General features: G+C 71.7%; 117 protein-coding genes, 1 pseudogene and 1 riboswitch (1 of these 119 cut by a window edge). Of the genes and pseudogenes, 81 read left to right on the plus strand and 37 right to left on the minus strand.

The genetic code is table 11. From position 1 onward, the window contains the following. Window positions 1-12: 12 nt before the first annotated feature. The 46 genes from ACIP4O_RS00255 to ACIP4O_RS00480 all read left to right on the plus strand — a co-directional run bounded on the left by ACIP4O_RS00255 (window position 13) and on the right by ACIP4O_RS00480 (window position 32,063). Entirely contained in the window at window positions 13-399 is a 387-nt protein-coding gene (locus tag ACIP4O_RS00255) for a hypothetical protein (RefSeq protein WP_401569631.1), read from the plus strand. Then, the gene (locus tag ACIP4O_RS00260) at window positions 396-599 is read left to right on the plus strand and encodes a hypothetical protein (RefSeq protein ID WP_401569632.1); all 204 of its coding nucleotides are present in this window, start codon (window positions 396-398) and stop codon (window positions 597-599) included. The genes ACIP4O_RS00255 and ACIP4O_RS00260 overlap by 4 nt, the downstream gene beginning before the upstream one ends. Beyond that, entirely contained in the window at window positions 596-895 is a 300-nt protein-coding gene (locus ACIP4O_RS00265; RefSeq protein WP_401569635.1) for a hypothetical protein, read from the plus strand. The genes ACIP4O_RS00260 and ACIP4O_RS00265 overlap by 4 nt, the downstream gene beginning before the upstream one ends. Further along, entirely contained in the window at window positions 892-1,125 is a 234-nt protein-coding gene (locus ACIP4O_RS00270; protein ID WP_401569637.1) for a hypothetical protein, read from the plus strand. Before ACIP4O_RS00265 ends, ACIP4O_RS00270 begins: the two co-directional genes overlap by 4 nt. Beyond that, window positions 1,122-1,301, plus strand: coding sequence for a hypothetical protein (locus ACIP4O_RS00275; protein WP_401569639.1), 180 nt, complete (start codon window positions 1,122-1,124; stop codon window positions 1,299-1,301). Before ACIP4O_RS00270 ends, ACIP4O_RS00275 begins: the two co-directional genes overlap by 4 nt. Before the next feature lie 73 nt (window positions 1,302-1,374). Continuing rightward, the gene (locus ACIP4O_RS00280; protein WP_401569641.1) at window positions 1,375-2,208 is read left to right on the plus strand and encodes a hypothetical protein; all 834 of its coding nucleotides are present in this window, start codon (window positions 1,375-1,377) and stop codon (window positions 2,206-2,208) included. Between the two features lie 17 nt (window positions 2,209-2,225). Further along, window positions 2,226-2,825, plus strand: a complete 600-nt coding sequence (locus ACIP4O_RS00285; RefSeq protein WP_401569643.1) for a hypothetical protein — start codon at window positions 2,226-2,228, stop codon at window positions 2,823-2,825. A gap of 122 nt (window positions 2,826-2,947) precedes the next feature. Continuing rightward, window positions 2,948-3,766, plus strand: a complete 819-nt coding sequence (locus ACIP4O_RS00290) for a phiSA1p31-related protein (protein WP_401569646.1) — start codon at window positions 2,948-2,950, stop codon at window positions 3,764-3,766. A 112-nt stretch (window positions 3,767-3,878) separates the two neighbouring features. Next, window positions 3,879-6,419, plus strand: coding sequence for a phage/plasmid primase, P4 family (locus ACIP4O_RS00295; protein WP_401569649.1), 2,541 nt, complete (start codon window positions 3,879-3,881; stop codon window positions 6,417-6,419). A 325-nt stretch (window positions 6,420-6,744) separates the two neighbouring features. Continuing rightward, entirely contained in the window at window positions 6,745-7,083 is a 339-nt protein-coding gene (locus tag ACIP4O_RS00300; RefSeq protein WP_401569652.1) for a hypothetical protein, read from the plus strand. Continuing rightward, window positions 7,080-7,502 carry a hypothetical protein gene (locus ACIP4O_RS00305; RefSeq protein WP_401569654.1) on the plus strand — a complete coding sequence of 141 codons (423 nt, stop codon included), beginning with the start codon at window positions 7,080-7,082 and terminating at the stop codon, window positions 7,500-7,502. The genes ACIP4O_RS00300 and ACIP4O_RS00305 overlap by 4 nt, the downstream gene beginning before the upstream one ends. Next, the gene (locus ACIP4O_RS00310; RefSeq protein ID WP_401569657.1) at window positions 7,499-7,672 is read left to right on the plus strand and encodes a hypothetical protein; all 174 of its coding nucleotides are present in this window, start codon (window positions 7,499-7,501) and stop codon (window positions 7,670-7,672) included. Before ACIP4O_RS00305 ends, ACIP4O_RS00310 begins: the two co-directional genes overlap by 4 nt. 172 nt (window positions 7,673-7,844) lie before the next feature. Next, a complete protein-coding gene (locus ACIP4O_RS00315) occupies window positions 7,845-8,171 on the plus strand; it encodes a hypothetical protein (RefSeq protein ID WP_401569659.1) in 327 nt (108 codons plus the stop codon). Next, entirely contained in the window at window positions 8,168-8,329 is a 162-nt protein-coding gene (locus ACIP4O_RS00320; protein ID WP_401569662.1) for a hypothetical protein, read from the plus strand. The genes ACIP4O_RS00315 and ACIP4O_RS00320 overlap by 4 nt, the downstream gene beginning before the upstream one ends. Then, window positions 8,326-8,793, plus strand: a complete 468-nt coding sequence (locus ACIP4O_RS00325) for an AAA family ATPase (protein WP_401569665.1) — start codon at window positions 8,326-8,328, stop codon at window positions 8,791-8,793. The genes ACIP4O_RS00320 and ACIP4O_RS00325 overlap by 4 nt, the downstream gene beginning before the upstream one ends. Continuing rightward, the gene (locus tag ACIP4O_RS00330) at window positions 8,790-9,431 is read left to right on the plus strand and encodes a hypothetical protein (RefSeq protein ID WP_401569667.1); all 642 of its coding nucleotides are present in this window, start codon (window positions 8,790-8,792) and stop codon (window positions 9,429-9,431) included. The genes ACIP4O_RS00325 and ACIP4O_RS00330 overlap by 4 nt, the downstream gene beginning before the upstream one ends. Further along, the gene (locus tag ACIP4O_RS00335; protein ID WP_401569670.1) at window positions 9,428-10,042 is read left to right on the plus strand and encodes a hypothetical protein; all 615 of its coding nucleotides are present in this window, start codon (window positions 9,428-9,430) and stop codon (window positions 10,040-10,042) included. Before ACIP4O_RS00330 ends, ACIP4O_RS00335 begins: the two co-directional genes overlap by 4 nt. Next, window positions 10,039-10,761 (plus strand): hypothetical protein, encoded by a 723-nt coding sequence (locus ACIP4O_RS00340; protein WP_401569672.1) that lies wholly within the window; start codon window positions 10,039-10,041, stop codon window positions 10,759-10,761. The genes ACIP4O_RS00335 and ACIP4O_RS00340 overlap by 4 nt, the downstream gene beginning before the upstream one ends. A 171-nt stretch (window positions 10,762-10,932) precedes the next feature. Continuing rightward, the gene (locus ACIP4O_RS00345) at window positions 10,933-11,337 is read left to right on the plus strand and encodes a hypothetical protein (protein WP_401569675.1); all 405 of its coding nucleotides are present in this window, start codon (window positions 10,933-10,935) and stop codon (window positions 11,335-11,337) included. Next, window positions 11,334-12,098 (plus strand): hypothetical protein, encoded by a 765-nt coding sequence (locus ACIP4O_RS00350; protein ID WP_401569677.1) that lies wholly within the window; start codon window positions 11,334-11,336, stop codon window positions 12,096-12,098. The genes ACIP4O_RS00345 and ACIP4O_RS00350 overlap by 4 nt, the downstream gene beginning before the upstream one ends. A 22-nt stretch (window positions 12,099-12,120) precedes the next feature. Continuing rightward, complete coding sequence (locus tag ACIP4O_RS00355) at window positions 12,121-12,300, plus strand: hypothetical protein (protein WP_401569680.1); 180 nt, start codon at window positions 12,121-12,123, stop codon at window positions 12,298-12,300. A gap of 192 nt (window positions 12,301-12,492) precedes the next feature. Next, window positions 12,493-12,744 (plus strand): hypothetical protein, encoded by a 252-nt coding sequence (locus tag ACIP4O_RS00360; protein WP_401569683.1) that lies wholly within the window; start codon window positions 12,493-12,495, stop codon window positions 12,742-12,744. A gap of 15 nt (window positions 12,745-12,759) precedes the next feature. Then, entirely contained in the window at window positions 12,760-13,032 is a 273-nt protein-coding gene (locus ACIP4O_RS00365) for an HNH endonuclease (RefSeq protein ID WP_401569686.1), read from the plus strand. Window positions 13,033-13,143: 111 nt separating this feature from the next. Next, a complete protein-coding gene (locus ACIP4O_RS00370; RefSeq protein ID WP_401569689.1) occupies window positions 13,144-13,584 on the plus strand; it encodes an AAA family ATPase in 441 nt (146 codons plus the stop codon). Window positions 13,585-13,853: 269 nt separating this feature from the next. Beyond that, window positions 13,854-14,114 (plus strand): hypothetical protein, encoded by a 261-nt coding sequence (locus tag ACIP4O_RS00375; protein WP_401569691.1) that lies wholly within the window; start codon window positions 13,854-13,856, stop codon window positions 14,112-14,114. Further along, window positions 14,068-15,639 (plus strand): terminase, encoded by a 1,572-nt coding sequence (locus tag ACIP4O_RS00380; RefSeq protein ID WP_401569694.1) that lies wholly within the window; start codon window positions 14,068-14,070, stop codon window positions 15,637-15,639. Before ACIP4O_RS00375 ends, ACIP4O_RS00380 begins: the two co-directional genes overlap by 47 nt. Then, entirely contained in the window at window positions 15,633-15,815 is a 183-nt protein-coding gene (locus ACIP4O_RS00385) for a hypothetical protein (protein ID WP_401569696.1), read from the plus strand. The genes ACIP4O_RS00380 and ACIP4O_RS00385 overlap by 7 nt, the downstream gene beginning before the upstream one ends. A gap of 1 nt (window position 15,816) precedes the next feature. Next, the gene (locus ACIP4O_RS00390) at window positions 15,817-17,136 is read left to right on the plus strand and encodes a phage portal protein (RefSeq protein WP_401569699.1); all 1,320 of its coding nucleotides are present in this window, start codon (window positions 15,817-15,819) and stop codon (window positions 17,134-17,136) included. Then, window positions 17,123-17,872 (plus strand): HK97 family phage prohead protease, encoded by a 750-nt coding sequence (locus tag ACIP4O_RS00395; protein ID WP_401569702.1) that lies wholly within the window; start codon window positions 17,123-17,125, stop codon window positions 17,870-17,872. Before ACIP4O_RS00390 ends, ACIP4O_RS00395 begins: the two co-directional genes overlap by 14 nt. A gap of 68 nt (window positions 17,873-17,940) precedes the next feature. After that, the gene (locus ACIP4O_RS00400; RefSeq protein ID WP_401569704.1) at window positions 17,941-19,185 is read left to right on the plus strand and encodes a phage major capsid protein; all 1,245 of its coding nucleotides are present in this window, start codon (window positions 17,941-17,943) and stop codon (window positions 19,183-19,185) included. 63 nt (window positions 19,186-19,248) lie between these two features. Continuing rightward, a complete protein-coding gene (locus tag ACIP4O_RS00405) occupies window positions 19,249-19,470 on the plus strand; it encodes a hypothetical protein (protein ID WP_401569707.1) in 222 nt (73 codons plus the stop codon). Between the two features lies 1 nt (window position 19,471). Further along, a complete protein-coding gene (locus ACIP4O_RS00410; RefSeq protein ID WP_401569710.1) occupies window positions 19,472-20,029 on the plus strand; it encodes a hypothetical protein in 558 nt (185 codons plus the stop codon). Next, entirely contained in the window at window positions 20,029-20,484 is a 456-nt protein-coding gene (locus ACIP4O_RS00415; protein ID WP_401569713.1) for a hypothetical protein, read from the plus strand. Before ACIP4O_RS00410 ends, ACIP4O_RS00415 begins: the two co-directional genes overlap by 1 nt. An 11-nt stretch (window positions 20,485-20,495) precedes the next feature. Continuing rightward, a complete protein-coding gene (locus ACIP4O_RS00420; protein WP_401569716.1) occupies window positions 20,496-20,660 on the plus strand; it encodes a hypothetical protein in 165 nt (54 codons plus the stop codon). Next, on the plus strand, window positions 20,661-21,152 hold the full coding sequence (locus ACIP4O_RS00425; protein WP_401569718.1) for a hypothetical protein: 492 nt from the start codon (window positions 20,661-20,663) through the stop codon (window positions 21,150-21,152). It begins immediately after the preceding gene. 3 nt (window positions 21,153-21,155) lie between these two features. Next, window positions 21,156-21,680, plus strand: a complete 525-nt coding sequence (locus ACIP4O_RS00430; protein WP_401569720.1) for a hypothetical protein — start codon at window positions 21,156-21,158, stop codon at window positions 21,678-21,680. A gap of 13 nt (window positions 21,681-21,693) precedes the next feature. Then, window positions 21,694-22,140 carry a hypothetical protein gene (locus ACIP4O_RS00435; protein ID WP_401569723.1) on the plus strand — a complete coding sequence of 149 codons (447 nt, stop codon included), beginning with the start codon at window positions 21,694-21,696 and terminating at the stop codon, window positions 22,138-22,140. Window positions 22,141-22,283: 143 nt separating this feature from the next. Continuing rightward, window positions 22,284-25,190 (plus strand): hypothetical protein, encoded by a 2,907-nt coding sequence (locus ACIP4O_RS00440; RefSeq protein WP_401569725.1) that lies wholly within the window; start codon window positions 22,284-22,286, stop codon window positions 25,188-25,190. After that, window positions 25,191-26,144, plus strand: coding sequence for a phage tail protein (locus ACIP4O_RS00445; RefSeq protein WP_401569728.1), 954 nt, complete (start codon window positions 25,191-25,193; stop codon window positions 26,142-26,144). It abuts the gene before it with no gap. Continuing rightward, window positions 26,141-27,298: a siphovirus ReqiPepy6 Gp37-like family protein gene (locus ACIP4O_RS00450; protein WP_401569730.1), complete on the plus strand. Its 1,158-nt coding sequence runs from the start codon at window positions 26,141-26,143 to the stop codon at window positions 27,296-27,298. Before ACIP4O_RS00445 ends, ACIP4O_RS00450 begins: the two co-directional genes overlap by 4 nt. A gap of 2 nt (window positions 27,299-27,300) precedes the next feature. Further along, on the plus strand, window positions 27,301-28,239 hold the full coding sequence (locus ACIP4O_RS00455) for a hypothetical protein (protein WP_401569732.1): 939 nt from the start codon (window positions 27,301-27,303) through the stop codon (window positions 28,237-28,239). Window positions 28,240-28,241: 2 nt separating this feature from the next. After that, window positions 28,242-29,969: a glycerophosphodiester phosphodiesterase gene (locus ACIP4O_RS00460; protein WP_401569735.1), complete on the plus strand. Its 1,728-nt coding sequence runs from the start codon at window positions 28,242-28,244 to the stop codon at window positions 29,967-29,969. Between the two features lie 68 nt (window positions 29,970-30,037). Beyond that, complete coding sequence (locus ACIP4O_RS00465; RefSeq protein WP_401569738.1) at window positions 30,038-30,976, plus strand: GH25 family lysozyme; 939 nt, start codon at window positions 30,038-30,040, stop codon at window positions 30,974-30,976. Between the two features lie 7 nt (window positions 30,977-30,983). Further along, on the plus strand, window positions 30,984-31,247 hold the full coding sequence (locus ACIP4O_RS00470) for a hypothetical protein (RefSeq protein ID WP_401569741.1): 264 nt from the start codon (window positions 30,984-30,986) through the stop codon (window positions 31,245-31,247). Further along, window positions 31,247-31,729 (plus strand): hypothetical protein, encoded by a 483-nt coding sequence (locus tag ACIP4O_RS00475; RefSeq protein ID WP_401569743.1) that lies wholly within the window; start codon window positions 31,247-31,249, stop codon window positions 31,727-31,729. Before ACIP4O_RS00470 ends, ACIP4O_RS00475 begins: the two co-directional genes overlap by 1 nt. Beyond that, window positions 31,722-32,063, plus strand: coding sequence for a hypothetical protein (locus ACIP4O_RS00480; RefSeq protein ID WP_401569745.1), 342 nt, complete (start codon window positions 31,722-31,724; stop codon window positions 32,061-32,063). Before ACIP4O_RS00475 ends, ACIP4O_RS00480 begins: the two co-directional genes overlap by 8 nt. A 36-nt stretch (window positions 32,064-32,099) precedes the next feature. On the opposite strand, the gene ACIP4O_RS00485 is transcribed toward ACIP4O_RS00480, so the two are convergent. Beyond that, window positions 32,100-32,369: an RNA polymerase subunit sigma-70 gene (locus ACIP4O_RS00485; protein ID WP_401569748.1), complete on the minus strand. Its 270-nt coding sequence runs from the start codon at window positions 32,367-32,369 to the stop codon at window positions 32,100-32,102. Window positions 32,370-32,446: 77 nt separating this feature from the next. On the opposite strand from ACIP4O_RS00485, the gene ACIP4O_RS00490 reads away from it, so the two are divergent. The 7 genes from ACIP4O_RS00490 (at window position 32,447) to ACIP4O_RS00520 (ending at window position 35,271) form a co-directional block, all read left to right on the plus strand. Then, window positions 32,447-32,575, plus strand: a complete 129-nt coding sequence (locus tag ACIP4O_RS00490) for a hypothetical protein (protein WP_401569750.1) — start codon at window positions 32,447-32,449, stop codon at window positions 32,573-32,575. Window positions 32,576-32,670: 95 nt separating this feature from the next. Further along, on the plus strand, window positions 32,671-32,847 hold the full coding sequence (locus ACIP4O_RS00495; protein WP_401569753.1) for a hypothetical protein: 177 nt from the start codon (window positions 32,671-32,673) through the stop codon (window positions 32,845-32,847). Window positions 32,848-33,054: 207 nt separating this feature from the next. After that, complete coding sequence (locus tag ACIP4O_RS00500; protein WP_401569755.1) at window positions 33,055-34,284, plus strand: helix-turn-helix domain-containing protein; 1,230 nt, start codon at window positions 33,055-33,057, stop codon at window positions 34,282-34,284. Window positions 34,285-34,359: 75 nt separating this feature from the next. Continuing rightward, a complete protein-coding gene (locus ACIP4O_RS00505) occupies window positions 34,360-34,623 on the plus strand; it encodes a hypothetical protein (protein ID WP_401569758.1) in 264 nt (87 codons plus the stop codon). Then, on the plus strand, window positions 34,620-34,928 hold the full coding sequence (locus ACIP4O_RS00510) for a hypothetical protein (RefSeq protein ID WP_401569761.1): 309 nt from the start codon (window positions 34,620-34,622) through the stop codon (window positions 34,926-34,928). Before ACIP4O_RS00505 ends, ACIP4O_RS00510 begins: the two co-directional genes overlap by 4 nt. After that, the gene (locus ACIP4O_RS00515) at window positions 34,925-35,113 is read left to right on the plus strand and encodes a hypothetical protein (RefSeq protein WP_401569764.1); all 189 of its coding nucleotides are present in this window, start codon (window positions 34,925-34,927) and stop codon (window positions 35,111-35,113) included. The genes ACIP4O_RS00510 and ACIP4O_RS00515 overlap by 4 nt, the downstream gene beginning before the upstream one ends. Then, complete coding sequence (locus ACIP4O_RS00520; protein WP_401569766.1) at window positions 35,110-35,271, plus strand: hypothetical protein; 162 nt, start codon at window positions 35,110-35,112, stop codon at window positions 35,269-35,271. The genes ACIP4O_RS00515 and ACIP4O_RS00520 overlap by 4 nt, the downstream gene beginning before the upstream one ends. 257 nt (window positions 35,272-35,528) lie before the next feature. Here the strand turns inward: ACIP4O_RS00520 and ACIP4O_RS00525 are convergent, their stop codons facing one another. After that, a complete protein-coding gene (locus ACIP4O_RS00525; protein ID WP_401573738.1) occupies window positions 35,529-35,660 on the minus strand; it encodes a helix-turn-helix domain-containing protein in 132 nt (43 codons plus the stop codon). Window positions 35,661-35,914: 254 nt separating this feature from the next. Between ACIP4O_RS00525 and ACIP4O_RS00530 the strand changes: the two genes are divergently transcribed. Further along, on the plus strand, window positions 35,915-36,241 hold the full coding sequence (locus ACIP4O_RS00530) for a hypothetical protein (RefSeq protein WP_401569769.1): 327 nt from the start codon (window positions 35,915-35,917) through the stop codon (window positions 36,239-36,241). 178 nt (window positions 36,242-36,419) lie between these two features. On the opposite strand, the gene ACIP4O_RS00535 is transcribed toward ACIP4O_RS00530, so the two are convergent. Together ACIP4O_RS00535 and ACIP4O_RS00540 are read right to left on the minus strand one after the other, a co-directional pair. Next, window positions 36,420-37,502, minus strand: a complete 1,083-nt coding sequence (locus ACIP4O_RS00535; RefSeq protein ID WP_401569771.1) for an inositol-3-phosphate synthase — start codon at window positions 37,500-37,502, stop codon at window positions 36,420-36,422. Between the two features lie 55 nt (window positions 37,503-37,557). Then, window positions 37,558-38,223 (minus strand): PadR family transcriptional regulator, encoded by a 666-nt coding sequence (locus ACIP4O_RS00540; protein WP_009067319.1) that lies wholly within the window; start codon window positions 38,221-38,223, stop codon window positions 37,558-37,560. A 370-nt stretch (window positions 38,224-38,593) separates the two neighbouring features. On the opposite strand from ACIP4O_RS00540, the gene ACIP4O_RS00545 reads away from it, so the two are divergent. Both ACIP4O_RS00545 and ACIP4O_RS00550 read left to right on the plus strand, forming a co-directional pair. Beyond that, a complete protein-coding gene (locus ACIP4O_RS00545) occupies window positions 38,594-41,281 on the plus strand; it encodes a transglycosylase domain-containing protein (protein WP_401569774.1) in 2,688 nt (895 codons plus the stop codon). Between the two features lie 211 nt (window positions 41,282-41,492). After that, a complete protein-coding gene (locus ACIP4O_RS00550; RefSeq protein WP_401569777.1) occupies window positions 41,493-42,989 on the plus strand; it encodes a glycosyltransferase family 87 protein in 1,497 nt (498 codons plus the stop codon). Window positions 42,990-43,146: 157 nt separating this feature from the next. Here ACIP4O_RS00550 and ACIP4O_RS00555 read toward each other — a convergent pair whose 3' ends face one another. The 3 genes from ACIP4O_RS00555 to ACIP4O_RS00565 all read right to left on the minus strand — a co-directional run bounded on the left by ACIP4O_RS00555 (window position 43,147) and on the right by ACIP4O_RS00565 (window position 46,194). After that, complete coding sequence (locus ACIP4O_RS00555; protein ID WP_361326062.1) at window positions 43,147-44,178, minus strand: alanine racemase; 1,032 nt, start codon at window positions 44,176-44,178, stop codon at window positions 43,147-43,149. Between the two features lie 105 nt (window positions 44,179-44,283). Continuing rightward, the gene (locus ACIP4O_RS00560; protein ID WP_361326064.1) at window positions 44,284-45,405 is read right to left on the minus strand and encodes a peptidoglycan bridge formation glycyltransferase FemA/FemB family protein; all 1,122 of its coding nucleotides are present in this window, start codon (window positions 45,403-45,405) and stop codon (window positions 44,284-44,286) included. 456 nt (window positions 45,406-45,861) lie between these two features. Beyond that, complete coding sequence (locus tag ACIP4O_RS00565; protein ID WP_401569782.1) at window positions 45,862-46,194, minus strand: hypothetical protein; 333 nt, start codon at window positions 46,192-46,194, stop codon at window positions 45,862-45,864. Window positions 46,195-46,462: 268 nt separating this feature from the next. On the opposite strand from ACIP4O_RS00565, the gene rpsF reads away from it, so the two are divergent. From rpsF to rplI, 4 genes are all read left to right on the plus strand, one after another. Continuing rightward, window positions 46,463-46,753 (plus strand): 30S ribosomal protein S6, encoded by a 291-nt coding sequence (gene rpsF / locus ACIP4O_RS00570; protein WP_007824576.1) that lies wholly within the window; start codon window positions 46,463-46,465, stop codon window positions 46,751-46,753. 77 nt (window positions 46,754-46,830) lie between these two features. After that, the gene (locus ACIP4O_RS00575; protein ID WP_010268765.1) at window positions 46,831-47,418 is read left to right on the plus strand and encodes a single-stranded DNA-binding protein; all 588 of its coding nucleotides are present in this window, start codon (window positions 46,831-46,833) and stop codon (window positions 47,416-47,418) included. Window positions 47,419-47,474: 56 nt separating this feature from the next. After that, window positions 47,475-47,711 carry a 30S ribosomal protein S18 gene (gene rpsR / locus ACIP4O_RS00580; RefSeq protein ID WP_008746874.1) on the plus strand — a complete coding sequence of 79 codons (237 nt, stop codon included), beginning with the start codon at window positions 47,475-47,477 and terminating at the stop codon, window positions 47,709-47,711. Between the two features lie 17 nt (window positions 47,712-47,728). Then, window positions 47,729-48,175 (plus strand): 50S ribosomal protein L9, encoded by a 447-nt coding sequence (gene rplI, locus ACIP4O_RS00585; RefSeq protein WP_030996087.1) that lies wholly within the window; start codon window positions 47,729-47,731, stop codon window positions 48,173-48,175. A gap of 208 nt (window positions 48,176-48,383) precedes the next feature. Here rplI and ACIP4O_RS00590 read toward each other — a convergent pair whose 3' ends face one another. Further along, window positions 48,384-49,721: an MATE family efflux transporter gene (locus ACIP4O_RS00590; RefSeq protein WP_401569787.1), complete on the minus strand. Its 1,338-nt coding sequence runs from the start codon at window positions 49,719-49,721 to the stop codon at window positions 48,384-48,386. A 385-nt stretch (window positions 49,722-50,106) separates the two neighbouring features. On the opposite strand from ACIP4O_RS00590, the gene dnaB reads away from it, so the two are divergent. The 3 genes from dnaB (at window position 50,107) to ACIP4O_RS00605 (ending at window position 53,375) form a co-directional block, all read left to right on the plus strand. Further along, window positions 50,107-51,654 (plus strand): replicative DNA helicase, encoded by a 1,548-nt coding sequence (gene dnaB / locus ACIP4O_RS00595; RefSeq protein ID WP_401569789.1) that lies wholly within the window; start codon window positions 50,107-50,109, stop codon window positions 51,652-51,654. A gap of 659 nt (window positions 51,655-52,313) precedes the next feature. Beyond that, window positions 52,314-52,703 carry a hypothetical protein gene (locus ACIP4O_RS00600; RefSeq protein ID WP_401569792.1) on the plus strand — a complete coding sequence of 130 codons (390 nt, stop codon included), beginning with the start codon at window positions 52,314-52,316 and terminating at the stop codon, window positions 52,701-52,703. Between the two features lie 3 nt (window positions 52,704-52,706). Further along, window positions 52,707-53,375 (plus strand): TetR family transcriptional regulator, encoded by a 669-nt coding sequence (locus ACIP4O_RS00605; protein WP_401569794.1) that lies wholly within the window; start codon window positions 52,707-52,709, stop codon window positions 53,373-53,375. 251 nt (window positions 53,376-53,626) lie between these two features. On the opposite strand, the gene ACIP4O_RS00610 is transcribed toward ACIP4O_RS00605, so the two are convergent. Continuing rightward, window positions 53,627-54,376 (minus strand): 2-phosphosulfolactate phosphatase, encoded by a 750-nt coding sequence (locus ACIP4O_RS00610; RefSeq protein WP_401569796.1) that lies wholly within the window; start codon window positions 54,374-54,376, stop codon window positions 53,627-53,629. A 691-nt stretch (window positions 54,377-55,067) separates the two neighbouring features. Here ACIP4O_RS00610 and ACIP4O_RS00615 point away from each other — a divergent pair. Next, window positions 55,068-55,733, plus strand: a complete 666-nt coding sequence (locus ACIP4O_RS00615) for a M15 family metallopeptidase (protein WP_401569799.1) — start codon at window positions 55,068-55,070, stop codon at window positions 55,731-55,733. Between the two features lie 64 nt (window positions 55,734-55,797). On the opposite strand, the gene ACIP4O_RS00620 is transcribed toward ACIP4O_RS00615, so the two are convergent. Both ACIP4O_RS00620 and ACIP4O_RS00625 read right to left on the minus strand, forming a co-directional pair. Further along, window positions 55,798-56,445 carry a maleylpyruvate isomerase N-terminal domain-containing protein gene (locus ACIP4O_RS00620; RefSeq protein ID WP_401569801.1) on the minus strand — a complete coding sequence of 216 codons (648 nt, stop codon included), beginning with the start codon at window positions 56,443-56,445 and terminating at the stop codon, window positions 55,798-55,800. A gap of 107 nt (window positions 56,446-56,552) precedes the next feature. Then, window positions 56,553-57,410, minus strand: coding sequence for a DMT family transporter (locus ACIP4O_RS00625; protein WP_401569804.1), 858 nt, complete (start codon window positions 57,408-57,410; stop codon window positions 56,553-56,555). Between the two features lie 140 nt (window positions 57,411-57,550). Here ACIP4O_RS00625 and ACIP4O_RS00630 point away from each other — a divergent pair, with 140 nt between their 5' ends. Continuing rightward, entirely contained in the window at window positions 57,551-58,966 is a 1,416-nt protein-coding gene (locus ACIP4O_RS00630; protein ID WP_401569807.1) for a serine hydrolase domain-containing protein, read from the plus strand. A 249-nt stretch (window positions 58,967-59,215) separates the two neighbouring features. Here ACIP4O_RS00630 and ACIP4O_RS00635 read toward each other — a convergent pair whose 3' ends face one another. From ACIP4O_RS00635 to ACIP4O_RS00665, 7 genes are all read right to left on the minus strand, one after another. Beyond that, window positions 59,216-59,668 carry a GNAT family N-acetyltransferase gene (locus ACIP4O_RS00635; RefSeq protein WP_401569809.1) on the minus strand — a complete coding sequence of 151 codons (453 nt, stop codon included), beginning with the start codon at window positions 59,666-59,668 and terminating at the stop codon, window positions 59,216-59,218. Between the two features lie 60 nt (window positions 59,669-59,728). Beyond that, entirely contained in the window at window positions 59,729-60,208 is a 480-nt protein-coding gene (locus tag ACIP4O_RS00640; RefSeq protein ID WP_401569812.1) for a MarR family winged helix-turn-helix transcriptional regulator, read from the minus strand. Between the two features lie 277 nt (window positions 60,209-60,485). Further along, a complete protein-coding gene (locus ACIP4O_RS00645) occupies window positions 60,486-61,367 on the minus strand; it encodes a GNAT family N-acetyltransferase (RefSeq protein ID WP_401569815.1) in 882 nt (293 codons plus the stop codon). A 169-nt stretch (window positions 61,368-61,536) separates the two neighbouring features. Then, window positions 61,537-62,019 (minus strand): NUDIX domain-containing protein, encoded by a 483-nt coding sequence (locus tag ACIP4O_RS00650; protein ID WP_401569817.1) that lies wholly within the window; start codon window positions 62,017-62,019, stop codon window positions 61,537-61,539. A gap of 94 nt (window positions 62,020-62,113) precedes the next feature. Further along, the gene (locus tag ACIP4O_RS00655) at window positions 62,114-63,034 is read right to left on the minus strand and encodes a LysR family transcriptional regulator (protein WP_401569820.1); all 921 of its coding nucleotides are present in this window, start codon (window positions 63,032-63,034) and stop codon (window positions 62,114-62,116) included. 201 nt (window positions 63,035-63,235) lie between these two features. Beyond that, window positions 63,236-64,354 carry a cystathionine gamma-lyase gene (locus ACIP4O_RS00660; protein WP_401569823.1) on the minus strand — a complete coding sequence of 373 codons (1,119 nt, stop codon included), beginning with the start codon at window positions 64,352-64,354 and terminating at the stop codon, window positions 63,236-63,238. Window positions 64,355-64,528: 174 nt separating this feature from the next. After that, complete coding sequence (locus ACIP4O_RS00665; protein ID WP_401569826.1) at window positions 64,529-64,921, minus strand: phage holin family protein; 393 nt, start codon at window positions 64,919-64,921, stop codon at window positions 64,529-64,531. Window positions 64,922-64,987: 66 nt separating this feature from the next. On the opposite strand from ACIP4O_RS00665, the gene ACIP4O_RS00670 reads away from it, so the two are divergent. The 3 genes from ACIP4O_RS00670 to ACIP4O_RS00680 all read left to right on the plus strand — a co-directional run bounded on the left by ACIP4O_RS00670 (window position 64,988) and on the right by ACIP4O_RS00680 (window position 66,696). After that, window positions 64,988-65,305 carry a cupin domain-containing protein gene (locus tag ACIP4O_RS00670; protein ID WP_361326117.1) on the plus strand — a complete coding sequence of 106 codons (318 nt, stop codon included), beginning with the start codon at window positions 64,988-64,990 and terminating at the stop codon, window positions 65,303-65,305. Between the two features lie 234 nt (window positions 65,306-65,539). Continuing rightward, window positions 65,540-65,758 carry a DUF5326 family protein gene (locus ACIP4O_RS00675; protein WP_361326120.1) on the plus strand — a complete coding sequence of 73 codons (219 nt, stop codon included), beginning with the start codon at window positions 65,540-65,542 and terminating at the stop codon, window positions 65,756-65,758. A gap of 482 nt (window positions 65,759-66,240) precedes the next feature. After that, a complete protein-coding gene (locus ACIP4O_RS00680) occupies window positions 66,241-66,696 on the plus strand; it encodes an SsgA family sporulation/cell division regulator (protein WP_007824617.1) in 456 nt (151 codons plus the stop codon). Window positions 66,697-66,804: 108 nt separating this feature from the next. Here the strand turns inward: ACIP4O_RS00680 and ACIP4O_RS00685 are convergent, their stop codons facing one another. Next, on the minus strand, window positions 66,805-68,307 hold the full coding sequence (locus tag ACIP4O_RS00685) for a YibE/F family protein (protein ID WP_401569830.1): 1,503 nt from the start codon (window positions 68,305-68,307) through the stop codon (window positions 66,805-66,807). A gap of 71 nt (window positions 68,308-68,378) precedes the next feature. Further along, window positions 68,379-68,527: riboswitch (TPP riboswitch) on the plus strand. Between ACIP4O_RS00685 and thiC the strand changes: the two genes are divergently transcribed. Both thiC and ACIP4O_RS00695 read left to right on the plus strand, forming a co-directional pair. Next, window positions 68,520-70,322, plus strand: a complete 1,803-nt coding sequence (thiC, locus tag ACIP4O_RS00690) for a phosphomethylpyrimidine synthase ThiC (protein ID WP_401569832.1) — start codon at window positions 68,520-68,522, stop codon at window positions 70,320-70,322. Its footprint overlaps the riboswitch before it by 8 nt. Before the next feature lie 138 nt (window positions 70,323-70,460). Continuing rightward, the gene (locus ACIP4O_RS00695; protein WP_401569835.1) at window positions 70,461-70,901 is read left to right on the plus strand and encodes a hypothetical protein; all 441 of its coding nucleotides are present in this window, start codon (window positions 70,461-70,463) and stop codon (window positions 70,899-70,901) included. A 179-nt stretch (window positions 70,902-71,080) separates the two neighbouring features. On the opposite strand, the gene ACIP4O_RS00700 is transcribed toward ACIP4O_RS00695, so the two are convergent. The 3 genes from ACIP4O_RS00700 to ACIP4O_RS00710 all read right to left on the minus strand — a co-directional run bounded on the left by ACIP4O_RS00700 (window position 71,081) and on the right by ACIP4O_RS00710 (window position 75,573). Continuing rightward, entirely contained in the window at window positions 71,081-71,992 is a 912-nt protein-coding gene (locus ACIP4O_RS00700) for a hypothetical protein (protein ID WP_401569838.1), read from the minus strand. Between the two features lie 460 nt (window positions 71,993-72,452). Further along, a complete protein-coding gene (locus ACIP4O_RS00705; RefSeq protein WP_401569841.1) occupies window positions 72,453-73,601 on the minus strand; it encodes a metallophosphoesterase family protein in 1,149 nt (382 codons plus the stop codon). Between the two features lie 844 nt (window positions 73,602-74,445). Beyond that, on the minus strand, window positions 74,446-75,573 hold the full coding sequence (locus tag ACIP4O_RS00710) for a LacI family DNA-binding transcriptional regulator (protein WP_401569844.1): 1,128 nt from the start codon (window positions 75,571-75,573) through the stop codon (window positions 74,446-74,448). A gap of 562 nt (window positions 75,574-76,135) precedes the next feature. On the opposite strand from ACIP4O_RS00710, the gene hisC reads away from it, so the two are divergent. The 5 genes from hisC to ACIP4O_RS00735 all read left to right on the plus strand — a co-directional run bounded on the left by hisC (window position 76,136) and on the right by ACIP4O_RS00735 (window position 85,908). Continuing rightward, window positions 76,136-77,218, plus strand: a complete 1,083-nt coding sequence (hisC, locus tag ACIP4O_RS00715) for a histidinol-phosphate transaminase (RefSeq protein WP_401569847.1) — start codon at window positions 76,136-76,138, stop codon at window positions 77,216-77,218. Window positions 77,219-78,086: 868 nt separating this feature from the next. Then, complete coding sequence (locus ACIP4O_RS00720) at window positions 78,087-79,715, plus strand: cytochrome ubiquinol oxidase subunit I (protein WP_401569848.1); 1,629 nt, start codon at window positions 78,087-78,089, stop codon at window positions 79,713-79,715. 21 nt (window positions 79,716-79,736) lie between these two features. Then, window positions 79,737-80,738 (plus strand): cytochrome d ubiquinol oxidase subunit II, encoded by a 1,002-nt coding sequence (cydB, locus tag ACIP4O_RS00725; RefSeq protein ID WP_361326147.1) that lies wholly within the window; start codon window positions 79,737-79,739, stop codon window positions 80,736-80,738. Between the two features lie 174 nt (window positions 80,739-80,912). Further along, window positions 80,913-84,536: a thiol reductant ABC exporter subunit CydD gene (gene cydD / locus ACIP4O_RS00730; RefSeq protein WP_401569850.1), complete on the plus strand. Its 3,624-nt coding sequence runs from the start codon at window positions 80,913-80,915 to the stop codon at window positions 84,534-84,536. 286 nt (window positions 84,537-84,822) lie between these two features. Beyond that, window positions 84,823-85,908, plus strand: a complete 1,086-nt coding sequence (locus ACIP4O_RS00735; protein WP_401569853.1) for a peptidoglycan DD-metalloendopeptidase family protein — start codon at window positions 84,823-84,825, stop codon at window positions 85,906-85,908. 101 nt (window positions 85,909-86,009) lie between these two features. Here ACIP4O_RS00735 and ACIP4O_RS00740 read toward each other — a convergent pair whose 3' ends face one another. The 6 genes and pseudogenes from ACIP4O_RS00740 to ACIP4O_RS00765 all read right to left on the minus strand — a co-directional run. Further along, window positions 86,010-86,933 (minus strand): HAD family hydrolase, encoded by a 924-nt coding sequence (locus ACIP4O_RS00740; RefSeq protein WP_401573740.1) that lies wholly within the window; start codon window positions 86,931-86,933, stop codon window positions 86,010-86,012. Window positions 86,934-87,771: 838 nt separating this feature from the next. Further along, entirely contained in the window at window positions 87,772-88,668 is an 897-nt protein-coding gene (locus ACIP4O_RS00745) for an LLM class flavin-dependent oxidoreductase (RefSeq protein ID WP_401569856.1), read from the minus strand. A gap of 157 nt (window positions 88,669-88,825) precedes the next feature. Further along, window positions 88,826-89,731, minus strand: coding sequence for a bifunctional 5,10-methylenetetrahydrofolate dehydrogenase/5,10-methenyltetrahydrofolate cyclohydrolase (locus tag ACIP4O_RS00750; RefSeq protein ID WP_401569859.1), 906 nt, complete (start codon window positions 89,729-89,731; stop codon window positions 88,826-88,828). Window positions 89,732-89,846: 115 nt separating this feature from the next. After that, window positions 89,847-90,476: a cyclodeaminase/cyclohydrolase family protein gene (locus tag ACIP4O_RS00755; RefSeq protein WP_401573742.1), complete on the minus strand. Its 630-nt coding sequence runs from the start codon at window positions 90,474-90,476 to the stop codon at window positions 89,847-89,849. 127 nt (window positions 90,477-90,603) lie between these two features. After that, window positions 90,604-91,239 (minus strand): RNA 2'-phosphotransferase, encoded by a 636-nt coding sequence (locus tag ACIP4O_RS00760; RefSeq protein ID WP_401569862.1) that lies wholly within the window; start codon window positions 91,237-91,239, stop codon window positions 90,604-90,606. A 259-nt stretch (window positions 91,240-91,498) separates the two neighbouring features. Continuing rightward, window positions 91,499-92,368: pseudogene (locus ACIP4O_RS00765) on the minus strand (alpha/beta fold hydrolase); the annotation flags it as partial. Between the two features lie 458 nt (window positions 92,369-92,826). Between ACIP4O_RS00765 and ACIP4O_RS00770 the strand changes: the two are divergent. The 5 genes from ACIP4O_RS00770 to ACIP4O_RS00790 all read left to right on the plus strand — a co-directional run bounded on the left by ACIP4O_RS00770 (window position 92,827) and on the right by ACIP4O_RS00790 (window position 97,268). Beyond that, window positions 92,827-93,876: an ABC transporter ATP-binding protein gene (locus ACIP4O_RS00770; protein ID WP_401573744.1), complete on the plus strand. Its 1,050-nt coding sequence runs from the start codon at window positions 92,827-92,829 to the stop codon at window positions 93,874-93,876. Beyond that, entirely contained in the window at window positions 93,873-94,760 is an 888-nt protein-coding gene (locus tag ACIP4O_RS00775) for an ABC transporter permease (RefSeq protein ID WP_401569864.1), read from the plus strand. Before ACIP4O_RS00770 ends, ACIP4O_RS00775 begins: the two co-directional genes overlap by 4 nt. Beyond that, window positions 94,757-95,668, plus strand: coding sequence for an ABC transporter ATP-binding protein (locus tag ACIP4O_RS00780; protein ID WP_361326167.1), 912 nt, complete (start codon window positions 94,757-94,759; stop codon window positions 95,666-95,668). The genes ACIP4O_RS00775 and ACIP4O_RS00780 overlap by 4 nt, the downstream gene beginning before the upstream one ends. An 18-nt stretch (window positions 95,669-95,686) precedes the next feature. Beyond that, window positions 95,687-96,412, plus strand: a complete 726-nt coding sequence (locus tag ACIP4O_RS00785) for an ABC transporter permease (protein WP_401569867.1) — start codon at window positions 95,687-95,689, stop codon at window positions 96,410-96,412. Between the two features lie 337 nt (window positions 96,413-96,749). Further along, window positions 96,750-97,268, plus strand: coding sequence for a hypothetical protein (locus ACIP4O_RS00790; protein ID WP_401569870.1), 519 nt, complete (start codon window positions 96,750-96,752; stop codon window positions 97,266-97,268). A 1,502-nt stretch (window positions 97,269-98,770) separates the two neighbouring features. On the opposite strand, the gene ACIP4O_RS00795 is transcribed toward ACIP4O_RS00790, so the two are convergent. The 8 genes from ACIP4O_RS00795 to ACIP4O_RS00830 form a co-directional block, all read right to left on the minus strand. After that, on the minus strand, window positions 98,771-99,535 hold the full coding sequence (locus ACIP4O_RS00795; RefSeq protein WP_401573746.1) for an HAD family hydrolase: 765 nt from the start codon (window positions 99,533-99,535) through the stop codon (window positions 98,771-98,773). Between the two features lie 305 nt (window positions 99,536-99,840). Continuing rightward, window positions 99,841-101,130: a serine--tRNA ligase gene (serS, locus tag ACIP4O_RS00800; protein ID WP_401569872.1), complete on the minus strand. Its 1,290-nt coding sequence runs from the start codon at window positions 101,128-101,130 to the stop codon at window positions 99,841-99,843. A gap of 671 nt (window positions 101,131-101,801) precedes the next feature. Next, the gene (gene efeB, locus ACIP4O_RS00805; protein ID WP_401569875.1) at window positions 101,802-103,157 is read right to left on the minus strand and encodes an iron uptake transporter deferrochelatase/peroxidase subunit; all 1,356 of its coding nucleotides are present in this window, start codon (window positions 103,155-103,157) and stop codon (window positions 101,802-101,804) included. 69 nt (window positions 103,158-103,226) lie between these two features. Further along, window positions 103,227-105,293 carry a copper resistance CopC/CopD family protein gene (locus tag ACIP4O_RS00810; protein WP_401569878.1) on the minus strand — a complete coding sequence of 689 codons (2,067 nt, stop codon included), beginning with the start codon at window positions 105,291-105,293 and terminating at the stop codon, window positions 103,227-103,229. Window positions 105,294-105,303: 10 nt separating this feature from the next. Continuing rightward, on the minus strand, window positions 105,304-105,789 hold the full coding sequence (locus ACIP4O_RS00815) for a copper chaperone PCu(A)C (protein WP_401569881.1): 486 nt from the start codon (window positions 105,787-105,789) through the stop codon (window positions 105,304-105,306). A gap of 74 nt (window positions 105,790-105,863) precedes the next feature. Next, window positions 105,864-106,550, minus strand: a complete 687-nt coding sequence (locus ACIP4O_RS00820) for an SCO family protein (RefSeq protein ID WP_401569884.1) — start codon at window positions 106,548-106,550, stop codon at window positions 105,864-105,866. A gap of 72 nt (window positions 106,551-106,622) precedes the next feature. Then, the gene (locus ACIP4O_RS00825; protein ID WP_401569887.1) at window positions 106,623-107,441 is read right to left on the minus strand and encodes a YcnI family protein; all 819 of its coding nucleotides are present in this window, start codon (window positions 107,439-107,441) and stop codon (window positions 106,623-106,625) included. 129 nt (window positions 107,442-107,570) lie between these two features. After that, a complete protein-coding gene (locus tag ACIP4O_RS00830; protein ID WP_401569890.1) occupies window positions 107,571-108,326 on the minus strand; it encodes a hypothetical protein in 756 nt (251 codons plus the stop codon). 301 nt (window positions 108,327-108,627) lie between these two features. Between ACIP4O_RS00830 and ACIP4O_RS00835 the strand changes: the two genes are divergently transcribed. Continuing rightward, window positions 108,628-109,065, plus strand: a complete 438-nt coding sequence (locus tag ACIP4O_RS00835) for an ATP-binding protein (RefSeq protein WP_401569893.1) — start codon at window positions 108,628-108,630, stop codon at window positions 109,063-109,065. Window positions 109,066-109,267: 202 nt separating this feature from the next. On the opposite strand, the gene ACIP4O_RS00840 is transcribed toward ACIP4O_RS00835, so the two are convergent. Then, window positions 109,268-110,685, minus strand: partial view of an aminopeptidase P family protein gene (locus ACIP4O_RS00840; RefSeq protein WP_401569895.1) — the 3' portion only. Its footprint extends 49 nt past the window's final position; 1,418 of the gene's 1,467 nt are visible here — the last part of the coding sequence; its start codon lies beyond the right edge, outside the window; the stop codon is at window positions 109,268-109,270.

Raw genomic sequence — 110,685 nt, forward strand, 5'->3', positions numbered from 1 at the left:
AGATGAGGCCCCGTGAACATCAAGATTACCGGCCCCGCCGAGCGCCCCGCGCGCGAGGACTGGCAGGCCGACAGCTTCGCCGACCTCCGCCCGCTCGCCGCCGCCCTCGCCGCGCTCGCCGAGATGTACCCGGGCCTGCCGCCCGTGCGCTTCACCGCCGACCCGAGCAAGGACAACCCGCGCCTCACCCTCGCCGCAAGCGCACCGCACGACTTCGAGCTGTGGCGCAACGCCTTCCAGGTCCCCGCCGACCGCGTCGACCTCGTCGTCACCGAGGTCGGTGAGCCCTGGCTGCGGCTCCTCACCGTCTTCGCCGGGGTCGAGGTCCTCCTCCTCGGCTACGGCCTCACCCTCACCACCGTCGCCACCATGGCGGCCGGGGAGCAGGTGGCCGCATGAGCACCAACACGGCGATGAAGCCGCTCACCACCGACCAGCACACCCTTGGCCGCATCGAGCGCGGCGAGATCCGCGCCGGGCGCGAGGCCGCCCGCGAGATCGCCGCCCGCGCCGAGGCCGCGTACGGCGACGTCTGGCCCGCCGACCACGCATGGGCGCAGGCCGTCACCGCCGTCGCGCAGAAGGACGGTGCCCAGTGAGCACGGCCCGAGCCGCGCTGTACAGCGCCGTCATGAGCGGACAGCAGCACTCCCCCGACAACAGCGAGCGCGCGAGCGCCCTCCTCGACGCCTTCGCCGCCGAGGTCCGCACCGAGGCCCTGCGCCCCGTGCTCGACCTCTGCGACCGGGCCGAACGGCAGGCCACCCGCTGGGAGAACCCGCTCGCCGTACCCGGCTGGGTTCCCGCCGTCCGCGACGCCGCCGCCGAGCCCGCCCCGGTCCTGCTCACCGAGGCACAGCAGACGCCCGCCTACACGAAGGAGACCGGTCGGTGAACCGCCTCATCCCCCTCATGCATCAGGCGCTCCTCGGCGCCCTCGCCGCCAGCGTCGTCATCAGCGTCGCCTGGCTCATCCTCGGCGAACCGCCCACCTGGTGGGTCACCTTCCTCGGCGCCGACTTCCTCGCCGTCCTCGTCTCCACCGCCGTCAAGCGTCGCCGCCGCCGCGAAGCCCGCAGCCTCGACGCGGCGTACGAGCGCCCGGCGTTCGGGGAAGAGCAGTGACCACCCGCGACGTAGACGACCGCCTCGACGTCACGCCCGGCGACGAGGAGTGCCTGCCCGAGCTGATCGACGGAGTGCCGTACGGCTGCGGCTCCTGCGAGGCGTGCGCGATGCAGGCCGACACCGAGGAGCTTGAGGCCGAGGAGTACGGGCTCGCCGAGCCGTACGACTGCTGACCACCTGACCGGCCGCCCGCCCGCGCTCTCCCCCCGAGCGGGCGGGCGGCCACCCCCACCGAAGGAGCGCACCGTGGCGAAGACCTCGGGCAGCGACGAGACCGGCCAGACCATGGCCGACCGGATCGCCGACCTCATCACCGACACCGCCGTCAACGCCCCCCGCTCCCTCCAGAAAAGGATCGGCCCGTCCGGCGTCGGCAACCCCTGCTCGCGGGCCCTCGCCTATCACCAGCTCGACTGGCCGCAGCCGTCCGCCCGCCAGGAGGTCATCGCCCCGGTCATCGGCACCGGGTTTCACGGCTGGATGGAGGAGGCGTTCCAGCGGCGGCAGACCGCCATGCCGGACGGTCGGCCCCGCTACCGCATCGAGGAGCGCGTCACCGTCCGCCCCCACCCGATCGAGGCCCGCATCGTCGCCGGATCGTCCGACCTGTACGACCGGCTGAGCCGCACCGTCTGGGACTGGAAGCTCGTCGGCAAGAGCAGCCTGGAGAAGTACCGGAGGAGCGGGCCCGGCGAGCAGTACCGCATCCAGGCCCACCTCTACGGCCTCGGCCAGGAGAACGGGGGCGAGCAGCCCCAGCGCGTCGCCATCTGCTTCGTCGGCCGGTACCACGAGCTGATCGTGCACGTGTGGACCGAGCCGTACGACCGGCAGGTTGCCCTCGACGCGCTCGCCCGCCTCGACGCGATCACCGACCAGTGCACCCCGCCCGACGACGGCCGCCACGACCCGTACGACACCGCGTTCTTCGCCCAGTTCCCCACGAGCGAGCTGGCTAAGTGCCGGTTCTGCGAGTGGTTCAAGCCCGGCTCGGCTGACCTCGCGGTCGGCTGCCCCGGCATCACCAAAACCGAAGACCGGCCCGCGCGGCACGGCTTCGAATCCCTCATCGCAGCATAGAGAAGAGAGCAACCAGCATGGACGCGAACCAGTTCCTCATGGGCGGCGGCGGCGCCCCCACCGCGAAGTTCCCCACCTTCGGCACCGTCGTGGGCGGGCCCATCACCGAGCCGCCGAGCGTCGAGCAGCAGCGCGACATCTCCAGCGGCGAGAACAAGTTCTGGTCGGACGGCAACCCGATGATGCAGCTCGTCGTCACCGTCCAGACCGACGAGCGCGACCCCAGCATCGAGGACGACGACGGCCGCCGCCGCCTCTTCATCAAGGGCCTCATGAAGAACGCCGTGCAGGACGCCGTCCGTACGGCCGGGGCGCCCGGCCTGGAGGTCGGGGGCATCCTCCGCGTCCGCTACGACAGCGACGGCGTCCCGAAGCAGCGCGGTTTCAGCGCGCCCAAGATCTACTCGGCGCACTACACCCCGGCCGCCACCGCGCACCTCCAGGCGCCCGCCGCCCCCGCGCCCGCCCCCGCTCTGGCCCCCGCTCCGGCCCCGGCGCCCGCGCCCGCTGCGGCCCCGGCGCCCGCCGCCGACCCGTGGGCCACCAACCCCGCCCCGGCCGCGCAGAGCCCGAAGGTCGCCGCCGTGCAGCAGGCCGCGGGCGAGCCCCCGTTCTAAACCCGCGCCCGACTCCGGCCGCGCCGCCGAGGCACAGACCGGCGGCGCGGCCGGCACCAACGCAGAACCCCCGCCCGGGGATAGCGGGCGGGGATCAACACACGATCCCACAGGAGAACCACATGCCCAGCATCACCGTCTCCGAGCTGCGCCGCATGCTCAAGCAGGTCACCCCGCACGTGCCCACCGACCTCGACCTGCCCATCTCGCACCTCCTCCTGGAGCAGCGCGACGGCTGGCTGTATGCCGTGGGCACCGACCGGTACACCCTCGCCGTCTCCCGCCGCGCAGTCGGCAACAACGGAGACGCCCACGGGGTACTCCCCGCCGCGCAGATCCCCGCCCTCACCGCCTGGCTCAGCGATCGCGCCGTCGACTGGGCGGACGCAACCCTCACCCTCAACGGGCGGCACGGCGTCGAGGTGCGCGTCGACGGACACGGCCAGCTCCGGGCCGAGGCGAACGACTACCAGAAGCCCGTGCGCAACTGGCGTGCCATGATCCTCGCCCAGCTCCGCCGCGAGCCCGCCGCCGTGCCGCTCACCGCGTTCACCTCCGAGTACCTCGCCCGTTGGCAGCACGCGGGCTCCGCGCTCACCGCGTGGCAGGCCGATCCCGGTGCGCCGCTCGTCATCACGGGCGAACACCCGCAAGGGGACGTGGTGTGCGGCGATTTCATCGGCATGCAGATGCCCTGCCGCGTGCTCTCCACCACCCGCGAGCAGATCGTGGACGCGTGGACCGAGCCCCTCGCCCAGACCACGGTCGACGGCACCACGTACGACCTCCGCGCCACCTGGCTCGACGCGGACGGCGACCCGTGGACCTGGAACGGCTCGACCGACAACGGCATGCCGCTCATGGTCCTCGACGGCTGCGAGACGGACCCGTACCGCCTCGACACGCTCGTCACCGAGCACGGGCCCCTCCGCCGCGCCTGATCCTCCCCCCCCGTTGCCGAGCTGTAGACGCCGAGGCATGCCCTCGGCGTCTACAAACGGGAACGAAAACGAAACAAACGAGAACACCCGTACCGCACGCAGGAGTTGCGCCTTGAGCACCACACCACCCGACACGCTCACCGCAGCGCTCGCCTGGCACGCCGCCGGGGCGAGCGTCGTCCGGGTGGCCACCACCGGCACGAAGCGACCGGTGGGCGAGTGGAAAGCGCTCATGACCACCCGCGCCGACGAAGCGACCGTGCGCGGCTGGTTCGAGGACGGGCACCCCGGCGTCGGCATCATCCTCGGCGCCGTCAGCGACGGCCTGGAGATGCTGGAGTTCGAGGGGCGCGCCATCGCCGAAGGCTTCGGCCGCGAGTTCACCGAGATCGCCGAAGCCTCCGGGCTAGGCGACACCTGGGCGCGCCTGCGCGCCGGATACACCGAGACGTCCCCCTCCGGGGGCGTGCACATCGTCTACCGCGTCACCAGCGGGCCCGTCCTCCCCAACACCCGCCTCGCCCGCCGCCCCTCCACGCCCGCCGAGCTGGAAGCCGCGCCGGGGCAGCGCACGCAGGTCCTCATCGAAACCCGCGGCGAAGGCGGGTTCGTCGTCGTCGCCCCGTCGTACGGGCCCGTCCACCCGAGCGGCCTCCCCTGGACCCTCACCGCCGGCGCCCCCGACACCGTCGCCACCATCACCGCCGACGAACGCGACGCGCTCTTCACCATCGCCCGCATGCTCGACCAGCAGCCCGACCCCACCCCGACCGCGCCCGCTGCTCCCCGCACGGCCGCCGACGCCTTCCTCACCGGCAGCACCGGCAGCACTGGCGGCGCCCGCGACGGGCTCACCCCCCTCGACGACTACGAGGCCCGCACCGACTGGGCCGAGATCCTCACCCCCTGCGGCTGGACCCTCCTCCGCACCGCGTCGGACGGCACCCGCTACTGGCGGCGCCCCGGCAAGACCGGGCCCGGCGTCTCCGCCACCACCGGACACTCCTCCGACCGCGACCGCCTGTTCGTCTTCTCCTCCTCCACCGAGTTCGAGCAGGAGAAGCCCTACACCAAGCCCGGCGCGTACGCCCTCCTGGAGCACGGCGGCGACCACAGCGCCGCCGCCCGCCGCCTGCGCCAGCTCGGCTTCGGCGAGCGCCGCACCCCGCCCGCCCGACACCTCGCCGCCGTCCCCGCCCCCACCGACGAGGCCGCGCCAGCGCCCGCCCCGGCGGCAGTCGAGGGCACCGCCGTCCTCAAGGTCGCCGAACCCCCCGCGCCCGCACGCGGCACCGACTGGCCGTCGTCCTTCACCGATGACGGCAACGCCCTCCTCTTCGCCGACGCCCACGCCCACGAACTGCGCTACGTCGCACAGCGCGGCGCCTGGCTCCGGTGGGAGGGCCACCGCTGGGCGTGGGACGACACCGGCCATTCCACCGAACTCGCCCGCCACCTCCTCCGCGCCCTCGACCCCGCCGCCCTGCCCGAGCACCTCACGAAGGCCGGGTGGAAGCACCGCGACCGCAGCCTCGGCCGCGGGGCGATCGCCGCCGCCCTCGGCCTCGCCCAGTCCGACCCCCGCTTGGCCGTCCGCGCCCCCCAGCTCGACGCCGAGCCCCGCCACCTCAACACGCCCGGCGGCATCGTCAACCTGGCCACCGGGGAGGTCATGCCGTCCGACCCGGCCGCCCTGCACACGCGCTCCACCAGCATTGCCCCCGACGCCAGCCTGCCCACCCCGCGCTTCCACCAGTACCTCGCCGACACCTTCGGCGACGACCGCGACCTCCTCGGCTTCGTGCAGCGCCTCGCCGGATACTCGGCGAGCGCCGACACCAGCACGCACGTCTTCCCGTTCCTCCACGGCCCCGGCGGCAACGGCAAGAGCGCCCTCATGGAGATGCTGGGCGGCCTCCTCGCCGACTACGCCGCGCCCGCCCCCGCCGGGTTCCTCATGGCCGGACGGCAGGAGCACTCCGAGGAGATCGCCCGCCTCCAGGGCCTCCGCCTTGTTGTCGCCTCCGAGGTCAACCAGGGCAGCAAGTTCGATGAGGCCAAGCTCAAGGAGCTGACCGGCGGCGACGACCTCACCGCCCGCTACATGCACGGCAGCTTCTTCACCTTCACGCCCACGCACCACCTGTGGCTCATGGGCAACCACCAGCCTCGCGTCCCCTCGGGCGGTGACAGCTTCTGGCGGCGCCTGCGCCTCCTGCCCTTCACGTACAAGGTGCCCGAGGACCGGAAGATCGACGGTCTCGCCAAGCAGCTCCTCGCCGAGGAGGGGCCCGGCATCCTCGCGTGGGTCATCGCCGGGGCCATCGCGCACTTCCGCGACGGCTTGCGCGAGCCCGAGTCCGTGAAGGCCGCGACACAGGCGTACGCGGCCGAAGAGGACCACATCGGCCGGTTCCTGGAGGACTGCTGCACACGGGGCCCTGCCGCCCACGTGCGTACCGAGACGGGCCGCGTACGGGGCGTCTACGAGCAGTGGTGCCACGGCGAGGGCGAGCCCGCCATGGACGCGCGCTCGTTCGGCAGGGAGTTGAAGGCGCGCGGCATCGTCCGCAAGCCCTCCTCGGGCAAGTACTTCTACGCCGGTCTCGGGCTGCGCGCCGAGGGCGACGCCGACGAGCGGACCGGGTGGTGACCGCCGTGGCCCGGATCATGCACGGCCGAGTGCCGTTGCCAGTGCCGTTGAGTGCCGTTGCAGTGCCGTTGCGAGTGCCGTTGAAAAGGGTCCGTCTTCGCAGGTCACAGCGTTGGAGTGCCGTTAGTGCCGTTGGATTCCAATTTCGGTCTCACACACGCACGCACACGCGCACATGCGAGGCAACAGGTTCGGTTTCAACGGCACTAACGGCACTCAGCCCCGCGAACTGCGTGCTGACCTGCGGCAACAGCAGTGCCGTTGACCTCACCAGCAACGGCACTCGTACGGCACTCGCAACGGCACTCCACCCCGGCGGTGCCCGATGAGCGGCCCCCTGCGGCCCGACATCGCCGCGAAGATCGCCCGCACCGCCGACGCCGTCACCGAGAGAGCATGCCGCCGCTGCGGTGCCCCAGTCCTCGCCGGACTCGCCGGCCACGTCGCCGCCCTCGACGTCGTCGCCGACCCCACCCCTCTCGACCCCGCCGCCGAGATCGCCGCCCTCCTCGAAGGCCGCATGACCTGGTGCATCACCACCAGCCCCTGGACAGCCCCCCGCGTCCTGTGGCGCGACCGCTGGCACGCCAGCGTGCCCTGCCCGCACCACGTCGTACGCGACCACCGCTGCCCACCCCAACCCGTCCAGGAGACCCTGCTGTGACCGTCCGCCGCTTCACCATCGAACTGCCCGCCGGGCTCCCGCTCTTGAACTCGAACCGGCGCCCGCACCACCACGAGCGCCACACGAAGACCCGCGCGCTCCGCACGGCCGCGCACGAGGCCGTCATGGCGAACCCGGACCTCGTTGCCGCGCTCGCCGCGGCGAAGCCCGGCCCGCTCTTCACGAAGGTTCACGTCCTCGGCATCCTCCGGCCCCGTACGGCGGGCCGCGCCGACCCCGCGAACTGGTACCCCAGCTTCAAGGCCGCCGTCGATGGCCTCGTGGACGCCGGGCTCGTGGACGACGACGACCACCATCACCTCCTCGGCCCCGACATGCGGCTCGGCGAGAAGACGCGCGGCGGGCAGCTCGTCCTCGTCGTCACCGACGCCGCCGCCGAGTCCGGGGCCGCCGCGTGATCCCCGACGCTGTCGCCGCCGTCGTCGCCGCCGTCATCGAGGAGCACCCGGCCGCCGCACCCGACCGGCTCGGCGTCCTCGTCGTCCAGGAGCTGCGCGCGCTCGGCTGGCACATCACCGCCCCGCCCGCCGCGCTCACCCCGCCCCGCCCCGTACGGGGTGCGGCGTGAAGCCCGCGCGGCGTGGACGTCCGCGCCCGTGCTCGATGCCCTGGCCTGGCCACGGCGTCCAGTACGCCCGCCCGTACGCGTGCGGCTGGCGGTGCGACCGCCACGCGCCGTGGGCCCTCGCCGGGCTCCCCGAGCCCACGCCGGGCCCCGGCCGCCCCGTACGGCGCCGCCAGTGACCGCCTACGTGACCGCCGTCTTCGCCGCCGCCCTCACCGCCCTCGCCTTCGGCCACCACCACACCCTCTTGGAGCACATCGTGAGCCCCGCCGCCCGCATCCTCTTCGCCCTCCACACCGCCGCCGGCCTCTTCCTCGCCTACTTGGCGGTCGTCTCCCTCACCCACCACGCCATCGGCTACGCCATCGCCCTCGGCGCGTGCGCGTTCCTCGAACTCGTCGTCGCCTCGCTTCGGCAGCTCGCCGTCGCCGAGGCCAACGAGGAGGCCGCCCTCCTGGAGGCCGAGCTGGTCGCCGCCCGCCGCGAGGAGACGAACCGATGAGCAGCAGCGGATACGACGGCATCAGCCTGGCCGGGCGCTGGGAGTGCGGCGCCTGCGGAGCGGCCGGAGATGGCTGGTGGGACGAGGACGACGGCCTGGTCCTCCAGGACGACGAGGGCCAGACGGTCCAGCACGAGTGCGCGGAGGCGACCCGATGAGCGACGCCTACTCGGCCGACAGCCTGGTCGTCCTCGTTGGCCCGCCCGGCTCAGGCAAGAGCACCGCCGCCAGGTGCTGGCCATCCGCCGCCCGCGTCTCCCTCGACGCGTACCGCGCCCTCTGCACCGGCAGCGAGGCCGACCAGACCGCCAACGTTGAGGCCCGCGTCATCCAGCGCCTCATCATCAGCACGCGCCTCGAGCGCGGCCTGCCCGTCGTCGTAGACAGCACGAACACCAGCGAGGACACGCGGGCGTCCCTTCTCCGGCTCGCCCGCCACCACGGCCGAGAGGCGCACGCCGTGCTTCTCGACACCCCGCTCGCCGCATGCCTCGCCCGCAACGCCGCCCGAGCCCGCCGCGTGCCCGAGGCCGTCATCCGCGCCAAGCACGCCGAGATGCCCAGCCGCGCCGCCCTCCTCGCCGAGGGCTTCGCAACCGCCACCCTTTGGAGCGCCCGATGACCACCCGCCGCTTCACCCCCGCCGCCCTCGAAGCCATCGGCGTCCCCTTCGAACTCGACGGAGACGGCTGCGCCGCCGAGATCCGCGACCGCGTCATCGGCTCGGAGCGCTGGACGCACGTGCACGAGCTGATCTTCCGGGCCCCGGACGACGGCAAGGCGTACCTCGTGCACTACGAAGTCGGCGCCACGGAGCACCAGGACGGCATCGACCCGTGGCACCGGCACGGCGCCACCGTGAAGGCCGTGGAGGTCGTCGAGCGGCACGCGCTCGTGACGCGCTGGGCGCCTGTGACGGACGAAGTGGGCCCAGCGGGTGTTCTTGGGGAGATCGCCGCCGAGCGGTCCGCGCAGAACGCCCGCTGGGCCCCCCACGACCTCACGGACGGCACCGGGAGCAAGAGCCAGGCCCTCGACGTGGAGAGCGCGCGCAGGCAACGCGACGACCTCCTCGGCATCGGCTACGGCACCTGGGTCGATGCCCTGGGCGTGCAGGTCGCCAAGGCGGCTGCCGAGCGCGACCCGCAGCGTTTGCGCGCCGAGCTGGTCCGGGTCGCCGCCGTCGCCACCGCCTGGATCGACGCCATCGATCGCCGCTCCTGCACCGCCGACCACCCCACCGAGGAGACCATCCGATGACCGACTTCTACCTCCGCGCGGTGCGGTCCCTGCACCGCGATGCCTACGCCGGGACGCCGGACGCGGGCCGCTCCTGCGGCGCGGGCTGCGGCGCCTGGCCCTGTGCCACCCTCCGCGTCCTGGACTTGGCCCCAAGCGCGCAGGCCGCCCCCGTGTGTACCTGCGTATCCGGTAATCCGATGGACTATGACGGCCCGCAGCAGGACTGCCCCAAGCATGGCGACCCGCAGGTCCTCGGATACTGCCCCCTGGATCAGCATGAGCAGTGGAGGGCTGAATGCGAGCGCCTAAGCAACGAGGTCGAGGAGCTGCGGGCCACGGTGACGCAGCTACGCGCCGAGCTGGGCAAGGAGAAGTGGGCGCGCGGCGAGAGGCCCGAGGCGAATGTCCGCCTGCGCGCTGAGCTGGCCGAGGAGCGGCGGCAGCACAGCAACACGATCGACGCTGTAGCAGCCCTCCGGGCCGCCGTGCTCCGCGAGGCCGCCGACGAGGCCGAGGCGGAGAACGCGTCCTGTCCCGCCGTCATCTTGTGTCAGCCGTGCGCCACCCGCGCCCTCGTCGCGCGTCGTCTCCGCCGCCTCGCCGACGAGACGAAGGAGACCCGCCGATGAGCGTCTGCGCCCTGTGCGAGCACCACGAGACGCCCGACGTGCTGTGCCTCGGCTGCACCGCGGCGACCGCCGACCGCCTCGACCGCATGCCGCGCCTCTACGAGGCCCTCGCCGGATGGCTGCCGCCCGGCTCCGCCAGCAGCGCGCCGACAGGCCCCCGCGTCGAGGCGCCCCTGCCCGTGTCCCTGCCCGTCCTCTCGATGCGCGGGCCCGGCGGCATCGTCGGCGTCCTGGAGGACTGGCGCAGCGCGATGCAGGCCGCGCGCGCCTGGGGCGAGCCGCACGTCACCGGGGACACCGCGCAGCGCGTACGGGCCGCCGCGCGCGGCCTCGCCGTCAACCTCGACTGGATGGCCGCCGAGTGGCAGCCCGTAGCCGTCCTCGCCGCCGAGCTCCGCGACCTGGAGCGCCAGGTGCGCGAGCTGGTCGACCCGGCGCCGGCCGAAGAGCGCGGGATGCGCCTCGGCGCCTGCCCCGCCGACGTGGGCGAGGGGCAGGTGTGCGGGGCCGTGCTCCGCTACCGGCGCGGCGAGCAAGCCGTGACGTGCCGGTGGTGCGGCAGCACGTACCCGCGCGGCATGTGGGCGGTCCTCGGCGCGCTGGTGGTAGCCGATGAGGGTGCGCAGACAGTGCCGCTCACGAGCGCCGACGTCGCCTACCGTGCGGCGCTCGGCGTGCCGCGGGACGGGCGCCTGCCATCCGCCCTCGGCAACGCGTAGCGAACTGGGGCACTGTGTGCTCTACTGTTCCCGTTCGTAGACGAGTCGTCTACGAACGGGAACAGTAAGAAGGGCGGGCGGCAGCTCCCGGCGGTGCTCGAACACCGCCAGGGCGCGCGCGCCGCCCGGCCCCGACCAACACCATCCTGATCTCAGCAGGAGGCACCGGCCATGGCCGATCATCCCACGCGGCGTACCCGCACGTCCGCCCCGCACTGCCCGAGCAGCGGCCCCGACATGGACGAGGCGCTGCGCCGCGCCCGCGCCGAGCAGCCCCTCCACGCCTTCCCCGCGCCGCTCACCATCCAGCGCAACGCCCGCATCAACACCCCCGCGCTCCTCCGGCAGATCGCCGAGCGCCTGGAGGCGTACGCACCCGGCGACCGCATGCACGAGGAAACCCGCCAGGCCGCCGCCCTCACCTGGGCCGTACGCCGACACGGCTACGCGGACCGCGCCTACGAGGCCGAACTGCTCGTCCTCCGCGTCGCGCCCCGCGTCGAGCTGGGCACCACCCGCGGCGAGTACGCCGCCATCCTCCGCCGCACCGCCCGCCGCCTGGAGGAGCAGCGGTGAACGCCCCCCGCCACGACCCCCTCGGCTGGCTGGCCATGCTCGCCTGCATCGTCATCGCCGCCCACGGCGAGTGGTCCCTCGCGGTCCAGGCGGGCTATCAGCCCTACGTCGCCGCCGCCCTCCCCGTCGCCGTCGACGCCTACGCGATCCGCTCGATGCAGGCCGGCCGCGAGGTGCTGGCCCCGGTCCTCCTCATGGTCGCCACGAACGCGGCGGCCCACCTCGTCCACGCCGAGCTGCTCCACGTCGGGCCCGCCCTCGTCGTCGCCGTCTCCGCCATCGCCCCCGTCGTCCTCTGGCGCGTCCACGCGCTGCGTCGCGAGCACGACCAGGAGCACGAGGCGGCGCCCGCCGACGAGCGGCCGGAACCGCTGTGGGCCGCGCCGGAACCGCCGGAACCCGAGCCGGAACCGCAGCCGGAACCCGCGCTCGTCCTCGGCCCGTTCACGCCCCTTGCGCAGCTTCACCCGGCACCCACAGCCGAACCGGCCGGAACCGGGCCCGAGCAGGCCGGACGCGGGGCGGACGAGCGCACGGAACCCGAGGCGGAACCCACAGCGCCGCAGGCGGAACCCGAGCCGGGACCGGAAGGGCCCGGCGGGCAGTTCGGCGAGGACGTCAAGACCGCGCGCCGCTGGCTCGCCGACGACCCGACCCTCACCGGAACCGCCATCGGAACCAAGCTCGGCAAGTCAGACTCGTACGGGCGCCGCGTCCGCCGCGAAGCCCACGCCCTCGCCCTCGCGGGTGCGAGCACCTGAACGCGTACGCCACCATGGGGACATGACCCACCCCGTCCTCGTGGACCCGTACGCCGCCGAGGCCGCCACCGGCATACGACCCGACCTCATCCGCCAGTGGCTCAGGCGCGAGCACCTCACCCACCACGGCTACGACCGCTTCGGGCGCGTCCTCGTGGACCTCCGCGAGGTCCAGGCGCGGCAGGAGCGGGCGGCAGCTTGACCAGCAGCGACACCACCTGTCACAGTGAGGGCACGTCCGGCGTGCCCGCACACGGACACTGAGCCACCCGAGGGCCCCCGCCGACACCGGCCGGGGGCCCTCGTCGTGTCACAGAACAGCCACACCCCCTGCCACACCCACGCCCCGTGCGCGAGCCTGGACCCTCACACCGAGCCGCGTCCTGGGGGGACCATGAGCGACTACCGCGACATACAGAGCGCCGTACGCACCGAGAAAGCCCGCATCTGGGCCGCATGGGTCTGCGGCGGCATCATCTGGCTGATCATCACCAACGCCACCCGCAACGTGCCCGTGGTCTCCGTGATCACGCAGGTGCTCCTCGTCGTCCTCGGCATCCTCTCCACCATCACCGCCGTGCGCATGACCAACGCGCTCAACCGCAAGGCGGACGCGGCCCGCCGCGAGGTCCTCGGCGACCTGTAGACGAGGGAGGCGCCCGTGGCAGGCAACCCCCGCAACGGGCGCCCCTACCGGCGCCTCGTCGCCGCGACCCGCCGCCTCGGCCATCCCTGCTGGCTCTGCGGCCATGACATCCCGCCCGACCTCGACGTCCGGCACGCGCTCAGCTTCACTCTCGACCACCTGATCCCGCTCTCACGCGGCGGCGACCTCCTCGACCCCGCCAACGCCCGCAGCGCGCACCGCCGATGCAACTCGGCGCGCGGCAACCGCACCTCAATCAAGCAGGCCCGCGCGTCCCGAAGGTGGTGACCATGCCTCACCCGTCCACGTTCCTGGTCATGGGCGCAGGCGGCGCCCTCGTCTTCCTCGTCACGCTGTGGCTACAGGCCCTCGGCTGGTACGGCTGAGCAGGGCGACCGCATGTTGTTCGTCATCACCGGGCCTCCGGCCGCAGGCAAGTCCTCGTGGATCAAGGCGCACGCCAAGCCGGAAGACGTCGTGATCGACCTCGACCTCATGGCCCTCGCGATGGCCGGCCCCGGCGCCGACCACCACACCCACAGCGATGTCCTGCTGCGCGTCGTCCACCGCGCGCGGCAAGCGGCCATCTTCGAGGCCGAGCGACACCTGGCCACCACCGACGTGTACCTCATCCACACCATGCCGAGCCCGAAGGCGCGAGCCAAGTACAAGCGGCTCGGCGCCCGCATCGTCACCGTCGACCCGGGCGAGCACATCGTCCGGCAGCGCGTACGGGCCATGCGTCACCCCGGCATGGACGCGGTAGTGACCCGCTGGTACCAGTCGTACCGGCGTGGTGGATCACGGGCCATCACAGGCCAGGCGTCGCGGGCCTGGTGACCGGCGCGCGCCGAGCCGAACGGCGCGACGAGCTGCACTGCGCCGAGCCGAACCGCCCGATGATCAACGCCCTGACCTGCCCCTACGGGGGGAGGTGGGTTCAATCTTCAAGCCCGGAGCGGGCGACCCAAACGCCCTTGTCGCTCAGTTTTTTGCGCGGCCAAGATCGAATCGCTATCCCGCGTCTGCCGACAGAGACGGATTAGCGGGGGGTCGCCCCGGCGGCCTGTTCCGCGTCTGCTGACAGAGACGGATTAGCGGGGGTGGTCATGGGCGACGTTGCCGACGCCACGCAGCGTGAGCTTGACCAGCTTGCCGCCTACGACACCGCGCCCGGACAGGCCGCGCTCGCCCTCGCCCTCGCGCAGAGCGTCGACCTGACGCCCGCGCCGACCGCGCGCGCCAACGCCGCGCGCGAGCTGCGCACCGTCCTGGCCGAGCTGCGCAAGCTCGCCCCCGCCGGGGAGGAGGGGGACGCGCTCGATGACCTCGCCCAGCGTCGCGAAGCCCGCCGCGCCCGTGGAGCCTGAGCCACTGCGCGGCGTGCAGACGCCCCGGCTGACGACCGCACCCGCTACGTTCCTCTCCTCGTCCGGGCAGGAGGCTGTCGAGCTGGCGGCGCTCGCCGGGCTCCACCTTGACCCTTGGCAGCAGCACGTCCTCGACATCGGTCTGCGCGAGCGGGCAGACGGCAACTGGGCCGCGTTCGAGGTCGCCGTCAACGTCCCGCGCCAGAACGGCAAGGGCGGCATCATCGAGGCGCGCGAGCTGGCCGGCCTGTTCCTCCTCGGCGAGCGGCTCATCCTCCACTCGGCCCACGAGTTCAAGACGAGCATCGTGGCGTTCCGCCGTATCGAACAGCTCATCATGGGCACGCCTGACCTGCGCAAACGCGTACTCCGTGTGCGCCGGACGACGGGCGAGGAGGCAATCGAGCTGGTCACCGGGCAGATCCTTCGGTTCCTGGCCCGCTCGGGCGGCTCGGGCCGTGGCTTCACCGGGGACTGCAACGTCCTGGACGAGAGCATGATCCTCGGCGACGACGCGATGGGCGCGCTGCTGCCGACCATGTCCGCCGTCGCCAACCCCCAGATCTGGTACCTCGGTTCGGCCGGGATCGGCTCGCCGTCCGTGCAACTCGCCCGTCTCCGGCGGCGCGCGGAGGCGGCCGTCGAGACGGGCGTGCCGGACGCGTCGCTCGCCTACTTCGAGTGGTCGGTCGACGCGCACCGGGACGAGTGCGGGCTCGGCTGCACGCAGCACGACGACCCGGATGACCCGGCCGCGTGGGCGAAGGCGAACCCGGCGTTGGGCATCCGCATCTCCGAGGGGCACGTGCGCAACGAGCGCGCGAGCCTCGGCGCCGGGGGGATCTTCGAGCGGGAGCGGCTCGGCGTCGGCGACTACCCGTCCGACGCTGAGGACGCGTGGCGGGTCATCGGCGAGGACGCATGGCGCGCCCTGGGCGACGGTACGTCGCGCATCACGGACCCGGTCGCGTTCGCCGTCGATGTGACGCCGGAGCGCTCGCATGGCGCGATCTGCGCCGCCGGGTGGGTGGAGGGCCAAGAGGCACGCCTCGACGGCGACACGGTGGTGCCGCGCCCGCGGCACGTGGAGGTCATCGACCACCGGCCGCAGACCGGATGGATTCCCGAGCGCGTCGCCGAGCTGGCGGAGAAGTGGGGGCCGTGCGCGGTCGCCGTCGATGCGGGCTCGCCCGCCGGGGCGCTCATCCCCGCGATCCGTAAGGCGTTGCGCGAGCGCGGCCTGGATGACGAGCAGCTCGTCATCGAGCCGACGGTGCGGCAGATCGCCGCAGGGTGCGGCCAACTTTTCGACGCGGTCGCCGAGCAGCACCTCGTCCACCTCGACCAGGCGCCGCTCGCTACCGCGCTCGCGGGCGCAGACCGGCGCCCGGTAGGCGACGGCTGGGCGTGGGCGCGGCGCGGCGTCGGCGTTGATATCAGCCCGCTCATGGCCGCGACGCTCGCGGCGTGGGCGCACGCGGAGCGCGCGGACGTGGAGCCGGAAGGAGCACCGAACCTGTGGTGAAGCTGAAGCGGACCCTGTGGGCCGTGGCCGAGGTGCTGTGCCTCCTCCTCGCCCTGTACGGGGTGGCCGCCGTGTACGTCCCGGCCGCGCTGATCCTTGCCGGGGTGCTCGGCGTCGTCGCGATCGAGCAGTACACCGCCGAGCCGAAGCGGCCTGCGCGCCGTGAGGGAGGCTGACGTGGGCTTGTTCGGCTGGTTCGAGAAGCGCAGCAGCAGCCTGGAGAGTCCGGCGGTCCCGCTGACGGACTCCTCGCTCATGGAGTGGATGGGCGGCGCGCAGTCCACGGCCGGGGTGCCCGTGTCCGAGACGACGTCCCTGGGGATGCCCGCAGTGTGGCGGGCGGTCGCCCTGATCGCCGGGGTGTCCGCCGCGCTGCCCCTGCACACGTACAAGGACGGGACGCGGGACCGCGCGGTCTCGCCGCTGCTCCGGGACCCGCACCCGGAGCTGACCCCGCTGGAGCTGTGGCGGCTGGCCTACGTGCACCGGGTGCTCTGGGGCAACGCGTACGTCCAGAAGCTGCGTGCCCCGTCCGGGCAGGTGAAGGAGCTGTGGCCCATCTCCCCGGAGCGCGTCCAGGTGGAGCGGGTTCGGCCCACGCCGGAGAACCCGACCGCGAAGTTGTTCTACGTCACGGACGACTGGGGCACCGGGCACGTGCTCACCTCCCGCGACGTCATGCACGTGCCCGGCCTGGGGTACGACGGGCTGACCGGCTGCTCGCCGGTACGGGCCGCGTCGCAGGGCATCGGGCTCGCGCAGGCCGCCGAGCAGGGCGCCGCGAGGCTCTTCGGCCGCGGCAACCTCGTCTCCGGTGTTCTCCAGACCGAGCAGCGGCTGACGGCCGAGCAGGCGTCCGCGCTCAAGAGCCGGTGGCAGGCGAAGACGGCCGGGATCGCGAACGCCCACGAGGTCGCGGTGCTGGACTCCGGTGCCTCGTTCCAGCCCGTGACAATGCCGTTGAAGGACAGCCAGTTTCTGGAGTCCAGAGAGTTTCAGGTCGTAGAGATCGCCCGCCTCTTCGGCGTACCGCCCTTCCTGCTCATGAGCACGGAGAAGAGCACGTCGTGGGGGACGGGCCTGGAGCAGCAGGCGCAAGGCTGGATCACCTTCGACCTGCACCCGACGTGGCTCGCGCCGACTGAGCAACGGGTCACGAAAGAGCTGCTGGGCAGTACGGAGTACGCGCACTACGCGCTGGCCGGGCTGCTGCGCGGCGACAGCGCGGCGCGCGCCACCTACTACCGGGCGATGCGCGACGTCGGGGCTCTTACCTCGAACGACATCAGGGGGCTGGAGGAGATGCCGCCGGTCGGGCCCGAGGGCGACATCCTCTTGCAGCCGACGTACATGGCGCCGCTCGGCTCCAACCCGCTCGCCGACAACGGTGGCGGGGACCTGGCGGCGCGGGCCGCCGCTCACATGGCCGAGGCGCAGCGCCTCCTGGCCCTTCGCGCCGAGGGAGGCGACCATGCCGACGACGATGAGCAGCACTGAGGAGCGCCGGGGGCTGACCCTGGCCGAGGCCGGGCTTCAGGTCCGTGCCGAGGGCGACGACGGCGGCGAGCGCTTCGCCGGGTACGCCGCCGTCTTCAACTCCCGTACCGCGATCGGGAACCCGCTGCGCTGGGGGTTCTACGAGGAGATCGCTCCCGGCGCCTTCGGCAAGACGATCGGCGAGGGCGACGCCCGGATGCTGATCGACCACGACTCGTACTACGTCGTGTCCCGTTCGACGGCCGGCACTCTCGCCCTGAGCGAGGACGCGCGCGGCCTGGCCGTCGACTCCGCCCTCGACGAGGGCCTGTCCTACGTACGGGACCTCAAGGCGAACTTGCGGAACAAGAACGTCACCGGCATGTCCTTCGGGTTCTACGTCGTCAAGGACGACTGGACCAGCGAGGAGATCGAGGTGGAGGGCGCCGACCCGGTTGAGGTCGACGTCCGCACGATCCGCGAGGTACGCCTCATCGAGGTGTCCGCCGTCACCTTCCCCGCCTACACCGACACTGAGGCCGAGCTGAAAGCGGTCGCCCGCGCGCTCGACCGGCGCGGGGACGCTGCCGCCCTCGCGGCGCGCGCGGCGTACCGGCCCGAACTCCTCGACCTCACCCACCTTGACGCCGAGCCCGCACGGGCTCGCGCGCAGGCCACCGCTGAGCCGGGCGTGTCCACTCAGCACCTGGACCTGCGCATGCGCGCGCTCGCCGCCCGCTACGGGCTGCCGCGCTGACCCACCCCCTTCCCTGTAGCCCTGCCGCTGGTGGGGCTGCCTGGCGTGCCGTGAAAGGACACACCGCCATGACGACTCTTCTGGAGCGCGCGCTCGACAAGCGGGCCCGCACCTGGAACCAGATGACCGAGATCCGCGAGCGCGCGGAGAAGGACGGCCGCGAGCTGACCGCCGAGGAGCGGCAGACGTGGGACGCGGCCGAGGCCGACCTGACCGCCGCGTCGCAGGACATCGAGCGGTTCGAGCGGCAGGCCCGCCTCGACACCGTGCAGCGTGACGCCGCGGTCATCGCCACCGGCAGCAACGCCGAGGACGAGCAGCGCGGCGAGCAGGACCAGGAGGCCGCCTACCGTGAGGCGTTCGCCGCGTTCACCCGGCGTGGGATGTCCGGGCTGAGCGGTGAACAGCGGCAGCTCCTCATGGAGCGGCACAGCGAGGTGCGCGCGGGCGCGACGTCGCCGGGCACGGCGGGCGGCTACCTCATCCCGACCGAGACGCTCAACAAGATCACCGAGACGATGAAGGCGTACGGTGGTCTCCTCGGCGCCGCCAACGTCATCACGACCGGGAGCGGTAACCCGCTGAACTGGCCGACCGCGAACGACACCGGCAACGTCGGTGCGATCCTCGCCGAGAACACGCAGGTCGGCGAGCAGGGCGTGGAGTTCGGGCAGAAGACCCTCGGCGCCTACACCTACACCTCGAAGCTGGTCCGCGTCTCTCTCCAGCTCCTCCAGGACAACGTGTTCAACCTGGAGGGCTGGCTCGCCACCCGGCTCGGCGAGCGCATCGGCCGCGCCGTCGCCGCGCACCTGGCGACCGGTACGGGCAGCGGGCAGCCGGAGGGCCTGTTCACCAACGCGGCTGCGGGCGTGACCGGCGCGGACGGGCAGACCACGTCCGTCACCTACGGCGACCTCGTGGACCTCCAGCACTCCATCGACCCCGCCTACCGGGGCAACGCCCAGTGGGCCATGTCCGACAGCGCCCTCAAGATGGCGCGCAAGCTCGTGGACGAGCAGGGGCGTCCGCTGTGGGAGCCGTCCCTCCAGGCCGGAATTCCCTCCACGCTGCTTGGCCGTCCCGTCCTCATCGACAACGGCATCCCGGCGCCGGCTGCCAGCGCGGCGAGCATCGGGTACGGGGACCTGGCCGCCGCCTACGTGGTGCGGCAGGTTGCGGGCGGGCAGCTCATGCGCCTGGAGGAGCGCTACGCCGACTACCTCCAGGTGGGCTTCCTCGCCTTCACCCGCCTCGACGCCAAGCCGGACGACGGTGCGGCCTTCCGCGTGTACAAGCACGCCGCCGAGTAACCCACCCCGGCACGCCGCCCGCCCAGCGCGGGCGGGCGGCGCCCGAAGGAAGGAGGGTGCGCCATGCCGCGCATCCGTATCTTGCAGCCCATCGGCGGCGTGGACTTCTCCTGGCGGCCCGGCCAGATCGTGGACGTGCCCGAGAAGCAGGCCACCACATGGGCGGACGGCGTCCGCGCCGAGCTGGTCGCCGACGAGCCCCCGGCGAAGCCGGAGCGCGCGGCCCGCCGCTCGCGCGGCGGCGGCCGGTCGCCGAAGGCGGAAACGCCCGAGCGGCGGGGCTGACGTGGCGCTGCTGACCCTGGAAGAGGCGTGCGCGCAGATCAACCTCGCCGCGCCGAGCGAGGCGCAGCGGGCGGAGCTGACGGCGTACATCGAGTCGGTCACCCCGGTGATCGAAGGGCACGTCGGCGCCGTCGAGCCGCGCGAGGTGACGCAGACGATCGAGGGGCGCGGGCCGACGCTCGCGCTCCTCACGGTGCCCGTCCTGGAGCTGGTGTCCCTGACGCCGCTCGACGGCGGGCCTGGCCTCGACGTGGCCCGGCTCCACGTTGACGGGCCCTCGGGGATCGTGCGGCGCCTCGGCGGTGGCGCGTGGTTCGGGCGCGGGCCGTGGACGGCGACCTACCGCGCGGGCCGCCCCGACATCCCCGCCACGATCAACCTCGCGGCGCGGCTCCTCGTGCAGCACCTGTGGCGCACCCAACTGCGCAGCAGCCCCGGGCTGGCCGGGGGCGGCGATGACTACTCCGTCACCGAGCCCGTGCCCGGCATGGGCTACGCCGTACCGAACCGCGTGCTCCAGCTCCTGGAGCCCTTCAAAGTCGGGCCGGGGGTGGCGTAGTGCCGTCACGTGTTCCCGAAGTCCTCGACGCGCTTACCGCCCAGCTCGCCGCGCTGCCCGCGCTCGCGGGCGTGCGGGTTGTCGACGGGCCCGAACTCGGCGGCGGCGACGATCTGGAGTGGGTCCTCGTCGGGTTCGACGGCGACCCAGCGGGGGCCTTCCAGGCCGCGCAGGCGGCCGGCGGCTGGGCATCCCCGGTGAACACCTCCCGCGAGGAAACGTGGCAGGTGGTATGCGCCGTCGTCGTCGGCCGCGGGGACACCGCGGTCCGGCCCGCCCGGGTGCGCGCCTACGAGATCGCCGCCTCCGTCGAGGAGCTGCTCGCCCTCGACCCGTCCCTCGGCCTGCCCTCCCTGGAGGCCGCCGTCGACACCTCCGAGCTGGCGCAGGTGCAGACCGGGGATGGCATCCAGGTGCGGCTCCTGCTCACCATCGGCGGCCGCGCCTTCACCTGAGGAGAACCCCCGTGCTGTTGCAACACCCGACGCTGCCGCCCGAGCAGACCATCGACGTCCCCGAGGCGGCAGTGCCCCTGTACAAGCAGGCCGGATGGCGCGAGATGCCCTCTCCGGTCCCTGACCTCGTCACGCCCCCGGCCGCCCGGCGGCACACCAAGAAGGAGGACAAGTAGATGTCTACTCCCATCCCGGCGTCCGTCCGGTACTACCGGCGCGGCACCACCCGCGTCCTGTGGGTTCCGACCCTCGCCAACAAGGCCGCGCCAACCCGCGCCGAGCTGGACGCGGGGATCGCCCTGGAGGGCGAGACCGGCGCGATGGCCGGGTGGCAGACCACCTCCGAGACCGTGCAGACCCCCGCACTCGGGAGCCGGTTCACCCCGGTCGTCGGCGGGGCCATCACCGCCGCCGACAGCTCCCTGACGTTCTGGGCGTCGAAGACCGGCGAGGACGTGCGCGCGGTCCTCACCCGCGAGGCGACCGGGTTCATCGTCTGGATGGACGAGGGCGACACCGCCGAGGGCACCATGGACGTCTACCCGGTCACCGTCACCTCGCAGGCCAAGGTGCGTGAGCTGGACGCGGCGGCGCAGATCATGTGTCAGTTCGCCATCACCTCCGAGCCCGCCGAGAACGTGGCGATCCCCGCAGCTGCGGGCGGCTGACCCGTGCCGGACTCCGTGCGCATCCTCGGCACCGGGCAGCTCCTCACCCTCGCGGCCCGCCTCCGTGCGGCGGGCGGGCCGCGCCTGCGGCAGAACATCGCCCGCCGTGTGCGGCGCGCGGCCGAGCCGCTCCAACGCGATCTCCAGCAGGCCATCAGCACGCAGCCGATGCGCAGCGAGGGCCGCACGGCGCGCGGCGGCCGGGTGCCGCACGGCGGCCCGTCGCCGACGACGCGGCCCCTGCGGGCGACGCTCGCGAACGGTGTGCGGATCAGCGTGCGCATGGGCGCGCAGCCCGGCGCCCGCGTGTGGATGGACAAGAGCCGTCTGCCGCCCGACCTGCGCAACATGCCGTGGGTCATCAACGAGGGCCGCATCCGGCACCCCGTGTTCGGTAACCGCCGCCGCTGGGCGACTCAATACGCGCGCCCCTTCGGCTGGTGGGACCGCACCGTGCAACGCGGCCTCCCCCGTATGCGGGCCGAGGTCGAACGAATTCGCGACGACGTGCGCCGCGACCTGGAATGAGAGGACACCCCGGGTGATCATCACCTACCGGCAGGACGACGGCACCGAAGAGTCGGTGTCGACTGAGGCCCTGTCCGCGATCGAGTCTGCGGATATCGAGGCCGCCCTGGGCGAGACGCCGTGGCGGGAGGTCGAAGACCGCCTCCGCGGCGGGGACCCGACCGCGATGCGCGCCGTGCTCTGGGTGGTACGCCGCCGCACGGACGCGAAGCTCGCGTTCGACCAGGTCGACGTGCCGGGCTGGCGCCGGCGCCTGACGTGCCGCCTGGAGCGCGCCGAGCTGGACGACGTCCTGGCGAACCTCCTCGCGGAGGCCCTCGGCTCCGGGGAGGACGGTGCGATCGAGGCGATGCTGCCGCACATGCGGAAGCTCGCCGCCGACCCGGGCGACGTCGAACGCGCCCTGGAGGCCGTGGGAAAAGGCCACCTGGGCAAGCCGCAGCCGGACTCCGCGGGCTGATCGCCGAGTACCGGTGGCTCCTGGCCCACTACCTACACATCCGCCCGTGGGAGATCCAGCACCTGAGTGCCGGTGAGCTGGAGTCCGCCGTCGCGTGGATCAACCAGCACCTGGCCGCCGCACACACCAACGGGGGGTAACGCATGGCGCTCGGCGGAAGCACGACCCGGCTCGACTTCGTCCTCTCGGGCCGCGACGCCCTGTCGCGAACCCTGGACCGGGCGGGTGATTCCGCCGAGCGGATGCGCGAGCGCATGAACCGCTCGGCGGCAGATGCCGCCCGCGCGTTCGGCGGCTTCACGCAGACCGCCTCCGGGCGCCTGCGCGATCTTGAGGGCAACCTCATCTCCGCCGATGACGCCACCCGGCGCTTGCGCGACGGGGTCCGCGAGGCAGGGTCCCCGTTCGCCGAGACCGGGGAACGCGCGCGGAAGTTCGGCGAGGAGCTGCGCGGCGGGATTCTCCACCTGGCCCCGGCGGCGATCCCCGCTCTTGGCGGGATGGGCGCGGCGGTCGTGGCGGTGGGCGCGCAGCTCGGCGCCGGAGCTGTCGCGGCCGGCGCTTTCGCGCTCGCGCTCGGTCCGCAGATCGGTGCGCTCGGGAAAGCGGCCGAGGCTCAGCAGAAGTACGAGGACGCGGTCGAGCAGTCCGGGCGCACCTCGCAGGAGGCGCTCAAGGCGCAGGCCGAGTATCAGCGGCTGATGGCGAAGCTGCCGCCGGAGACGCAGCGCGCCGCGGTCGCGGTCGGCCTGCTCAAGGACAACTTTCAGGACTGGTCCGACAGCCTCGCGGGCGACGTGATGGGCCCGGTCAATAAGGGCATCACCATCACCAACAGTTTGCTGCCGAAGACGAGTGGTCTGGTCAAGGGCGCGTCGACACAGTTCGATCGGCTGATAACTCTCGTCGGCGGCGCAGTGAACACCCCGGGCTTCGATCGGCTCATGGCCCGCTTCACGGAGTACAGCGACCGGACCCTGAGCCGCGCGGTCGATGGCACCCTCAAGTTCATCGCGACGGCCGGGGACAGCAAGGTCGGCGGGGGCATCACCTCCTTCTTCGCGTACTGCCGGGACGCCGCCCCTGACGTGCTGCACATCCTGGAGAACCTCGGGACCGTCGTCCTCAACGTCATTCAGGCGGGCAGCGAGACGGGCGTGGGCATGCTCCAGCTCGTCAGCGCGCTGTCCGGCATCGCCGCGGCCGTGCCGCCCGAGGTGCTGTCCACGCTGCTGCAACTCGCCGTCGCCATCAAGGCAGTCAAGCTCGCCGCCGCTGGCGGTGCCGTCATCCAGTCCGCTCTTGCGGGGATCGCCACGCAGGTGACCCGTATGCAGGCCGCGAGCATCGCCGCGCCCGGCGCCCTCCGAGGGATGTCTGCCGCGATCGGAGGACTGTCCAAGAGCGCGAAGCTCGCCGTGGCGGGCACGGGCCTCGGCCTGCTCATCATCGCGCTCGGCAGCATTTCGCAGGCGAGCCGCGACACCCCGCCGGACGTGGACAAGCTGACCACGTCGCTCGGCCGCCTCGGCGACACCGGGAAGCTGTCCGGCGAGGCCGTGCGCGCCTACGGGCGGGACCTGTCCGGGCTCGCGGACTCCCTTCGCACCCTGGCCCGGCCGTCCAACGCCGAGGGCATCCAGCAGTGGGCAACGAAGCTGATCGGGATGGACTCCACCCCCGTCAAGAACGCCAAGGCGGACCTGGACGCGGTCGACAAGTCCCTCTCGAATCTCGTGTCGCAGGGCCACCCGGAACTTGCCTCGGCCGCGTTCGACCGGATCGCTGCCGCCATGGAGAAGCAGGGCCTGTCATCGAAGGACCTGCGCGGCGAGCTGGACGGGTACAAGGGCGCCCTGGAGGCGCAAGCCCTGGAACAGAAGCTCGCCGCCGACAGCATGGGCCTGTTCGGTGAGCAGGCGCAGAAGGTGCAGGCGCAGCTTGACGCGCAGAAGCAGAGCGCGGACGGACTGAGGCAGAGCATCGTCGCCCTGAATGACGCGAACAGGTCGGCGCTGGGCGGGCAGATCGGGTTCGAGGCCGCGCTGGATGCGGCGAGCAAGGCCGCGAAGGAGAACGCGAACACGCTCGACATGCGCGGCGGCAAGCTCGTCCTGGACACCGAGAAGTCGAGGACCGCCGCGCAGGCCCTCAACGACCTCGCGGCCAAGACCGACGAGGCCACGACGAGCGCGCGCGAGTCCGGCGCTTCCTGGTCAGAGGTCGCCGCGACCTACGACCGGGGCCGGCAGGCGTTCATCCGCTCCGCCGAGCAGATGGGCCTGACCCGGGCGGAGGCCAAGAGGCTCGCCGACCAGATCCTTAAAACCCCCGACAAGACCGCGTACCTGCGGGGCAACAAGGAGGACCTGGACGCGAAGGTGAAGGCGGCGCAGGCCAAGGTCGATTCGCTCAAGCAGCGGCGGAAGACGGCTGTGGGCGCCGACAAGGCGGACTTGGACCGGAAGATCGCTGCGGCGCAGGCCAAGGTCAACTCGCTCAAGCAGCGGCGGGCTGTGGCGATCCGCGCGGTCAACCAGGTCAACGGCGCCGTCAACAACGCGGTCGCGTCGCTGATGCGGGTGAAGGACCGCAACGTGCAGATCCGTGCGACGTTCACCATGCCGAATGCTCCGGGCCCCTGGGCGACGGGGCTCGGCGGGCGGCGGGACGGCGGACTCATCCACCGCGCGAACGGCGGCCCGATCCCCGGATTCCCCGGGGGCGGACTGCTGCGCGGGCCCGGCACCTCGACGTCGGACTCGATCCTCATGTGGGGCTCTACCGGCGAGTACATGATCAAGGCTGCGAGCGTCGCGAAGTACGGCGTGGCGTTCATGGACGCGGTCAACTCCGGGCGCCTCCCCACCGGGGGGAAGCAGGCGGCGCCCGGCCGGGCCGCCGCCGCTCCGGTCGCCGCGCCCGCGCGCGCCGAGCAGCCGCACGTCACCTACGCGATCTACCCGCGCGCCTCGGTCATCTCCGCCGAGGACCTGCGGCTGATCCAGCGGCAGGAAGAAGCACGGCAGCGCGTGGGGAGGCCGAGATAGATGCCGCTGATCACGACGGTACTGACGGGTCCCGGTGACCCGTCAGTACCGCCCGTCGAGGTGCCCGACGTCGGGTACGCCTCCATCACCTACATCGACCCCACGGGCACGCGGTGGCCGATGACGGACGTGGCCGCCGACTGGTACGCGCTCGCCGAGGGTGTGAGCGGGCTCGGCGCCGCCCCGTACACGCTCACCACCGACCCTCACCCGCGCGGCGGCGCCCGACTTCGCCACGTCCAGGCGCAGCCCCGCACGATCGTCTGGCCCCTCCTCGTCAAGGGCACGGACCACACCGCGTTCACGGCGAACTGGCGGGCGCTCGCGCGGGCCTTCACGCGGACGCTGCGCGAGGGGCCCGGCGTCCTGGAGGTGGCGCGCCCGGACGGGACACGCCGGGCGACCGAGGTGTACTACCAGGAGGGCTACGACGGGCGTGGGCAGGTTGCCACCGGCATCACCTGGGACTCGGCCGTCCTCACCCTGTGGTGCGAAGACCCGTACTGGCTCGGCAGCGAGCCGCTCACGGAGCGCCGCGAGTCCGGCACGGGCGTCGACTTCCTCGCCCCGTATCCGTCCGTCTCGTCCGGGCAGGTCCTCGGCGCCACCGTCCTCTCCAATCCGGGCGACATCGAGGTGTGGCCGACCTGGACCATCACCGGCCCCGCCACCGGGATCACCTTCACCAACTCGGCGAGCGGCGAGAGCTTCCAGCTCGACCCGAGCCAGACCGCCCACGGTGACCTCCTCGCCGGGGACACGGTGACGGTGAGCACGGACCCGCCCGGCGTGAGCGGGCCCGGCGGCAACGACTGGCCCGGCGCCCTGAACTGGCCCGGCGCGATCCTCTGGGCGTTGCCGCCCGGCGAAACCCCGGTCACATTCCAGCTCGACGGCGCCGGCCCCGGCTCGTCCGTCAGCGTGACTTTCTTCCCGAGGTACGAAACCGCATGAGCCTCCAGTTCCTCGTCACGGACCGGGCGCTACGGGTCCAGGGTGCGCCGCTCGACGGGTGGACCAGCGTGGACGTCACCCGCCGCTTCAACGAGCCGGGCTCGGGCTCGCTCACGCTCCCGGCTCGGCCGGAGACGATGGCGCAGCTCCAGCCCGGCAACCGCATCGTCATGCTTCGCGACGGCGGCATATGGATGGCCGGGCCCATGGAGATCCCCACCGACTACGCGTGGGACCTCTCCGAGAACGCCGGAACCGGCACCGTCACCGTCAACTGGAGCGACGACCTCGCCACCCTGGCCGGGCGCATTACCTGGCCGGCCCCCGGCTCCGGGTGGACCTCCCAGCCAGGCAGTGCGTGGTGGGAGGCGACAGGGAACGCCGAGACCACGATCCGTAACCTGGTCAACCTCAATGCGGGGCCTGGCGCATGGAGCGGCCGTGCCGTTCCCGGCCTCGTCCTCGCGCCAGCCGCCGGGGTCGGCACGTCGACCGCGACGCGCACGCGGTTCGAGCCGCTGCTGGAGGTGTGTCGCCGCGCGGCCCTCGGCGGCGGCGGGCTCGGTTTCCGCATCGACCAGAGCGGCGGCGGGCTCGTCTTCTCCGTGTACGCCCCGCGCGACCTCACCAGGGTCGCGCGCTTCAGCATCGGGCTGGGCAACTTGCGCAGCCTCCAGGCGAAGATCAGCGCGCCGACCGCGACGCACGCGCTCGTCGCCGGAACCGAGAGCGAAGGCGTCACCACCCGCACCTTCGTGCAGCGTGCCGACACGAGCGCCGCTGGCACGTGGTGGCGCGTAGAGCAGTACGTCGACGGCAGCGCCGAGACCGACGCGGACGGCGCCCTCACCGCAGACGGCAACGCGCTCCTCGCCGAGCAGGCCGCGCCCGTCGAGCTGGCCACCGTCACCACCGACACCCCCCAACTCCGCGCGGGCGTCGACTACGACCTCGGCGACCGCGTCACCGTTGTGCTGCCGCACGGCCTGGAGGTCACCGACCTCGTGCGCTCCATCCACCTCCAGGCCACGCCCGCCTCCGGCGAGTACGTCACGGCCGTCGTCGGCAGCCCGGAAGCCTCGACCGACCCGCAGACCGTGCGTCTGCTCCGCTCCCTGACACGGCGCCTCGGGCGCCTGGAAACAAGGAGGTAGCCGTGGCAGACGACTCCTGGCCGTCCCCGGCACACAACGACCGGGTTATCACCGACAGCGAATACGAGATCCTCAGCGCCCCGGGCATCGCGGACGGTGTGGCGGGCGATCCCACGCAGACCGCTGTGGTGTCGGCGGCGGCTGGGCTCGCCGTGAGCATCCGCGCGAACGTCACCGCGAGCGTGCGCGGCTACTCGTGGACGTCGGGCCCGAGCGCGTTCACGCTGCCCGTCGCCGCGAACACAAGCGGCAAGGCGCGGCAGGATTGGGTGGTCCTGAGGCTCGACCGCAGCGCGTGGACGGTGCGCGCCGCGATCCGCCAGGGCACGCCGGGCAGCGGCCTGCCCACCCTCGTGCAGGACGCGCCCGGGTCGGGCGTCTACGAGATCACCCTGGCGCAGGTCAACGTCCCCAACGGTGCGACGAACGTGACCGTCACTCGCAACGAGCTGTACGCGGGCGTCGCGATCCGCCCCTCGTCTGCGGCCCGGCCCAACACGAAGCCCAAGCGGGGCGACCTGGAATTCCAGACCGACACCGGCAAAATCGTCTGCTGGAGCGGCTCCGGCTGGTCGACGGTGTACGCGCCGCCCGCCGAGATGATCGTCAACTCGGTTGTCACCGGCTGGGGATTCAGCGTGGATAGCTGGCTGGAGTACCGCAACGGCGTCGTCACCCTGCGCCTCGGGTCCTTCATCCGGCAGGCGGGCACGGTGGCGGGCACCACGGACATCCGCCTGCCTGTGCTGATCCCCGACGCCTACCGCCACCCCACCCGCAACATCTACGGGCTCGCCTACACCAGCGGTGTTTACCCCGCCCGCGTCACGGTCTACTCGCGGATCGGGGAGCGCCCCGGGCAGGTGTGGCTCACCCAGCACGCCATCCTCAGCAACGGGGACTACGTCATGCCCAGCACCATCTCCTGGACGATCGGCTAACCATGGCCCGCTACCTGTTCGGCAGCATTGCCGACTACGTCATCAGCCCCGGCGACGACAACGCCGCGACTCTCCAGGCGGGCGCGACCGTCACCGCCTGGAGCGACGCTTTCGGGGGCACGCAGCACTTCGACCTCCTCCAGACCGATGCTGCTACCCCCATCGCCGAGGGCAAACTCACGACCGACGCGCAGGGGGCCGTGCCCGAGTTCTACGGCCCGGACGGTATCGCTGCGCTGTATTTGGACGCGAACGGCGGCGCGGGCCCGCGCCGGCGCACGATCGCCACCGACCTCGGTACGAGCATCGCGGACACACAGGCGGCGCTCGCCACGCACACGGCCGCCGTCAACCCGCACGGCACGAGCACCTGGGCGCTCGCCGACCAGACCGCGTATCCCTCGGTCGACGCGTTCCTTGCGGGCACGCCGTTCGTCGCCGCGCACCGGGGCAGTGGGCAGGAGTTCCCCGAGCACACGATGGCGAGCTACGAGAGCGCGCTGGCGGCCGGCGCGCGCGCCATCGAGGTCAGCGTCAACGTGACGAGCGACGGCATCCCCGTCTGCATCCACGACACGACGCTTGACCGCACCACCGACCACACGGGCCCGGTCTCGGCCTGGACGTATAGCGCGCTGCGCGAGCAGGTCCGCGCGAAGCCCCAGACGCTCCTTGGCGCGGGGTGGGCGGATCAGCGCATCCCTGCCCTGCGCGACGTCCTCGACCGCCTGTACGGGCGCTGCATCATCTTCCTGGAGCCGAAGAACTCGGCGGCCGTGCAGCCGATCCTCGACCTCCTCGACGCCCGCTTCCCCGGCGGCTCCCACTCGATCATCTACAAGGGGTATTTCCAGGACGGCAGCTTCGCCGGGGTCCGCGCGCGCGGATACCGCGTGTGGGCCTACGTGGACGCCGGGACCACCGATACGCAGATGGACGCGGTGGACGCGAATGTCGACATCTGGGGCGTGCCGACCGGCATGACGGACGAGCGGATCACCGCCGTCGTCGGCCGCGGCAAGCCCGTCATGAGCTGGGAAGTCCACTCCTTCACCGACCGGGACCGGCTCCTCGGCCTGGGCGTGCGCGGCCTCATGGAGGCCCGCTGGGTGTACCTCAACAAGCCGCGCATCGCGTCGTACTCGGCGGCGCTCGGCGCGCGCGTCATGCCCCCGGGGATGCTCACCCCGCAGCACTACAGCGCCGCATGGGCGCCAAAGCTGGACAGCGACGGGGCGTTCCGCCTCGACCAGCTCAGCGGCTACAGCATCTGCATGGGCGGCATGCGCGCCGCCTCGCCGGACACGCACACCGTCGCCGTGTCGATGCGCTGGGACACCCTGCCCGCCGCCACACTCCACTCGGACATCGTCGTCGGCAAAGCCTCAGACGATTTCTTCCAGTTCTCCAGCCCGAACAACGCGAGCGGCGGATATCACGTCCTCGTCCGCGCCTCCGGGGATGTCCAGATCTACCGGCACGACGCGCACGTCACCTCCGGCACCGCCCTCGGCAGCGTGAGCACGCCCCCGCCCGTCGCCGGGACGCCCGTGCGCATCGAGGTGCAGGTCTCCCCGACGCAGATCATCGCCCGCCGCGTCGACTTGGGCACCACCTACACCGTCACCGCGACGGACAGCACGTACCGCGGGCCGTTCTGGCACCTCTCCAACGGCAGCGTCACCTCGCTGGCCACGGTGCCCCGCTGGTCCAATCCCGTCGTCAGCTGACGCCAGATCCACAAGCAGATCCACAACGCCCCGCCCCCGCGCGGGGCTTCGCCATGTCTGGAGACCGCATGATCACCGGCCAGGACTGGGCGAGCTACCAGCCCGCCTCCCCGTCCACGAAGGACATCGACTTCGCCATCATCAAGGCCAGCGAGGGCACGTCCTACACCAATCCGCGCATGAACGGGCAGGCCGCCACCGCGAGGAGCGCCGGCCTGATCGTCGGCTTCTACCACTTCCTCCTCCCGGGCAACGTCCAGGCGCAGGCCGAATACTTCGTGAAGCAGGCGGCGTCCGTCGAGTACGACCTGCTCGTCTGCGACTGGGAGTCGAGCACGGCCGGGAGTCCGACCTGCGCGGAGAAGGACGCTTTCCTCCGAGCGGTGCAGAAGCTTCGCGGCTCGAACCACCGCGTGCTCCTGTACTGCAACCGCGACTTCTGGCTCAACAGGGACACCACCTCGTTCGCGGCGGACGGCCTCTGGATCGCCGAGTACAACGGCCGCCCGGGCACGCCGAGCATCAAGGCGCCGTGGGTGATCCACCAGTACACCTCGTCGCCCGTCGACACGAACGTCGCCAACTTCGCGACGCGCGCCGAGCTGCGCGCGTGGGCCCGGAAGGGGGACGGCGGCGACGGCCAGGAGCACGAGGCCGAGCCGAAGCCCGCGCCGGCCCCGAAGCCGAAGCCCGCGGCGAAGGCGACCACGTACCGGGTGCGCGCGGGAGACACGCTCTCGGGGATCGCAGCGAAGTACGGCACGACGGTGTCCAAGCTCGCTGCCCTCAACGGCATCAAGGACGTCGACCGGATCGGCGTCGGCCAGGTCCTCAAGCTCACCGGCTCCCCGGCCGCGAAGCCGAGCACGTACAAGGTGCGCGCCGGGGACACCCTCTCCGGGATCGCCGCCGCGCACGGCACCACCGTGGCCAAGCTCGCCAAGGCCAACGGCATCAAGAACGTCAACCTGATCCGCGTCGGCCAGACGCTCAAGATCGTGAAGTGAGGAACCCATGACCACGCCCCCGATCCACCTCCCCGACGCGCAGACCGTCGTGAAGACCGGCGCCGCCTACGCCCGCGACCTGAGCGAAAGGGTCGTCGCGACGTTCCTGCAAACGTTCGTGGGTGCCCTCGTGCTGACGAGCCCGTTCGACATTGGCATGTGGCAGGCCGCCGCCACCGCCGGAGTCGCCGCCGCCGCGTCCCTCGTGAAGGGCCTCGCCGCCCGCGTGCGCTCCGTGACCAACTCGGCGAGCCTCGCCAAGGACGTGTGATGCCCGGCCTGCTGCGGCAGGCCGGCCGCCGCCTCGGGTACCGGGGCGCCGCGCTCCTCATCTGCGGCACCGGGTGGATCAACTGGGGGCTGAGCCTCCTGTCCGACCCCCGGTACGGGACGACGCGCGGCGCCGCCGCCCTCACCCACCTCGCCCCCATGCCCGTGTGGGCGTGGGTGTGGATCGCCTCCGGCGTGCTCTCCTGCGCCGCCGCCGCGCTCCCCTCCCGGCGGGACTGGTGGGGGTGGCTCGCCGCCGTCGCCATGCCCGTCATCTGGGCCGCCGCCTACACCGGGGCCCGCGCCCTCGGCGAATTCCCCCAGGGCCTCGGCTCCGGCCTCACCTGGCTCGTCTCGCCCGGGCTCACCGCCGTCGTCGCCGTCGCCACACGCCGACTCGTCATGCTCCGGCGGGAGGTGGCCACCCTGCGGCGCACAACCGCTCCGCCTCCCCCCGTAAGAGAGGAGGACCCGCATGGGTGAGGGAACCGCACTCGGCGCGCTCTCCGTCGTCGTCGGCGGTATCGCGTCCGTCGTCGTTGCCTGGATCTCGAAGCCGCGCGACCGCGACGAGGGCGGCGATCGCGAACAGGACCTCACGACGCTCGCGGGGATCGCCGCTGTCGTCACCGAGCAGCAGCAGCGCATCCGCGACCTGGAGGCCGCGCAGGTCGCGCAGCGCGAGCATGCTGCCGTTCAGGACCGCACCATCGGCGCGCTGCGCCGGTACGTGCTTCGCCTCCAGGCCGCGCTCCGCAGCACGGGGGCGCCGGTCCCCGAGCCCGACCCCGACGACGCCGACCTGATCCGCGGCTGACCCGCCCCGCCCCCTGCTCCAGCAGGTGGGCGGGGCTCAGTGCTTTGTGGCGCGGCTGATGCCCTTGGTGATCTGCGAGACGCGCGGCTGGGAGATGTCGAGGAGGTCGGCGGTCTCGGCGAGGGTGCGGGTCTCGCGGATCACGTTGACGGCCTCTTGGCGCACGGTACGTAGTTCGCGTTGCAGGGCGGGGACCGCGTCGAGGACGGCGCTGACGGCGCGGGCACGATCTACGGGGTCGGGGATGGCGGCGAGCTGGGCGATGATCTCGCGGATCGCGGCGGTGGCGTCGGGGGGCGCAGACATGATTTAAGGGTACCCCTTGACAGCCTATTAGGGGTACCCCTAAGCTGTAAGTACCTCAGCAGGAAGGGGGTGAACAAATGAACAGTGGGGAGGTCATCGCCCTTGCAGGGCTCACCGTGAACGCCATCTCGGCGCTCATCATGGTGAAGGACCGGAAGCGCAAGCCGAAGCGCAAGCGCAAGAAGGGCCGCCACCGCAAGGAGTGACAGAGGGCCCCGGAGATGGTCATAGCAACTCCGGGGCCCGCCCCCACAGTCCCACGCCAGACACCGCCAGCACAACGACACGAGAGGAGGGGAGGATGACGACCCCACTGAAGGCCCTCGCGATCAGCACCACCGCGAGCCTGGTCGCCGTCGCCGCGGTCACGATCAGCGGCGCCAGCGCCCCGTGGCTCGCCGGCCTCTGGACCGCCTGGGCGCTGCTCGCCGCCATCACCATCGCGCTCATCGTCGCCGAGCGCCGGCGTAGCGGCTGAGCCCCGCGGCCGGCCGCCCCCCTCCCCGCCACGCACGGGGAGGGGGGCGGCTTCGTCATGTTCGGGACGTTAAGCGGCCCCCGTCGCGATGAGACGACGAGGGCCGATGAGTGCTCCCGGCGGGGGCGCTCTCCAGTATGCCCCGCTTGTGGCGCCCCGTCAGCCGTACCCTGAAGGGGAGTGCTCTCACCCATCAAGGGGACCGCCATGATCAATCCCGTCAGCATGACCACCGGGGAGCGGATCAGGTACTACCGCTCCCGCACCGGCAAAACTCAGTCCGCCGTCGCCGGACTCGTAGGCCGCTCCGAGGACTGGCTCAGCAAGGTGGAGAGGGGCGTCATCTCGATCGACTCCCTGACCATGCTCACCGCGCTTGCCCGCGAGCTGGGTCTCGACAACGTCGCCGACCTCGTTGGCCCTTCCCTCGACCTCGCCACGTCGGCGGGGACCGAGCACCCGGCGGTGCCCGCGATCCGCCGCGCCCTCAACACCCCGCCGAGCCTGCTCGGCCTCGGCCTGCCCGGCGACGCGCTCAGCGCCGAGCAGCTCGCCGAGCGCGTCGCGGAGACGTGGGAGGTGTACGAGACGCAGACCCGCCGCTACGAGCCGGTCGGGCAGATGCTTCCCGGCCTGCTCGCCGAGGCGTACTCGACGCTGCGGCAGACGAGCGGCGCCGACGACCTCACCGCGACTCGCGCGCTCGTGAGCCTGCTGCACTTGCATCAGGTGTTCCTCCGGCGCGTCGGAGAGCGCAAGCTCTCCCTGCGCGCGGCCGACCGGGCCATGCACTTGGCCGACGAGACCGGCGATCCGGCGCTGATCGCCGCCGCCGCGTGGAACGTCTGCGGCATCCTCACCAGCTCCGGCGAGGTCGCCGACAGTCTCGACCTCGCGCGTGCCACGATCGCCCACTGCCGCCCAGGCCCCGACGCCACCCCCGAGCACCTGTCCGCCTACGGGGCCCTGCACCTCGCGGCCGTCATCGCCGCCGTCCGCGACAGCAAGGCGCCGGCCGCGTGGGACCTGCTCCGCGAGGCGGACGGAGTCGCCGAGCGCCTCGGCCGCGACGGGAATCTGCTGCACACCTCGTTCGGACCCACCAACGTCCGAATGCACGGAGTCCACCTGGCCGCCGAGGAAGGCGACGTCACCGAGGCGCTGCGCCTCGCGGACGACGTGGCGATCCCGGCGGACGGCGTGCTGCCACTGGAACGCACCACCCGCTACTTGGTCGAGGTCATGCATGCGAACCGCCTCGCGGGCGACCAGTACGGCACCCTGCACATGCTCCGCGAGATCCGCACCGTCAGCCCGGAGGAGATCCGCTACTTCCCCCTCGTGAGGGAAGCGCTCCAGGCTCTACTGCGCCGCCCGCGCCCGCACATGCAGGCTGAGCTGCACAGCATCGCCCAGCACGTGGGCGTGCTCGCGTAGTCGTAGCCCGGAACCTGAGGCGACCCGGAATTTCTTTCCGGGTCGCCTCACTGCGTGCGTCCTACGGTGCGTCACATGACGATGACTCAGCGAGCGCGTCGAAGGGGTGCCGTGACGGCCAACCCGCACCAAGGCGTGCGCATCACGCGCGCCGGACTCCCCGCGCCCACCGCCGCCGGACGCTTCGCGCTCCCGCTCGCCGTCACCCTCGACGGCCGCGACCTCGGCACCGCACGCCTCGTCCTCACCCACGAGGACGCCGCCGCCCTTCACGCCCAGCTCGGGCACCTGCTCGCCGAGTCGTCACCGACACCTCCGGATGAGCGGAGCGACACATGACCACCCCCTCGGCGCGCCCCCCACGCGCGCCCGCACGAACTCCCCACGACCACGCCCGGCGGGCCAACCTCGCTGACGCCGCTGCCGGTACCAGTGGCCTCCCTGACGCCCCGCTCCCGCACCCCGGCACCCTCACCCCCGAGCAGCAGCGCGGCGCCGCCTGCGTCTGGTGCGCGACGCCGCTGCGGCCCGGCGTCACCGACATCGACCTCGGCCCCCGCCGCTGGCGTCCCAGTGACGGGGCCGAGGTCGCCTGGTTCCCCCGCACCTGCCCCGACTGCTACTACCTCCAGGGGGGCCGGTGACCACGCCCGGCGACCCCGCGCGCTCGATCGGCTGGTGCGCGTGGCACCGCGGCCTCGCCAGCGACCCCATCCTCATCCAGGTTGTCGAGCAGGCGTCCGGGTCCGGCGCGGGCGGACACCTCTACGCCTGCCCCCGCTGCCGCGAGTCGTACCAGCTCACGCCCTACGCGGAGAAGGCGCGATGAGCACGTCCGAGGCGGAGCGGACCGCGTTCGCCGCGCTCACGCGCCACACGGAGACGTGCCCACAGTGCCGGGCTGGCGCCGACGGCTGCCCCGAGGCCGCCGCCCTGTACCGCGCGTGGCGGCCCACCCTCAACCTCGCACCCCGGGAAGAACAATGAGAACCAACGCGTGCGAGCGCTGCGGCAGGGTGATACGCCGCGGCGAGCCGGTCGAGGAGGTACAGCGCGACGCGATCTCCGGGGCCCGCCCTTCCGCCACCATCCACACGGAGTGCCCGCGCGACCGCCACCGCCACGTTCGACTCCGCCGCGAGCTAACGGCGGCGCGCCAGGACCACTGAGTTCCCCGCCCCACGCCCCCCGTCGAGGGCGGGGAGAGAGCCCCCGGCCGGAGGCGACGATCCGGCCGGGGGCTTCTACGTGTCGTCCAGGACCACGAGGCGTACGCCGTCGAGGACGGCAGCGATGCGGAGCAGGGTGGAAAGGTGCGGGTCTTGCTGCCCTTGTTCGATACGGACGAGAGAGGCGCGGTCGACGCCGGCCTCCATAGCCACGGTCTCCTGCGTCATGCGGCGCGCGCGCCGGGCGGCGCGTAGGGCTTCCCCCACCGCTTGACGCTGGCGTACAAGGTCCGGGTTGGGCGGGGGCGGTGCTGGCACCGGGCCACGTTCTCCGCGCCGCCCTCGAATGTCTGTAGCCTTGAGCCTACATTCCGGACTGTACGGTTCCGTACCCGAACGAACGTTCGAGGGGGCGGGTACGGTGATCGAGGGGGATACGCACTACCGACAGGGACCAGCACGTGAGCACGCCGCGAGACCGCCCTCCCCAGCGGCGCCCCGACTGGCTCCCGGGCACCATCAGCGACGAGTCCGTACGGCTGAGCTGGCGCTTGCCCCCTGACGTGATCCTCGCCGCGTATGCCTGGCGCCGCGGGGGGCGGTGCTTCCGCTGCGGCGACGACCGTCGAGCCGTCGCCGACCTCCCCCCTGTTCCCGGCCCCGAGGGAGCCGTCCCCCTCGCCATGTGCGGGTCCTGCATCCTCGCCGAAGAGGAGGCGCGGCAGGCCCGCGCCGAGGCCCGCGGGCGCCGCTTCTACCCCGGCGGCATCGGCAGACCGGGGGAATAGCCGCGGGGGAACTGGGGGAAATCTGGGGGATGATCAAGAGAAAAGGACCCCCTCAGCGCTCCGAATACCCACGCAGACCAAAGGCGGGGCCCGCAGCATGAACGCTGCGGGCCCCGCCTTTCGTGCTGCCGGACGAGCAAGCGAGCTAGGGAAACTCGCAGCTCAGAGCCCTAATGGCTCAGCGCTCGACCTCGCCGCGGATGAACTTCTCGACGTTCTCGCGGGCCTGGTCGTCGAAGTACTGGACCGGCGGGCTCTTCATGAAGTAGCTGCTCGCGGAGAGGATCGGGCCGCCGATGCCGCGGTCCTTGGCGATCTTCGCCGCGCGGAGCGCGTCGATGATGACGCCGGCGGAGTTCGGGGAGTCCCAGACCTCCAGCTTGTACTCCAGGTTCAGCGGGACGTCGCCGAAGGCGCGGCCCTCAAGGCGCACGTAGGCCCACTTGCGGTCGTCGAGCCACTGCACGTAGTCGGACGGACCGATGTGCACGTTCTTGGCGCCGAGGTCCCGGTCGGGGATCTGCGAGGTGACGGCCTGCGTCTTGGAGATCTTCTTGGACTCCAGGCGCTCGCGCTCCAGCATGTTCTTGAAGTCCATGTTGCCGCCGACGTTGAGCTGCATCGTGCGGTCGAGGACGACACCGCGGTCCTCGAAGAGCTTCGCCATCACGCGGTGCGTGATGGTGGCGCCGACCTGCGACTTGATGTCGTCGCCGACGATCGGGACACCGGCCTCGGTGAACTTGTCGGCCCACTCCTTGGTGCCCGCGATGAAGACGGGGAGGGCGTTGACGAAGGCGACCTTGGCGTCGATGGCGCACTGGGCGTAGAACTTCGCCGCGCTCTCGGAGCCCACCGGCAGGTAGCAGACGAGGACGTCGACCTGACGGTCCTTGAGCACCTGGACGACGTCGACCGGCTGCTCGCCGGACTCCTCGATCGTCTCGCGGTAGTACTTGCCGAGACCGTCGAGGGTGTGGCCGCGCTGCACGGAGACGCCGGTGCTGGGCACGTCGCAGATCTTGATGGTGTTGTTCTCGCTGGCGCCGATGGCGTCCGCGAGGTCGAGACCGACCTTCTTGGCGTCCACGTCGAAGGCGGCGACGAACTCGATGTCCTTGACGTGGTACTCGCCGAACTGCACGTGCATGAGACCCGGGACCTTGCCCTTGGGGTCGGCGTCCTTGTAGTACTCGACGCCCTGCACCAGCGAGGCGGCGCAGTTGCCCACGCCGACAATGGCTACGCGAACCGAACTCATTCCGGTTGCTCCCTGTGTGATCTCTGAGTCCTATGAGAGCCGCGGTGCTGCGGTCTCAGGTGGGTGTGCCGGGCGAATCCGGCCGGGAGTCGCTCCCGGGCCGGGGCAGATCGCCCGGCGCTCCCTTCTGCCGCTCCGCGTCCCCCGGCCGGGAGGTCCGCAGGTCGCGGCCCACGCGCTCGCTCTCGATCAGCTCGTTGAGCCAGCGCACCTCGCGCTCCACGGATTCCATCCCATGGCGCTGAAGTTCGAGGGTGTAGTCGTCAAGACGCTCCCGGGTGCGGGAGAGTGAGGCCCGCATCTTCTCCAGGCGCTCCTCCAGCCGGCTGCGACGGCCTTCCAGGACGCGCATGCGCACATCCCGGGAGGTCTGGCCGAAGAAGGCGAAGCGTGCGGCGAAGTGTTCGTCCTCGTAGGCGTCCGGGCCGGTCTGGGAGAGCAACTCCTCGAAGTGCTCCTTGCCGTCCGCGGTCAGCCGGTAGACGATCTTCGCGCGCCGCCCGGAGAGGGTGGCGGGTTCGCCCGGGGCGGCAGCCGACTCCTCGGCGAGCCAGCCCCGTGCCACCAGCGTCTTGAGGCAGGGATAAAGCGTTCCGTAGCTGAAGGCCCGGAACACCCCCAGCGAGGTGTTGAGGCGCTTCCGCAGCTCGTACCCGTGCATGGGGGATTCGCGCAGCAGACCGAGGACGGCGAATTCAAGGATGCCCGCACGTCGGCTCATCCTCTCCTCCTCCTTCTCCGGGACCGCTGTAGCGCGTCTTTATCTCGTGCTGATGTATCGAGTCGATACATCAGCACGATAGAGCGGTGTCCTCGTGACGACAAGTGGGGGCTTCGTGACCGGCGTCACATCGCTGTGAGGATGGGAGCAAGTTGCCTGTTTTGGGGTGAACTTCGGAGTCTGTGAGCCGAGCCGGTGCGTAGTCTGGGCGCCATGCAGTCCACCGGGAACCATGAGTCGCCCGGGAACGTCGTCGTCCCAGACGTAGTGCGCGCGAACCCGTTGAGGGCTCCGCGCCACGACGGGGGAACCGCTTCAGTCGCCGTTTCCAGGCGCGTAAGCCTGCGCCTGCCCGAGGAGTAGTCGTTCGATGAGCGAGCACCGTCGCAAACCGCCGCAGCCGGAAGGCGGCGGACGGGCCGCGGCCCGACGCGCCCGTTCCGGGAATACGGGACGCCGGGCGACGCCCGGTGGTTCCGCCCCTTCTTCCTCCGCGCACGGCTCAGCCGGTGTGGAGCCGCCGTCCCACGGAGGTGGACGGGCCGAGGCCCGGCGCGCGGCCCAGCGCGGCAACGGCGGGCGCAGGCGGGCGGCCCCGGCGGGCGGCCCGGGCGGAGGCAGGCGGGGCGGCCCCCCGGCGAAGAAGCGGTTCATCGACTACCCCCGTGCGGGCAAGGACGGCGTCGGGCGCTGGCTCCCCTCGTGGAAACTCGTCACCGGCCTCTTCGTCGCCTTCATAGGCGGGCTCATGGGCATCGCCGGCATCGCCTACGCGATGGTCGAGGTGCCCGACGAGGCGTTGAGCGCCAAGGCGCAGAACAATGTCTACTACTGGTCCGACGGCAGCCAGATGGTCGCCACGGGTGGGGAGAGCCAGCGCAACCGGCAGATCGTCCCCCTCGACCAGATCGACAAGTCGATGCAGTACGCGGTCATCTCTGCGGAGAACAAGTCCTTCGAGACGGACAGCGGCGTCGACCCCATGGGCATCGGCCGCGCTCTCTTCAACATGGCCAAGGGCGGTCAGACGCAGGGTGGTTCGACCATCACCCAGCAGTACGTCAAGAACGCGGTGCTGGACGATCAGGAACAGACCCTGAGCCGCAAGTTCAAGGAACTGTTCATCTCGATCAAGGTGGGCACGACCAAGAGCAAAGACGAGATCATGGCGGGCTACCTGAACACCGCCTACTACGGCCGCGGCGCCTACGGAATCCAGGCCGCCTCGCGCGCGTACTTCGACAAGGACGCGGTCGATCTCACCCCGAGCGAATCGGCGCTTCTGGCAGCCGTGCTCAAGGGCGCCACGTACTACGACCCGGCCGGTGTCGCCTCCGACCATCCGACGGAGACGACGAAGGAAGCCAACACGGTCCGCGCCAGGAAGCGCTGGAGCTGGATTCTGGACGAGGAGGTCAAGGACGGCCACCTCAGCCAGACGGAGCGGGCGAAGTACACCGATCTGCCGAAGACGAAGCCCCCGCGGGAGAACAGCGCGCTCGGCGGCCAGGTCGGTTACCTCGTGGAACTCGCCAATTCCTGGGTGGCGAGTCACAGCGAGGACACCGGGATCACCCAGAACAAGCTGAATCAGGGCGGCTACCGGATCTACACGACCTTCAAGAAGGACCGTGTCAAGGAGCTGGAGAAGTCCGTCAGCAAGGTCTACGACGCCAACATCGACCCGAAGAAGCGGCCGAAGACGGATACGCACGTGCAGTTCGGCGGCGCTTCGGTCAACGCGAACACCGGGGCGATCGAAGCGATCTACGGCGGTACGGACGCCCTCAAGCACTGGATGAACAACGCCGACGTCACCGGCGCACAGGTCGGTTCGACCTTCAAGCCCTTCGTGCTCGCCGCCGCGATGGAACACGGGGTGCGCGACCCGAAGCTGGGGCCGGATCAGGACGACTCGACGCGTCGGCCGGTATCGCAGATGAGTATCTACAGCGCCAAGAACAAGCTGAAGATCAAGAAGTACGACGGCGCCGTCTGGACCGACAAGAACGGTGACCAGTGGCTCCAGACGAATGACGGTGGAGAGTCTCCCAACGCGGACGACAACAACCGCATCACCCTTCGTGAGGCGATGCAGCACTCCATCAACTCCGCCTTTGTGCAACTCGGTATGGATGTCGGCCTGGACAAGGTCAAGGACGCCGCGATCAAGGCCGGTATCCAGGACGGTCCCAATATCTTCGCCAGCAACAACTACCCCTCCTTCTCGCTCGGTACGTCTTCGCCCAGCGCGATCCGCATGGCGGGTGCCTATGCGACCTTCGCGAACGAGGGGCAGCAGAACGACCCGTACTCGGTGACCAAGGTGGAGAGCGAGAAGGGCACGCTCTTCCAGCACAAGAAGAAGAGCAAGTCCGCCTTCCCCAAGCCGGTGGCCGACAACGTCACCGACGTGCTCAAGAACGTCGTCGAAAAGGGCACTGGTACCTCGGCCAAAATTCCCGGCCGAGACGTCGCCGGCAAGACCGGTACGACCGACGGCAACAAATCCGCCTGGTTCGTCGGCTACACCCCGCAGGTCTCCACCGCGATCGCGATGTTCCGCTTCGACGACAACGCGAAGAACAAGGAGCGCAAGTTCGAGGAGATGTACGGGACGGGTAACCAGACCTCGATTCACGGTGCTTCCTTCCCGGCCCAGATCTGGAAGGACTACATGCAGGAGGCGCTCAAGGACGCGCCGAACGAGACCTTCCCGAAGCCCGAGAAGATCGGCGAGGTCATCGAGACGGTCGACGCCCCGCCCTCGCCGAGCGTGAAGCCGTCGCCGACCCATTCCCCGTCGCCCTCGGTATCGCCCTCGGAGTCGCCCTCGTCCGAGGCCCCGCCGAGCCCCTCGGTCACGGAGTCGAAGAACACCTGCGCCCCCTTCGACTTCAACTGCCAGCACGGCGGTGACGACGAAGGTCCCGGCGGTGGTGACGACCAGGGTGGTGACAACCAGGGGCCGGGGCAGACCTCCGGGCCGCCCTCACCCTCGCTCCCCGGTGAAGAGGACCCTGGGGATGGCGAAGACAACGGCTGGTTCAAGCCGTGACCATGCCGCTCCGATGTTCCACGTGGAACATCGGAGCGGCGGATGTTCCACGTGAAACATGGGCGACCCGGATGTTTCACGTGAAACATGGGCGGTACGCCCGAGTCGGGCATACGAGGGCCGCGGTACCGACGTCCGGTACCGCGGCCCTCGCCGTCTGCCGGCCCCGCGTGGCGTTCCCCGCCACCGACGCTCAGGCCCGTACGGCAGGATGGCCGTCATGACGAGTACCCGCGTGCAGCAGTCCGGGCCGGTGCTACCCACCGAGGAGGACACCGTCGCCGCCGAGGGCAGCGAACTGCTCGGCGGCCCGGTGGGGCGTCATGCCCTGCTCGGCTCGACATGGTGGACGCCGGTACGGGTCGTCGCGCTGGTCGCGCTGGGGCTCTTCGCGCTCGGCATGGTGCAGAAGATCCCCTGCTACAACGGCGGCTGGTTCTTCGGAGCGAACGCCCAGTACACGCACGCCTGCTACTCCGACATCCCCCACCTCTTCCAGGGGCGCGGCTTCGCCGACGGGCTCGTTCCCTACTTCGACCGGCTCAACGGCGACATGGAGTACCTGGAGTACCCCGTCCTCACCGGCGTGTTCATGGAGGTGGCCTCCTGGCTCACCCCGGGCGGGGACGACCTCGTCCACCGTGAGCAGGTCTACTGGCTGGTGAACTCCGGGATGCTCATGATCTGCGCGGTGGTCCTCGCCGTGTGCGTCAGCCGCACCCACCGCCGTCGCCCCTGGGACGGCCTGCTCGTCGCAGTCGCCCCCGCCGCCGCGCTCACCGCCACGATCAACTGGGACCTGCTCGCCGTCGCCCTCACCGCGGTCGCGATGCTCCTGTGGTCCCGCAAGCGCTCCTTCGGCTTCGGCGTCCTGCTGGGGCTCGCCACCGCCGCGAAGCTCTACCCGGTCCTCCTGCTCGGCCCCGTGCTGCTGCTGTGCTGGCGCACGGGCCGCTGGCGGGAGTTCGGCAGGGCGCTGGGCGGTACGGCGGCGGCCTGGCTCCTGGTGAACCTTCCCGTCATCCTCCTCGCCCCCGACGGCTGGGCGAAGTTCTACACCTTCAGCCAGGAGCGGGGGGTCGACTTCGGTTCCTTCTGGCTCCTCCTGTCCCAGCGGCTCAGCTCCCCGCCGAGCACCGACACGATCAACACGCTCGCGACGCTGCTCATGGTGCTCGCCTGCGTCCTGCTCGCCGTGCTGACGCTCACCGCTCCGCGCCGGCCGCGTTTCGCCCAGCTCGCCTTCCTCGTCGTCGCGGCCTTCATCCTCACCAACAAGGTCTACTCGCCGCAGTACGTCCTGTGGCTCGTGCCGCTCGCCGCGCTCGCCCGGCCGCGGTGGCGGGACTTCCTCATCTGGCAGGCCGGAGAGGTCCTGTACTTCCTCGGCATCTGGCTCTACCTCGCCTACACGAGTGGCGGGAAAGGAGCGATGGGACTCTCCCAGGAGGGCTACCACCTCGCCATCTGCTGCCACCTGCTCGCCACGGCCTACCTCTGCGCGGTCGTGGTGCGCGACATCCTGCTGCCCGAGCGCGACCCGGTACGAGCCTCCGGCGACGACGACCCCTCCGGTGGAGTCCTCGACGGAGCGCCGGACCGCCATGTGTACGGACGCGCCGCGCGGCCGTCCCAGCACGCTGGCGGGACCTACACGGACTGGGGCAAGAGGCCCGAGGAGCGGGCGGAGCGGTTCACGGACGAGTAGTCGGCGCGCCCGGCCTGAGCGACTGCCGAGGGCGCGGGCCGCGCGGTCGGCGGTTGGATACGGAGAAGGGCGCCACCTCGCAGGGGGCGCCCCTTCTCCGTATCCGAGCCGGTACCGAAGCCCGTACCCGGGCCCGTGCTCGCCGCGCGGTCCGCGCTCAGTGCTCGACGAGCCGGTCGTACTGCGTCGTCGTGTGCCGCAGGTGCGCCACCAGTTCCTCGCCCACCTGCGGTTCGGGGGCGTCGGCGGGCACGAAGAGGATCGAGACCTGCATGTGCGGCGGCTCGGCGAACCAGCGCTGCTTGCCGCCGTGGACGAACGGCGAGAGGTTCCGGTTGACCGTCGCCAGTCCGGCCCGCGCCACACCCTTCGCGCGCGGCATCACGCCGTGCAGCGCCTTCGGCGCCTCCAGCCCCACGCCGTGCGAGGTGCCACCCGCGGCGACGACGAGCCAGCCGTCCGAGGTCGCCTTCTGCTGCCGGTAGCCGAAGCGCTCGCCCTTCGCGACCCGCGTCACGTCGAGGATCGTCCCCCGGTACTGGGTGGCCTCGTGGTCACCGAGCCAGAGCAGGGTCCCGATCCGCGCGCGGAACTTCGTCTGCGGGAACTGCTGGCTCAGCCGGGCCAGTTCGTCGGCCTTGACGTGGCTCACGTACATCGTGTGGAGCGGCAGCCGCGCACCGCGCAGCGCGTCCATCCACGCGATGACCTCCTCCACCGCGTCCGTGCCGTCCGTGCGGTCGAGCGGCAGGTGGATCGCGAAGCCCTCCAGGCGCACGTCGTCGATCGCGGTACCGAGCGCCTGGAGGTCGCTCCGGGTCACGCCGTGCCGCTTCATCGAGGACATGACCTCGATCATCACGCGGGCGCCCACCAGGGCCCGGACGCCGTCCACCGAGGAGACGGAGCGGATCACGCGGTCGGGGAGCGGTACCGGCTCCTCACCGCGCCGGAACGGGGTGAGGACCAGCAGGTCGCCGCTGAACCAGTCCTTGATCCGCGCGGCCTCGTACGTGGTGCCGACGGCGAGCATGTCGGAGCCGAACCGGGTCGCCTCCTCGGCGAGCCGCTCGTGGCCGAAACCGTAGCCGTTGCCCTTGCAGACCGGGACGATCCCGGGGAACTGTTCGAGGACGTGCTTGTGGTGTGCCCGCCAGCGCGTGGAGTCGACGTAGAGCGTGAGCGCCATGGCCGGTCCCGGACCTTTCTTCTAGCTGTGTGGTGCAGGTGGGGGGAGTCGTGCCGCGGGGGAGACCGGCGGGGGACCGGGCGCGGCAACTCGGGGAGGGGGAGGTCAGCGCCGCGACATGTAGATGTCGAGCGCCTTGTGCAGCAGCTTGTTGAGCGGGAAGTCCCACTCTCCGAGGTACTCCGCCGCCTCTCCCCCGGTACCCACCTTGAACTGGATGAGGCCGAAGAGGTGATCGGTCTCGTCGAGCGAGTCGCTGATGCCACGCAGGTCGTAGACGCTCGCGCCGAGCGCGTAGGCGTCGCGCAGCATCGCCCACTGCATCGCGTTCGACGGGCGCACCTCGCGCCCGATGTTGTCCGAGGCACCGTACGAGTACCAGACGTGCCCGCCGACGACGAGCATCGTGGCCGCGGAGAGGTTCACCCCGTTGTGGCGCGCGAAGTACAGGCGCATCCGGTTGGGGTCCTCGCTGTTCAGCGCCTGCCACATGCGCTCGAAGTACGCCTGCGGGCGGGGCCGGAACTTGTCGCGGACCGCGGTGATCTCGTAGAGCCGCTGCCACTCGCCGAGGTCGTGGTAGCCGCCCTGGACGACCTCCACGCCGGCCTTCTCGGCCTTCTTGATGTTGCGGCGCCACAGCTGGTTGAAGCCCTTGTGGACCTCCTCCAGGGAGCGCCCCGCGAGCGGCACCTGGAAGACGTAGCGGGGCTGGACGTCGCCGAAGCCCGCGCCGCCGTCCTCGCCCTGCTGCCAGCCCATCCGGCGGAGCTTGTCGGCGACCTCGAAGGCGCGCGGCTCGATGACGTCCGCCTCGATGTCGCGCAGCCGCTTCACGTCCGGGTCCTGGATGCCCTGCTTGATCGTCGGCGCCTTCCAGCGCCGGATGACGACCGGCGGGCCCATCTTCACCGAGAAGGCGCCCTGCTTCTTGAGGTGCGTCAGCATCGGCTGGAGCCACTCGTCGAGGTTCGGCGCGTACCAGTTGATGACCGGGCCCTCGGGCAGGTAGGCGAGGTAGCGCTTGATCTTGGGGAGCTGCCGGTAGAGGACGAGCCCGGCGCCGACGAGCTGCCCGGTCTTCTCGTCGATCCAGCCGAGGCTCTCGGAGCGCCACTCCGACTTCACGTCTGCCCAGGCGGGGACCTGCATGTGGCTGGCCGCGGGCAGGCTCTGGATGAAGGCCAGATGGTGCTCGCGGCTGATGGTCCTCAGGGTCAGGCTCATTCGGGGCGCTCCTCGGGCTGGTGTGTCCCCATCGGTACAGGGCTCCGGCTCTCGCGCCGAAGCCTACTGCGCCTGTCCGGGGCGCTCACTGGGCCGTACCCGCTCGCCGGGGCGGGCGCGGAAGCGGTGATACGGCCAGGCAGGGACTCCAACCAGGCGGCGCGCGCTGCTCCAGCCGGGCGACGCCGAGAAGGGACGGGTCCGTCCGTAGCGGGCAGAGCGGGGTTTTTCATGCGGAGACGGGGCGCTCTACGCCGTACGGGAAGTGGGGACGCCGGTACGGAGGCGGGGGCGGGCCGGCTCGGGCGGCGGTATGAGGGCGAGGTGGACGTCCTTCGTAGCGGCAGCCCGCAGCCCGTGGCGCCGGGGCTCCGCCGCTGGTGGGCGGGCGGATTCCGGAGCCACGGGCCGTTCGGCTCGGGCGGTGGGGCCGTTGTGCGGTGGCGTGGGGTCCACTCAGCCGCCGATCACGCCGCCGAAGAGGCCGCCGTGGGCCATGCCGACGAGGAGGCCGATTCCCGCGGCGCCCATGCCGATGATCAGCCCGAAGCGCTCCCGGGTGGTGACGGAGATGTACTGCCCCCAGCCACCGACCGCGAGGCCGGCGAGCCCCGCCCAGGAGCTCAGCAGGTGGAAGCTGTGGAAGAAGGACGAGATGAAGGCCAGGAACCCCAGCACGAGTGTGAGTGCGGTGAGGGTGTTCTGGAGAGGGTGTGGCCGTCCGTCTCCGGAGACGAGGGAGTTAGCAGAGGGCTGATGCGCGGACGGGGGACGTATTGCCTGTGCCATGGGGCACCTCCTGACGGGACGGGTGCCCTGTAGCACCGGTCACATCCGTTCTGTACAGATTGCGTCCCCTCGGGGCCGGATTTCAACCGGAAGCCGGTGTGCGGGTACTGTGTACCGTCTGCGCCGGTGTCTGTCCGGTCACCCGAACGGGCCCTCCTCCTCGGCGGAGGGCGCGTTGTCAGTGGGGCCCAGTACCGTCGCTACGCATGAACAACCCTCCTGCCACGGATTGTCCGTGGCCGCTGAGTCCGAAGGAGGTGGGTTACCTATGCGTCACTACGAGGTGATGGTGATCCTCGACCCCGATCTGGAAGAGCGCTCTGTCGCTCCCCTGATCGAGAGCTTCCTCTCCGTGGTCCGTGAGGCCGACGGAAAGGTCGAGAAGGTCGACACCTGGGGCCGTCGTCGTCTGTCCTACGAGATCAACAAGAAGCCCGAGGGGATCTACTCGGTCATCGACCTCCAGGCCGAGCCCGCGGTCATCAAGGAGCTCGACCGTCAGATGAATCTGAACGAGTCGGTCCTCCGGACCAAGGTCCTCCGTCCCGAGACCCACTGAGCGCTCTGGCTCAGGGACTCGCGGACGTCGAGTAGCCACGTACCCGCCAGAGCACATTCCGCCGAGAGGTACATCCCATGGCAGGCGAGACCGTCATCACGGTCGTCGGCAATCTTGTCGACGACCCGGAGCTGCGCTTCACCCAGTCCGGTGCGGCCGTCGCGAAGTTCCGCGTCGCGTCCACCCCGCGCACCTTCGACCGGCAGACCAACGAGTGGAAGGACGGCGAAAGCCTCTTCCTCACGTGCTCGGTCTGGCGGCAGGCCGCGGAGAACGTGGCGGAGTCGCTTCAGCGCGGCACCCGCGTCATCGTTCAGGGCCGGTTGAAGCAGCGGTCCTACGAGGACCGTGAAGGCATCAAGCGCACGGTCTACGAGCTGGACGTCGACGAGGTCGGCGCCAGCCTGCGCAATGCCACCGCCAAGGTCACCAAGACCAGCGGCGGGGGCGGGCGCGGCGGCCAGGGGGGCTACGGCGGAGGCCCGCAGGACGGCGGCTGGGGCGGAAACCCCGGCGGCGGTCAGCAGCAGCCCCAGCAGGGCGGCGGCGGTGCACCCGCCGGCGACCCCTGGGCCACCGGTGCTCCCTCAGGCGGAGGGCAGCAGGGCGGCGGGGGCTGGGGCGGGAACTCCGGCGGCGGCTACTCGGACGAGCCCCCCTTCTAGGACCCTCGGGTCCTGGGGTGGGCCTTCCCACTTCTTGATCACACAGGAGAAACACCATGGCGAAGCCGCCTGTGCGCAAGCCTAAGAAGAAGGTCTGCGCATTCTGCAAGGACAAGGTCACGTACGTGGACTACAAGGACACGAACATGCTGCGGAAGTACATTTCCGACCGCGGCAAGATCCGTGCCCGCCGCGTGACCGGCAACTGCACCCAGCACCAGCGCGATGTCGCCACGGCCGTGAAGAACAGCCGTGAGATGGCGCTGCTGCCCTACACGTCCACCGCGCGCTGAGAGAGGGTGACCATCGCATGAAGATCATCCTCACGAACGAGGTCTCCGGTCTCGGTGGCCCCGGCGAGGTCGTCGACGTCAAGGACGGGTACGCCCGTAACTACCTGGTCCCGCGTGGTTTCGCGATCCGCTGGACCAAGGGTGGCGAGAAGGACGTCGCGCAGATTCGTCGCGCGCGCAAGATCCACGAGATCGCCACGATCGAGCAGGCCAACCAGATCAAGGCCGAGCTGGAGGGTGTCAAGGTCCGCCTTGCGACCCGCTCCGGCGAAGCCGGCCGTCTGTTCGGCTCCGTGACCCCCGCCGACATCGCCTCGGCGATCAAGGCCGCGGGTGGCCCGAACGTGGACAAGCGCCGCATCGAGCTGACGACGCCGATCAAGTCGCTCGGCGCCCACGAGGCGTCCGTGCGTCTGCACCCCGAGGTGGCCGCCAAGGTCAACATCGAGGTCGTCTCCGCCTGAGCGTCTCGCTGACGCTGAAGCAGCGAAGGGGCCGCACCACTTGTGGGTGCGGCCCCTTCGGCGTGTGCGGGACCGGGACGGCGGGTGCTCGCCCGCCGACGTGAGCCGGTACGGGTCGGGGCATCGCGTACGCGGCCGGGGGATGTTTCACGTGAAACATCCGGTGCCGCCGGGCTCGCGGTGTTTCACGTGGAACATCCCCGCCGGTTCAGCGGCTCGCCCCTGTGACGACCCAGCGCCCCGAGCGGGAGCGCAGCCAGAGGGTGAGCATCCGGACCACCATCATGAGGGCCATCGCTCCCCACAGCGCCGTGAGCCCGCCGCCCCACACAGGGACGAGAAGGGCCACGGGCGTGAAGATCGCGAGGGTGAGAATCATCGCGACGGCGAGGTAACGCCCGTCGCCCGCGCCCATCAGCACCCCGTCGAGTACGTAGACGATCCCGCAGACCGGCTGGACGAAGGCGACGACGAGCAGGGCCGGGAAGGCCGCGTCGTGAACGACGGAGTCCCCGGAGAAGAGCGGGATGTACAGCGGGCGCCCGGCGATGACGAGTGCGCCGAGGACGACGCCGGAGGCGATGCCCCAGTGGACCATCCTGCGGCACACGTTCTTGGCGCCCTCGGCGTCATCCGCGCCCAGGTAGCGGCCGATGATGGCCTGGCCCGCGATGGCGATGGCGTCGAGGGCGAAGGAGAGCAGGCTCCACAGGGACAGCACGATCTGGTGCGCGGCGATGTCCGCGTCCCCGAGCCGTGCCGCGACGGCCGTGGCGATCATGAGGATCGCGCGCAGCGAGAGGGTGCGGACGAGGAGCGGCGCCCCGGCGCGGGCGCTGTTGTGTATCCCCGCGAGGTCGGGGCGGAGCGAGGCCCCGTGGCGGCGGGCGCCCCGTACGACCACGTAGAGGTAGACGAGCGCCATGCCGCACTGGGCGATGACCGTGCCCCAGGCGGACCCTGCGATGCCGAGGCCCGCTCCGTAGACGAGGACGGCGTTGAGCACGCCGTTGGCGAGGAAGCCGCCCACGGCGACGTAGAGCGGCGTCCGGGTGTCCTGGAGGCCCCGCAGCACGCCGGTCGCCGCGAGGACGATGAGCATGGCCGGGATGCCGAGCGCGGAGATCCGCAGATAGGTCGTGGCGTACGGGGCCGCGGTGCCGGAGGCTCCGAAGACGTCGACGAGCCAGGGAGCGGTGGGTACGGCGAAGGCGACGACCAGGAGCCCGAGGAGCAAGGCCAGCCAGATACCGTCGATTCCCTGGCGCAGCGCGGCGGCGAGATGGCCCGCGCCGACGCGCCGGGAGACGGCGGCCGTCGTCGCGTAGGCGAGAAACACGAAGACGCTGACCGCCGTGGTGAGCAGGGCGGAGGCGACACCGAGGCCGGCGAGTTGCGGGGTGCCCAGGTGGCCGACGATGGCGCTGTCCACCATGACGAAGAGCGGTTCCGCGACGAGGGAGCCGAACGCCGGGAGGGCGAGGGCGACGATCTCGCGGTCGTGCCGGCGCAGGGCGGTGCGGGACTGCTCGGGAGGGCGGGTCATGGACTAAATCTAATCTTCCACAGGTAAGAGACGCAAAGCTCTGCAACCCTTACGGATTGCCGGGATGGGCTTGCTCGGAGGTGTCCGGTTTCGCGATCTTGGGCCACTCGGGAAATTTTTTCTTCCCCACAGGCGGTGGACGAGGAAACCGCAGGTCACATGAGGTGCTCCGAGGAGAGGTCGGGCTTGTTCACAGAGCTTTCCACCGGCTCATGCACAGGTTCGGGCGAGTTCTCCACAGCTCTGGGCTGGTTATCCACAGTGCCTGTGGATAACCAGATTGGCTGACGGTGCCGACGGGCCTAACGTTATGCGGCGCCCACCGTGCGGCGGCGCGTGGAACGGCACGGCAAGGTCCGTTCCACGGATGTGAGGAGGAGGCCCGGTGAGCATTTCCGAGCCCTTGGACGATCCCTGGGCCGAGAGCGGGCCCGGTGACCGACTGCCCTCATCCCGCAGGCGCCGCGAGGACGACGACCGGGGCGGTCGGCCGGACGGGCACGGCGGGCGCGGGGACCAGGCGCGCGGCGGCCAGGGACGGGGCGAGCAGGGACGCGGCGAGCGCCACGACCGGGGCCAGGAGGGCGGCGACTGGGACGGACCGGCCGCCTTCGAGCGCGTACCCCCGCAGGACCTCGACGCCGAGCAGTCGGTGCTCGGCGGCATGCTGCTCTCCAAGGACGCCATCGCCGACGTCGTGGAGATCCTCAAGGGCTCCGACTTCTACCGGCCCGCGCACGAAGTCGTCTACCAGGCGATTCTCGACCTGTACGCGAAGGGCGAGCCCGCCGACCCGATCACGGTGGCCGCGGAGCTGACCCGGCGCGGGGAGATCACGAAGGTCGGCGGAGCCCCGTACCTGCACACCCTCGTGCAGACAGTGCCGACGGCGGCCAACGCGGAGTACTACGCCGAGATCGTCCACGAGCGTGCCGTGCTGCGCCGCCTTGTCGAGGCCGGCACGCGCATCACGCAGATGGGATACGCGGCGGACGGCGACGTCGACGAGATCGTCAACAACGCCCAGGCCGAGGTCTTCAAGGTCACCGAGCAGCGCACGAGCGAGGACTACCTCCCGCTCGGCGACATCATGGAAGGCGCGCTCGACGAGATCGAGGCGATCGGCTCGCGCAGCGGCGAGATGACCGGCGTCCCGACGGGCTTCGCGGACTTCGACGCCCTGACCAACGGCCTGCACCCCGGACAGATGGTCGTCATCGCCGCCCGTCCCGCGATGGGCAAGTCCACGCTCGCGCTCGACTTCGCCCGCGCGGCATCGATCAAGAACAACCTCCCGAGCGTCATCTTCTCGCTCGAAATGGGCCGCAACGAGATCGCGATGCGTCTGCTGTCGGCCGAGGCGCGAGTCGCCCTGCACCACATGCGCTCCGGCACGATGACCGACGAGGACTGGACCCGCCTCGCGCGCCGGATGCCGGAGGTCTCGGCGGCGCCGCTCTACATCGACGACTCGCCGAACCTGTCGATGATGGAGATCCGCGCGAAGTGCCGACGGCTCAAGCAGCGCAACGACCTCAAGCTCGTCGTGATCGACTACCTCCAGCTCATGCAGTCGGGCGGCAAGGGCCGCGCCGAGAGCCGCCAGCAGGAGGTCTCGGACATGTCCCGAAACCTGAAGCTGCTCGCGAAGGAGCTGGAGATCCCGGTGATCGCGCTCTCGCAGCTCAACCGTGGACCCGAGCAACGCACCGACAAGAAGCCGATGGTCTCCGACCTGCGCGAATCGGGATCGATCGAACAGGACGCCGACATGGTCATCCTGCTGCACCGCGAGGACGCCTACGAGAAGGAGTCCCCCCGCGCGGGCGAGGCCGACCTCATCGTCGCGAAGCACCGCAACGGCCCGACCGCGACGATCACGGTCGGCTTCCAGGGCCATTACTCGCGATTCGTGGACATGGCGCAGGTGTGAGGGGCAGCGTCGTAGGGTCTCAGATCTCGCGGCACAATCCCGGCTCCGATGGCACATCGGTGGCATTGGGGCCGTCGTCGTGAGACTCGCCGGTCGGGACGTTCCCCTTTCAGGTGCGGTGGTGGTTCCGGCTCGTACCGCGCGTTGAAGTTCCGCTGACACCCATGGCTGCACGGCGATCGCTCGTGGGCTGGAGGTTCGCGGTGGTACTGGGGTCAGAAGCACTACTCGGACACCTACTGGGCGGCGACGATGCGCGACCACGTGAGCTACGAGCCGCGAGGGAACTGTCGCGCTTGCCTTCGCCGACTCCGATCCGCCCGTACGCGGATCGTGGCCCAGCCTTTCCTTCTGAAGACGGTGCTTGAGGGGAAGGCACGTCGGCATATCCCGGACTGTCTCCTGCTCGCCGGGCAGGTGCCGGTGGTCGTCGATGTCAGGCCGTTGCACCGGTTGTCCAAGCCTGACGTGACCTTCGCCTTCGACTGGCCCCGGCGGGTGGGGGAATCGCGGGGGTGAAAGTACGAGGTCTGGAGCGAGCCTCCGGCCGTGGAGCACTTCGAGGTCGGCTCCCGAAGGATGGGTGACCCGGGAGGGCGATCGCACGTCACCACCAGTTCAGGGTTGACATTGACCGGTCGGTCAATAATATTGGCCGTATGGTCAATAGCGAGGCTCACGCACCTCAGCAGCTAGGTGCCGTCAGTGTGCTGGTCGGGGTCTACGCCGCCGCCATGGTCGGAACGATCGTGGTGCTGGCGGTCATGGCCTCCATGGCCCCAGAAGAGGCGACCGATGAAGCGTGGGGGCACGCCCTGATCGTCATGTTCTTCGCGATCCTCCTTCTGGTGCGACTCCGGTCCGCCCGATCGGGCAGCACGAGGGCAGTCCGGGCACTCGGCATCATTGCCACGGCGGTGCTCGTCGTGAACCTGGTGGAAGCCGCCCTGCCGGGTGTCTTCCCCGGGTGGATGCGGGTCGAGATGATGGCGATCGCCCTGTGGATGTCGGTACTGCTCATCCTGGTGCGTCGTGCGGCAGGCCGCTGACTGATGCCTCTCACAGACCCGCCAGCTAGGAATGAAGGTGTGAACACACCCCGTCGAGAGCCTCGACCACGTCCGAGCAATCGTCAGCGTCTCAGTGAGGAGGTGCGTCGGACACAGATCATCAAGGCCACTATCGCGGTGGTCGCTGAACTCGGCTACGAGGGCGCCTCTCTTGCCCGGATCGCCGAGCAGGCGGACGTTTCCAAAGGCTTGGTCTCGCACTACTTCACGGACAAGGATCGCCTGATGGAAACAGTCGCCAGGACGACTCTGGCGACCCTCAGGCAGACCATTGCCGACTCTCTCGTCCTGACCGATCCGGTTCCCGAGGTCATCCGCGCGGCGATTCACCGTGTGGCCCGCCTGAGCGCGACGCACCAAGCCGAAATGACCGCGATGCGGCAGATCAGCACCAACCTGCGTGAGGCCGACGGGAGCCTACGTCTCGGCCTCACCGAGTACGAAGAGACCTACCAAGGTCAGGAGGCCCTGTTCCGTCGCGGTCAGGAAGAAGGTAGCCTCCGCGACTTCGACACCCGGGTCATGTCGATCACCTACCAGGGCGCCATCGACACGATGGTCACCTACCTCCATGAGCATCCCGAGGCCGATGCCCGCCACTACGCGGACGCCCTCGCTGACCTCATCATCGCCGCCATCAGGCGCTGCTGAAGAGTTGCCACGGAACTGAGACACGGGCGCCTGGACACGGGCTGAGACAACTCGGAAACCCGCTGATCAGGGCGGTGTCCCAGGACGTGAGCGGCGAGATCCCGCAACGCGGTCCGGCCAGGTGACCGGCGCGTGAAGCGGCATCGTTGACGGGCGCGGGGCGCGGGGCGCGGGCAGTTCAGGCCGGCCGTCGGACGCCGTTGTCGCTGCGGAGGGCGGGGCATTCGGCGTCGTTCAAGGAGGGGAAGGACTCACGCGACGAACGCCCCGTCGATGAGGACCGGGACGGTGGTGGACGCGTCGAGTTCGGAGGCGAGGGCGATGTCGTCCTCGTAGCCGCTCGCCCGGAGTTCGCGGGCCGAGGCGCAGTCCGCGACGGTGGCGGTGAGGTCCGAGGTGTGCGCGAAGGCCGTGGCGGCGAGTGCGGCCTCCGGCGACAACCCGCCGCGGCCCGCGCGGCGCAGGGCGGAGATCACGGCTCCGGCGCCGAGAAGGTCTTCGAGCGCGGGTCTGAGGCTGCCGTCCGGCCAGCGCTCGCCGGACGCCACCACCAGGACGGGTCGCTCGGGCGTACCCCAGCCGCACCCCACCAGCCGCCGGCCGACCGCTCCCGCGTTGCGCAACGAACCCGCGATGACCGGTCCGCCACCGGCCGCCGCGGCGATGGTGGAGCCGTTGGGGGACGGGAGCACCAGACGGGGGGTGAAGGGCGCGCGGCGCAGTGCGGCCGGCGACAGCGACCACGGGTACGCCTCGGTGGCCTTGCTCCGGCCCACGGCCAGCCGGGCGCCGACCTCCCCGGCGAAGGCTTCGGCCGTCTCGTCCCGCCAGCGGTAGGGGAAGACGTGGGTGCCCGCCTCCACCGCGACCGTTACCGACGTGGTGAACGACAGGACGTCGACCACCACGAGACACGCGGCCTCCCGCGCGAGGAGCCCCGCGCCGACCGGCCCCCACTCGAACCGCACTCCATGACCCGCCTGCGCGAACCACTCACTCATGGGCGGAGATCGTGCCAGAGCGCGCCCGGGCCCCGGCTCGCGGGCGGGCCCCGGCTCGCGCCCGGCCCTGGCCATCGAGGGCTGGTGCCCGGGCCCTTGTGACGGCCGGATGGACGACCCGGAGGCCGCAGGGCGACGGCGGTACGAGGGCGCGGCGACGCCTTGAGAGGCGGCCACGCGGCCTCGGGGCGGCACTGGGCTGGGCAGGGGAGGTACTCGCCGCCTGGAGGTGCGGCAGCCGGGGCGACGGACGGTGCGTCCGCGTCCGTGTCGGTGCTGTGCGGCTGCCGTGGCGGGGACCGGCCCCCACTGGTCCAAGGCACACCCGCCGCGGAGCGCTTTCGAGGGCGTTCTGACGGCAAGGTTCGCGTGGTGGGTGTCAGAGCGTGTGCTGCCTCCGCACGCTGTCGATGCTTCGTCGGCGGTACGTGGAGACGCGGCGCACGCGGTCCGCGTCCGTCGGGAACTCACCGCTCTCGCCATCCCCGTGCTGCCCACGCGGACGCTGCCCGAGGCCTTCGACGGCCTGCGCGCGAGCGCATGGACGGAGGCGGAGGAGCACGCGCCGCATCCTTCGGACACCTCCTCCCTGGGGCGGCGACGACGTCGGAACGCCGCAGGCTCAGGGGCCGACCCCTCCGAACTCTTTTGCGGGAGACGTTGCTGACTGGGCATCGGGAAGACTGCCCGCATGAGTGAACTCATTCTGATGGCCGACCGGCGCGTGGCCGCGATACCCGTGCGCGAGTGCGGGGAACCGCTTGTCGATGTGCGCACGAGCGGGGAACTGCTCGTCGACACGCGGAAGGAGGCGGATTCGGCGGGAGAGTTCGCGCACCTGCGCGCGGGCGTGCTGGAACGGCTGCTGGAGGCGCAGCGGCGCCTGCCCCAGGGCCTACGGCTGCTGTACGTCGAGGGGTACCGGCCGCCCGCCCTCCAGCGGAGCTACTTCGAGGAGTACGCGGACGAACTGCGCGCCGCGCATCCCGAGTGGCCCGCCGAGCGGATCAGGGCCGCAGCAAGCCGGTACGTATCGCCGCCCGAGATCGCCCCGCACAGCGCCGGTGCCGCCGTGGACGTCACACTCGCGGACACCGGTGGACGGGAACTCGATCTCGGTACCCGCATGAACGCGAGCCCGGAGGAGAGCGACGGGGCTTGCTACACGGACGCGGAGGACATCGGCGCGGAGGCGAGAGCGCACCGAGCGCTCCTGGGCGAGGCACTGCGCGGCGCGGGGTTCGTCAACTACCCGACCGAGTGGTGGCACTGGTCCTACGGCGATCGCTACTGGGCTCTCGCGACCGGCGCGGAGGCGGGGCTGTACGCCGCGGTGGAGAGTACGGGTCCGGCCTGAGCCTCCCGTAGGAGAGCTGCCGTACGGGCGCGAGGGCCCCGCGCGCGGTCCGGCCCGGCGCTCCTCAGCCGAGGACGAGGGGCAGGCGTACCGGGGCGGAGGCGCGCTCCTCCGGGGTCGGAGTGCGACGCCCCGTACCGACGAGGAGTGCCTCCCGGTCCGAGAAGGAGGGCGGGAAGGGGGCGCCGGCGATGCGGCCGAGGAGGGCGCGGGCGCTCGCGAGGCACTCGGCCGGGGGCGCGGCGGCGTGCGGCAGGTGGGCGGTGAGATCGAGGTGGTGGAGGGTCCACTCCAGGACGTACGCCGACAGGTAGTCGGCCACGGAGAGAACCTGCCCCTGCGTGCCGACGTGGGTCTCCGGCACGGCGAGACGGGCCGCCCGGCCCGCCGCCGAACCGACGTCCTCCAGGTGGAACTTCAGCAGTGCCGGCTCCTGGTAGGCCGCCGCGAGACGGACGGTCAGCGCGTCGAGCGGGTCCGTGCCGTCCGGCGGCGCCTCGCCCACCTGCCAGTACGTCACGGCGTCGCGCGTCGGCGCGCCTCGCTCGGGAGTGGCGAGGGTGATGAGGACATCCTGCGCGTCGATGACGAGATGGCAGACGAGATCCCGTACGCGCCAGCCCGCGCAACCGCTGGGCCGGGCGAAGTCCTCGTCGCGGAGCCCGGCGACCGTGTCGAGCAGGGACGTGAGGGCCTGGGAGAAGAGATCCACCCCAGCAGGCTACGCGGCGGACACGAGGCTCCCTCAGGACACGAGGCTCCCTCAGGACACGAGGCTCCCTCAGGACACGAGGGCTTCCTCAGGACACGAGGGCTTCCTCAGGAGGCGAGATCGCGGATGTGCGGCACGGCGCGGGTGAGGGCGACGACGCCCGCGGCGATCAGTGCGACGCCGAGCAGTTCGGGCAGGACGAGCCAGCCCAGATGGAGGCGCTCCTGGAAGACGAGGACACCGAGCAGGAGGCTGACCGTGGCATCGCCGATCGTGAGGGCGGGCTGCGAGGCGGCCAGCGTGCCCGCTTGCAGGGCGTTCTCCAGCAGTAGGAGGGCCGCCATGCCGGTGAGCGCGAAGCCGTAGGTCTGCCAGGCGGTGAAGAAAGCGCCCGGGCCATGGTCGGCGAAGGTACGGGTCGCCGACTTGAGGAGCGCGGCGGTCAGCGCGTTGCCCACGGCCGCCGCGAAGCCGAGCACGGTGGCGCGCAGCAACGAGGAGCGGGCGCGGCGCGCGATGAGGACCATGAGGCCCATCGCCGCGAGGCACAGGGCCACGGCCGGAATCCAGCGCGCGGCCGAGGCTTGGCTCGTACCGCCGTGCGGAGCCGCGCAGCCGAGCAGCAGCACGAGTCCCGCGACGACGCTCGCGATCGCGTACCAGCCGGTCACCGGCATCTTGCGGTGCAGCAAGGGCAGCCCGATGAGCAGCGCGAACGGCAGCTCCAGGATGAAGACGGGCTGGACGAGCGCGAGCGGCCCGTTCGTGAGCGCGAGCGCCTGGAAGAACGCGGCACCGATGACACCGCCGATGCCGAGGAGCCAGGCGGGCCGGTGGGCGAGGGCGAGGACGAGGCGCAGGCCGCCGCCCCGCGGCTGGTTGGCGGCCGCCTTGCGCTGGAAGGCGGTTCCCATCGCATTGCTCGCGGCGCCGAGTACGGCGAAGACGACGGCCAGAATGATCACAGCAGGTGCCTCCCCTCCCATGCCGCGCGTCTCACGCACGCTGCGGTACTTCCGCCCTGCGAAGGACGGGCGCATGGGGGAGCGGCCGTGGGCCGGAACGGACTGGTGGTGCTTGCCGACCGCCGATTAGCGTGCGGGCCATGACTTCCATCGACGAGGCCGGCGGGGTATCCGGCGAAGAGCCTGGCAGGGCGACCGGCGCACTGCTGGACGGGACACGGCGGGCCCTGCTGCGCAAGATCGCCGTGGCGCAGGCCGAGCAGCGGGTGCCGTCCGTCGTGGCCGCGGTGACGCGGGGCGGAGGGCAGGTATGGAGCGGGGCACGCAGTTGTGTCGACGGGCACGCCCCTGACGACCAGGTGCAGTACCGCATCGGCTCGATCACCAAGACCTTCACCGCGGTGCTCGTGCTGCGCCTGCGCGAGGAGGGGCTGCTCGAACTGGGCCACCCGGTGGAGCGGTACGTGCCGGAGGCCGGGCTCGGCCCGGAGGTGACGGTCCGCCAACTCCTCGCCCACACCGGCGGCCTGGCCGCGGAGGCGCCGCCGCCCTGGTGGGAGCGGACGCCGGGGAGCCTGCGGCCGCAGCTCACCGATGTGCTGGGTGCGGAGCCCTTCCGTCACGAACCCGGCTTGCTGCACCACTACTCCAACCCCGGATTCACCGTCCTCGGCGCGCTCGTCGCCGCCGTGCGGGGGACGACATGGGAGGAGGCGCTGCGCACGGAGATCCTGGAACCGCTCGGCCTGCGGCGGACCGGTGTACGCCCCGAGGCGCCGAGCGCCGGTGGCTGGGCCGTGCACCCGTGGGCCGATCTGCTCCAGGAAGAGAAGGTGGAGGACTTGGGGCTCATGGCTCCGGCGGGGCAGCTGTGGTCCACGGCCGCCGACCTCGCCCGCTTCGCCGGCTTCCTGCTGCGCGGGGACGACGAAGTGCTGAGCATTGACGGGGTGCGTGAGCTGCGCGTTCCCGCGGCCCCCGGTGACGGGGACAGCGGATACGGCCTCGGTACCCAGCTTCTGCACCGTGGAGGCCGGGATCTGGCCGGGCACACGGGTTCCGTGCCGGGTTTCACGGCCGGGCTGTGGATCTGCGAGGAGGAGGATCTGGGCGCCGTGGTCCTGGGCAACGCCACCTCGCAGCTCAGCTCGGGGACGCTCGCCGCTGAACTGCTCGAACTCGTGGCGAAGGCCGAACCGCGCATCCCCGAGCCATGGAAGCCGCTCCCGCGCGTGGACGAGGAGCTTCTGGCGCTGACGGGCCTGTGGTACTGGGGCAGCGACCCGGTCGCGCTACGTCTCGGGGCGGGCGGGGGACTGGAACTCGGGCCGGTCAAGGGCGGACGGCAGTCACGTTTCGTGCCTGCGGACGACGGGAACTGGGTGGGGCTCGACGGCTACTACTCGGGCGAGGTGCTGAGCGTCGTACGGGGACCGGGGGGCGGGGTGAGCCACCTCGACCTGGGTTCCTTCGTCTTCACGCGAGAGCCGTATGCGGAGGGCGGCCCGACGCCGGGCGGGGTGGTGGCGGAGGGGTGGCGGGGACTGCCGGGCTGAGAGCGGGGATGTTTCACGTGAAACATGGGCTGACCGCCGCTTTGGGGGGCGATGTTTCACGTGAAACATCACCTCGGGCAGCTCCTCCCGTTCGGTGGTGCCGCGATGTTTCACGTGGAACATGCCGTGTGTCCGGCCCGCGATGTTTCACGTGAAACATCGCGGGCCGGTGCAGGCTCCGCGCGTGAGCCTGCAGCGCACGTGCTCAGGGGCTCACGTGCTCACCGCGTGAGCCTGAAACCCAGCTGCTCAGAGCGTGAGTTTGAAGCCCACGTGCGAGTCCACGAAGCCGAGCCGCTTGTAGAAGCGATGGGCGTCGGTGCGGGTGGCGTCCGAGGTGAGCTGGACGAGGCTCGCGCCCTGGCGGCGGGATTCTTCGATGGCCCAGGTGATGAGCTGGGTGCCGAGCCCTCCTCCGCGAGTGGTGGCTGACACTCGTACCGCCTCGATGATCGTGCGGGTGGTGCCCTTGCGGGACAGGCCGTGCAGCACGCTCAGCTGAAGCGTGCCCACGACTTCGCCGTCGCTCTCGGCCACGATGAGGTGCTGGTTCTTGTCCTCGTGGATGCGGGCGAACGCCTCGTGGTACGGAGCGAGGTCGTCCGGGGACTCGCGCTGGGCGCCGAGCGGATCGTCCGCGAGCATGGCGACGATCGCGCTGATGTCGTCGGGCGTGGCACGGCGTATATGGAGGGTGCTCATGGCCGCGATCCTAGGCTCGACGTCTCCCGGGGCCTCTCGGTCCTTGTCCTTGGACGCGGCTCAGACAGGCCGGCCGAGGAGACGGGGCGAGGCGTCCAGGTGTTCCATGGCGGTGACGAGCGGGGCGAGCTGCGGGTCGAGAGCGGCCTCGTCGAGTGCGGCGCGCAAGGCCGCGTCATTGGTCGGACGGGCCTCCTCCAGGAGCACCCGGCCCGATTCGCTCACGTCGGTGTAGATGCCGCGCCGGTCGGTGGGGCAGAGGTAGCGGGCCAGCAGGCCCCGGTCTTCCAGGCGCGTCACGAGACGGGTCGTCGCCGACTGACTGAGTACGACGGCCTCCGCGACCTGCCGCATCTGGAGGTGACCGCCTTCGCCGTCGTGCTGACGGCTGAGGACATCGAGGAGCGAGTACTCCCGCACGCTGAGGCTGTGCGCCGCCTGGAGCGCGCGTTCGATGCGCGACTCGATCCGGCTGTGCAGCAGCGAGAGGGCGGACCAGCTGTGTGCGAGTGCTGTGAGAGCGGGGTCGGTCGCTGTCATCGTTCTCTCCTCCGTCCGTCTCGGGCGTTCCAGCCTAGGCCAGGTATGAAATATCCACTGGTTGCGACTATACGGCGCCTGCAAATATTCCAGTCGGGTCCGAGCCGGAGCCCCCGGCCCGAGCCCCCGCCCGGCCCGAGCCCCCGCCCGGCCCGAACCCTCGCCCGGACCGAGCCCCCGCCCGGCCCGAACCCCCGCCCGGCCCGAACCCCCGCCCGGATCGGGACCCCAGCCCGAACCGGGGCCTCAGAACCTCAGACCGGGCCCCAGCCCCCGCTCAGCCCGTCGCCGTGCTCAGCGGTGCGTACCGCTGGAGCCGGTTCCCGGGCAGCGCGGGCGTGCCGCGCAGCATCAGGCGGCTGTGGAGTACGGGGCGCAGGCCATGGTCGGTGAGCCAGTCGCGCAGCTCCTCCTGGTGGTTCTCCAGCACGATGCGTACCGGCGTACGCACCTCCTGGACCAGATCGGCCACCAGGGCTTGAGCGAGGACCGGTTCACGGGCGACGAGGGGACCGAGGAGAGCGGCGTGGGGCTCGGTGCGGAGGGCGGCGAAGCCCAGGACCTGGCCCTCGGCGTCCTCGGCGAGGCTCATCCGGTCGGCGAAGGCCGGGAGGCGGGCGAGCAACGGCGTACGGTCCAGGCCGAAGATCTCCCGGTCGACGTCGAGCAGAGTGCGTAGATCCCCGGCGGTCGCCCGCCTGACCCGCACCCCCGGAACCGCGCCGGCACCGGCGAAGTGGCCCTCCAGCGTTTCCACGTCCCCTGTCGCCGCCGCGCGGAAGCCGAGGTCCTCGTAGAACGGCAGGCGCTCCTCGCTCGTGTAGAGCGCGAGGGCTTCTACGGGCTCCTGCGCGATCACCTCGCTGAGCAAGCGACGACCGAGCCCCCGTCCCGCGTGGTCGCGGCTCACGAGCAGCATGCTGAGCACCGTAAGGCCGGGGCGCTCCGCCGGGCCGTAGCGGTGGCTGACGCAGACCGCGCGGAGCCCGCTGCGTGGGTCGTCGATGCCGTATCCGGTGCCTGCGGTCAGGAGCAGGGTCCACAGCCGTCGGTCAGGGAACCAGCCTCTGTTCTGTGCCAGCTCCAGGCAGTGCGGGAGATCGTGCAGGGTCAGCCTGCGGAGAGCCAGAGCGGCGGACGGCGGAGGAGTGGGCAGCACGCGCTCAGGCTTACCGACGTCAGGGGCGTGCGTCCACCCTCTTTTCGGACTACGGGCCTGTTCCGTGATGAGGGATGTTTCACGTGGAACATCGCGTGACGTGGGAACAACGCGTGGATGCTCGTCGGGTGACTCACGAGGGGCCGTGCCCTGCGGGCTCCGGGACGAGTCAGCCCAGATCCGCGTCGAGGAGGGCGAGGACCCCCTCGATATTGCCGTCGAGGTAGTGCCGCAGGGAGAGCGGGACAAGGTGGACGGAGGCGATGCCGACGCGGGTGAAGGGGATACGGACGATCTCGTAGGTTCCACAGGGCTGTTCCATCTCAGGACCGTGCCGCTGTTCCAGATCCATGGACACGAGGCGGCAGACGAAGAAGTACTGGACCTTGACCCCGGTGGCGCCGCCGTCCGCACCGATGTGTTCCACCGTGTCCACGAAACACGGCACGACATCGGTGATCTTCGCGCCCAGCTCCTCGTGGACCTCCCGGTGCAGGGCTTCGATGACGGTGGCGTCCTCCGGCTCCACGCCGCCGCCCGGGGTGACCCAGTAGGGGTCGACGCCGGGTTTGACGCGCTTGATGAGGACAAGATCCTCGCCGTCGAGCAGGATGGCACGAGCGGTGCGCTTGACCACGGGGCGAACGGTCATGGAGGGAATGTGGCCCGAGTTGTTTCACGTGAAACATGCGCGCCCCGGGCGCTTGGGAGGCCGTCGCACGGAGTGGAGCGTGCCCGGGGCGCGCTCAGCCCCAGTCCACCGCCGCGCGGAGCAGGCGGTCGTGGGCACGGGAGAGATGGGGCAGAGCGAGGGTGCCGGTACGGGCGACGAGAAAGTACGTACGGAGCGGAGCGACGGCGGGATCGAGCAGAAGCGTGAGCCGTCCCTCGGCGAGGGCACGCGCGCTGAGGTAGCGCGGCAGGACCGCGAGGCCCGCACCGGCCAGGACACAGCCGAGCACTGCCCGCAGGTCGGGGACGATCACCGCACCGGGACCCGGGGGCAGCGCGTCGAAGGCGGCGGTCCAGTAGCGCGCGATGAGCGGCAGCGATTCGTGGCAATCGACGAAGGGAAGCGGCTGAGCACGACCTGAAGCCGGTGCCGGGCCGCTGCCGCTGAGACGCTCGACAGGAAGCCGGTCCGCCCAGGCCGGCGCGGCGACGAGGACGAGTTCCTCGTCGCACAGCGCCGTGGCGGTGAGCAGGCCACCTCGTGGGCGGACGGTGCTGATCGCGAGATCGTGATGCCCGGCGGCGAGCCCTTCGAGGCTCTCCTGCGCGGTGCCGAACGTGGCCCGGATACCGAAGTCGAGGCCCTCACCCTTGTCGAGACCGCTCAGTGCGGGCAGGGCTCGTTCGGCGAGGAACTCCGGAGGCCCGGTGAGGTGGAGTGTGCGGGCGTGCCCGTCGCCCGTGGCGACGCCGCCCTCCGCGATCTCGACGAGAGCGTCGAGGTGGGGCGCCGCCTTGTGGGCCAGTTCCTCGCCGAGGGACGTGGGCGTCACCCCGCGCGCCTGACGCAGGAAGAGCGGGCGCCCCACCTGGCGCTCCAGGGCTCTTATCTGTGAGGTCACCGCCGGCTGCGAGAGGCCGAGCAGAGCGGCGGCACGGGTGAAAGAACCGGCACGGTGCACGGCGACGAAGGTGCGCAACAAGGCGAGATCCATCGCGACTGCCCCTCAGGTGGTCGCGGGCCCGGTGCGGACCCGGCGGTCAACGATAAATCTGGCGATACCCCGCCGTCTCCCCAGTGATTGGACATTGACAGCCAGTCAACTAGCCTTGGACGGGCGGTTCTTCGCGGAAACCGTGAGTGGTCCGAGCCACGAGGGGGGAGGCTCGGACCACCCGCGCGCCTTCCCGCCCGCTCAGCCGTGGCTCTCGTCGAGCGCCCGCAGCACGTCGGCCACGAGGTCCTCGGTGTCCTCGGCGCCCGCCGAGAAGCGGATGAAGCCCTCGGCGACCGCGTCCCCGCCCCAGCGGCGGCGCCGCTCGGCGGTGGACCGCACGCCCCCGAAGCTCGTGGCGTCCTCGACGAGCCGGGCGGACGCGAGGAAGCGTTCGGCGTGCCCGCGCGAGGGCAGCGTGAAGCCCAGGACGGTCCCGTAGCGCAGCATCTGCGTCGTGGCGAGCTTGTGCGCCCGGTCCTCGGGGAGCCCGGGGTAGCGCAGGCCGCTCACGTCGGGGTGGGTGTGCAGCGCCTCCGCGACGGCGAGCGCGTTGGCGTTCTGCCGGTCGAGGCGCAGCTGGAGCGTCGCGAGCGAGCGGTGCGCGAGCCAGGTCTCCATGGGCCCGGGGACGGCGCCGATGATCTTGCGCCAGCGCCGTACGCCTTCCAGGAGAGCCGGGTCGCGCGTTGTGACGTGGCCGAGGAGTACATCGCCGTGGCCGGTGAGGGCCTTGGTGTCCGAGGCGACCGAGAAGTCGGCGCCGAGGTCGAGCGGGCGCTGGCCGAGCGGGGTCGAAAGGGTGTTGTCGACTCCGACGAGCGCGCCCCGCTCGTGCGCGGCGGTGACGAGGCGCCGGATGTCGCAGACGTCGAGGCCGGGGTTCGACGGCGACTCGATCCACAGCAACCGCGCGCCGTCGAGCGCGTCGAGCTGGGCGTCCTCGCTGGTCGGGGCGGTGCGCACCGTCACGCCGTACGCGGTGAGCTGTTCGCGGACCAGGGGCAGGACCTGGTACCCGTCGGAGGGGAGGACCACGGTGTCCCCGGCCCGCAGCTGGGAGAAGAGCACCGCGGAGATCGCCGCCATCCCGGAGGCGAAGAGCAGCGTCCCCGCCTCCGTTCCGGGCGCCTCCAGCGCGCTGATGGCGCTTTCGAGGCGCGTCCAGGTCGGGTTGCCGTCGCGCCCGTACGTGTAGGGCCCGGCTACCTCTCCCGGCAGGTGGAAGTGGGCGGCGAAGACCGGGCCCGGCATGGTCGGCTCGTTCGGTGCCGCTTCCGGCAGTCCCGCGCGCACTGCCCTCGTTCCGTCGCCAGTCATGCTGTTCCTCTTCTCGTCCGCTGCCGCTCCCGGCCGCTCGTCGGGCCGTGACCGGGCTGGCCGTCATCTCTCCCGCACCGCGCTGTGCCGGGCTCCCAGGATGGGGTACGGGGCCACCTGCCCGTAAGGCGGCCCTGTGCGGAGGCGGCACGCGGCAGCGAGGACCGCGGGCTCTCAGGTGCGCTCGGCGGGGCGGCCGTCGGGCAGGGCGAGCGAGACGGCCCAGGAGACGACGGCGACGATGAGCCCGCCGAGCACGGCGGTCCAGAAGCCACTGACGTGGAAGGGGACGTCGATGAGGTCGCAGATCCATGACGTGAGCAGCAGCATGAGGGCGTTCACGACGAGGGTGATGAGCCCGAGAGTCAGGATGAGGAGTGGGAGGGTCACCAGCTGCACGAGGGGCTTCACCAGCACGTTCACGACACCGAAGACCAGTGCGACGATAATCAGAGTGAGCGCCCTGTGGCCGGTGTTGTGGCCGGTGAGGGTGATGCCGTCGAGCAGCCATACGGCCACCGCGAGGGCCGCCGCGTTGGCGAGAGTCCTGAACACGAAGGTCTTCATGGGCCGATCGTGACAGACGGGGCCGGGACCGGCGGCACGGAAGCGGCGAAGGGGTGGAGGAAGTCGATGAAGGCATTCCGGCTGGACGAGCTGGACCTCGAACGGTCCGCGAACGACGGGGCGTACTTGCAGTTCCTGCGCGAGCGGAACATGTCCGTCGGGCTGTACGCGCTCGACGCGGGGGCCGGCGACCCGCAGCAGCCGCACCGGCAGGATGAGGTCTACCTCGTGGTGAGCGGGCGGGCCGCGCTCACCGTGGGGCAGGAGACCACGGAGGTCGCGCGCGGGAGCGTCGTCTACGTACCGGCCGGGACTCCGCACCGTTTCCACCACATCAGCGAGGACCTGCGGGTCCTCGTCGTCTTCTCACCGCCGGAGGGCTGAGGCGGCGCAGGGAGCGCGGCCCGGGAGCCCACGCATGCCCCGATCCGACCCTGAGAGGGAAAGCGCAGTTCAGGGGCGCTTTTCTCAGGGTTTGCCGGGATATCGGGCTCTTTCCCCTAGGGGTACGAATCAGGGATAAGCCAGGGTTGCCACGTGCCCCTCCGCCGGGTTTTCCCGCCTAGCATCGAAGCAGGCCGGGCGGGACCCGGAACCGGTTGAAGCGAGGTAGCAACGATGGGTGTGCGGGAGATAGTCACGGACTTGCCGTGGTGGGTGAAGTGGGTGGCCGTACCGCTCATCGCGCTGGCGATCTTCGGCGGTGTGATCGTCTCGATTCTGAGCGTGGTGGTCGGCCTGCTCTTCAAGGCGCTCGTCTTCGTCGTCGTGGTCGCGGCGCTCGTCTTCGTCGTGCGCAAGTTCAAGGAGTCGGCGGGGCCAGGAAGCCGGCGCTGACCGAGGGACCTCTGCCGGTCGGCGCCGCGCCCGTCGCGCGGCCACCGGCGGGGGATATCCGCGTCCCGGAGTTGACGGGGAGCCCCCCGAATGGACGTTATCGACCACCAACTCCGTTCCGGAGGAGCGCCGTTGCCCTCCACTGATACGTAGCTCTGCGTGACGCTTGGGCCGCTGCTGTCGCCGCCCGGGGCCGGTGTGTTCGTATGGTCCGTGCGGGCCGAAGGGGTGAACGTGGGGAAATCCCCGCGTGCCTTGCATGTGCGGAACGCCTGGGGGCAGCCGGAATACGGGTGATCGGTGGCGGGGATTCCACGAATCGCCCGACCGAAAACGGCTCGGACGGATTTTCCCGCACGTTTCTTCTCGCAATCAGCAACGGCGGGATCACGCGCTGTGATGTGATGTGTTCACTGAGCTAGGTGTCAGGAGTGTCAGGGGATTTGCCCCTGGCAAGGTGACGGCAATCGACGGGGTTGGCGATGCGCGAGTCCGTACAGGCAGAGGTCATGATGAGCTTCCTCGTTTCCGAGGAGCTCTCGTTCCGTATCCCCGTCGAGCTTCGCTACGAGGCCGCCGATCCCTACGCGGTACGGCTTACCTTCCACCTGCCCGGTGATGCCCCGGTCTCGTGGACGTTCGGGCGCGAACTGCTCGCGGACGGGATCGACGAGGCTTGCGGCGACGGGGATGTACGGGTCTCGCCCGTCGAGCCGGAGCCCCTGCTCGACGGGGAGGGCCCCGGAGAACTGCACATCAGGCTCCAGGTCGGCACCGATCAGGCGCTCTTCCGGGTGGGGATGGCGCCCATCGTCGCCTTCCTCGACCGGACCGACCGCCTCGTCCCGCTGGGCGAGGAGCGTGCCTGTGCCGACTTCGAGAGCCACCTCGACGACGCCCTGCACCGCATCCTGGCCGAGGAGCCGAGCGCGGGCTGAGCCAGCCTCCAGGCTCAGCGGCGCCCGCCTCTCGTGCCTGTCGCCGCCTGCCCGTCTCTCGTGCCTGTGCGGGCCGCCCGCCCCTCGTGCGTGCCGCGCCGCCGCCCCTCAGCGTTTCCTGCGGCGTCCGCCGCCCCCGAGCAGCCGCCCCGCGGATACGGGGCCGGGCACCTCAGGGCGTGGCGGCACGCCCTGAGCGTCGGACGACGACGGGTGCGGAACACGGTCCGCCGAGACCACGAGGGTCGCGAGCGCCGTCGTGACCGGCACCGAGGCGACGAGACCGATCGAGCCGACGAGCGTCCGCACGATCTCCTCACCGACGAGTTCGCTCGTCGCGACCGCGCCCACGTCGCTGCGCGCGAGCGAGAAGAGCAGCAGGAGCGGCAGCGCCGCCCCCGCGTAGGCGAGGACCAGCGTGTTGACCACCGAGGCGATGTGGTCGCGGCCGATCCTGAGCCCCGCGCGGTACAGCGCGCGCCGCGTCATGCCGGGATCGGCCTGGTGCAGCTCCCAGACGGCCGAGGTCTGCGTGACCGTCACGTCGTCGAGCACACCGAGCGAGCCGATGAGCACCCCCGCGAGGAGCAGCCCGCTCATGTCGATGTGCGGGTAGAGCCCGTGGATGAGGCCCGTGTTGTCGTCGGTGTTGCCGGTGAGCGCCGCCCAGCCGATGAAGAGCGAACCCAGTACCCCGATGAGCAGGAGCGAGGTGAGCGTGCCGAGCACCGCGACGGAGGTGCGCGCGCTGAGGCCGTGGCACAGGTAGAGCGCGATCAGCATGATGGCGCTCGCGCCGACCACCGCCACGACGAGCGGGTTCGACCCCTCCAGGATCGCGGGCAGGATGAAGAAGGTCAGCACCAGGAAGCTCACGGCGAGCGCCACGAGGGCCATGAGCCCCCGCAGTCTTCCCACCGCCACGACGACGAGCGCGAAGACCGCGGCGAGCAGCACCATCGGCGGGGTACGGCCCACATCCGTGACGGAGTACTGGAGTTCACGCGGCGCGTCGGGCGCGTAGGCGAGGACGACCTTTTGACCCGCGTGGAGCCGTCGCGAGGCGTCGGGGCGGACCAGCTCGGGGTAGCGGTGCCCCTTGTCCTTCCCCTCGGTGACCTCGACCGTCGCCTGCTCGCAGACGCCCGCCGCGTGCTCCCCCGACGCCGCGCCAGGTCCCGCGCCACCAGCCCCGCTCGACGGCGTCGACGCGCCCGCACCGCCGGATGCCGTCGTGCCCGTACCACCGGACGAGGGGTCCTGCGCCCCGCCCCCTCCGCTCCCCTGCCCCGAGCCCCCGCCCCCGGCCACGTCGTCGCAGCCGACGTGCTCGATAGCGGTGACCACGCCGCTGACGGTCTGCCGGTCGAAGCCGACACCCGTCCGCTGGTGCGCCCCCGGAGCCCCGGGCCACAGCAGGACCAGTCCGGCGACGACTGCTGCGGCGAAGGGGACCAGGACAGCCGCGATGACCACCCGCAGCCGTCGCGAACCGGGAGTCGCCGGACCGTGGCTGTGGCCGTGCTCGTGACCTGGGGGGCGGCTCTCGGGGGACGAGGGGGGCGAGGGGGACGGTGGGGGCGCCTGAGGCGTGGGAGGTGGCGTCGTCACTGGCCGATCATCGCAAGAACCGAGGGGGCCCTCTGGCCAGCACGCCAGGACGGGCGCTAGCGTGGGACGCGATTTGTCCCCGCGGGAGCTCGGAGCACCGGGCTGAGAGGGCGCTGATCTCCTCGTACGACCGCACACGCGGCCGGAGGACGAAACGCTGCGCCGACCGCTGAACCTGTTACCGGGTAATGCCGGCGTAGGGAGTAGGTCTCATGACCACATCGGACGCGCACATTCCTGCCTCCGCACAGGAGCACGACACCACCGCACCCGCTCGCGCCCTCGGTGCGCACAAGGCGTACATCGAGGGCGAACGGGCGGGGCTGCGGGTGCCCGTGCGGAGGGTGCACCTGAGCGACGGCCGCGCGCTGACGCTGTACGACACCTCGGGCCCGTACACCGATCCGTCCGTCACCACGGACGTACGGCGCGGGCTCGACACGCCGCGCGCGCCGTGGATCGCGGCGCGCGGCGACACCGAGACGTATCCCGGTCGCGGGGTACGGCCGGAGGACGACGGCCCGCAGCACACCGTTCCGCGTGGCGGGGCGCGCCGGCTCGACGCGGTCTTCCCCGGGCGCTCGCGCCGTCCGCGTCGCGCCCGCTCGGCGACGCCGGTGACGCAGCTCGCGTACGCCCGGCGGGGCGAGATCACGCCGGAGATGGAGTACGCGGCGTTGCGCGAGGGCGTCGCCCCCGAGGTCGTACGCGAGGAACTGGCCGCCGGGCGGGCCGTACTTCCCGCGAACATCAATCACCCCGAGAGCGAGCCGATGGTCATCGGCAAGCGGTTCCTCGTGAAGATCAACGCGAACATCGGCAACTCGGCGGTCACCTCCTCGATCGAGGAGGAGGTGGAGAAGATGACGTGGGCGACGCGCTGGGGCGCCGACACCGTCATGGACCTTTCGACGGGCCGCGACATCCACACCACCCGGGAGTGGATTCTGCGCAACTCCCCTGTCCCCATTGGCACCGTGCCGCTCTACCAGGCGCTGGAGAAGACCGGGGGGAAGGCGGAGGAGCTGAGCTGGGAGCTGTACCGCGACACGATCGTGGAACAGGCCGAGCAGGGCGTCGACTACATGACCGTGCACGCGGGGGTGCGGCTCGCGTACGTACCGCTCACCGCGCGCCGGACCACCGGAATCGTCTCGCGCGGCGGTTCCATCATGGCGGCGTGGTGCCTCGCGCACCACCAGGAGTCCTTCCTGTACGAGCACTTCGAGGAGCTGTGCGAGATCCTCGCGGCGTACGACGTGACGTTCTCGCTCGGGGACGGCTTGCGGCCCGGCTCCGTCGCGGACGCCAACGACGAGGCGCAGTTCGCCGAGCTGCGCACGCTCGGCGAACTCACGGCGGTGGCCCGCGGGCACGGCGTGCAGACGATGGTCGAGGGCCCCGGGCATGTACCGATGCACAAGATCAAGGAGAACGTGGAGCTTCAGCAGGAACTGTGCGACGGAGCGCCGTTCTACACGCTCGGGCCGCTCACGACGGACGTCGCGCCGGGCTACGACCACATCACCTCCGGCATCGGCGCCGCGATGATCGCGTGGTGGGGCACCGCGATGCTCTGCTACGTGACGCCCAAGGAACACCTCGGGCTTCCCGACAGGGACGACGTGAAGACCGGGGTCATCACGTACAAGATCGCCGCTCACGCCGCCGATCTGGCCAAGGGCCACCCGGGGGCGCGGGAATGGGACGACGCGCTCTCGCAGGCGCGCTTCGACTTCCGGTGGGAGGACCAGTTCAACCTGTCGCTCGATCCGGAGACGGCGCGGTCCTTCCACGACGAGACCTTGCCCGCCGAACCGGCGAAGACCGCGCACTTCTGCTCCATGTGCGGGCCCAAGTTCTGCTCGATGCGGATCAGCAGGGACATCAGCGAGCGCTTCGGCGCGGAGGACGGTACGGAGCTGAGCAAGGAGGAGATCGCGGCCGGGATGATGGAGAAGTCGCGGGAGTTCGCCGCTACGGGGAACCGCGTGTATCTGCCGCTGGCGGAGTGAGGCTGCCGTCGGCCGCGTGAGCGGAGGGCTCCGGGCGGGTGGCTCCGGGCTCCTTCCGGAAGGGCCCGGACCGGTTCTGGGCACACTTCGCCGCGCGGTCGCGGGTTTCCTCCGGTGGTGAGCGGCAACCCGCAGGCCATGACTGGAGAGAACCCGCAGACCAAGCACTCCCGCGACGCCGTGGCCGCTTCGGCCTCCGCGCCCGGGACCGAAGATGCCCCGGTGGCGGCGACGGCGTCGGAGAAGGCCGATGCGGCGCTCTCCGCGGCCGGGGCGAAGACGGAACAGGCCGCCGAGACGGCGCGGGAACGTGCGCGCGCCGCCGGAGCGGCGGGCAAGCGTGTGGAAGCGAAGGCGAGGACGGGTGTGGACGCCGGGCGGCGCAAGGTCTCCGAGGTCTCGGAGAAGGCCGTCGCCTCGGCGGGCACGGCTTGGGGCACGGTCCGCGAGCACAAGGTGGCCGTGACAACCGCGGGCGCCGGGCTGCTGACGGTGGCCACGGCCTCGTTCCTCGCGGGACGGAAGTCCGGGGTACGGGCGGTGGGGCCGCTCACGCGGCTGACCGGCGGGAAGCTGTAGCGCGGGGGATTCCCCTCGGGGCCCGATGTTTCACGTGAAACATCCACTTCGGTGTTTCACGTGAAACATCGGGCTTTCCTGCGTGCGGGTGCGGGTGCGGGTGCGGGTGCGGGTGCGGGTGCGGGCGGGGGATGCCCGTGCGTGGGTGACGGCTTGCGATGTTTCACGTGAAACATCGCTTAATCCGGGCGGTGTTCCGGACCGCCGAAGTCGGGGCTGCTGAAATCGGGGCTGGAGTAGCGAGGACGGGAGGCCGCCTCGCCGTCCGCCTCGGGGCTGCTGAAGCCGGGGCGGTGGTAACCGAGGCGCGGCATCCGGGAAGGGCCGCTACGGCTGTGCACGGGACCGTCCTGCACGGGGTCCTCCCCGCCCGGGCGGTCGTCCCCGCCGTACTCCTGGACGTCCGCGTGCTCTTGGAAGAAGGGCAGGAATCCCTTCTCCAGAAGGGCGCGTCGCCAGTCGGCGCGGGCCCGGTCCACTGCCTCGGTCTCGGGATCGGGTTCGGCGGTGCGCGGACGGCGCGGGTCGGCGGGGAGTGCCGTGGCGCCGTTGCGCAGGGCGGCGAGAAGCAGGGCGACCCCGGCGATGAGGATGGCGGCGGCGGCGAGGACGGCGAAGATCCAGCCGGCGGTGAGCAGGGCGTCGCCGATGACGTGCTCGCTGTCCACGAGCCGCAGCAGGTAGCCGATGAGCAGCAGGACGACGGCGGCGACCCCGGCGAGCACGGGGGTGAGCGCGGCGACCACGGCGACAGCCCCGGCACCCGAGGCCTCGGTCACCTCGCCGAGCGCCGCGGCGAGCCCTCCGGCCTCTTGCGCCCGCACCGGCACCTCGGCTTGGCCGGTATCCCCGGCCGTGCGTATCCGCAGGTCCTCGCGCACTCTGACGTAGTGCCGGTACTCGGGCGCGGCGGTGGCCGCGATAAGACCTGCCGAGCCGAGCGCCAGGGCCTTCAGCCGCGTGGCGGGGAGCTGCCGGTCGGGGTCCGGCGCGGCCGGCCGCGGTACGGCCTGGCGCAGGGCCTCGTCGAGAACTCGCTCGAACTCGGGGTGGTCCTCGGGCAGCAAGTGCGGAGCGCTGTTCATGTGCATCCCCCGATGCTCCGTAGGGCCAAGGCGCCCGCTGGGTGCGGGCAGAGGGCGGAAGCGGAGGAGAGCCTGCTACGGATAAGGCGATGGTAGGCCGGGGACGGCGCAGGGTAACAGGGTGTTTCCGGAAATTGACCAGTCGTACAGGGGGACGCGGCGGCACGTGCGCCCCCCGCACGCCGGGTGGCGCGCCTGTCCGGGCAGGCAGGGAGGGGCGTACGGGCGGTGGGCGTGCCTGTGCGCGGGGCGGCGGGGGATCGTCGGTGCGCCGGAGCGGGGACGGAGTGCGGGCGGGTGGGGTTGGTACGAGGGCGTGCGGGACGGGCCGCACGGCGGCGGTACGGGGTGGCGGCAGCCGTACGGTGCGGGCGGGGCGAGTCCGTACGGTGCGGGCTGCGGGGGCCCGACGGTGCGGCGCCAGGGAGCAGCGGGGGTACCCGGCGGGGCCGGGCCGGGCCTGGTGTCAGGCCGGGAAGGGCACCTGACGTACCAGCAGCGTCCCTGCCATGGTCACACCGCCGTCCATCGCGACGGCCAGCCGGTCCGCGTAGATGTGCGCGTCCTCGATCACCGGGCGCGGGGTCTCCTCGCCGTCCTCGGTGCCGACGTCGCCGAGGAGGTACGGGATGGGGCTGTGGCCGTGGACGATGCGGGAGCCGCCGAAGGTGTCGAGCAGCTCACGTACCGCCTCGGGCCCTGTCCGCTCGTCACGGAAGGCGAAGCGCTTGGTGAACTTGCGGAAGAGATCCCAGCACTCGTCCGGATCGTTGCGCGTGAGGACGTCGTGGATCGTGTCGTTGACGGCCTCGATCGTGGAGCCGTAGTCGAGATAGGCGGTGGTGTCGGAGTGCACGAGCAGGTGCTCGTCCTCCTCCACGATCGCGTCGAGCCGGGACATCCACTGGAGGTGGACGTCCTGGAGGCGGTCCATGTCCGTCTTCTGACCGCCGTTGAGGAGCCAGGCCGCCTGGAAGGTGGCGGTGCCCGCTCCGGAGCTGACCGGGGTGTCGCCGAAGCGGCGGGCGCCGAGGAGGAGCAGCTCGTGGTTGCCCATGAGGGCCTTGCAGTAGCCGCCGGCCGCGGCGGCCTCGGCCGAGAGGCGCATGACGAGGTCGATGACCCCGATGCCGTCGGGTCCCCGGTCGGTGAAGTCGCCGAGGAACCAGAGCCGGGCATTGCCCGCCGCCCAGCGGGCTTCCTCGTCGAGGAGGCCCTGCTCCTGGAGGGCGGCGACGAGCTCGTCGAGGTATCCGTGTACGTCGCCGACGACGTAGAGCGGCCCGGGGCCGTTCGTGTGCGGCTGCGAGGCGGGTTCCGGCTGCGAGCCGATGACGGGCAGATCGCGTTCGGTGGGGGTGTAGTCCTCGTCCACGGGGGCCTCGGGACCGGCGGGTGGCACGGTCTCGGGCGGCGAGGACGCCTCGGGGGCCTGGCGTTCCGCGTACGCCTGTGCCGCGTCCGCGTACTTGTCGCCCTCGCCCGGATAGGGCTCCGCCCCGTCCGCGAAGGCCTCGGGCTGGGGCATGTAGGCGGGGACGCGGAAGTCGCGCACCGTCGGTGTCCGTTCCGCGGGTCCCTGACCGGCCCCCTGAGTCATTGACCCCTCCACCACGATCGCGCCGCTCCCCACCGCCCGGACTGCTCGGTCGCAGCGGCCCTCGGTGTCGTGCGCCCATCATAGGAATGCGGTGCGGGGTGTGGGACGCATCAGGGTGGTGAATCCCGCCGCACTCCGCTTCCGTCCGGCGTTTTGCGCCGAAATGGCGGGGCGCGGCGCCGGTTCCGGCCCCGGGAAGGCCGTGACGAGGCGCGGAACCGGTCCCCCGTAGGGAGTACCCGTGAGGGAGGAACCGGCGGGGACGAAGGAGCCCCGGTAGCACCATCGAGCCCCTGAGGCTCCGGCCCGGGACCTCTCGTGCCCCCGGAGCACTGCTTCCGGATGCCTCGCCGCCTCGGGGAGCGGAGTCCGTTCGGGGTGTCGGCAAGGGGCCATGAAGGCTGTGCCGGCGGTGGGGATGCCGGGCCGCTCGGGAGCCCGCACCAGCGGTGCGTGTGGCGAGGCCGTGACTGCCGGCGTGCCGGCTCCGGTGCCACGGCGCCCAACGAGGCCCCCCACTCCCGAGGTCGTGCCTCGAAGCCGTGGCCCTGTTGTCGCCTTCCGGGCGGAATGCTGACGTCCGGAGCCTCCCGAGGCTCCCGAGGCTCCTGACGCCCCGGGCCCCGACGTTCCCGAGGCCCCCGTGGCCCAAGAGGACCACCGAGACCCCGAGCCAACCCCGAGCCGCCCAGCAACCCGTACACCGATCCCCCCGGAGCAGACGCGGAGCCAACCCTGAGTCGGCGCCGAGCCCCGAGCCGCTCCGCAACCCGCGCCCCGAGCCGCCCCGGAGCAGACGCGGAGCCAACCCCGAGCCACTCCTCGCCCCCACCCGGCGCCCTCGCCGCCATCCCCCCCGCTACCCCGCCCCCTCCCCCGACCCCCGCGGCGGACTCACCGTCGTGCGTGGGGGACGGCGTTGGGAGGAGGTGCGGATGATCAGCTCCGTGGGGATGACGCGTTCGAGCTGGTGCGGTGCGCCGATTCCCTCGATCGCGTCGATGAGGAGCTGGACGACGGCCGTGCCGATGCGACGCGGCTTGAGCGAGAGCGTCGTGATGGGCGGCTCCGTCGAGGCGTAGACCGTCGACTCGCTGCAACACACGAGGAGGAGGTCCTCGGGGACGCGGAGCCCGTACCTGCGCGCCGCCGCGAGCAGATCCGTTCCGTTGGGGTCGAAGAGACCGTAGACGGCGTCGGGGCGGTCGGGGCGGGCGAGGAGCCGGTCGGCGGCGACCGCGCCCGCGCAGGGATCGTGCGCCGGGTACGACTCCAGGACGGGGTCCTGGCCCACTCGGCGGCACCATTCGAGGTAGGCGGTCGTGGAGAGCCGGGTGTACGTGTCGGTCGTGGTCCCGGTGAGGAGGCCGATCCGGCGCGCCCCCGAGTCCGCGAGATGGTCGAGTATGCCGAGGACCGCCGCCTCGTGGTCGTTGTCGACCCACGCCGTCACCGGGAGGGTGCCGTCCGGGCGCCCGTCCGAGACCACCGGCAGCCCCTGCCGCACGAGTTCCGCGACGACGGGATCGTGGTCGGCCGGGTCGACGACGACGGTGCCGTCGAGCGCGACGTTGGACCACACGTCCACCGGGCTGAGGCGTGAGGTGGCCGGGAGGATGACGAGGGCGTAGCCCCGGTCGAGTGCTGCGGAGGTCGCCGCTCTCGCCATCTCGGCGAAGTAGGCGAATTCCGTGAAGGTGAAAGGTTCATCCCCGTACGTGGTCACGGTCAGGCCGATGAGGCCCGATTTGCCCGTACGGAGTGTGCGCGCCGCCGCCGAGGGGCGATAGCCGAGTTGCTCGGCCACCTCCCGCACATGGTGGCGGGTGATGTCGGGGAGACGGCCCTTGCCGTTGAGGGCATCGGAGACGGTCGTGATCGAAACCCCCGCCGCCGCTGCCACATCTCTGATTCCCGGCCGTCCGGACCGTTTGCCCCTGCGGGGAGTTTCCGCTCGGCTCACCTGCTGCTTCCCTGCTGCTGTCATGGGTTGCCGATAGTAGGGGTCTGCCCGGTGGGCACGGCGGGCGCATATGCAGACCTGTGATGTCACGTTTCTGCAAGGTGACGAACCATCAAAAGCCTTGTATTGCAAGGTACTTCTGCGGAAGCGGAAGGGATACCCGGCGGTTGGCGGCTTGTCTGCCGTCTCTCTGTGAAGGCCGCCCCGGGGCTGCGGCTCACCTGTACGGGCGACGCGCGCCACGGCGCCAGCCAGCGGCGCACGCAGATGAGCGCGCGCCCCTCGGTGATCGCCACGGGAGAGCTCGGCGGGCGGCTCTGTTCCCCTCTCCCCCGAAAGGCGCTCGGCGGCACCTCTTCCGGGAGGCGAGGCAGGGGCGTTCGCGTCAAGGTAGGGGCGCGTGGGTCATTTCATGCGCCGGGTATCTACCGGCCGCGCCCTCCACGGTGTCCAATATGCGGACGGGCGCGGCGAGAGCGGCCCGGCGGTGGCGGGCGACCCCCGAGCCGGCCGGGAGGCTCGTGGCCCGTTTCCCGGGGCGGCACGGGCCGCGGGAAGACCGGCACGTACAGAAGGAGGTCCCGCGGTGAGCGGTACGAACCCCAGGCTGCGAGCGGTACTGGACGACATTCCGGCCTATGTGCCGGGCAAGGCGGCGGGCGGGAACGGCCCTGCGTTCAAGCTGTCCTCCAACGAGAACCCGTACCCCCCGCTCCCCGGGGTGATGGAGAGCGCGCTCGCCGCGGCGGGATCGCTGAACCGCTACCCGGACCTCGCGGCGACGGGACTCGTACACGTATTGGCGGAACGTTTCTCCGTGCCGGTCTCGCACCTCGCCACGGGTACGGGCTCGGTCGGCGTGGCGCAGCAGCTCCTTCAGATCACCGCTCAGGCCGGTGATGAGGTCGTGTATGCCTGGCGCTCCTTCGAGGCTTACCCGATCATCACCCGGATCAGCGGGGCGAAGGCCGTCGAGGTCCCGCTCACGGGCGACGAGGAGCACGACCTCGACGCGATGGTCGCGGCGATCACCGAGCGGACCCGGCTCGTCTTCGTCTGCAACCCCAACAACCCGACGGGGACCGTGGTGCGGAAGGCCGCGCTGGAACGCTTCCTCGACCGGGTGCCCTCCGATGTGCTCGTCGTGCTGGACGAGGCGTACCGGGAGTTCATCCGCGACCCGGAGGTCCCGGACGGTGTCGAGCTGTATCGGGACCGGCCCAACGTGTGCGTATTGCGGACCTTTTCGAAGGCATACGGTCTCGCGGGGCTCCGGATCGGGTTCGCGATCGCGCACGAGCCGGTGGCGGCCGCGCTGCGCAAGACCGCCGTTCCCTTCGGCGTGAGTCAGCTCGCGCAGGACGCCGCCGTCGCCTCGCTCGCCGCCGAGACGGCGCTCCTGGAGCGCGTCGACGCCCTCGTCGTCGAACGCGCGCGGATCGCGGGGGAGTTGCGTGCCCAGGGCTGGACCGTCCCCGAGACCCAGGCCAACTTCGTCTGGCTCCGCCTCGGCGAGCGCACACTCGACTTCGCCGCCGCTTGTGAGCGCGCGGGCGTCGTGGTGCGGCCCTTTGCGGGCGAAGGCGTCCGCGTCACCGTGGCCGAGACGGAGGCGAACGACATCTTCCTGTCGGCTGCGGCGCATTACCGCAAGGAACTGAGCCTCTGACGGCCGGTTTCCCGCCTACGTGACGGAGCCGCCGGGCGCGCGGGGGAGGCCAACCCCCGGGCGCACGGCGGCTCCCGCGCGCCCACCCGATGACGCGTCCGCCCCGCGATGACGCGTCTGCCCCGCGATGACGCACCTGCTCGGTGCGCGGCGTCCGCTCGGGGTGCCGCACCTGCTCGCTGGGTGCGGCGTCCACCCGGGAGTGCCGCGTCCACCCCGGGGTGCCGCGTCCGCTCGGCGGTGCCCCGCTCGCGGGGTCGCCATGCCCGCTCGCCCCACGGCAGGCCTCGCGGTGGGGCCGCCTCGTCACGTACGTATGCGAACGCGGCCGGCTACCCCCGGCCCGTACGCGAGCAAGTCTCCCCGCCCCTTCCGGCACTCTCCTCACCTTCCCGCACCTCGGACTCCGGCCCCGCATCCCTGGCCCCCGCCCGTCCAGAGTCCTTCGCCCCCATTCCCCGACGCCGTCGGGTGAGGAGTCCTGGGCCTCCTGGGTGTCGGCCTGGGCTCCTCGGCCCCTGGCCGGGAGCGGAGGGTTCCGTACCGCTGTAGCGGACGTCACAGGCCCCCATTTCGGACGCCCGACAGGGTCGCAATGTGCCCACAAAAGCCTCGAAACGTGACAAAACCAAGCGGGCAAACCTCTCAAATACCCCTCGCGAGAGGCTCTCGCCCCAGGGACCCCCTGTTCGTATGAAACGACCGTGGGACATAATGCTTGTGAATGTGAACGCTTTCACAAGCGTGTCCCGGTCGGGCTGCTTTGCCCTGGGCGAATGCGGATCAATCGGGAGCCGTGAGGGCGGGATCAGGCTGTGCCCACGGTGTCCACCGCGTGCACAGAGATCAGCGAAGCGAGGAGGATTTCGTGGATCTCGCACTAGCGCCCGAGACGCTGGCCCGTTGGCAGTTCGGCATCACGACCGTCTACCACTTCCTTTTCATACCCCTGACCATCTCGCTCGCCGCGCTCACCGCCGGCCTGGAGACGGCCTGGGTCCGTACCGGCAAGGAGAAGTACCTCAGCGCGACGAAGTTCTGGGGGAAGCTCTTCCTGATCAACATCGCGATGGGGGTCGTCACCGGGATCGTGCAGGAGTTCCAGTTCGGTATGAACTGGTCCGATTACTCGCGGTTCGTCGGTGACGTCTTCGGGGCGCCTCTCGCGTTCGAGGCGCTCATCGCCTTCTTCTTCGAGTCGACCTTCATCGGCCTGTGGATCTTCGGCTGGGACAAGCTGCCGAAGAAGTTGCACCTCGCGACGATCTGGCTGGTCTCGATCGGCACGATCCTCTCCGCGTACTTCATCCTCGCGGCGAACTCCTGGATGCAGCACCCCGTCGGCTACCGCGTGAACAAGGGCACCGGACGAGCCGAACTCACTGACTTCTGGGCCGTGCTGACCCAGGAGATGACCCTCACCCAGATGTTCCACACGCTCGCGGCCTCCTTCCTGACCGGCGGCGCCTTCATCGTGGGCATCGCGGCGTGGCACCTGGGCCGCAAGCGGCGGGCGAAGCACGACAAGCAGCACATCGCCACGATGAAGACCTCGTTGCGGCTCGGTCTCGTCACCCTCGTCGTCGCCGGTCTGCTCACCGCGATCAGCGGGGACTCGCTCGGCAAGGTCATGTTCAAGCAGCAGCCCATGAAGATGGCGGCGGCGGAGGCGCTGTGGGAGGGCCAGGACGCCGCGCCGTTCTCGATCTTCGCCTACGGAGACGTGGACAAGGGGCACAACAGTGTCGCCTTCGAGGTCCCCGGCATCCTCTCCTTCCTCTCCGACAACGACTTCACCTCGCACGTCCCCGGCATCAACGACACCAACAAGGCCGAGCAGGAGAAGTTCGGCCCCGGCGACTACAAGCCGAACATCCCGGTCGCCTTCTGGGGCTTCCGCCTGATGATCGGCTTCGGTATGACCTCCTTCGCCCTCGGCCTCGCCGGCCTGTGGCTGACCAGGAAGAAATTCATGCTGCCGCACCACCTGCGCGTCGCGGAGGACGAGATCCCCCACCTCGTGCTCTGGCGGGACAAGGTGCTCAGCCCGCGCTTCGCGAAGCTCTTCTGGCTCGCCGCGCTCGCCACGATGTGCTTCCCGCTCCTGTCGAACTCCGCCGGATGGATCTTCACCGAAACGGGCCGTCAGCCCTGGGCCGTCTACGGGCTCTTCAAGACGGCCGACGCGGTGTCGCCCGGTGTCTCGCAGGCCGAGGTGATCATCTCGCTGAGCGCGTTCACCCTCCTGTACGGGGTGCTCGCCGTCATCGAGTCCAAGCTGATGGTCAAGTACGCGAAGGCGGGTCCGCCCGAACTCACCGAGGCCGACCTGCATCCGCCGACGCGTATCGGCGGGCGGCCCGGTCCGGCCCGTACGGGCGGGAACGACGGCGCCACGGCGGAGATTTCGCCGGAAGAAGCGTGTGACGCCGCCCGCGAGGACGCGCGTGACCACGACGATGACGACGCCGACCGGCCGATGGCCTTCTCCTACTGAGTCCGAAGGAGGGAAACGACCATGGAACTCCACGACCTCTGGTTCGTGCTGATCGCCGTCCTGTGGACCGGCTACTTCTTCCTGGAGGGCTTCGACTTCGGCGTCGGCGTCCTGACGAAGCTGCTGGCCAGGGACCGTACCGAGAGGCGCGTCCTGATCAACACCATCGGCCCGGTCTGGGACGGCAACGAGGTCTGGCTGCTCGCCGCCGGCGGCGCCACCTTCGCCGCCTTCCCCGAGTGGTACGCGACGCTCTTCTCCGGCTTCTACCTGCCGCTCCTGGTCATCCTGCTGTGCCTCATCGTGCGCGGCGTCGCCTTCGAGTACCGCCACAAGCGGGACGAGGAGCGCTGGCAGCGCAACTGGGAACACGCCATCTTCTGGTGCTCCCTGCTGCCCGCCTTCCTGTGGGGGGTCGCCTTCGCGAACATCGTGCGCGGGGTGAAGATCGACCGCGATCTGGAGTACGTCGGCAACCTCGGTGACCTCCTCAACCCCTACGCGCTGCTCGGCGGGCTCGTCACGCTGAGCCTCTTCACCTTCCACGGCACGGTGTTCACCGGGCTCAAGACCGCCGGTGACATCCGGCACCGGGCCCGCGCCCTGGCGCTGCGGCTCGGGCTGGTCACCGCTGTGCTCGCACTCGGGTTCCTCCTGTGGACCCAGGCGGACAGCGGCAACGGGAAGAGCCTCGTCGCCCTCGTGGTCGCGGTGCTCGCGCTCGTCCTCGCGCTCCTCGCCACGCTGCGCGGACGCGAGGGCTGGGCCTTCGCCCTCTCAGGGGTGACGATCGCCGTCACGATCGCGATGTTCTTCCTGACCCTCTTCCCGGCGGTCATGCCCTCCTCGCTCAACGGCGACTGGAGCCTCACCGTCTCGAACGCCTCGTCCAGCCCGTACACGCTCCGGATCATGACGTGGTGCGCGGCCATCGCGACCCCGCTCGTCATGCTCTACCAGGGCTGGACGTACTGGGTCTTCCGCAAGCGCATCGGGACGCAGCACATCGCCCGGGCGCACTGAGACCGGGCGCGCACCGGTCACACGGAGGCCGGGGCGCGCCCCTGAGCGGCACGGGGTCCGCCGGACGGCGACCCGGTGGACCCCGTGCCTCAAGACGCCGACGTCATCCTCCGGGAGCCGTCACCCCGTCGCCACCCCCGCCCCATCCGCCTCGCTCGCGGAAGGATGTTTCACGTGAAACCTGTAGATCCCCGACTCCTGCGGTACGCCCGCGCCACCCGTTTCTTCCTGGTGGCCGTCGTCGGACTCGGTGCACTCGGCGCCCTGTTGGTGGTCGCGCAGGCGATGCTCATCGCCGAGGTCGTCGTGGGCGCCTTCCAGCACGGCAAGGGCACGGGCGATCTGGCGCGCCCGCTGCTGCTGCTCGTCGCCGTCGCGGGCGGACGCGGGCTCGTCTCCTGGCTCACCGAAACGGTGGCGCACCGCGCGAGCGCGGTGGTGAAGTCCGAACTGCGGCAGCGCGTACTGAACAAGGCGGGGGCCTTGGGGCCCGGCTGGCTCGAAGGGCGCCGGACCGGTTCGCTCGTGAACCTCGCGACGCGCGGCGTCGACGCGCTCGACGACTACTTCTCCCGCTACCTCCCGCAGCTGGGCCTCGCGGTCGTCGTCCCCCTCGCCGTGCTCGCCCGGATCGTCACGGAGGACTGGGTCTCGGCGGCGATCATCGTCATCACGATCCCGCTCATCCCGGTCTTCATGATCCTCATCGGCTGGGCGACGCAGAAGCGGATGGACCGCCAGTGGCGGCTGCTCTCGCGGCTGTCCGGACACTTCCTCGATGTCGTCGAGGGGCTGCCGACGCTCAAGGTCTTCGGCCGCGCCAAGGCGCAGGCCGAGTCGATCCGCCGGATCACGGGCGAGTACCGCCGCGCCACGATGCGCACGCTGCGCATCGCCTTCCTCTCCTCCTTCGCACTCGAACTCCTCTCGACACTCTCCGTCGCGCTCGTCGCTGTGACGATCGGCATGCGGCTCGTCCATGGCGACATGGATCTGTACGTGGCACTCGTCGTGCTCGTCCTGGCGCCCGAGGCGTACCTGCCGCTGCGTCAGGTCGGCACGCAGTACCACGCGGCGGCTGAAGGCCTCGCCGCCGCGGAGGAGGTCTTCGAGGTCCTGGAGACCGAGGGGCGGACGGCAGGCGACGGGCCGGTGTTGGAGGGCGAACTACGGATCGAGGAACTCACCGTCCGCTACCCGGGCCGTGCCGCGCCCGCACTCGACCGCGTCTCGCTGCGGGTCCGTCCTGGCGAGACGGTCGCGCTGGTGGGGCCCAGCGGCGCGGGCAAGTCGACACTGCTCCAGGCCGTCCTGGGCTTCGCCCGCCCCGACGCGGGTCGCGTCACCGTGGGCGGCACGGACCTCGCGGAGATCGACCCCGCCCTGTGGCACGCGCGGATCGCCTGGGTCCCGCAGCACCCCGCGCTCTTCGCGGGCACGCTCGCCGAGAACGTCCTCCTCGCCCGCCCCGAGGCCACCGAGGCCGAGGTCGTCCGCGCACTGCGCGACGCGGGGGCATGGGAGTTCGTACGAGAGCTGCCGGACGGCATGCGGACAGTGCTCGGCGAGGACGGCGCGGGACTCTCGGCGGGACAGCGGCAGCGCCTCGCGCTCGCGCGCGCCTTCCTCGCCGACCGCCCCGTCCTCCTGCTCGACGAGCCGACCGCGGCGCTCGACGGTGCCACCGAGGCCGGCATCGTCGAGGCCGTGGGGCGCCTCGCGGTGGGCCGCACGGTCCTCCTGGTCGTCCACCGGCCCGCGCTGCTCGCGGTCGCGGACCGGGTGGTGCGGATCGAGGCGGCCAGGGGCGCGGTGGCCGCGGGCGCTGTCCCCGCTGCCGCCGGTTCTGCCGCCGCTCCTCTCACTACGGGGCCCGGGGCGCCATCCACCGAGGTCGCCCGGCCCGTCGCCGCGAAGCCCGGGACGCCTGGGGCCCTCGCCGGACCGGGGGAGCCCGGATCGCGCACGGTGCTCGCTCCTCTCGCCCGCGTGCGGGCCCTCGGCAACGCGCACCGGCGGCGGCTCGCGCTCGCGCTGCTGCTCGGCGCGCTCGCACTCGCCTCCGCCGTGGGGCTGATGGCGACGTCCGGATGGCTCATCTCGCGTGCCTCTCAGCAGCCGCCCGTGCTCTACCTCATGGTGGCCGTCACCGCGACGCGCGCCTTCGGCATCGGGCGATCCGTCTTCCGGTACGCCGAGCGGCTCGTCTCGCACGAGGCGGTGCTGCGGATGCTCGCGGACACACGTGTCGCCGTCTTCCGCGGACTCGCCCACCTCTCCCCCGCCGGGCTGCGCGACCGCAGGCGCGGCGATCTGCTCTCGCGGCTCGTCGCCGACGTGGACGCCTTCCAGGACTACTGGCTGCGCTGGCTGCTTCCCGCGGGCGCCGCGTTCCTCGTGAGCGCGGGCGCGGTCGGCTTCACCGCGTGGCTGCTCCCCGAGGCGGGCGCGGTGCTCGCCGCCGGGCTACTGCTCGCGGGCGTCGGCGTTCCGTGGCTCACGGCGCGGCGCGCGCGCGGCACCGAGCGACGGCTCGCTCCCGCGCGCGGCGTCCTCGCCACGCGCGTCACCGAACTCCTCACCGGGACCGGCGAACTGACCGTCGCGGGCGCGCTGCCCGCCCGCCTGCGGGCGGCGAGGGACGCCGACGCGGAGCTGACCGGGATCGCGGCCCGCGCGTCCGCGTTCACCGCGCTCGGCGACGGGCTCATGGCGCTCATCACCGGCCTCACCGTGGCGGGTGCCGCGGCGTGCGGTGCGAGCGCCGTGGTGGACGGGCGGCTCTCCGGGGTGGCCCTCGCCGTCGTCGTCCTCACGCCACTCGCCGCCTTCGAGGCGGTGCTGGGCCTGCCGCTGGCGGTGCGGCAACGGCAGCGTGTGCGGCGCAGCGCGGAGCGGGTGTACGAGGTCCTGGACGCGCCCGCGCCCGTACGAGAACCCGAGCGGCCCGCCGTGGCGCCCGCCTCGCCCTTCCCGCTGCGGCTCGAAGGACTTGTGGCGCGGCACCCGGGCGCGGCGCAGCCCGCGCTCGACGGCGTGGACCTGACGCTCGACGCGGGGCGGCGGATCGCCGTCGTCGGCGCTTCGGGTGCGGGCAAGACGACGCTCGCGCACGTCCTGCTCCGCTTCCTCGACGCGGAGAGCGGCACGTACCGCGTCGGGGACGTGCCTGCCACGGCGCTCGACGGGGACGCGGTGCGCGAGATCGTGGGCCTCTGCGCCCAGGACGCGCACGTCTTCGACAGTTCCGTACGCGAGAACCTTCTCCTCGCGCGCAAGGACGCCACCGAGGACGAGTTGCGGACTGCGCTCTCGCGCGCGCGGCTCCTGGACTGGGCGGACACGCTGCCCCACGGGCTCGGCACGTTCGTCGGCGAGCACGGGGCGCGGCTCTCGGGCGGTCAGCGCCAGCGTCTCGCACTCGCGCGCGCCCTCCTCGCCGACTTCCCCGTCCTCGTGCTCGACGAGCCGGCCGAACACCTCGACCTGGAGACCGCGGATGCGCTCACCCGCGACCTGCTCGCCGCGACCGAGGGCCGTACGACGCTCCTCATCACCCACCGCCTGGCGGGCCTCGCGGGCGCGGTGGACGAGGTCGTCGTCCTCGACGAAGGCCGCGTCGTGCAGCGCGGCGACATGAACGCGCTGCTCCGCGCCCCGGGCCCGCTCCACCGCATGTGGCGCCAGGAGCAGGCGACGGACGCACTGCGCGGTGCGGCGGGGGAGACGCCGACCGGGTCGGCGCCCGCCGCCGACGACGAGTTGGCGACACGGGACGCGGTGATTGCCGCGCGCTGACGGGCCAGGGTGGGTAGGGGAAAGGCCCTACGCTGAGGCACGAATGACAGCGTTTCACGTGAAACAGAGGGCGCGTCCCAAGGACAGGCGATGTTTCACGTGAAACATCGGGCGGTCGAGCGCTCGGCGCACGGGATGTTTCACGTGAAACATGCGCCGGGGTGCTTTCGGGATGTTTCACGTGAAACATCGTCAGGGCCGCTTCGTCCTCCGTACGGCTCAGTGGGTCCCCCGGGTGTACGCGCTGCGGAGGCGCGCGGTCCTCGGGGCGCCCACGATCCGGGGCATGGCACTCCGAACCGGAACCCCCGCACCCTCGCGCGGCACTCTTGTGGCCGCGGTCCTGTGCCTTCTCCTGCTCGGTGCCCTCGGGCTGACCGGCTCGGCGGCGGGGGCGGACCACTCCGAGAACGACGGGCCCGCGACGCCGAGTGCCGAGGTCGCGGTCCTCTACCGCGAGGCGGCCGAGACGACCGTGAAGTACGAGGAGGGCCGGAAGACCGTCGAGGCCCAGCGGGCGACATCGCGAGTCCTGGAGGCGCGGCTCGCGAAGGAACGCGGGCGTCTGCGGCTGTTCCGCAAGGACGTCGGGCGCCTCGCGCGAGCGCAGTACCGGGGCCATGACGACGGCCTCTCGCTCACCGCCAACCTGCTTTTCTCGGACGATCCCGAGACGCTGATGGAGAACGTGGGACTCGCGAGCAACGCCGATCGCGCGGTGACCCACCTCGTGCAGCGTTCGGCCCGCGCCGAGAGCGCCCTCCTGAAGGCGGAGCGGAAGGTGCGCGCGAGCCGGGAGGCCGTGGAGGCGCGCACGGCGCATCTGGCCTCGCTCAAGCAGCAGATCGACGCGAAGCTGAAGAGCGCGCAGGCGCGGCTCCAGGCGCAGGGCGAGAGCGCGGTGCTCGCGGGCCGCTGCCGGGGCGCGACCCGGATGGAGCAGGCGGCTTCGGACTACCCGAAGGGGCAGTGGGTGACGCCGGTGCAGAACTTCGTGCTGTCGGCGGGCTTCGGCGGCTCGGGAAGCCACTGGTCGCGCGGCCACACCGGGCAGGACTTCGCCGTCGGCATCGGCACCCCGGTCCGAGCCGTGGGCGGCGGACGGGTCGTGCGGGTCTCCTGCGGGGGACCCTTCGGGATCGAGGTGGTGCTTCAGCACCCCGGCGGGTACTACACGCAGTACGCGCACCTTTCCTCGGTCGCCGTGGACCAGGGGGAGACCGTGCGGACGGGGCAGTGGATCGCCCAGTCCGGTACGACGGGGAACTCGACGGGCCCCCACGTGCACTTCGAGGTCCGCCTGACCCCGGACTACGGCTCGGCCGTCTCGCCACTGCCGTGGTTGCGGGAGCACGGGGTGCCGGTGGGGTAGCGCCCGCGGACAGCGCGGGGCGTCCGCCGATGGGGCGGCGCCCCTGGACAACGCAGCGCCTGCCGACGGGACAGCGCCCGCCGACAAGGGGGCGACGCCGCTCAGGCCAGCAGTCGTTCGATGACCGCGGCGACGCCGTCCTCCGTGTTGGGATGCGTGACGGCGGAGGCGGCGAGACGGACCTCGGGGTGGGCGTTGCCCATCGCCCAGGAGCGCCCGGCCCACGTCAGCATCTCGATGTCGTTGGGCATGTCCCCGAAGGCGATGACGTCCTCGGGAGCGATGCCCCGTTCCGCGCAGCACTGCGCGAGCGTGCTCGCCTTGGACACCTCGCGCGCGCTGATCTCCAGGAGAGCGGTCGGGCTGGAGCGGGTGACGGTGACGAGGTCGCCGACCGTGTCCCTGGCAAGCCGGAGGAAGGCGTCAGGGGCGAGTTCGGGGTGGTGCGCGAGGAGCTTGAGCACGGGCTCGGATTCCTCCGGCTCGGGCAGCGGCCCCGAGTCGAGCCCGAGGAGCTTCGTGATCGGGGCGATGCCCGAAGCGGGGTCGAGGTGGAGGGGCGGGTATCCCGGCTCGTGGTGGATGCCGCCTGTGCGCTCGATCGCGTACTGCGTACCGGGCGCCGCACGTCGCAGGCGCTTGGCCACGTCGAGCACCGTGGCGGAGGGGAGGGGCCGGACCCGTACGAAGCGGTAGGGCACGCCGCGCTCCCTGTCTGGGGTGCGTAGGTCGACGACTGCCGCGCCGTTGCCGCAGATCGCGAGGCCGTGGCCGTCCACGTGCCCGGCGACCACGTCCATCCACCGGGCGGGCCGCCCGGTGACGAAGAAAACGGTGACGCCCGCGCGTTCCGCCGCGGCGAGGGCGGCGAGGGTGCGGGGGGAGACCGTCTTGTCCTCGCGCAGCAGGGTTCCGTCGAGATCCGTCGCGATGAGGCGGGGCCTGCCGCCCGGCGGGATCTCCGGCCAGGCGCGGGCGGAGACCGAGGGCGGCGCGGGGTGGGGGGAGTCGCCCGCGAGGCGCAACCGGGCAGTGACGGCGGCCTTCTCCGCCGCGGCTTCCTCAGCGGCGGTCGCCTGACCGCTCCCGCTGGCCGGACACCCCTCGTCGTCGCCGGGCGGCTCGTGGGACGGCTCCGGGCCGGTGATCGCACGCATCGGTGACGCCGAGGGCTCGCCCTTCGCGTGGGCGCCGGACTGCGAAGACCGGGACGGACGGTTCGTACCGGGCTGGACGGCCGCAGGCCCTGCGGTCGGAGAGGTCGCTGAGGTCACTTCGGCATTGTGGCGCATATGCCAGCACGGGCGTGCGACTTCCCGCACAGATGAGCCATTCGCGCCCCCTAAGAGCGCAACGCGCCTCGCGCGTCCGTGGGTCCGCGGGCCAAATCCCGTGTCCTGGACAGACACCGTTTTCCGGTCAGCGGGTGCCGAGGAGGCAGGGGGCGTACGGCCCGTACGCGCCCCTCCACCCGCCGCCAACCGCCACCCCGCTCCCCCACACCCGCCCGCGCGCCTTCCGGCCGTCCCCCGACCGGCAGCCACGAGCCCCACCGCGCTCGGCCCTCGCCCCGAATGGCCGCTCCCGACCAGCACACCCACGGCCGCTCAAGCCGCCACTGCCGGGCCGTTGCCTCTCCACCCGCCACGGTCTCCCGGCATCGCGGCAGGCGGCGTTCCTCGAACTGCTTTCAGGCCACGAAAGATCGGCCGAAAAGGGGGGGCAGGGGGGCGCGGATGCCTGGACCGCTCCCGTATCGTCCGAGGGTGCCGGCCGTGCACGTCCCGCAGAGGCACGACGGCCGCGCGGAAGCCCCCCGAAGCCTTCGCCGCCGGGCTACGGCGCCCGTAGTCCCCCGGCGTCTCACCTCAGCTGGGCCAGCCCCTCCGTCGCGATGCGTTCGAAGACCGACTGGTCGGCGGCGAAGTCGGAGTCGGCGATCGGCCAGTGGAGCACCAACTCGGTGAATCCGGCCTCGCGCTGGCGGCCGGCGAAGTCGACGAAGGCGTCGAGCGAGGTGAGCATCGCGGAGCGGTCCGGCGTGAAGGCGGTGAGGAGGATCTTGTCGAGCTCGGCCACGTCCCGCCCGACGGCCTCGCACGCCGTGCCGAGCTTCGCGATCTGTCCGCGCAGTGCCGCGTCCGACTCGGCGGGTGTGCCCGCCTCGTACAGCTTGGGGTCGCCCGTCGTCACCCACGCCTGCCCGTAGCGCGCCGCGAGCCTGAGCCCGCGCGGCCCCGTCGCGGCGACGGCGAAGGGCAGCCGGGGCCGCTGCACGCAGCCGGGGATGTTCCGCGCCTCGACGGCGGAGTAGAAGGCGCCCTCCTGCGTCACCGCGTCCTCGGTGAGCAGCCGGTCGAGCAGCGGTACGAACTCGGCGAGCCGGTCGGCGCGCTCGCGCGGCGTCCACTTCTCCTGCCCGAGCACCGTCGCGTCGAAGCCGTCGCCCCCGGCCCCGATCCCGAGCGTGACCCGCCCGCCGGACACATCGTCGAGCGAGATCAAGTCCTTGGCGAGCGTGACCGGATGCCGGAAGTTCGGCGAAGTGACGAGGGTCCCCAAACGCATGGTTCGCGTCGCCGTCGCGGCGGCGGTGAGGGTGGGGATCGCGCCGAACCAGGGGCCGTCACGGAAGGTGCGCCAGGAGAGGTGGTCGTAGGTGTAGGCGGCGTGGAAGCCGAGTTCCTCGGCGCGCACCCACTGGGCGCGACCGCCTTCCGACCAGCGGTTCACGGGGAGGATGACAGTGCTCAGACGCATGCGACGACTCTACGAGGCAGGCCGGGCGCCCGGCAGGAGGGCCCGCGTGAAGCCGGCCGGACGCTCCTTCGTGGCTGCTCGGCCTCCTCGGGCGCCGCGATGTTTCACGTGAAACATCGCCTCTGCCTCCCGAAGGGACCCCGCGCCCCGTCCTCCGTCACTCCCGCAAGCCCTCCCCGATCCCCACGCCCTGGGCCGCCCGCACCACGTGCGCCAGCAGCACCGCCGTCGTCACCGGGCCCACGCCACCGGGGACAGGGCTGAGCGCTCCGGCGACGCGCGCCGCGCCGGGGTCCACATCGCCCGTGAGGCCGCCGTCCGGGGTCGGGTTGGTCCCGACGTCGATCACGATCGCGCCGGGGCGGACGTGCTCCGCCGTCACGAGCCCCGGCTGACCCGCGGCCGCGATCAGGATCTCCGCCTCGCGGGCCACCCGCGGCAGGTCACGCGTGCGCGAGTGGCATACCGTCACGGTCGCGTCGCGCGCGAGGAGCAGTTGCGCGAGTGGCTTGCCGACGACCGTGGAACGCCCCACGACGACCGCGCGCGCCCCGCGCAGCGGAACCTCGTAGTGGTCGAGCAGCGTGAGCACGGCCTCGGCGGTCGCGGGCGCGAAGGCCGCGAGTCCGGCGGTGAGGCGGCCGAGCGACAGCGGGTTCGCCCCGTCGACGTCCTTCGCCGTCGGCACCGCCTCGGCGAGCGCCCGCGCGTCGACGCCCGCAGGCAGCGGGGTCTGGAGGATCACGCCGTGCACGGAGGCGTCCTCGCCGAGTCCGCGCAGCGCGTCCCGTACCTCCTCCGTGCTCGCCTTGGGGCCGAGGTGCACGACCTCGTGGAGCAGCCCGGACTTCTCGGCCGCGGAGACGAGGGAGCGTACGTACCAGGCGCTCGACTCGTCGTCGGTCGCGGTCACGACGGCGAGCTTCGGCACGCTTCCGGCCTTGCGTGCGGCCGCGACGGCCGCACGCGTCCCCTCGCGCAGCGAGGCGGCGAGCGCCTTCCCCGGCAGCGGGCGCGCGCCCTCGCCGCTCTCGGCACCGGGCGGGTTCAGTGGGGCGTTCATGGGGGTTCCTCGGTTCGGGGAGGGAGGGGTGGTGCGGCCGGGGCTGGGTCGGCACGGGTACGCGCGCGGGGCGGCGCGGGCGAGGGCGGCGGGTACGGAGGAGCCGCGGCCCCGCTCAGGACGTCAGCCGGTCCCGGACCTCCGCGGTGACCGCCTCGGCGCGGGCGAGGAGGGGGTCGGTGCGGCCCAGCGTCGCGGTGAGGCGCTCGCGGGCCTCCGCGTCCCTGATGCCGCCGAGGTTGATCTCGACGTTGACGCGTGCGGTGCTCGCGGCGGCGCGTGCGGCCTCGGCAGCGGCGGCGATATCGGTGACCACGTTCGGGTTGCCGACCGGCAGCAGTTCCTCCGCGAGGCTGACGATCCGCTCCGCGAGGGAGAGGAGCGCCGCCGGGGGAGTCGCCGCGCCGAGCAGCGCCGCCGCGATGGCGCCGGAGCGGGCGGACTTCTCCTCGGGCGTGTTCTTCGGCAGCCGGTAGGCGTCGGTCACGGCGGTGAAGGCGGCGGCGTCCTCGTCGGCGAGGGTCAGCGCGCGTTCGCGCAGGTCATCGGCCTCTGCGGTGATCTCGACGAGGCGCTCAGAGTGCGCTGCGTACGTCGGGCCCGTCGAGTAGCGCGCCACCATCGCGACGAGCGCCGCGCCCTGCGCCGCGTGCACGGCCGCCGCCGCGCCGCCGCCGGGGGCCGGTTCGCGCGCGGCGAGCCGGCCGAGGTAGGCGTCGAGCGGCGTGGTGCGCACGGCGGACACGGGTGTGGGGGCGTGAGTTCCTGGCGACTCGCTCATGAGGCGATTCTTCCGTGCGGGGCGGCGGCTGGGGGCGCTTTCCGGGCCGTTTCGACGGCGGATGGTGAGGGCTGACGGCCGCTCAGCGCGCTCACGACTCAGGGATACGCAGGTACCGCGGCGGTACGTGTGCGGTGAGCCAGACGCCGTTGCCCGAGCGCAGGAAGGCGGTCCCGTCCTCGTACAACTGCCCCGACCGCACCGTGAGGAGGACGGGTCTGCCGCGCCGCGCAGCGACCCGGCGCGCGGTCTCGCGGTCCGCAGTGAGGTGTACATGGTGCCGCGTCATGGGCCGCAGGCCTTCCGCGCGGATCGCGGCGAGCGCGGCGGGCCGGGTGCCGTGGAAGAGGTACGGCGGCGGCGCGAGCGGTACGAGGCCGAGGTCGACGGGGACCGAGTGGCCCTGCTGGGCGCGGATGCGGTCGCCTTCGACGGCGAAGCGGCGCTTGTCGTTGCCCGCGACGACGCGTGCGAGATCCGCGCGCGTCGCGGGCAGTCCCTGGCGCGCCGCGGCGTCCAGGAGGGGGCCGATACCGGTCCATCCGGCGTGGTCGAGCGTGATGCCGATGCGGTCCGGCGCGTGGCGCAGGTGGCGGGAAAGGAAGCGGGAGAGGGCGACGAGGCGCCGGTCCAGGGGCGCGGCGAGAGCGTCCTCGGACGCGGCCTTGTCTTCGTGGCCACCCGGGGTCGGTCTCGGCGATTCGTTCGACGCAGGGCTCTCATTCATGCGTATCAGCAGACCATCGGATCAGTAAGACCGCACCGCGTTTTTACCTCACCCGTATGGCCGAACAGGTTTGATCCACAAGCAACTCGACTTATCCACAGGCTTATTGGCTCAGCTGTGGATAAGTGGCTTGCTTTTTGCGGCAATTGTCCAAGTATGCGCTCACGGCTCGCATTTACGTGACGCGCCATCAACAGGACGTGCAGCGCCTTGCCTTGACCTGCCTGCCTCGCCCCACTCAGCCCTCGTCCTTACCCAACTCCTCCTGCTCGGCGACGAAGTCGGCGATCCATCCGGCCAGCAGCTCGGGCCGTGAGCGCGGCAACCAGTGCTTGGCGGGAACGGCGCGGCGGCGCAGCCCGCGCGGGGTCCAGTCGCCGACCTTGTCGTAGAGGTACGGCGAGAGGAAGGCGTCCCGCGTCGGGACCACGAGCTGCACGGGGACGTGGGCGAAGGCGTCAGGACGCGGCCTGCGCAGCCGGGGAAGGATGTTGTCGCGGTACAGCCACGCGCCGTTCGCGGCGTCGGAGGGGAGTGAGGCGGTCGGGTACGTGGTCGAGGTGAGCTTCTCGGCGCGGCGCAGCACGCGCGGCCAGACCCGGCCGAGCGGCCCCCGCCAGGCGAGTTCGGGCAGGCGGGGCAGGTGGAGGGCGCCGATGTACCAGGACTTGAGGCCCTGGTCGACGAGTTGGAGCAGCCCCTCGGGGCTCGGGTGCCTGCCGCGCGCGGCGTACCAGTGGCCGAGGTGGTCGAGCGAGGGCCCCGAGATCGACGTGAACGAGACGATCCTGCCCTGCGTACGGCCCACGGTGGCGAACTCCCAGCCCTGCACCGAGCCCCAGTCGTGGCCGACCAGGTGCACGGGCCGCGTGGGGCTCACCGCGTGCGCGACGGCGAGGAAGTCGTCGGTGAGCTTCGGCAGCGTGAATCCGCCCCGCAGGGGCAGCGGCGCGCTCGAACCGCCGTGCCCGCGCACGTCGTACGTGACGACGTGGAAGCGGTCCGCGAGCAACTCCGCGACCTCTTCCCACACCTCCTGCGAGTCCGGGTAACCGTGCACGAGCAGCACGGTGGGCCGCGCCGCGTCCCCGCGTTCGAGCACCCGCAGCCGCACGCCGCCGGTCTCCACCCAGCTCTCCCGCGGGCCGGCGGGGACCGGCGCGGGCGGCGCGCCCGTGCGGTCGGCGGCCCCGCCTGTCGTTCCCGTACGGTTCGCGTCGCCGCCGGTCGTTCCCGTACCGTCCGCCACCTCGCCGTCCCGCCCCGCACCGTCGTCCGCTCGTCGTTCCGGCACCGTGCCCCCTGGTCCGTCCGGCGGACCCCTTGGGGTCCGGCTCCGGTGACGACCGTCGCAACCCCGTGCCGTCCGCGTCAAGCCCCGGGTGTTACCCAGGGAAACCCTGAGAGAGCTGCGGAAACCTTCCGGCGCCTGTGCCGACGGGGCGAAACCGCAGGCCGGAGCGGTCGCCTCCGCCCCTTCCCCTCGGGGACCCCTAGGGGCACCCGTAGTACCCGAGAGGGACTTGAAGACCAATCCACAGGTTGACGACGGGCGTGGTCCGGGCCACTAGCGTCTTTCTTGTGACTGTGATCGCGACCGAAAGCCTGAGCAAGCGGTACCCCAAGGTGACCGCACTCGACCGGCTCACCGTGGAGGTCGGGCCCGGGGTGACCGGGCTCGTCGGCTCCAACGGGGCCGGTAAATCCACCCTGATCAAGATCCTCCTCGGCCTCTCCCCGGCCACCGAGGGTCGTGCCGCCGTGCTCGGTCTCGATGTCGCGAGCCAGGGCGGCGAGATCCGCCGCCGCGTCGGCTACATGCCGGAGCACGACTGCCTGCCACCCGATGTGTCGGCGACCGAGTTCGTCGTCCACATGGCGCGCATGGCCGGGCTCCCCGCCACCGCCGCGCGCGAGCGCACGGCCGACACCCTGCGCCACGTCGGCCTCTACGAGGAGCGCTACCGCCCCATGGGCGGCTACTCGACGGGCATGAAGCAGCGCGTCAAGCTCGCGCAGGCCCTCGTGCACGACCCCGAGCTCGTCTTTCTCGACGAGCCGACCAACGGGCTCGACCCGGTCGGCAGGGACGACATGCTCGGCCTCATCCGCCGTGTGCACGCCGATTTCGGCATCTCCGTCCTCGTCACCTCGCACCTGCTCGGCGAGTTGGAGCGCACGTGCGACCACGTCGTCGTGATCGACGGCGGCACCCTGCTGCGCTCCAGCTCCACGAGCGACTTCACGCAGACCACGACGACGCTGGCCGTCGAAGTCACCGATTCCGACGCGCACCCGGACGGCACGGCGGCCCTGCGCGACGCCTTGATCGCCGCAGGGGTCGCCTTCGACAAGGGGCCCGCCGAGCAGGGCCTGCCGGGCGCGGGCCACATCCTGCTCCTGGAGGCCGCGGACGAGCAGACGTACGACCTCGTGCGCGACACCGTCGCCGATCTCGGTCTCGGCCTCGTCCGCATGGAACAGCGCCGCCATCACATCGCCGAGGTCTTCCGCTCCGAAGCGCCCGCCACCACGGCGCCGGGGCACGGCGCCCCGGCAGTGCCCCAGCCCACCGGCTCCTCGCCGTCCGTCGCCGCACCCGCCGGCCCGTCCCCGCAGGAGGTGCGGAACCGATGACAAGCCCCGCCGGGTCCTCGACGATCCACGACATCGGCTACCGCCACTACGACGGCCCGCGCCTGGGCCGCACCGCCATCCGCCGCGCGCTCTACGTGCAGTCCCTGCGCGGCAGCTTCGGCCTCGGCCGCGCCGCGAAGTCCAAGGTGCTGCCCGCCCTGCTCTTCGGCGTCATGGTCCTCGTCGCGGGCATCCTCGCGGCCGTCACCATCGCGGCGAAGCTCAAGGACCTGCCGCTCGACTACACGCGGTACGCGATCGTCATGCAGGCGGTCGTCGGCCTCTTCCTCGCCGCCCAGGCGCCCCAGGCCGTCTCGCACGACCTGCGCTTCAGGACGATGCCGCTCTACTTCTCCCGCCCCCTGGAGGCCTCGGACTACGTGCGGGCGAAGTTCGCCGCGACGGCGACCGCGCTCTTCATCCTCACCGGCACCCCGCTGCTCGTGATGTACATCGGGGCGCTCCTCGCGAAATTCGATGTCGCGGAGCACACCAAGGGCTTCGCGCAGGGACTGGTCTCCGTGGCGCTGCTCTCGCTCCTCTTCGCCGGTATCGGGCTCGTCGTCTCCGCCGTCACCCCACGCCGCGGCTTCGGCGTCGCCGCCGTCATCGCCGTCTTCACCATCAGCTACGGCGCGGTGAGCACCCTCCAGGGCATCGCCTACACGCAGAGCAGCGGCAGGGCCGTCTCCTGGCTCGGGCTCTTCTCGCCCATCACGCTCATCGACGGAGTGCAGTCCGCCTTCCTCGGCGCCGCGCCGGCCTGGCCGGGCGCGGAGGACCTCTCGGTCGCGCAGGGTCTCGTCTTCCTGCTTCTGGTGCTCGGCCTCATCGCCGGCTGCTACTCGCTCCTGCTGCGCCGCTACCGAAAGGCCGTGCTGTGACCACCCTCCACCTCGACCACACCTCGCGCTGGTTCGGCAACGTGGTCGCCGTCAACGACGTCTCGATGACCGTCGGCCCCGGCGTCACCGGGCTGCTCGGGCCCAATGGCGCGGGGAAGTCGACCCTCATCAACATGATGGCGGGCTTCCTCGCTCCTTCGGGCGGCACCGTGACTCTCGACGGCACGCCGATCTGGCGCAATGAGGAGAGCTACCGCGCCATCGGCCTCGTCCCCGAGCGCGAGGGCATGTACGACTTCCTCACGGGCCGCGAATTCGTCGTCGCCAACGCCGAGTTGCACGGCCTCGACGACAAGGCCGCCGCGAAGGCGCTCGCCACGGTCGAGATGGAGTACGCGCAGGACCGCAAGATCTCCACGTACAGCAAGGGCATGCGCCAGCGCGTCAAGATGGCGTCGGCACTCGTCCACGAGCCGTCCGTGCTGCTGCTGGACGAGCCCTTCAACGGGATGGACCCACGCCAGCGGATGCAGCTCATGGACCTGCTCCGGCACATGGGCGACGAGGGCCGGACGGTGCTCTTCTCCTCGCACATCCTGGAGGAGGTCGAGCAACTCGCCTCGCACATCGAGGTGATCGTCGCGGGGCGGCACGCCGCGAGTGGCGACTTCCGCCGTATCCGCCGCCTCATGACCGACCGCCCGCACCGCTACCTCGTCCGCTCCAGCGACGACCGGGCGCTCGCCGCAGCGCTCATCGCCGACCCGTCGACGGCCGGTATCGAGGTCGACCTCAAGGAGGACGCGCTGCTCGTCCAGGCCGTGGACTTCGCCCGCTTCACCACGCTGCTGCCGCAGGTCGCCCGTGCGGGCAACATCCGCCTGCTCACCGTCTCGCCGTCCGACGAGTCGCTGGAATCCGTCTTCTCCTACCTCGTCGCGGCCTAGCGGGCCGGAAGGAGTCCGATGTACCACCCCACCGTCGCCCGGCTCACCTACCGGGCACTGCTCGGCCGCCGCCGCGCGCTCATCCTCTTCGCCCTGCCCGTCCTCCTCCTCGTCATCGCCGCCTTCACCCGTGTCCTCGCGGGCGCGGACGACAACACGGCGGCCGAGGTCCTCGGGGGCTTCGCGCTCGCCACGATGGTCCCGATCATCGGCGTCATCGCGGGGACGGGCGCGATCGGCCCCGAGATCGACGACGGCTCCGTGCTCTACCTGCTCGCCAAGCCGGTGAAGCGGCCGACGATCATCGTCACGAAGCTGATCGTCGCGATCGCCGTGACCATGGCCTTCGCCGCGGTGCCCACGCTCATCGCCGGTTTCATCCTCAACGGCAACGGACAGCAGATCGCCGTCGCCTACACCGTCGCCGCGCTCGTCGCCTCCATCGCCTACGCGGCGATCTTCCTTCTCCTCGGCACGATCACGCGACACGCGGTGATCGCCGGGCTCGTCTACGCGCTGGTCTGGGAGGCACTCTTCGGCTCCTTCGTCGCCGGGGCACGGACGCTCAGCGTGCAGCAGTGGGCGCTGGCGCTCGCCGAGAAAGTCGTGGGACGACCAGACCTGGTCAGCTCCGACGTGAGCCTGCCGGTGGGCATCGTGCTCCTCGTCGCGGTGACGGTACTGGCCACGTGGTACGCGGGACAGAAGCTCCGCAGTCTGAAGCTCGCGGCGGGGGAGGAGTAGCTGATCGGGGCGGGGGCACGGACGGGGCTTCTGCGGGCTCGGGCGGGGTTCCTGCGGGCTCGGTCCGGGCGCCGAACGGGCCGGACGGAGCTCCCAACGCGGTCGCGGGGACTGGCGGCTGGCTCGGAGGGTTCGCGCGGGGATGCCTCGCGGCTGGCTCGCGGGGGTTCGCGCGGGCCTCCGGCCCTCTCACGCCGTTCTGACGCTGTCCGCGCGACACTGGAAAGTAAGGGACGGATCGGTGCGAAGCATGGCCGATGCATACATTGCTTGCCTATCGCGCCGAATCCACACAGACGAGCCGCCGCCGGTTCCCCGACCGTGAGGAGCGGAACCCATGACCGGACACGACACCCCACCCCCGGAAGAACCTGAACCCCCGGCCTGCCACGAGGCGGAGGACAGCGGGGGTGCGAGGGAGGGTTCCGGCGCGGAGGAGGGCGACCCGCGTAAGGGGGCGGGTGCCGACTCCGGGTCGGACACCGGCTCCGGAGCGGGTGCCGAGCGCGGGGGAGCCGGGGCCGGTGAGGCGCGGGCCGGTGAGGTCGAGTCCGGCGAGCCCGGGAACGGCGGGCCCCGGAACGGCGAGACTCGGACCGGTGACGGAGAAGCGGGGGTCGGGGCGGAGGCGGATGAGAGCGGGGACTGGGACGACGTGGAGTTCGACATGGACTTCATTCGTGCCGCCGACACGACGGAGCCTTCGGCGCGAGCCCGGATGCTCGCCGCTCGCTGGCGCGAGGAGGGTGGTCCGCCGTCGCCCCAGCCCTGGCGTTCGGACGAGCCTCCGGCCGGCTGGTTCTTCAGCCGCTCCCGGCGGGCGCGGAGGCGGAGGAAGCGGCGCGGGGACGACTGAGGCGGGGCGGGAAAACGCTCTCCCTCGTACCGGGCTTCAGGACGTGCCCCGCGCGGTGATGGAAGTTCTTCGACCGGGCGGGGAAGGCGGCCGAAACGTAATAGAAAAGACCTGGCGCGGGCGGGCGGGGGCGGGCAGAGTTGTGCATGCCGGACCCCTCACCCGAGTCCGGTCTCCACGGGGAGTGGAACGTGGCGCGGACCTCCGCGTCCCCCACGCTCCCGAAAGGGCGGACCCTCGCGTCCGAGTAGCTCCGGAGTCGACCACCTCCGCTCCGTCGAGCTCCACGCGACCCGCCCGGGGCGGTCTATGGTGCGCTTGTCGCCCTGGGCCGCCCACCCCCTGGGGTTGACCCGTACGCCACACCCGCCCGCGGCGTACGGGTGTGCCCAAAAGCGCCCTCGACCATCGTCGGCCCCTGTGGTCACGGTGGGCCCCCCGGGGTCACCGTGGGCCCCCGGGGGACACGGTGGGCTCTTGCGGCCGTTGTCGGCCCTCGCGACCACCAGTCGCCTCCGCGCCCACCAACGCTCCCGTGACCACCAGCGGCCCTCGCGCCTGCCGGCGATCCTCGCGCCTGCCCATCGGCCCTCGCGCTTACCAGCGATCTCCGCGCTCACCCCAGCGATCCCCGCAGCCCCCACTTCCCTGGCTGCCCTCGCAAGAGCGTCGGCCGGGTCGGCCCACCGCCCTCGCGGAGCCCGCGGCACGCGAGACTCTCGGAGCCCCCATGTGGAGCTCCCGTGCCGAGCGCCCGCGCCGGGCCGGTGCGGAGCCCCCGTGCCGAGCGCCCGCGTCGATCCCCCATGCGGAGTCCCCGCGCGGAGCGCCCGCGCCGGGCCCGTGCGAAGCCCCCGTGCAGAACGCCCGTGGGGAGCCCCCGTGCCGAGTGCCTGTGCGGGGCCCCCGCCCAGCGCCCGCGCAGAGCCCCGTGCCGAGCGCCCGCGCCGGGCCCGTGCGAAGCCCCCGTGCAGAACGCCCGTGCCGAGCCCCCGTGCGGAGCGCCCGCGCGGAGCCCCCGTGCGGAGCCCCCGTGCCGAGCGCCCGCGCCGGGCCCGTGCGGAGCCCCCGTGCCGAGCGCCCGCGTCGATCCCCCATGCGGAGCCCCCGTGCCGAGCGCCCGTGCGGAGCCCCCGTGCAGAACGCCCGCGCCGAGCCCCCGTGCCGAGCCCCCGTGCCTAGCGCCCGTGCCGTGCCCCCGTGCGGAGCGCCCGTGCGGAGCGCCCGTGCGGAGCGCCCGTGCCGAACGCCCGTGCGGAGCTTCCCGTGCCGTGCCCCCGTGCGGAGCGCCCGTGCGGAGCCCCCCGCGCCGAGCCCCCATGCGGAGCCCCCCCGCGCCGAGCCCCCATGCCGAGCACCCGCGCAGAGCCCCGTGCGAAGCCCCCGCGCGGAGCCCCCATGCCGAGCACCCGCGCGGAGCCCCGTGCGAAGCCCCCGCGCGGAGCCCCGCGCTGACCCGTGCTCTCCCCCGAACCCCAGGCAACCCGCCGTCGGCCGCCCCCTTACTCCCCCAGCAGTCGCTCCAGCACCACGGCGATCCCGTCGGCGTCGTGGGACAGCGTGATCTCGTCCGCGACGGCCTTGAGGTCCTCGTGGGCGTCGGCCATGGCGACGCCGTGGGTGGCCCAGCGGAACATCGGGATGTCGTTGGGCATGTCGCCGAAGGCGATCGTTTCGGCCGCCTTGACGCCGAGTCGGCGGGCGGCGAGGGAGAGGCCGGTGGCCTTGGTGAGGCCGAGGGGGAGGAGTTCGACGACTCCCGCGCCCGCCATCACGACCCCCACGAGCTGACCCGCGATCGCGGTGGCCACCGTGGCGAGGGCGTCGTCGCTCAGCTCGGGGTGCTGGATGTAGACCTTGTTGATCGGCTGTTCCCACAGGGCGGCGACACGGCCGTCGTCGTCGAGCTCTATCGAGGCCAGCGCGCCTTCCTGGACCCGGTAGCCGGGGCCGGTGAGGACGTCGCCGTCCAGGCCGTCACGGCTCACGGCGAGGGCGAGGGGCCCCGTGTGCTCCTCGATCAGCTCGATGGCCCGCCGGACGAGCCCGCGTTCCAGCGTCACCGAGGTGAGCAGCCGCCCGCTTCCGGCGTCGTAGACCTGCGCGCCCTGGGCGCACACCGCGAGCCCGTGATAGTCGAGCTCCTCCAGGACCTTCTTCGTCCACGGCACCGCGCGCCCCGTCACGACGATGTGCGGCGCCCCCGCCTCCGCCGCCGCGACGAGCGCGGCGCGCGTACGCGGCGAGACGGTGTCGTCGGAACGCAGGAGCGTCCCATCGAGGTCGGTCGCGACGAGCCGGTACGGGAAACGGCCGGTCCCGGACGCCTGCCCGGGCCCCCGGGACTGCCCGGGTACGGGTACGGGTACGGGCACGGCACCCGTCACGGGCCCCGCGTCCCCACTCGTCAGCGTCGCACCCGCCCCCGTACGGACCGCCTCGACGCCCGGACGAACGGACCCGCCCTCCAGACGAACGGAGTCGCTCCCCGTACCAACGGGCTCGTCCCCCGTACCAACGGGCTCGTCCCCGGTACCAACGGGCTCGTCCCCCGTGCGAACGGGCTCCGCGCTCACTTGGCGGTGGCCGGGGCGACCGGCTCCAGGACCTCGCGCCCGCCCAGGTACGGCCGCAGCACCTCCGGCACCCGCACCGAGCCGTCCGCCTGCTGGTGGTTCTCCAGGAGCGCGACGATCGTGCGCGGGACGGCGCACAGCGTGCCGTTGAGGGTCGCGAGCGGGCGGGTCTTCTTGCCGTCGCGCATCCGGATGGACAGGCGCCGCGCCTGGAACTCGGTGCAGTCCGAGGTCGAGGTCAGCTCGCGGTACTTGCCCTGGGTGGGAATCCACGCCTCGCAGTCGAACTTGCGCGCCGCGGAGGAGCCGAGGTCACCGGTCGCGACGTCGATGACGCGGAACGGCAGCCCGAGCGAGGTCAGCCACTGCTTCTCCCAGTCGAGGAGCCGACGGTGCTCCGCCTCGGAGTCCTCGGGGGCGACGTACGTGAACATCTCCACCTTGTCGAACTGGTGGACCCGGAAGATGCCGCGCGTGTCCTTGCCGTGCGAGCCGGCCTCGCGGCGGAAGCAGGGCGAGAAGCCCGCGTACCGCAGCGGCAGCCGGTCCGCCTCGATGATCTCGTCCATGTGGTAGCCGGCGAGGGCCACCTCGGAGGTGCCGACGAGGTACAGGTCGTCGTCCTTGAGGTGGTAGACGTCCTGTCCGGCCTGGCCGAGGAAACCGGTGCCGTCCATCGCCTGCGGGCGCACGAGCGCGGGCGTGAGCATCGGCGTGAAACCGGCCGCCGTGGCCTGGGCGATCGCGGCGTTCACGAGGGCGAGTTCGAGGAGCGCGCCGATGCCGCTGAGGTAGTAGAAGCGCGAGCCCGAGACTTTGGCCGCGCGCTCGACGTCGATCGCGCCGAGCAGGTGGCCCAGCTCCAGGTGGTCCTTGGGCGTGAAGCCCTCCGCCTCGAAGTCGCGGATCGTGCCGTGCGTCTCCAGGAGGGCGAAGTCCTCCTCGCCGCCGACCGGGACGTCGGGGTGGACGAGGTTGCCGAGGCGACGCAGGAGGTCCTGCGTCTGCGCGGCGGCGTCGTTCTGCTCGGCGTCGGCGGCCTTGACCGCGGCGGCCAGCTCGCCCGTCCGCCTCAGCAGCTCCTGCTTCTCGTCCCCCTGCGCCTTGGGGATGAGCTTGCCGAGCTGCTTCTGCTCGGCGCGCAGCTCGTCGAAGCGGACCCCGGAGGAGCGGCGGCGCTCGTCGGCGGAGAGGAGGGAGTCGACGAGTCCGACGTCCTCTCCTCGGGCGCGCTGCGAAGCGCGCACACGGTCGGGGTCCTCACGAAGCAGGCGAAGGTCAATCACAGAGCCAGGCTACCGGGGCGGCGGTCCTCGGCTCGACCGGGATTCGGGGCGCATCGGCGCGCGATCGTGATCTTTTACCGGACCCGCTTGAGCATTAAGGGCGAAATGGGTGATTTGCCGGAATGGCTGCGGGGCTTATTCGGCATTCCCCTGAGCGGGCGGCGCTTCTCGGCGTACGGTCGCGGAGGCCGCGAAAGGGAACGGGAACGCTCCGGCCGGGCGGGCCGCGAGGTCGCACGCGGGCGGTGCGGGGGCGGCGTGGCGGTGGCACGGCGGCGGTGCGGGGTGAAGTTGTCCACAGGAGAGCGCGTTCCCGAAAAGTTATCCACAGGCTGCGGGTATCCGCTGTGGATGCCGGAATGCGGAGTTCCGAATCCAGCCGTTCGTTCCGTGGATTTCCCTTTCGAAACCTTGCGGGAGACCCCTTTCGGGTGGAAATTCTCGTTCACATAGAGTTGATCAAGGGAAAAGCGGCGCCGAATGGCAGCGAACCGGCCGGAGCGGCCAGGAAATGACTGTGGACGGACTTGGTGGCCGTAGGGGTCTCTAGGGCGATTTGTCGACCATGTCGGGCGCTTCTGTCGACTTGTCCCCAGCCTCGGACGTCAGCCTGTGGATAACTCTGTGGACAACTTCTTCATCTTGTACGACGGGAAGGCGAGGGCGCGCGGTCACCCCTCCAGCAAGCCCTGCCCCACGTACTCACCCTTCGCCGCGCCTCCCGGTACCGCGTAGAGCCCGCTCGCCTCGTGGCGGATGTACTCGGAGAGCGCGTCGCCGCGGTCGAGCTTGCGCTGCACCGGGACGAAGCCCCGCAGCGGGTCCGCCTGCCAGCACAGGAAGAGGAGCCCCGCGTCCGGGACGCCGTCCGCGTCGATGCCGTCGTGGTACGAGAACGGGCGGCGCAGCATCGCGGCCCCGCCGTTCTGGTCGGGCCGTGTGATGCGGGCGTGGGCGTTGAGCGGAATGACGAGATCACCGTCCTTGTCCGTCGCGTCGAGTTCCGGTTCGGTCCGTTCCCCGCCGCCGGTGAGAGGGGCGCCGGTGGATTTCCGGCGGCCGATGACCTTCTCCTGCTCCGCGAGCCCGAGCCCCTCCCAGTCGTCGAGCAGCATGCGGATACGGCGCATGACGACGTACGAGCCGTTGGCCATCCACCGCGGACCGTCCCCGGGCCCCACGAAGACGCGCTGAGCGAAGTCCTTGTCGCTCTCCCGCGGATTGCCCGTCCCGTCGAGCTGCCCCATGAGATTCCGTGCGGTCCGAGGGCTCGCGGTCGCGCCGGGGGAACGGTTGAAGCCGTTCATCTGCCAGCGCACCCGCGCCGTCCCGCGCGCGTCCTTCTGGAGCGCGCGCAGCGCGTGGAAGGCGACGAGCGCGTCGTCGGCGCCGATCTGCACCCACAGATCACCCTCCCCGCGCTTCGCGTCGAGGTGGTCGGAGGAGAACTGCGGGAGTGGCGCGAGAGCTTCGGGCCGCTGCTTCTCCAGCCCCGTACGGCTGAAGAAGCTGTGCCCGAAGCCGAAGGTGACCGTGAGCGAGGCGGGCCCGGCGTCGAGCGCGATACCCGTGTCGTGCCCGTCCGCCGCGACCGCCTCGCCCGCCATGAGCCGCTCGGCCGTCTCCGACCAGCGCCGCAGAAGGTTCGCCGCCTCGCGCCTGCCCTTCCCCGCGAGCAGGTCGAAGGCGAGGAGATGGCCCTTGGCCTGGAGCGGGGTGGTGATGCCCGGCTGATGTTTCACGTGAAACATCGCGCGCCGGGAGCCGAGCCGGGTGAGAGCTTCCGTCGGCGCCTTGCTCCCCTCCGGCGCGAGGGCGTACCCCACGCCGCCCCCCGCGGCCCCCAGCACGAGCCCCGTGGCCCCGGCGGTGCCGAGCAGCGCGCGCCGGCTGACGCCGCCAGGGCGCTCCGAGCCTCGACTGACGCCGCCGGGTCGCGCCGCGCCCGTACTGTCCTCGGCGGCACGGGACGCGGCGGACGCCCTGCCGGTGGTGGTCCGGTCCTGGGGCGGGATGCGGTCTGTCATGGTGCTTCAGTGCTTTCAGGTGCGGTCCGGCGCGCACGCCGCTGAGGCGGCTGTGCGCGTGCGCCGGGGTCAGCCGATGCGGACGGTCTTGTCGACGGTGACCTGGTCGATGTCGGAGGTACGGACGGTGACGCCGAGCTGCCAGCTGCCCGCCATCGGGATCTGCACCCCGGACGCGCTCCAGTGTCCGGGCGCGAGGTGCTGCGGGCGGACCGCGATCGGGCCGAGGTTCTTCTCGGGGAGCGTGAGCGAGAGACGGACCTCGGGCACGTCGAAGGGCGCGCCACCAGGGCGTTCGATGTAGACGTGCACGGCGTTGGCGCCCGAGCGGCCGGGGTCGGCCTCGATCAGGACGGTGCCCTTGCCGTTCTCGCCGCCGGTGTCGAAGGGGAGCTTCACGGAGACGGGCGCGCCGCTCGTGGCCCCGCTCGCGCTCTTCGCCGCGGACACCTGCTCCTCGGTACGGCCCGGCTCGGTCGTGGTGAGCACGGTCGTGACCCCGAGCAGGACAACGGCGATCCCCGCCTCTATCAGTACGGAGCGGCGCAGCCCGGAGCGGAGCGGGTCGGCGTCCCGCGTCCGCTTCTCCTTCGCGACCCGAAGGGCCGCCCTCTGCCGCGCGAGCTGGGCGGCCCGCACGGGATCGGTGACCTCCCCGTCGTCGGCGGAGGACGTGCCGCGGGCGCCGCTCCCCTCGCGCGCGGCGGCCTCCTCCGTACGCTTCGGCTCCGCCTTCCGCGCCGCGGGGGCCTCCTTCCGTCCCGCCGCAGGGGCCTCCTTCCGCGCCCCCGGCACCGCCGCCACCGTCTCGCCGCTCTGCGTGAGGCGGCTCGTCCAGCGGCGGGAGAAGAAGGCGACGGCGACGAGGAGGACGACGAGGCCGACCTTCACGAGGAGGAGCTGCCCGTAGGAGGTGCCGGTGAGCGCCGACCAGGTGCCGAGCTGGCGCCAGGACTGGTAGATCCCGGTGCCGACGAGGACGACGACGCTTGTGAAGGCGAGTCGCGAGAAGCGGTCGACGGCCACGGACTCGATGGCGGGGTCGCGGTAGAGCGCGACGAGCAGCGCGGTGAGTCCGCCGAGCCAGGCGGCCACCGCGAGCAGGTGCAGGATGTCGACCGGCATCGCCACGGAGGTCTGGAGCCCGACCGAGGCGTGCTCGGCGAGCGCCCAGGTCGAGGCGAGGCCGATCGCGACGACGGGACCGCCGATCGCGAGCCCGAAGCCGAGGTCGCGGCGCTCGGCGGCGTCCTCGCGCCGCGCGTACGCGCCGAAGAGCACGGCGATGAAGAGCGCCGCGACGGCGAGCAGGAGCAGCCGTGAGACGAGGGCGGCGCCGGGCTTCGTCTGGAGCACGTCGCCGAGCGCGCCGAGGTCGAAGACGTCGGAGAACTTCCCCGAGCCCGTGTACGAGCCGCGCAGCACGAGCAGTGCGAGGGTCGCCGCGGTGAGCGCGACCCAGCCGCTCACGACGAGGCGTTGCAGCGCGCGCAGCCGGGTGCCGCGCGGCCAGCAGCCGAGCACGAAGGCCGCGCCGCCGACGAGGACGACGAAGCCCGCGTACGCGACGTACCGTCCCACGTCGTAGAGGAAGCCGACGAGCCCGCCGCCCGCCTCGGCCTCGGGGACGACGGCGCTCGTCTTCGACGGCGCGCCGATCGAGAAGGTGAAGGCACCGGCGACGGGGTGGCTGTCGGCGGAGACGACCTGGTAGGCGACGGTGAAGGTGCCGTCGGGGAGACCGGCGTGCAGTTTCACCGCGTAGCGGGCGCGCGAACCGCTGCTCAGGTCGGTGAGCTTTCCCGTGTCGACGCGCTCGCCGGAGGGGTCGAGGACGCGGACCGCGTTGTCGGAGACGCCGATCTTCTCGGAGAAGTCGAGCACGACGCGTTCCGGCGCGGTGTCGAGCACGGAGCCCTGCTTCGGGTCGCTGTCGACGAGTGCCGCGTGTGCCGAGGCGGGCGCGGCCCCCGCGAGCACGGCGAGCAGCGCGGCCGCGAGGCTCGCGAGGAGGAGGGCGAGCCTGCGGCCCCCCGGGGCACGGCGACGGGCCGCACCGGGCCGGCCGCCCCCGGGGGCGCGACGGGCCCCCGGGGCGCGGGCGGTGCTCAGAGCGAGTGGTGCGGGGCTGCGCATCGGGTGCTCCTCACTGCTTGTCCTGCGTTTCTCCCGCCGAGGGCGGCTGGTAGGTCGTCTCCTTCACCGGCAGAACGGCCTTGACGGCCCCGGACTTCGCGAAGTGCAGGGTGACCGTCACGGTCTCCCCGCGCTTCGGCGTGTGCCGGAGCCGCTCGAACATGAGGTGATTGCCGCCGCGGGCGAAGTCGAGACGGCCGTGCGCGGGGACCGCGAAGGAGTCCTGCTCGCGCATCTCGCCGTCCTTGGTGCTGTGCAGGGTCACCTCCGCGGCGAGCGGGCTGGTCACGGAGGTGAGGCGGTCGGCGCCGCCCTTGTTGGTGACGACGAAGAACCCGGCGGCCATGTCGTGGCCCACGGGCTGCGGTACGTAGCCGGTACTCACCTTCAGCTCGGGCTTCGCGTCGTCGGAGCCGCCACCGTCGCCGCCGCAGGCGGTGAGGGTGAGGGCGAGACCCCCGGCGAGGAGCGCGAGCAGCCCCGTACCGCCGCGCATGCCGCGTACACCCGTCCCTCGCGCGCGCCCTGTGCCGGAGGCGCCGCGCGGGCCTCGTGCCCGTTCTCCCGCCGTCACGGCTTGCGCCCCTCGACGAGCTTGGGCAGGTCCTTCGTGTAGTCGTCGGCGGTCGCCTGCTCGCCGTACAGGACGTAGCCCTTGTCGGTCTTCGGTGAGAAGGCGACGACCTGGGTGCCGTGGGTGGAGACGGTCTTGCCGTTCTTGTCCTTGTGCGCGGGCTCGACGCTGATGCCGAGCTGGCGCGCGCCCGCCTGGATGGAGTCGAAGTCGCCGGTGAGGCCGATGAAGTCGGGGTCCTGGCCCTTGAGCCAGGAGCCGAGGGCCTTCGGGGTGTCGCGCTTCGGGTCGGTCGTGACGAAGACGACCTGGAGCTTCGCGCGCTCGGCGGCGGGCAGCTTCTTCGCGGCGATGGCGATGTTGCTCATGGTGAGCGGGCAGACGTCGGGGCAGTTCGTGTAGCCGAAGTAGACGAGTGTCGGCTTTCCGGCCGTCCGCTCCCGGAGGTCGAACTTCTTGCCCGCCGTGTCGGTGAGAACGAGGTCCGGCTTCGTGAAGGGCTGGTCGAGCACGGTCGCCGCCTTCTGCGAGCCGGGGGCGGCCGAGACGTCGACGACGGCGTTGTCCTTCTTGTCGCCGTCGTCGCTGCCGCCGCAGGCGCCGAGGGTGAGCGCGGCGGCGGTGACGAACGAGGCGGCGAGGAGCGTGGAGCGGCGGAGGCGGGCGGGGCTGGTGGTGCGCATGTGCGGAGTCCTGAACTGAGAAGAGGGAAGTGGGGGGCGGGGCGCCGCGAGGAGCGCCCCGCCCGCGGTGAATCAGTCGCTGGTGGCGGTACGGCGGCGGCCCGCGAGCACCCCGAAGGCCACCCCGGCCGCGCCGACGACGATGCCGACGACGGCGAGGACGCGCGCGGTGGTGTCGGACGAGTCGCTGTCGCTGTCGGAGGAGGCGGTCGCGGTCTTGTCGTGACCGCTCTCGTCCCCGCCCTCGGCGGCCCCGCTGTCGCTCGCCGAGCCGTTCGCCGCCGAGCCGTGGGCGTCATCGGCCGCGGCGCTCAGCGTGAGGACGGGCGCGGGGTCGTCCGGCTCGCTGCCGTCGCTCTTCGGCTCCTCGATCCACCGGACGACCTCCTTGTTGGAGTACGTCTGGAGGGCCTTGAAGACGAGTTGGTCCGCGTCCTCGGGCAGGGGCCCGAGCGAGAGCGGGAACTGCTGGAACTGGCCCGGCTCGACGCCCTTGCCGTCAGCGGTCCAGGTGATCTTCGACGGGGCCTCGGTGACCTTCTCGCCGTGCATCTCGACCGGCTTGTCGAGCTTGGCCTCGGTGACCTTCACGGTCCAGCCGGGCACCGGCTGCGGCTGCGCGGAGGCGAGGGGGTGGTCGGTCGGGAGGTTGACCTCCAGCTTCACGGTCGAGGCGTCGTCGCGCTCGTTGGGCACCTTGAAGTTGACGGTCGCGTAGCCGCCCTTGGCGGCGGCCCCCTGCGGGGCGACGGTCACGTGCGCGGCCGCGGGGCCCGCGAGGACGAGGACCCCGGAGGCGGCGAGCGCGCCGAGGACCGCGAGGCGGGTACCGCGGCGGCGCCCGGTGGGGGAGGCGGTGGGGGCGTACGTCTCGTCGTACGAAGCGTGCATGGCGAAACTCCACTTTCGGCAGTGGGGAACGGTGAGGTGGCCTCGCGCCCGTTCGACGGCGCGCGGCGGCACGACGCGGCGGCACCGGGGCACGGACAAAGCCGGGCCCGGCGGGTGTGCCGGTCGTGGTCAGGCGGCGAGAGTCAGCCCCGCGCGCGGCGGGCCCCGCCTGATCACCGAGTGCCGGATGGCGGCCCCGTGCCGGGGCAGCCGTTCCTCGTCCCCGCGGGCGGCGCGCGGCTGCCGCAGCAGCGCGAGCGCCACGAGCCGCAGCCGTACGAGGGCGAGCGCGGACCACAGCGCGCGCAGCCGCGCCCCGGCGGCCACCGCCGCGAGCAGCTGTCCCGAGAGCCGTACGAGTCCGAAGAGGGACCGCTCGCCGTGGCGCAGCAGCCAGCCCGCGACGAGCGCCGCGAGCAGGTGCAGGAGGAGCATCGGCAGCGAGGGCAGCGCCCCCATGCCGGGATGCGCGTGCGCCGCCGGGTCGTCGAGCCCGGCGGTCGCGAGGATGTGGTGCGCCTCCAGGGGACTCAGCGAGGAGGCCCCCGCGCCGCACACGAGGCGCGCGGCGCGCTCGGCGGCGCTGTCCGGCGCCGGGCCCATCGCCATGCCCTGCTGGCCGAGCCCGAAGAGGGCGTGGAGCCCCAGCTGTCCGGCGGCGAGCAGCGCGGCGATACCGGGCAGCGAGCGTTCCCGGCCCGCGAGCGGGCAGACGACGAGGAGGACGAGGAGGAAACCGAGGCCCAGGCTCCACAGCGGGACACCGGCTCCCGAGGCCGTGGAGTGCCCCAGCGCGGACAACACGACGCAGACCGCGGTGAACACCGCGGCCCTCAGCAACCGGAGTCCCGCTCCGGCGCGCGTGAACACGTGGGGGGCAGCCATGGCGGGCCCATCATCCCATCGCGTCCCCCGGCGTGGGCGGGCAGGTCCGCAAGGTCCCGAAGGTCTGCTTGGGCGGGGATGGCGACGGTACGGGGGAATGGGGGCGTCCGGCGTGCGACGGGTGTGGCACGTGGGGCGCCCGGGGCGGGTGGCCGGAGGCCGGTGATGGCGTGAAGTTCCCGCCGGATAAGTGTGGCTCATCCCGTATTGCCCTGACTTCACGGTGTCAAGAGGGCGGTTGAGGGGCGGTGTTGGCGGCAATACGTACTTCTATGTCGAGCCGTGCACAGGAGGCTGGAACATGAGCATCTGGTGGTCACTCCATCTGCGGCGCGAGGCCGCGAGCGTCCCGCTCGCCCGGAAGCTGCTCGCCGGTGCCATGGACACGGCCGGCGTCGATCCCGACACCGCGTTCGACCTCTCCCTCGCGCTCACCGAGGCGTGCGCCAACGCCGTCGAGCACGGCGGCGCGAACACCGCGAAGTACCGCGTCACGGTGCGCCTCGACGAGGAGCGCTGTCACATCGAGGTCAGCGACTCGGGACCGGGCTTCCGGGGACGCCGCGGCGTCCCGCTGCGCCGTACCCGCCTGGAGGCGGAGAACGGCCGCGGCCTCGGCATCATCAGCGAACTCTCCGACCACGCCCAGTTCCGCAACCGCGCGGGCCGCGGCGGCGCGGTCGTCCGCTTCGACAAGCTCCTGAAGTGGCGCGAAGGGGCCCCGCTGGCGGTGGCCTGAGGCGACGCGGGGGGATGCCCGGCGCCGATACGCGGACGAGGCGCCGTACGCCGATGAACCGCCCGCTCCCCGCGCCGTACGCCGATGAACCGCCCGCCGGGTGCTGCCTGGGCCGACGAACCGGCCGCTCCCCGCGTCGTACGCCGACGGGCCGGCGCCCCCGCGAGGGGACGTCGGCCCGTCCACGTACCGCCAAAGTGGTTCAGCCCTGGACGCGGGCCATCCACGCCTCGACCTCGTCCGGGGTGCGCGGCAGCGCGGCCGACAGGTTCCGGTTGCCGTCCTCCGTGACGATGAGGTCGTCCTCGATCCGCACGCCGATACCCCGGTACTCCTCGGGCACCGTGAGGTCGTCGGCCTGGAAGTAGAGGCCCGGCTCGACCGTCAGGCACATGCCCGGCTCCAGGACACCGTCCTTGTACGTCTCGGTGCGGGCCACCGCGCAGTCGTGGACGTCGAGACCGAGCATGTGCCCGGTGCCGTGCAGCGTGAAGCGGCGCTGGAGGCCCAGTTCGAGCACGCGGTCGACGGGGCCTTCGAGGATGCCCCACTCGACGAGCCGCGTGGCGAGCACGCGCTGCGCGGCCTCGTGGAAGTCCGCGTACTTGGCACCGGGGCGCACGGCCGCGATCCCGGCCTCCTGCGCCTCGTACACCGCGTCGTAGATCTTGCGCTGGAGCGCGGTGAAGGTGCCGTCGATCGGCAGCGTGCGCGTCACGTCGGCCGTGTAGAGGGTGTGCGTCTCGACGCCGGCGTCGAGGAGCAGCAGCTCACCGGCGCGGACCGGACCGTCGTTGCGGACCCAGTGCAGCGTCGTGGCGTGCGGCCCGGCGGCGCAGATCGAGCCGTAACCGATGTCATTGCCCTCGACGCGGGCGCGGAGGAAGAAGGTGCCCTCGATGTAGCGCTCGGAGGTCGCCTGCGCCTTGTCGAGGACCTTCACGACGTCCTCGAAGCCGCGCGCGGTCGAGTCGACGGCCTTCTGGAGTTCACCGATCTCGAAGGCGTCCTTGACGAGCCGCGCCTCGGAGAGGAAGACGCGCAGCTCCTCGTCCCGCTCGCCCGTCACCTTGTCGGTGAGGACGGACTCGATGCCCGCGTCGTAGCCGCGCACGACTCGCACCGGGCCGGTCGCCTCGCTCAGCGCTCCGGCCAGTTCGCGGACGTCCTTCGCCGGGATGCCGAGCAGCTTCTCGGCCTCGGTGAGGGAGTGCCGACGGCCGACCCACAGCTCGCCCTGGCCGTCGAGCCAGAACTCGCCGTTCTCGCGGTTCGAGCGGGGCAGCAGGTAGACGGTCGCCTCGTGGCCGCTCGCGGTCGGCTCCAGGACGAGGACACCGTCCTGCGTCTGGTCGCCGGTGAGGTACGCGTACTCGACCGAGGAACGGAAGGGGTAGTCCGTGTCGTTCGAGCGGACCTTGAGGTTGCCCGCGGGGATCACCAGGCGCTCACCGGGGAAGGCGGCCGACAGCCTGGCGCGGCGCGCGGCGGTCTCCGCGGCCTGCGGGATCGGCTTCAGGTCGTGCAGCTCCGTGTCGGCCCAGCCGGTCCGCATGCTCTCCGCCAGCTCGTCCGAGACGTTGCGGTAGAGGCCGTTCTTGCGCTGCTTGATCGCCTCCT

Origin of the sequence: Streptomyces sp. NPDC088923, from assembly GCF_044749745.1 — a bacterium.
In the GTDB taxonomy this organism is placed as follows: domain Bacteria; phylum Actinomycetota; class Actinomycetes; order Streptomycetales; family Streptomycetaceae; genus Streptomyces.

Excerpts from the sequence above, each read along its gene's own strand:
- ACIP4O_RS00655 (WP_401569820.1), bottom strand. The coding sequence starts at position 63,034 with ATGGATCTCGCCTTGTTGCGCACCTTCGTCGCCGTGCACCGTGCCGGT.
- ACIP4O_RS00440 (WP_401569725.1), top strand. The coding sequence starts at position 22,284 with ATGGCGCTCGGCGGAAGCACGACCCGGCTCGACTTCGTCCTCTCGGGC.
- ACIP4O_RS00545 (WP_401569774.1), top strand. The coding sequence starts at position 38,594 with ATGAGCGAGCACCGTCGCAAACCGCCGCAGCCGGAAGGCGGCGGACGG.
- ACIP4O_RS00460 (WP_401569735.1), top strand. The coding sequence starts at position 28,242 with ATGGCCCGCTACCTGTTCGGCAGCATTGCCGACTACGTCATCAGCCCC.
- ACIP4O_RS00785 (WP_401569867.1), top strand. The coding sequence starts at position 95,687 with ATGTACCACCCCACCGTCGCCCGGCTCACCTACCGGGCACTGCTCGGC.
- ACIP4O_RS00495 (WP_401569753.1), top strand. The coding sequence starts at position 32,671 with ATGACGACCCCACTGAAGGCCCTCGCGATCAGCACCACCGCGAGCCTG.
- ACIP4O_RS00375 (WP_401569691.1), top strand. The coding sequence starts at position 13,854 with ATGGGCGACGTTGCCGACGCCACGCAGCGTGAGCTTGACCAGCTTGCC.
- thiC (WP_401569832.1), top strand. The coding sequence starts at position 68,520 with ATGACCACATCGGACGCGCACATTCCTGCCTCCGCACAGGAGCACGAC.
- ACIP4O_RS00260 (WP_401569632.1), top strand. The coding sequence starts at position 396 with ATGAGCACCAACACGGCGATGAAGCCGCTCACCACCGACCAGCACACC.
- ACIP4O_RS00540 (WP_009067319.1), bottom strand. The coding sequence starts at position 38,223 with ATGAGCCGACGTGCGGGCATCCTTGAATTCGCCGTCCTCGGTCTGCTG.
- ACIP4O_RS00600 (WP_401569792.1), top strand. The coding sequence starts at position 52,314 with ATGGTCAATAGCGAGGCTCACGCACCTCAGCAGCTAGGTGCCGTCAGT.
- ACIP4O_RS00750 (WP_401569859.1), bottom strand. The coding sequence starts at position 89,731 with ATGAACGCCCCACTGAACCCGCCCGGTGCCGAGAGCGGCGAGGGCGCG.
- cydB (WP_361326147.1), top strand. The coding sequence starts at position 79,737 with ATGGAACTCCACGACCTCTGGTTCGTGCTGATCGCCGTCCTGTGGACC.
- ACIP4O_RS00470 (WP_401569741.1), top strand. The coding sequence starts at position 30,984 with ATGACCACGCCCCCGATCCACCTCCCCGACGCGCAGACCGTCGTGAAG.
- ACIP4O_RS00400 (WP_401569704.1), top strand. The coding sequence starts at position 17,941 with ATGACGACTCTTCTGGAGCGCGCGCTCGACAAGCGGGCCCGCACCTGG.
- ACIP4O_RS00290 (WP_401569646.1), top strand. The coding sequence starts at position 2,948 with ATGCCCAGCATCACCGTCTCCGAGCTGCGCCGCATGCTCAAGCAGGTC.
- ACIP4O_RS00335 (WP_401569670.1), top strand. The coding sequence starts at position 9,428 with ATGACCGACTTCTACCTCCGCGCGGTGCGGTCCCTGCACCGCGATGCC.
- ACIP4O_RS00825 (WP_401569887.1), bottom strand. The coding sequence starts at position 107,441 with ATGCACGCTTCGTACGACGAGACGTACGCCCCCACCGCCTCCCCCACC.
- ACIP4O_RS00480 (WP_401569745.1), top strand. The coding sequence starts at position 31,722 with ATGGGTGAGGGAACCGCACTCGGCGCGCTCTCCGTCGTCGTCGGCGGT.
- ACIP4O_RS00830 (WP_401569890.1), bottom strand. The coding sequence starts at position 108,326 with ATGGCTGCCCCCCACGTGTTCACGCGCGCCGGAGCGGGACTCCGGTTG.
- ACIP4O_RS00450 (WP_401569730.1), top strand. The coding sequence starts at position 26,141 with ATGAGCCTCCAGTTCCTCGTCACGGACCGGGCGCTACGGGTCCAGGGT.
- ACIP4O_RS00465 (WP_401569738.1), top strand. The coding sequence starts at position 30,038 with ATGATCACCGGCCAGGACTGGGCGAGCTACCAGCCCGCCTCCCCGTCC.
- ACIP4O_RS00560 (WP_361326064.1), bottom strand. The coding sequence starts at position 45,405 with ATGAGCCTGACCCTGAGGACCATCAGCCGCGAGCACCATCTGGCCTTC.
- ACIP4O_RS00320 (WP_401569662.1), top strand. The coding sequence starts at position 8,168 with ATGAGCAGCAGCGGATACGACGGCATCAGCCTGGCCGGGCGCTGGGAG.
- ACIP4O_RS00395 (WP_401569702.1), top strand. The coding sequence starts at position 17,123 with ATGAGCAGCACTGAGGAGCGCCGGGGGCTGACCCTGGCCGAGGCCGGG.
- ACIP4O_RS00535 (WP_401569771.1), bottom strand. The coding sequence starts at position 37,502 with ATGAGTTCGGTTCGCGTAGCCATTGTCGGCGTGGGCAACTGCGCCGCC.
- ACIP4O_RS00790 (WP_401569870.1), top strand. The coding sequence starts at position 96,750 with ATGACCGGACACGACACCCCACCCCCGGAAGAACCTGAACCCCCGGCC.
- ACIP4O_RS00340 (WP_401569672.1), top strand. The coding sequence starts at position 10,039 with ATGAGCGTCTGCGCCCTGTGCGAGCACCACGAGACGCCCGACGTGCTG.
- ACIP4O_RS00380 (WP_401569694.1), top strand. The coding sequence starts at position 14,068 with ATGACCTCGCCCAGCGTCGCGAAGCCCGCCGCGCCCGTGGAGCCTGAG.
- rplI (WP_030996087.1), top strand. The coding sequence starts at position 47,729 with ATGAAGATCATCCTCACGAACGAGGTCTCCGGTCTCGGTGGCCCCGGC.
- rpsF (WP_007824576.1), top strand. The coding sequence starts at position 46,463 with ATGCGTCACTACGAGGTGATGGTGATCCTCGACCCCGATCTGGAAGAG.
- ACIP4O_RS00330 (WP_401569667.1), top strand. The coding sequence starts at position 8,790 with ATGACCACCCGCCGCTTCACCCCCGCCGCCCTCGAAGCCATCGGCGTC.
- ACIP4O_RS00735 (WP_401569853.1), top strand. The coding sequence starts at position 84,823 with ATGGCACTCCGAACCGGAACCCCCGCACCCTCGCGCGGCACTCTTGTG.
- ACIP4O_RS00615 (WP_401569799.1), top strand. The coding sequence starts at position 55,068 with ATGAGTGAACTCATTCTGATGGCCGACCGGCGCGTGGCCGCGATACCC.
- ACIP4O_RS00520 (WP_401569766.1), top strand. The coding sequence starts at position 35,110 with ATGAGCACGTCCGAGGCGGAGCGGACCGCGTTCGCCGCGCTCACGCGC.
- ACIP4O_RS00680 (WP_007824617.1), top strand. The coding sequence starts at position 66,241 with ATGCGCGAGTCCGTACAGGCAGAGGTCATGATGAGCTTCCTCGTTTCC.
- ACIP4O_RS00500 (WP_401569755.1), top strand. The coding sequence starts at position 33,055 with ATGATCAATCCCGTCAGCATGACCACCGGGGAGCGGATCAGGTACTAC.
- ACIP4O_RS00650 (WP_401569817.1), bottom strand. The coding sequence starts at position 62,019 with ATGACCGTTCGCCCCGTGGTCAAGCGCACCGCTCGTGCCATCCTGCTC.
- ACIP4O_RS00630 (WP_401569807.1), top strand. The coding sequence starts at position 57,551 with ATGACTTCCATCGACGAGGCCGGCGGGGTATCCGGCGAAGAGCCTGGC.
- ACIP4O_RS00700 (WP_401569838.1), bottom strand. The coding sequence starts at position 71,992 with ATGCACATGAACAGCGCTCCGCACTTGCTGCCCGAGGACCACCCCGAG.
- ACIP4O_RS00550 (WP_401569777.1), top strand. The coding sequence starts at position 41,493 with ATGGCCGTCATGACGAGTACCCGCGTGCAGCAGTCCGGGCCGGTGCTA.
- ACIP4O_RS00355 (WP_401569680.1), top strand. The coding sequence starts at position 12,121 with ATGACCCACCCCGTCCTCGTGGACCCGTACGCCGCCGAGGCCGCCACC.
- ACIP4O_RS00405 (WP_401569707.1), top strand. The coding sequence starts at position 19,249 with ATGCCGCGCATCCGTATCTTGCAGCCCATCGGCGGCGTGGACTTCTCC.
- ACIP4O_RS00605 (WP_401569794.1), top strand. The coding sequence starts at position 52,707 with ATGCCTCTCACAGACCCGCCAGCTAGGAATGAAGGTGTGAACACACCC.
- ACIP4O_RS00525 (WP_401573738.1), bottom strand. The coding sequence starts at position 35,660 with ATGGAGGCCGGCGTCGACCGCGCCTCTCTCGTCCGTATCGAACAAGGG.
- ACIP4O_RS00835 (WP_401569893.1), top strand. The coding sequence starts at position 108,628 with ATGAGCATCTGGTGGTCACTCCATCTGCGGCGCGAGGCCGCGAGCGTC.
- ACIP4O_RS00575 (WP_010268765.1), top strand. The coding sequence starts at position 46,831 with ATGGCAGGCGAGACCGTCATCACGGTCGTCGGCAATCTTGTCGACGAC.
- ACIP4O_RS00820 (WP_401569884.1), bottom strand. The coding sequence starts at position 106,550 with ATGCGCACCACCAGCCCCGCCCGCCTCCGCCGCTCCACGCTCCTCGCC.
- ACIP4O_RS00665 (WP_401569826.1), bottom strand. The coding sequence starts at position 64,921 with ATGAAGACCTTCGTGTTCAGGACTCTCGCCAACGCGGCGGCCCTCGCG.
- ACIP4O_RS00325 (WP_401569665.1), top strand. The coding sequence starts at position 8,326 with ATGAGCGACGCCTACTCGGCCGACAGCCTGGTCGTCCTCGTTGGCCCG.
- ACIP4O_RS00745 (WP_401569856.1), bottom strand. The coding sequence starts at position 88,668 with ATGCGTCTGAGCACTGTCATCCTCCCCGTGAACCGCTGGTCGGAAGGC.
- ACIP4O_RS00425 (WP_401569718.1), top strand. The coding sequence starts at position 20,661 with ATGTCTACTCCCATCCCGGCGTCCGTCCGGTACTACCGGCGCGGCACC.
- efeB (WP_401569875.1), bottom strand. The coding sequence starts at position 103,157 with ATGACAGACCGCATCCCGCCCCAGGACCGGACCACCACCGGCAGGGCG.
- ACIP4O_RS00445 (WP_401569728.1), top strand. The coding sequence starts at position 25,191 with ATGCCGCTGATCACGACGGTACTGACGGGTCCCGGTGACCCGTCAGTA.
- rpsR (WP_008746874.1), top strand. The coding sequence starts at position 47,475 with ATGGCGAAGCCGCCTGTGCGCAAGCCTAAGAAGAAGGTCTGCGCATTC.
- ACIP4O_RS00300 (WP_401569652.1), top strand. The coding sequence starts at position 6,745 with ATGAGCGGCCCCCTGCGGCCCGACATCGCCGCGAAGATCGCCCGCACC.
- ACIP4O_RS00810 (WP_401569878.1), bottom strand. The coding sequence starts at position 105,293 with ATGCGCAGCCCCGCACCACTCGCTCTGAGCACCGCCCGCGCCCCGGGG.
- ACIP4O_RS00565 (WP_401569782.1), bottom strand. The coding sequence starts at position 46,194 with ATGGCACAGGCAATACGTCCCCCGTCCGCGCATCAGCCCTCTGCTAAC.
- ACIP4O_RS00760 (WP_401569862.1), bottom strand. The coding sequence starts at position 91,239 with ATGAATGAGAGCCCTGCGTCGAACGAATCGCCGAGACCGACCCCGGGT.
- ACIP4O_RS00775 (WP_401569864.1), top strand. The coding sequence starts at position 93,873 with ATGACAAGCCCCGCCGGGTCCTCGACGATCCACGACATCGGCTACCGC.
- ACIP4O_RS00590 (WP_401569787.1), bottom strand. The coding sequence starts at position 49,721 with ATGACCCGCCCTCCCGAGCAGTCCCGCACCGCCCTGCGCCGGCACGAC.
- ACIP4O_RS00490 (WP_401569750.1), top strand. The coding sequence starts at position 32,447 with ATGAACAGTGGGGAGGTCATCGCCCTTGCAGGGCTCACCGTGAACGCC.
- ACIP4O_RS00815 (WP_401569881.1), bottom strand. The coding sequence starts at position 105,789 with ATGCGCGGCGGTACGGGGCTGCTCGCGCTCCTCGCCGGGGGTCTCGCC.
- ACIP4O_RS00695 (WP_401569835.1), top strand. The coding sequence starts at position 70,461 with ATGACTGGAGAGAACCCGCAGACCAAGCACTCCCGCGACGCCGTGGCC.
- ACIP4O_RS00640 (WP_401569812.1), bottom strand. The coding sequence starts at position 60,208 with ATGACAGCGACCGACCCCGCTCTCACAGCACTCGCACACAGCTGGTCC.
- ACIP4O_RS00360 (WP_401569683.1), top strand. The coding sequence starts at position 12,493 with ATGAGCGACTACCGCGACATACAGAGCGCCGTACGCACCGAGAAAGCC.
- ACIP4O_RS00285 (WP_401569643.1), top strand. The coding sequence starts at position 2,226 with ATGGACGCGAACCAGTTCCTCATGGGCGGCGGCGGCGCCCCCACCGCG.
- ACIP4O_RS00670 (WP_361326117.1), top strand. The coding sequence starts at position 64,988 with ATGAAGGCATTCCGGCTGGACGAGCTGGACCTCGAACGGTCCGCGAAC.
- ACIP4O_RS00505 (WP_401569758.1), top strand. The coding sequence starts at position 34,360 with ATGACGATGACTCAGCGAGCGCGTCGAAGGGGTGCCGTGACGGCCAAC.
- ACIP4O_RS00345 (WP_401569675.1), top strand. The coding sequence starts at position 10,933 with ATGGCCGATCATCCCACGCGGCGTACCCGCACGTCCGCCCCGCACTGC.
- ACIP4O_RS00370 (WP_401569689.1), top strand. The coding sequence starts at position 13,144 with ATGTTGTTCGTCATCACCGGGCCTCCGGCCGCAGGCAAGTCCTCGTGG.
- ACIP4O_RS00610 (WP_401569796.1), bottom strand. The coding sequence starts at position 54,376 with ATGAGTGAGTGGTTCGCGCAGGCGGGTCATGGAGTGCGGTTCGAGTGG.
- ACIP4O_RS00485 (WP_401569748.1), bottom strand. The coding sequence starts at position 32,369 with ATGTCTGCGCCCCCCGACGCCACCGCCGCGATCCGCGAGATCATCGCC.
- ACIP4O_RS00660 (WP_401569823.1), bottom strand. The coding sequence starts at position 64,354 with ATGACTGGCGACGGAACGAGGGCAGTGCGCGCGGGACTGCCGGAAGCG.
- ACIP4O_RS00710 (WP_401569844.1), bottom strand. The coding sequence starts at position 75,573 with ATGACAGCAGCAGGGAAGCAGCAGGTGAGCCGAGCGGAAACTCCCCGC.
- ACIP4O_RS00510 (WP_401569761.1), top strand. The coding sequence starts at position 34,620 with ATGACCACCCCCTCGGCGCGCCCCCCACGCGCGCCCGCACGAACTCCC.
- ACIP4O_RS00475 (WP_401569743.1), top strand. The coding sequence starts at position 31,247 with ATGCCCGGCCTGCTGCGGCAGGCCGGCCGCCGCCTCGGGTACCGGGGC.
- ACIP4O_RS00675 (WP_361326120.1), top strand. The coding sequence starts at position 65,540 with ATGGGTGTGCGGGAGATAGTCACGGACTTGCCGTGGTGGGTGAAGTGG.
- ACIP4O_RS00555 (WP_361326062.1), bottom strand. The coding sequence starts at position 44,178 with ATGGCGCTCACGCTCTACGTCGACTCCACGCGCTGGCGGGCACACCAC.
- ACIP4O_RS00635 (WP_401569809.1), bottom strand. The coding sequence starts at position 59,668 with ATGAGCACCCTCCATATACGCCGTGCCACGCCCGACGACATCAGCGCG.